Origin of the sequence: Massilia sp. LMS1-1-1.1 (genome assembly GCF_040815535.1) — a bacterium.
Lineage (GTDB): Bacteria > Pseudomonadota > Gammaproteobacteria > Burkholderiales > Burkholderiaceae_D > Janthinobacterium > Janthinobacterium aestuarii.
Genome location: NZ_JBFPNG010000067.1, coordinates 55023 through 170365 on the forward strand (window position 1 = coordinate 55023; position 115343 = coordinate 170365).

Consider the following 115343-nt stretch of genomic DNA (forward strand, 5'->3'; position numbering starts at 1 on the left):
GGTAGGCTTCGATGAACAACTCTGGCGGGCGGTCGTTTTCGCGGTAATCGATGCCGATGCCGATGACTTCCGGCGCGCGGTAAGCCTTCATCCATTCCACCATCTGCACGGCTTCCGCAGGAGCCGCTTCGCGGTCGATGCTGGGGATCAAACGGCCGATCACGCCGAAGTCGCGCTGCGCGTCGCGGATGGCGGCCACGATGGCGTCTTGCGCCGATTCATAGCGGATGCCCGACACGCGCACGGTGCCAGTGGGGTTCCAGAAGAACTCCGCATAGCGCACGCCGTGGCCATGCGCGTCTTCCAGGTATTCGTAGGCCAGGCAATACAGATCCGTCGGCGAGACGATCAGGTGCGCGTCGAGCGCACGCAGCACGCGCAGCACGCCGACGGGCTTGTCGCCGCGCGTGTAGAAAGAGTCGATTTCCTCGGGCGTGACGACATTGCGCGTCTTGGCGGCCAGCGCGCGGAAGGTTGCCTGGCGCACCGTGCCGAACAAATGGCAATGCAGCTCCACTTTCGGCATGGCGCGTAAAAACTGTTCGATGCTCAGGGGGGAATTAGACATGAAGCTCGTTTCGTAATGGAGTGGATCAGGCGAGAATGCCGGCCAGGCGCCGCATCAGCAGTGCGATGGCGGCCGGGCCGTCGGCCAGCATCGCCACCTGCGTGTTGATGGGCGCGCGGCGCGGCACGCGGAACTCGCACACCGTCATGCCGCGCGTCAGTTCGCCCGTCAATTCGATGGCCACGTGGGCGCTCTGGAACTGGAACAGCTGCGGCGCTTCCAGATACAGGGCCACCACGGGGTCGTACATGGGCATGGGCACGGAACCGTCGCTGCTGCGGATGCGCACGTACGCTTCCAGGTAGCCGGCCAGACGCTGCGCGCGCGGCGTGCCGATGGCGCGCAACTGCAGCACTTCCCCATTCGTCACCAGCAGCTGGCGGCACAGGTTCAAGCCGAACATGCGCAGCGGGATGCCGGCCTGGAAGACCTGGGCGGCCGCTTCCGGGTCCGCATAGATATTGAATTCGGCCGCCGCCGTGTGGTTGCCCTGGTCGGTCGAGCCGCCCATCAAAATGATCTCGACGATTTTTTCGGCAATGTCGGGAGCGCGGCTCAAGGCGGTCGCCAGGTTCGTCATCGGCGCAATCGCCATGATGGTGATCTGGCCGGGGTGGGCGCGCACGGCGGCGATCAGCGCGTCGACGGCGTGGCCGGCAGCATCAACGGCGGCGCCGGGCGGCAGAATATCTCCCGTGGTGGGCATGCCACTGTCGCCGAGGATGCGCTGCGCCGTCTCGATGACGCCGGCCAGCGGCTCTTCGCAGCCGCGGTAGATCGGCACCCTCAAGCCATCATGGGCCTTGATGCGCAAGGCGTTGTCGTAGGTGATGTCGACGGGCGCATTGCCCGCCACCACGCTCACGCCCAGCCACTCGATGTCGGGATTGCTGCCCAACAGCAGCATCGTCAGCCAGTCGTCGAAACCGGGATCGGTATCGAGCCAGATCTTTTTCAAGGGTTTGTCCATGATGGTTTCCAGTCGAAGTTAGGCAGCCAGCCACAGGGCGCTGTCGGCCGGCAGCACGAACGAGACGGCCGTGCCTTCGCGCCAGGCGGCGCCGCCGGCCGCGCAAATGCCCTTGACCTGGCCCAGCGGCGTTTGCAGCAGGTATTCGACGGTGTCGCCCAGGAAGCCCCGTGCCAGCACGGTGCCCGGGTATTGGCCCGCCGCGTCGTCGGCGGCGCAGACGCGCACCTTGTCCGGACGCCAGCCCAGCACCGTGGTGCCGGCGGCGACGGGGGACGTGTACGGCAGGCTGGCGCCCGCGTGATGCAGCGCGCCGTCGCGGTAATCGAACAGGTTTTCAAAGCCCATGAAGTTGGCAACGAAGCGCGTCGATGGCGTGTTGAAGACGGCTTCCGGCGCGGCCAGTTGCTCGATGCGCCCGCCGTTCATGACGACGATGCGGTCGGACAGGGCCAGCGCTTCTTCCTGGTCATGCGTCACGTACAGCATGGTGATGCCCAGTTCGCGCTGGATGCGGCGCAGCTCGGCGCGCATCTGGACGCGCAGCTTGGCGTCCAGGTTCGACAGCGGCTCGTCGAGCAGCAGCAGGGCCGGCTCGACGACGATGGCGCGTGCAAGCGCCACGCGCTGCTGCTGGCCGCCGGACATCTGCGCCGGCAAGCGGGTTTCGAAACCGGTCAGGCCCACGGCGGCAATCACGGCTTCCACTTTGGTTTTCAGCAGGGCTGGCGCGACCTTGCGCAGGCGCAGGCCAAAAGCGATGTTGTCGTACACGTTCAGGTGCGGGAACAGCGCATACGACTGGAACACCATGCCGATATTGCGCTTGTTCGGCGCCAGCTTGCCGATCTCGCGGCCGTCCAGCACGATGCGGCCCGACTGCAGCGGCATCAGGCCGGCAATCGCGCGCATGGTGGTGGTCTTGCCGCAGCCGCTGGGGCCCAGCAGGGAGATCAGTTCGCCCTGCTCGACGTGCAGGTCCAGGTCTTTCACGGACGTCGTGTTCTTGGCGTAGCCGAGGTTCAGCTTATGCAGTTCCAGATAACTCATCGTGTGTTGCCTCTTACATGTATTTAGAAATGCCCAGCACCTTCTCGGTCACCATCACGAAGGCCATGGTGAACAAGACCAGCAAGGTCGACAGGGCAGCGATCGACGGATCGAAGCTGTTTTCCATATGGCCCAGCATCTCGATCGGCAAGGTGCTGATGCCGGGTCCCGTGAGGAACAGCGACACGGGCACCTGGTTGAACGAGGTGACGAAGGCGAGGAAGAAGGCGGCGATCACGGCGTTGCGGATATTCGGCAGCACGATCATGAAGAAGGCCCGCAGGCGCGACGCGCCCAGCGTGATGGCGGCATCCTCGATATCGACGCGCAAATTCACCAGGCTGGCGTACACGACCCGCACCGAGTACGGAATCAGGAGCGCGATATGGCCGATCAGCAGTCCCACGTAGACGGGCGCGTTAATCGTCAGCACCAGATGGTGCAGCAAGCCCAGGCCCACGAGGATGGCGGGAATGATCAGCGGCGACGTCAGCACCTGGCGGATGGCGCCGATGCCCGGTGGCGGCATGCGCGAAAACGCATACGCGACGGGTATGCCCAGCAGCAGCGCGATGACGGTCGCGATCAGGCCGATTTCCAGGCTGGTCTGGAAGGCGCGGCGGAACTCGGGCGCCGACCACACTTCGATGATCCAGCGCAGCGAGTAGGACTCGGGCGGGAAGGCCAGCGTCTCGCCGCCGGAAAAGCCCGCCAGTACGACGATGGCGAAAGGCCCCAGCAGGAACAGGAATACCAGCCATAAAACGGCACGTGAAAAGAGGCTTTCTTTCATACGGAACTCCGGCTCGAAGAAATACGTTTAAGGCCGGCGTTGACCAGCAGGGTCATGCAGACGAGGATGACGGCGATGACATTCGCGGCGCCGAAATCGCTTTCCACGCTGACCTTCTGGTACAGCAGCGTTTCCAGCATCAGCACCTTGGTGCCGCCCAGCAGGGCCGGCGTCACATAGGCCGTCACGCAGCCCGTAAATACCAGCGTGCCGCCGACAACCAGGCCTTCCTGCGTCAGCGGCAGGGTGACCTTGCAAAAGACTTGCCATGGATTGGCGCCCAGGGTGGCGGCAGCCGGTTCCACGTCGCGCGGCAGGTTTTCCAGCGCGCCCGCCAGCGACATCAGCATCAGCGGCAGCAGCAGTTGCAGCAGGCCGACAAAGACGGCAAATTCGCTGAACAGCAAACGCAGCGGCTCTTCCGTGAAGCCCATGTTGACGAGCGCCGCGTTGACGGCGCCATTACGGCCCAGCAACACGATCCAGGCGTAGGTACGCGCGATCGGCGAGACCATCAGCGGCAAGATCATCATGCCCACCACCAGCCCGCGCCACTTCGGCGACACGCGCGCCACGGCTTGCGCGGCCGGGTAGCCGAGGATGATGGCCGCCAGGGTCACCAGCGCGGCGATGCGCAAGGTGCGCCAGAAGATGGTGCGGTTGAACTCCTGCGAGAAGAAGTCGATGAAACGGTCGACGCCCCACTGCATGCCGTCGCCGACGCGGAAGGCGTCGACCAGCAAGGCCAGCACGGGCAACAGGAAGCAGACGACGATAAAGATCAGCGCCGGCAGGACCAGCAGCAGTCCCAAGCGCTTTTTTGGATCAGCAAACATGGTGTTCTCTCCTCGTCACCACTATTTGCTCATGGCCTTGTTCCACTGCGTCATCCAGTTGCTGCGCTGTTTGATGATGGTTTCCGGCTTGACGAATTTCAGCGAACTGATCTGGTCGGCGCCATAGGTATTGAATTGCGCGGCCGCCACCGACAGGCGCACGTCCTTGTTGACGGGCGAATCGACCAGGTTGGTCGCCAGCTGCGTCTGCACTTCCTTGGACAGCCAGAAATCCATCAGCTGGTAGGCCAGGTCCGCGTTCTTCGAACCGGCAACGATGCCCATCACGTTCATGCCGGCCGCCTGGCCTTCGGCCGGGATGCTCCACTTCAGGGGCAGGCCCGTCTTGAGCATTTGCGACCACGTAAAGCGCGCCACGGGCGCGGCCCAGATTTCATCCTGGGCGAACAGGGCGGCCAGTTGCGCGCTGTTTTTCGAGAACGTGACGACGTTGCCCTTCATGCTGACGATCTTCGCAAAGCCGGTCGCGTAATCGTCCGTCTTGCCGCCCCAGGCCGCATCGGCCATGCGCAGCATCAGCGGGCCCTGTGTGGTGCTCACGTCGGGGAAGGCCACGCGGCCCTTCAGTTCGGGGCGCCACAGGTCCTTCCAGGACGTCAGCGGGGCAATCTTGTCGCTGCGGTACACCAGGCCCACGGAATACAGGGTGTAGCCGACGGCGTAGTTGCCGCCGATGGGATTTTTCGCCACGTCGTACAAGGCTTTGTAATTGCTCAGCTTGGAGTAATCCATGGGCTGGATGACGCCCTTCTGCGCCGCTTCCAGCATGCCGGAATCGGACAGCAGCACCAGGTCGATCACCGGATTCTTGGCGTGCACCACCAGCTTGGCGATGCGGTCCGCGTTATTCCCCGTTTCCACCTTGATATCGCACCCGCATTTGGCCTTGAACGGCTCGTACACATACTTCATGAACAAGGGCTGGGCAATCGGATAGGCCGAAATGACCAGCTCGCGTTTTTCCGCGTGGGCGGCGTTGGCCAGCAAGCCTAGGCTCAACGCCAACATGAGGTGCTTTTTCAAGATGCTTCCTTTCAGGGGACGGCGCTGCGGGACAGCGCCTGTAAAGATGAATCAGAGTCAGAAATAATGCCGCATGCCGGCGATCAGGACGCTTTGCGTCTTGCCGCCCGAGGCGCCGAAGCCGAACACGCGGGCGAACGTCGCGTCGCCGGCCGCTTTCTGGTAACTCCAGGTAATGGCGATATCGGTGCGCTTGGACAGGAAGTAATCGGCCTGGAAATTGACCTGATGCCATTTCGGCGTCTTGTTGATCACGTCATATTTACCGGTGGTAAAGAAATACGAGGCGCCCAGGTTCAACGCTTCCGTCAGCTTGTGGTTCACGTTCAAGTCCACGTTTTGCAAGGTCAGATTGCTCTGATCCAGGTAGTGGTAGCGCACGTTGGTGTACAGCGCGCCAAACTTGGTCTTGCCCACATTATAAAAGCCTCCCGTGCCGGCGATGGCCTGGCTGTCCACGCCGGCGCCCTTGACGGCGCTCTTGTTGAAGATCAACAACGAGCTGCCATAGTCATTGCCGATGGCGCCATTCGGCGCGTCGGGGCTGTTCGGACGGTCCATCTTGGTATACGCAACGGCCCAGCTGAAGGCGTCGACCTTGTAGCCGGCGCCCATGCTGTAGACGCGGTTGCGGTTCGAGTCTTCCGCATTTTCGCTGAAGCCGTACAAGCCCGTGAACGACAGGTTGCTGATGTTCGGGCTCACATACTTGACGGCGTTTTGCACGCGCAGGTTGTTGTAGCCATTGTCGTTGTCGCCGATGTGCACGCCGTTACTGGCGATGACCACGGGGCCCAGCAGGTCCTTGACGGCTTCGTACTGGCGGCCCAGTGTCAGGGTGCCCTTGTCGTTGCTCGACAGGCCCACATACGACTGGCGGCCGAACAGACGGCCGCTTTGCGAAGCCGTGCCCGTCATGACGTTAAAACCGTTTTCCAGCACGAAGAGTGCCTTGGTGCCGTTGCCCAGGTCTTCCTGACCGCGGAAACCGATACGGGGATTCTGATTCGTACCGCTCAGCGCATGCGTGCGGCTGCCCTTGCCTTCATCCGACACATAGCCGATACCGGCCGACAGCAGTCCATACACTTGCACGCTGCTTTGCGCCTGCGCCACGCCGTGCGCCGCCAGCAAGCCCCCCACCACCATCGTTCCAGTCATCCATTTGTTCATCGCCGCCACCCTAAAAAGAATAAACCCTGAGTTTTTTGGAATTATTTTATTGATGCATCCCTTGCATGGCATGCTGCCGCGAGTACCGGCGCCGCCTGGCAAGCGCTTCTCTGAAGATTATTGCCTTCAAGACAAGTAAGGACCAGTCCAGAATATGGTAAATTGCAGGATAAGAAAATTTGTTTATTTTTATAAATCCATTACTTTTTCTAATAAGCAACGCCCATGCATGAACTGAGCAAGAAGATTTCCTTACGACATTTGCAAGCGTTCGCCACCCTAGCCCGGGTAAACAGCTTCAGCAAGGCCGCACAGGAATTGTGCGTGACCCAGCCGGCCCTCAGCGCGTCGATCAAGCTGCTGGAAAATCAACTGGGAAAAAAGTTGTTTAACCGCACAACCCACCAGCTGGAATTGACGCGCGAGGGAAAACTGGCGCTCGACTACGCCACGCATTTATTGAATACGGCGAGCAATACCTTTGCCGATATCCAGCGCGCCATCGGCAGCGGCCGGCACCGCATCCGCATCGGCGCGATTCCCTCGGCCATGGCGATGACGGCCGTGGTCGTGGCGCGCTATTGCGAGCAGCATGGCGATGAAGTGGAAATCGTCTTGTCGGACATGCCCAACGACGGCTTGCTGCACGCCCTGCATTCGGGCCAGCTGGACTTTTGCGTAGGCATCGAAGTGCCCGGTTCCGTGTCGCTGGAAAGCGTGGGCCTGTTCGAAGACGAGCTGGTGCTGGTGACGGCGGGGCGCCATGCGCTGGCGCCGCTCAAGGAAGTGCGCTGGGACCAGCTGGCGGGCCAGGAAATCGTCGTGTTCACCAAGGGCAGCATCTGGGAGTTCGCCTCGAGCGCGCTGCGCCAGCATGGCTTGAGCCCATCGAGCCTGTACCAGATGATCCACAGTGAATCGCTGTACGGCGTGGTACGCGCCGGCATCGCCGTGGGCATCATGCCCAGCCTGTACACGACCTTCCTCAACGACGAGGACCTGCACGTGGCGCCGCTGCGCCAACCCACGTGCAAGCGCAAGATCGCCCTGATGCGGCGCAATGAAATCAGCCGCAACCACCATGTGGACGACTGTTTTTCAGCGCTGCGGCAAGACCTGCAGCAAGTCGACCAGTGGTTTTGAATAACCCCAACGGATGAACAGCCGGGGTCGGACCCTAAGGGTCCGACCCCAGTCCTCGCCCTTGGGTTTGACAATGCTTACTGCGGCGCCTTCAGTAAATTGGCTAAAGCCACATACTGCTCCAGCCCCACCGTTTCCGGACGCAGAGTCGGGTCGATGCCGGCCGCCTTGATCTGCTCTTCCGTAAACATGCCGGCCAGGCAGTTGCGGATCACCTTGCGGCGCTGCGAGAAAGCCTTCATGACCACCGCTTCCAGGGTGGCCTGGTCGCAGGCCAGGCGCTCGGCCACGGGGATCATGCGCACGATGGCCGATTCCACTTTCGGCGGCGGGTCGAAGGCCGTCGGCGGCACGATGAACAACAGCGACATCTTGTAGCGCCACTGCAGCATCACGGACAGGCGGCCATACGCCTTGCTGCCCGGCTCGGCCACCATGCGTTCGACCACTTCCTTTTGCAACATGAAATGCTGGTCCTGTACCAGCGGCGCGAAATCCGCCAGGTGGAACAGCAGCGGGCTGGAAATGTTGTACGGCAAGTTGCCGACGATGCGCAGCTTCTGGCCGGCCGGCACGGGGATTTGCGCGAAATCGAATTTCAGCGCGTCGCCCGAATGGATCGTCAGCTTGGCCGGATTGAACGTCTTTTCCAGGCGCACGATCAGGTCGCGGTCCAGCTCGACCACGTGCATCTGCTTCAGATGGCGCAGCAGCTGCTCCGTCATGGCGCCCAGGCCCGGGCCGATCTCGACCATGGCATCGTCCGGCTGCGGCCCGATGGCGGCCGTGATGTCGTCGAGGACGAAGCGGTCATGCAGGAAGTTCTGGCCAAAGCGTTTGCGGGCAACGTGTTTCATAATGTGTTTTCTATTAATGCGGTAAAGCCGGCACAGGCCGGCGGAATCGGTTGAGCAGGCAGCGTCGGGTTAGGCCGTGCCGGCTAACCCGACCTACGCTCTATGCTCGGGTCGGGGTGCTGGCGCGCAGCATGTCGAGTGCCGTTTGCAGCGCTTGCTCCATGCTGTGGCCATCGGCCAGCCCCAGCCCTTGCGCGGCCAGGTCCAGCGCCGTGCCATGGTCGACCGAGGTGCGTATCAGCGGCAAGCCTAGGGTGATATTGATGCCGCGCCCGAAGGTCGCGTATTTCAGCACGGGCAAACCCTGGTCGTGGTACATGGCCAGCACGCAGTCGGCGTCCGCCAGGTATTTGTGCTGGAACAGGGTGTCGGCCGGATAAGGTCCGCGCGCATCGATGCCGCGCGCTTGCGCCGCGGCAATCGCCGGAGCGATGACATCAATTTCCTCGCGTCCCAGATAGCCGCCCTCGCCCGCGTGCGGGTTCAGGCCGGTGACGAGGATGCGCGGCACGGCGATGCCGAATTTCTGTTGCAAGTCCGTCTGGATGATATCGAGGGTGACGGCCAGGCTGTCCATGGTGATGGCAGCGGACACGTCCTTCAACGGCAGGTGCGTGGTGGCCAGCGCCACGCGCAGGGTCGGTTCGCCATGGCCGGGTTCGCCGGCCAGCATCATCACCACTTGCGGCGTGCCGGTTTTTTCTGCCAGGTATTCCGTATGGCCGGAAAAGGCCACGCCGGCGTCGTTGATCGTGCTCTTTTGCAAGGGTGCCGTGACCATGGCGCCAAACCAGCCGGCCTGAATACCTTCCACGGCCGCGTCCAGGGTGGCGAGCACGGAACGCCCGTTTTCCTTGTCCAGCACACCGGGGATGACATTGTTCACGGTGGGAATATCGATCACGGCCAGGCGGCCGGGTCCGAACTGGGGCAAGCCACTGTTGCGCACGGCTTGCAGCGACAGCGCCGCCAGGCGGATGTCCGGGTCGATCAGGCTGGCCGTCAGCGCCAGGAAGGCGGCGTCGCCCAGCAGGATGCAGTTGACCTCATGCCGCATGGCCCAGGCGGCGCGGATGGAAATTTCCGGGCCGACACCGGCCGGTTCGCCACAAGTAATGGCGATGGCCGGACGGCGGGCAACAGGCAAGTTACTCATGCGCAATCAGTCAGCAGCATTACTGGTCGTCCGCGCGGAATTCGACGTAAGCACGGTCGCGCACTTCGCGCGCCCAGTTTTCCGTCGCTTCTTCCAGCTTGCGTTCGCGCAAGGCGTTGCGTGCGGCAGCGCGCTGCTTCTCTTTCGAGACGTCATCGCTCTTGCGTTCCAGCACTTCGATCAGGTGGAAGCCAAAGCTCGATTCGATCGGCTCGCTCACTTCGCCCGGTTTCAGCGCATTCATCGCCGTTTCAAATTCCGGCACGGTGTCGCCTGGATACAGCCAGCCCAGGTCGCCGCCCTTGGCCGCGGAACCGTCGTTCGAGAACAAACGGGCCAGGTCTTCGAACTTGGCGGCCTTGTTGTCGAGACGCTCTTTCAGTTCCAGCAATTTACGCTTGGCTTCGGCCGCCGACAGGGTTGGCGTCACTTTCAGCAGGATGTGGCGGGCATGCGTCTGCTGCACGGCGGCGACGGCTTGCGCCTCGGCAGCGCTGCGGCGGTCCACCAGTTTCAGAATATGGAAGCCCGTATTGCTCTTGATGATAGGCGTGATCTGGCCCGGCTTCAATTTCAGCAATTGCTCCGTGAACAGGGGCGGCAGGCGGTCGCTATTGCGCCAGCCGATATCGCCGCCGCTCAGCGCATCGCTGGCGTCGGAATAGGTGGCGGCCATCTTGGCGAAATCGGCGCCCGTGCGCAGCTGGCGGCTGACTTCTTCGGCGCGCGCGCGGCGCGCGGCGATCTGTTCGGGGCTCGAGTTTTCCGGAATGCGCACGAGAATTTGCGCCAGGTTCAGCTCCACCTGTTCGCTGGCTGCCGCTTTTTCCGCTGCCAGGAAGTTATCCACTTCGGAATCGGAAATCTGGATCTTGGCGTCGACTTCATGCTCGCGCAGGCGCTGCATGATGATTTCATCGCGGATTTCTTCGCGGAAGGTGGCAAACGGCGTGCCTTCTTTTTCCATCTGGTTGCGCAGCTCTTGCACCGTCATCTTTTGCTGTTCAGCAATACGGCCAATCGCACGGTCCAGGGTCAGGTCATCCACGCGGACGCCCATCTCCTTGGCCAGCTGCATCTGTGCGCGCTCGACAATCATGCGCTCGAGCAATTGACGACGCAGGTCGGCCGGATCGGGCAAGGGCACGTTCTGCGCCTTCATGCGCTGCTCTACGCTCTTGATACGGGCCGCCACTTCATTGCGCGTGATCACATCGTCATTGACGACGACGGCGATGGAGTCGATGGTCTGGCCATTGCTCGACGCGGGCGGCGTGAAGCCCTTGACCGGCGCTGGGGCAGCGGCGGCGGGCTTGGCCGCAGGAGCTGGCGCAGCCTGTTGCGCCCAGACACTACTGGTCGTGGCGCCGGAAATGGCGCACAACAAAACCGTTGCAATTTTGAGTTGGTGCATACTGGCATTACGCATAATGTGTAGAGCGCTCATGAGTTCAGGTGAATAAAAAAACCGGTTTGTGCCAGCGCCGGGAACACCGGCGGCGGCAACGGAGCCTATCTTAACGGAGTGGCTGGCTCAATGTCTGGTAACCGGGGATGGTTTTTGTAAAAGTTTCCAGGCCATTCGCGCCCAAGCCCAGGCCATTCGACAAACCCGTCAATTCCAGCTGGAAGAAGATCGGCGTCGAGACAGTCTTGGTCGTCGTCACGAAACGCTGCGCGCCCATGCGGAACACCCAGCAGTCGCCCTTGTATTCGAGGCCGACCAGGCTTTCCAGCATGCTGCGATCCTTGATGGAGTAACTGATGCGGCCCACGCCATACAGCCGGTCCGTCAACGGCCATTGCGTCGACACTTCGGCATTACGCAGGACGTCACGCTGAAAACGGTTACTGAAATTCAATACCTTCTTCGGCCCTGGCTGATATTGCAAGGTGTAGTTGTAGCTCATCAGGCGGCGATCGCTGGGATTGTACTGCACCAGGCTGTCGGCGGTCCAAGTCTCGGACACGCGGCCCGTTGCGGCCAGCAGGATATCCGAACGCGACTGATTGACGGGCGTCGTCGAATTGAGCTGCACGCGCTGGTCGGCAAAATAGAAACGCTGGCCGAAAGTCAGGCGCATGCGCTCCGTGCCGTCCGACTGCAAGAAGCGCGAGACGACGGCGGCCGTGACCTGGTTGGCGTCGCCGATGCGGTCGCTGCCGACAAAACGGTTTTCCGTGAAGATCTGCGTCAGGTTGAACGTGCCATCGGCCGTATCGAAGTTCGGAAACTGCGACTGGTCGCGGTACGGCGTGTAGACGTAGAACAGGCGCGGCTCCAGGGTTTGCGTGCCGCCCTTGGCGCCAAACAGATTCGAGTCGCGTTCAAACACCAGGCCGCTGTCGACCGAGAAAGTCGGCACGGCGCGCGTAAACGAGGTCGTCTTGAACAGCAGCGCCTTGGTCCGGGCGTCATTGTCGAGCTGATACGCGCTGGCATTGAGCATCAGCTTGGGCGTGATGAAGTAGCCAGGGCGCATGATGGGGAAACTCACCTGCGGCACGGCCACAAAGCGCGAGCCTTGCACCTGTGTCGGATGTGCGAAGCGTGTCGCCTCCGCGTCGAAGGTCCAGTCGAAACCGCCCCAGACGTCATATTTTCCAGCGTGGAAGTTCACCGTCGGCAAGCGGTCATACGGGCGCGGCACGACCACGCTGGGATCGGGATCCTGCAGCACCTGGTAATTCTGCACGCGCGCCGTCAGGCTCCAGTCCTCGGTGCGGTAATCGGTGCGCAATTCGCGCAGCAACTGGCGCTCGGTGGCGGTGGCGACGGTTTTCGAAAAATCGTTCGGGTAATTATTGTCGGACGCCTCGCGCAAATCCCAGCTGTAAGTCCAGCCCTTGGCCAGCGCCTGCTCATGCTTGGACTTGATCAGGTAGCGGTTGGTCTTGGTTTGCTTGTCGTTAGGTAAAAACTCGAACGACGTTTCACCGCCGTACAAGCCGGCATCCGTCTCGCCCATGTAGCGCCCCGTCGCACCGAGCTGGATACCGCGCCGCTGGATGTAGCGGGGGAACAGGGTCAGGTCACGGTTCGGCGCGATGTTCACGTAATACGGCATCAGCAGCTCGAAACCGTTCTTCGAAGCAAAGCCCGGCGTGGGCGCCAGCCAGCCCGAGCGGCGCGCACCCGACAACGAAAACGAGATGCCCGGCGTGCCCAGGATCGGCACGTCCTTGAAATAGATGATGGTCTTGCTGCCGGTGCCCACGTCGCGGCCCGTATCGAGGTTCAAGGTGCTCGATTTCAGGTACCAGTCCGGATTCGGCCCTTCACAGGTACTGTACGTGCCGTCGATAACATTCGCTTCGTCGGGATTGATGAAGTCGACGCGCTCGGCCTTGCCCTGGCCGCCGCCCACTGCGAAGCGATACGTCGGATTGAGCAGGAAACCCTTGCCGGTATCCATGTTCAGTTTCAGGACGTCACCCGTGTAGTAATCGCCGAAACGCCACATCTTGATATGGCCCTCGGCGTCGAACTGATCTTCAACTTGTTTGTAACAAGCTGTATCGGCCGTCATTTTTGTGGTTTTTCCGCGCTCAATCACGACATTCTGGTCGAGATTGATCTCTCTTTCCGGTCGTCCGTTCATGCTGTTCGCCGTCATGACGGTGGGCGCGTCGGGATCTTCCACATGCACGGGACGCGGTGCTTTCTGGGCGTGGACAGGCACCGTCGTGGCGGCGACGAGCGCGCTGATGGCGAAAGCCCAGCGCTGCGAAGGGGGGGAGGCCGAAAACCAGCTCATGAATTGGAAGGGGCAAGCACCATTGACAGGCGATTTTTTGATTTGAATCCCTTATTATATGGGAATCTGTGCGACACGCCTTAAAGCTCGGGTAGCTGGCCCCGGTCGCAACGTAGCAGTAACGGCTAGCAGCGCAGGAACTGCGCAGGCAAATCACTGGTTTACCAGTGATAAAACAGTGAGGGGCTCCCCGGAGTACCCATTCTTGGCAAGACAAGACACGCTGCGAGAACGTGGCTTGTCAGTCTTATACGCCCGCCGCATCACCGGCGAGTAGATATCCCTTTGCCTGTTTTTGTTTACACAAAACATTGAAACTGTAGTTTATTTGCAAAGCTTGTAGATATTTTACATTTGCTTACAATTTTCTATATTTCAACAGTTTTCTGCAAGACTCGGTTTTCTCTCAGCCGAGTCATACCCGAGTGAAACTCTTCGATATCTTGTCATGCTTCAGTGTTGCAACTGCTGCCATGACCGGATGTACGACCATCTGTCACCTACTTGAGTGTGCGTCGCCGGTAACGGCGGGGTGCAAAGCCTCAGGGACAACGTACCCCCATTCTTTTTCGGCAGCCCGGCGTGCGAACGCTTGGCTGGAGACTGCGAGCAGCGATGCGGTCCAGGGGCTAGGTGAGTGCTGCAAGGGCAATGTTATGTGAACCATCGCTTGAACCCTCGTAAATATTAATAGGCCAAAGCTGCTGACAGGCCTAAACCAAACGGTACGTGGCTGGTTATCTCCGTGGATTCTGGGGATACGTCGTCATTCAGCCACCGGGGGAAAGATGGGCCCTAAACAGCCAGTCGCGATGTAGCTGTCGCGTCGATATCGTTGGGAACGTGGTAAGCCCGATTCCCTGCCGCTCGATCAAAGAACCGAGATAGCGGCAAGCAAACCGCAAGGCACGCCCTTGGGGGAGCGGGTAGAGGAGGATGGAGAAAGCGAATGCCGGGCTGTAATGGTCCGGATAGGGATTCAAGATTTGTCCCGGCCTGAAAGGGTGCCCACTTCCATCTGGTGTAATAGTCGTCATACGACTGTACTGGCTCCAGGCAGTCATCATTTTCAACCACCCCGAAGGGATGCAGCTCACCCTTCGGGGATGCGCTGTGTCTCGTCGGAGCAACTACACGAGGTTCAGCATGAAAGTAACCGCCAGCAGTCTTGCCGGTTCTGCGTCCTCGCACGTGCCAACCGAATGGGTCGCCATCAACTGGCGGCTCGTACAACGCAACGTGAGAGCCATGCAGCATCGATTAACGAAGGCTACACAGGAAGGCGACTGGCGCAGGGCGAAAGCGCTGCAAAGGTGGCTAACCCACTCGTTCAGCGCGAAGGCGCTGGCAGTCAAACGAGTGACAGAGAATCAAGGCAAACGAACCGCAGGCGTGGACCAGCAGTTGTGGGACTCAGCAACGCAGAAGTTCGCTGCCATTGCGCAGTTGAAGAAACAAGGCTATCGGCCCCTGCCATTACGGAGGGTCTTTATTCCCAAGTCAAATGGAAAGATGCGCCCACTGGGCATCCCTACCATGCGGGACCGGGCGATGCAGGCGCTTCACCTGCTGGCATTGGATCCGGTCTTGGAAACGCTGAGTGATCCCAACTCATACGGGTTTCGCAGAAATCGCTCAACGGCCGATGCGATGTCGCAAATTTTTCTCCAGACCTGCCGGAAAGTCTCGGCAACCTGGGTGTTGGATGCGGATATCGAAGGTTTTTTCGACAATATCAACCATCAATGGCTGGTCGACAATGTCTTCATGGACAAGTCGATCCTGTCTAAATGGCTGAAATCCGGGGTAATTGACCGGAAGCAATTGATGGCAACCACAGCTGGAACGCCACAGGGCGGCATCATCAGCCCTGCCCTTGCGAATTGGACGTTGAACGGGCTGGAGACTGAACTGATTGCGCACCTCGGTGCGAAATTCGGCAAGTCAAAGGCAGGCAAGCTCAAAGTCGGTGTCGTGCGATATGCGGACGATTTTGTCGTTACCAGTGGATCGAAGGAATTGCTGGAAACGGAAATCAGGCCATGGATCGAAGCATTCCTTGCAGTCAGGGGATTGCGACTGTCCAGTGCCAAAACCAAGCTCGTGCACATCGATGAGGGCTTCGACTTCCTGGGGTGGAACTTCCGAAAATATTCCGGGACACTACTCATCAAGCCAAGTAAGAAGAACATGAAAACGTTCTATGAAAAGCTGAGGAAGACGATCAGCGAAAACATCGGGGCGAAGCAGGAGAATCTCATTCGATTGCTAAACCCCATGCTGCGGGGCTGGGCGCAATATCACAGCCCTGTAGTCGCCAAGGAGGCGTTTTCGACGATGGAGTCGCTGCTGTACTGGCGGCTTCGTCGCTGGGCCATGCGCAGGCATCCGAAGAAAACCGACAGTTGGATACGCGACCGATATTGGCGCCCAACCGAGAGTGGAAATCGGGTGTTTGCAGCGGACGTTGTCACAAAGAATGGCAATAAGGCCATAAAGGAACTGTACTCGTTACCAGGTACGGCGATTCTGCGTCACACGAAAATCAAGGGCGGCTATCACCCCTACGATCCGCAATGGGAACTGTACGGCGAAACCCTTCGGCAGGAACGCATGTTGAAAAACATGTCTTACCGGCGTGAGTGGGCCAAGCTCTACCTCGACCAACGTGGCTTGTGCGCTCTGTGTGGATACGAGATGAACATGGAAACCGGATGGCATGACCACCACATGGAATACCGTGTGGCAGGTGGTTCCGAGGCCCTTGGAAATCGCGTATTATTGCACCCAAATTGCCATATAAATGTGCACGCAAACGATTTACACGTTGCGAAGCCGGTCCCTGTATAGGGACTTTTATTATGCTTGAGCCGTGTGCGGTGAAAGTCGCACGCACGGTTCTTAGGGGGGAGAGCTTCCAGCAATGGGGTTCTCCTACCCTCCGCACCATCAACCCGATTCCACAGGCCGCTTAATGTCATTCTCCCCCAATTCCTCCGCCGCGCCGGCCTCCGCCGACGCTCGCCTGACCCTGTTGAAAGCCTGGTTGACCTCGCTTAACCTCGTCGCGCCCGAATCCGCCCGCCCCGCTTCCAGCGATGCCAGCTTCCGCCGCTACTATCGTCTCGATGTGCTGCCAGGCAACACAACATTGCCAGGAAGTACACTGATCGCCATGGATGCGCCGCCCGAGCGCGAAAACGTGCCCGCCTTTGTCAAGGTGGCCGGCTTGCTGAAAGGCGCCGGCGTGTCCGTGCCCGAGATCATCGCGCAAGACCTGGAGCAGGGCTTCCTGCTGCTCTCCGACCTGGGCACGACCACCTATCTCGACGCCCTGAACCACGACAACGCCAGCGTGCTGTACGCCGAAGCGCTGGAATCCTTGATGAAAATCCAGTTGGCCAGCCAACCCGACGTACTGCCCGAATTCGACCGCGCCTTCATCCTGCGCGAAATGAATCTGTTCCCGGAATGGTTTATCGGCAAGCACCTGGGCGCCACCTTGACGGATGTGCAACAAACCCAGCTGGACAAGGTCTTCGAAGCCATCACGGCGAATATCTTGTCGCAGCAGCAAGTATTCATGCACCGCGACTACCATTCGCGCAATTTGATGCACATCAACGATGGCTCCATCCCGAATCCCGGCATCCTCGACTTCCAGGACGCCGTTTTCGGCCCCGTCACCTACGACATCGCCTCGCTGCTGCGCGACGCGTATATCCAGTGGGATGAGGAACTGGTGCTCGACTGGGTGATCCGCTACTGGCAGCGCGCCAAGCAGCTGGGCTTGCCAGTCAATCCCGACATCGACGCCTTCTACCGCGATTTCGAATTCACGGCGCTGCAGCGCCACCTGAAAATCCTCGGCCTGTTCGCGCGCCTGAATTACCGCGACGGCAAGGATCTGTACATGGGCGACCTGCCAACCGTGCTCGATTACGTGCGCAAGACAGCCAACCGCTATACGGAACTCAAGCCGCTGGTGCGTTTACTCGATGCTCTCGAGAACAAAACGCCCCAAGTCGGCTACACCTTCTGAGGACACCGGCCAAAACCTACTGCGCGTCGCGCTTTGCGGCCGGCGATGCTCACCGTACTAGAGTACGGTTGCGCTTCTCGGCCACAAATCACTGCCGCTCGCTACGGTTTTGCCAGGTGTCGCTACTGCAGAATTAACTTATTGTACGGCTCACGCCACGCAACCTTTACCGAACGAAACAGAAAACGAGTCTCACCATGAAAGCCATGATCTTTGCCGCAGGCCGCGGTGAACGGATGCGTCCGCTTACCGATACCTGTCCCAAACCGCTGCTGAAAGTGCGCGGCCGTCCGCTGATCGTCTGGCATGTGCTGAACCTGGTGCGCGCCGGCATCACGGACATCGTCATCAACCATTCGCACCTGGGCCATCTGATCGAGGAAACCGTGGGCGACGGCAGCGCGTACGGCGCGCGCATCGCGTATTCGCCCGAGACCACGCCGCTGGAAACGGCGGGCGGCATCGCGCAAGCGCGCCACTTGCTGGGCGAGGAACCGTTCCTCGCCATTTCCGGCGACATCTATTGCCCGTATTTCGATTTCAAGCAGGTGCTCGACGTGCTGGCCGACAAGGATGTGCTGGGCACGCCGTACCCGGCCGACCAGCGCGATATCGCCTGGGCCTATCTGGTGCCCAATCCCGACTTCCACCCGAAGGGCGACTTCGGCCTGACCTTGTTCGCGATCAACAATACGGACGACACCAGGTGGACCTTCGCCAATATCGGCGTGTACCGTCCTGAAATGTTCGACGGCATCACGCCCGGCAGCCACGCCAAACTCGGAGATTTGCTGCGCCGGTATGCGGACCAGGGCCGCGTGGGCGGTGAAGTCTATACCGGCGAGTGGACCAATGTGGGTACGCCGGCACAGCTCGACACGCTCAATGGCGTGGCAGCGAAGGCGCCTGCGGCATGATGGCCAATTACGCGGCACGGCGCGCGGCGCTGCTGGCGCAGATGCTGCCGGGCAGCGTCGCCATCCTCGCCACGGCGCCCGAAGTGCCGCGCAACAGCGATTGCGATTATCCATATCGCCACGACAGCTATTTCTATTACCTGAGCGGTTTCACGGAACCCGACAGCGCCGTGGCCCTGGTGGCCGCCAGCGCCACGGCGCCCGCGCGCGCCATCCTGTTTTGCCGCGCCAAGAACACGGAGCGCGAAATCTGGGACGGTTTCCGCCACGGCCCCGAAGCGGCCCGCGCCAGCTTCGGTTTTGACAGCGCCTTCCCCATCGAGGAACTCGACGTGGAAATGACACGCCTGCTGGCCGACGCCCCCGCCATCTACCATGCGCTGGGCGGCAGCCTCGATGCACAGGTCAAGGTGTGGCGAAACAATGTGCGGCAAAAGGCCCGCAGCGGCGTCACGGCGCCCGCCATCGCGCATGACATCCATGGCATGCTCGACGCCATGCGCCTGCTGAAAGACACGGAAGAACAAAACCTGATGCGCCGCGCGGCCGCCATTTCCAGCGCCGCCCACGTGCGCGCCATGCGCGCCACGCGTCCCGGCATGCACGAATATGCGCTCGAAGCGGAGCTGCTGTACGAATTCCGGCGCAGCGGCGCGCAGTTCCCCGCGTATTCCTCCATCGTGGCCGGCGGCGGCAACGCCTGCATCCTGCACTACAGCGCCAATAACGCGGTCCTGCAAGACGGCGAGCTGGTATTGATCGACGCCGGCTGCGAACTCGATGGCTACGCCTCGGACATCACGCGTACCTGGCCCGTCAACGGCCGTTTCAGCGGCCCGCAGCGGGCGCTGTATGAACTGGTGCTGGCCGCGCAGCAAGCGTCGCTGGACATGGTGCGCCCCGGCTTGCCGCACAGCGCCATCCACGAAGCGGCCGTGCAGGTGCTGGCGCAGGGCATGCTGGACCTGGGTTTGCTGGACCGGCAAAAAAGCGGCGGTGTGCAGGACGTCATCGCCGACAAGAGCTATATGCCCTTCTACATGCACGGCACCAGCCACTGGCTGGGCATGGACGTGCACGACGTGGGCGCCTACCGCGACACGGATACCCCCGGCAAGCCGTGGCGCGCGCTCGAAGCGGGCATGGTGCTGACGGTGGAACCGGGCATCTATGTGCGCCCCGGCGCGGGCGTGCCGGAGCAGTTCTGGCATACGGGCATCCGCATCGAAGACGATGTGCTGGTCACGCCGCAAGGCCATGAAGTCTTCAGCACGGCGCCCACGAGCGTCGCTGAAATCGAACAACTGATGTCACAGGATTAACGCCGCCGCATGCATACACCGCCCACTTTCGATCTCGCCATCTGCGGCGCCGGCCCCGTCGGCATGGCGCTGGCCGCCCTGCTGGTACAGCGCGGCAGCCGCGCCGCCGGCATCGTCCTGCTCGACGCCAAATCCATCGAACAAGCGAGGCGCGATCCGCGCACCATCGCCCTGTCGCACGGCAGCCGCCAGATTCTCGAGGAAGCGGGCGCCTGGCCCGTGGAAGCGACACCGATCCATCAAATCCACGTCTCGCGCCGCGGCCAGTTCGGGCGCAGCCTGATGGACCGCAGCGAACATGGCGTCGAAGCGCTCGGTTATGTGGCCCGTTACGGCGCCGTCGTCAGTTCGCTGGCCGACGTATGCGAGCGCCTGGGCGTGGCCAGCCTGCGCCCGGCGCTGATGACAGGCAGCGTGGAGGATGGCGATGGCGTCAGCGTGCAGATCGACCAGGCCGGTGCCGCGTCGAGCTTGCGCGCCAGCCTGCTGGTGCAAGCCGAGGGTGGCCTGTTCGGCCAGCAGCCGGAACGGACCGTCAGCCGCGACTATGGCCAGAGCGCCATCATCGCCCATGTGCGCACAAGTGCTCCCATCGCGCACCGCGCGTATGAGCGCTTCACCGACGAAGGCCCGCTGGCCCTGCTGCCGCAGGACGACGGCTACGCGCTCGTATGGTGCGTGCCGCCCACGCGCGCCGAGCAATTGCTGGCGCTGGACGACGCTGCCTTCCTGGCCCGCCTGGGCGCCGCCTTCGGCAGCCGCCTGGGACGCTTTACGCATACGACGCCACGCTTGGCCTATCCGCTGGGCCTGAACGCGCAGGCGAACGGCACGGCGCGCACGGTCGCCATCGGCAATGCGGCGCAAACCCTGCACCCGGTGGCGGGACAGGGCTTGAACCTGGGCTTGCGCGACGCCGCCGTGCTGGCCCGCGTGCTGGCGCAGGACGGCAGTCCGGCCGGGCTGGAACGCTACGCCAGCCTGCGCCAGACCGACCGGGGGCTGACCGTGCGCGTCACCGACACCATGGCGCGCATCTTCACGGGCAGCGCCCCCACGCAAGGCTTGCTGGGCCTGTCGCTGGGTTTGCTGGACGTATTTTCCCCTGCACGCAAGGCATTGGCTGGGCTGATGATGTACGGCCGCCGATAAGGCTTAACAATAAGGAAAGAGCTGGGGCAAAAAAGAAACAGGGAACATATCCGGCATGGAATAAACGGCCCGCGGATGCGACAATGGCTGTCACCTGGCTTTTGGCGACCGTTCCATGACAGATGTATTGCCCGCAGCACCGCCTGCCGCTCTTCCTGAAGTGCTCTTTTCCCGCCTGCTGGAAGACGCCCTCGACGCCGTCATCATCATCGACGAGCATTGCCGCATCCGCTATATCAATGGCGCCATGCAGGCATTGTCGGGCTATGCGAGCGGGGAATTGCTGGGCCAGACCTTGAACGGCCTGCTGCCAGACGCCGTCGGCGCGCAGCACGACAACCACGTGATCAATTACATCCGCAGCTCGCGCACGTCCAGCGTGCTGGGCAAGATACGCGAATTCGCCATCCGCCACCGCGACACGCAGATGATCCCCATCGAAATGAAGGCGATGGACCTGGGCGTGGTCGACGGCATCCGCTATTTCGGCGCCTTCTTGCTCGACGTGCGCGAACGGCGCGAACTGGCGGCAAAGAACGCCAGCCTGCTAGCGCAGCTGGAACAGCAGGCGCTGCACGATGCGCTGACGTCGCTGCCGAACCGGCGCGCGTATGAAGCGCAAGCCGAGCAGGCGATGGCGCGCGCGGCGCGCAGCGGCGCCGCCCTGACCGTGGGCGTGGCCGACCTCGACCATTTCAAGAAGATCAATGACCGCTACGGCCATGCCGTGGGCGACGCCGTACTGCGCACGGTGGCGCAGGCGCTGCGCGACACGGGACGCATCACCGACGTGGCGGCGCGCCTCGGTGGCGAGGAATTCGGCCTGCTGTTCCCCGACGCCAGCCTGCAGCAGGCGCATAGGGTGGCCGAACGCATCCGCGCCGCCGTGGCCGCCGCCATCACGCCGTTGCCCGATGGCGGCGAACTGCAGGTGACCATCAGCATCGGCGTGGCGTCCCTGACGGCCGGCGCCACCCTGGATGCGGCCATGTCCGATGCCGACAAGGCCCTGTACGCGGCCAAGCACCAGGGCCGCAACAAGGTCGTGGCGGCCCAATAAAAACGGCCCGCGCAAGGCGGGCCGTGCGGTCGCAGCAAACAGCGTTTATTCGACGGCCTTGAGCATATCCTCGATCACCTTCTTCGCATCGCCAAACACCATCATCGTGTTCGGCTGGTAGAACAGGTCGTTGTCCAGGCCCGCATAGCCGGACGCCATCGAACGCTTGTTGACGATGATGCTCTTGGCTTTATACGCTTCCAGAATCGGCATGCCGGCGATCGGCGATTTCGGATCTTTCGCCGCCGGGTTGACGACGTCGTTCGCGCCCAGCACCAGCACCACGTCCGTCTGGCCGAATTCGCCGTTGATGTCCTCCATCTCGAAGACCTGGTCGTACGGCACTTCCGCCTCGGCCAGCAGCACGTTCATGTGGCCCGGCATGCGCCCCGCCACGGGGTGGATCGCATACTTGACGGTGATGCCCTTGTGCGTGAGCTTTTCCACCAGTTCCTTCAACGAGTGCTGTGCGCGCGCCACGGCCAGGCCGTAGCCGGGCACGATGATGACGGTTTCCGCATTGCTCATGATGAAGGCAGCATCGTCGGCCGAACCCGATTTCACGGGACGCTGTTCCTGCGCACCGGCCACACCGGCCGCCGGCGCATCGCCGCCGAAGCCGCCGAGGATGACGTTGAAGAACGAGCGGTTCATCGCCTTGCACATGATGTACGACAGGATCGCGCCAGACGATCCCACGAGCGAACCGGCGATGATCAGCATCGAGTTATTCAGCGAAAAACCGATGCCGGCCGCAGCCCAGCCCGAGTAGCTGTTGAGCATCGACACCACCACCGGCATGTCGGCGCCGCCGATGGGGATGATGATCAGCACGCCCAGCGCAAAGGCGATCAGGGTCATCACGATGAACGGCGTCCACGCCGGTTCGACGCCATCGGCGAAGCAGAACGCCAGGCCCAGTCCCACCATCACCAGCGCCAGCACGAGGTTGAGCATGTGCTGGCCCTTGAAGCTGACGGGCGCGCCCTGGAACAGACGGAACTTGTATTTGCCCGACAGCTTGCCGAAGGCGATCACCGAACCGGAGAACGTGATGGCGCCGACAAAAGTGCCGATGAACAGTTCGAAGCGATTACCGATGGGCAGCGCCTCGCCATGCTTGGCGATATTGAAGGCCCATGGTTCCGACACGGCCGCCACGGCGATACACACTGCGGCCAGGCCGATCAGCGAGTGCATGGCCGCCACCAGTTCCGGCATCTTCGTCATTTCCACGGTTTTCGCCAGGTAGGCGCCGATGGCGCCGCCCGTGACGATGCCGATGATGACGAGGGTCAGGCCCATGCCGCCCGTCTGCTGCTCCTTCAGTTTCAGGATCAGTGCCACGGTGGTGACGGCGGCAATGGCCATGCCGCTCATGCCAAAGGCATTGCCGCGGCGCGCCGTCGATGGCGACGACAGGCCTTTCAGGGCCTGGATGAAGCACACCGAGGCGATCAGGTACATCATCGTCACCAGGTTCATGGTGACGAAGCTCATGGCGTGACTCATTCTTTTGCTCCTTGCTTGGCCTTCGGTTCTTTTTTACGGAACATCTCGAGCATGCGCTGCGTGACGAGGAAGCCGCCGAACACGTTGACGGCGGCCAGCGCCACGGCCAGGGTGCCGGCCACTTGCGCCAGCGGGCCATCGGTCAGGCCGGCCGCCAGCATGGCGCCGACGATGATGATGGCGGAAATGGCATTGGTGACGGCCATCAGCGGCGTATGCAGCGCCGGCGTGACGGTCCAGACGACGTGGTAGCCGACATAAATGGCCAGCACGAAGATGATCAGGTTGGTGATGGTATGACTGATTTCCATGATGTTGTTCTCTCCGGCGCCGCGTTATTTTCTGAGGATGTCATTGCCTGCGCAAACCAGGCTGGCCTTGATGATTTCATCCTCGCGGTCGATCAGCAATTGATCGTCCTTGTCGATGATGAGCTTCAAGAAGTCCAGCACGTTGCGCGCATACAGGGCCGAAGCGTCGGCCGCCACCAGGGTGGCCAGGTTCGGCTCGCCCACGATGTAGACGCCGTGCTTGACCACGGTCTTGCCCAGTTCCGACAGCGGGCAATTGCCGCCCTGCTCGACGGCCAGGTCGACGATGACGGAGCCCGGTTTCATGGCTTTCACCGTTTCTTCGGAGATCAGCACGGGCGCGGCGCGGCCGGGAATCAGCGCGGTGGTGATGATGATGTCGGCCAGTTTCGCCCGTTCGTGCACGAGTTCGGCCTGGCGGCGCATCCAGTCGGCCGGCATGGCGCGCGCATAGCCGCCCGAACCCTTGGCGATCTCTTTTTCTTCCTCGGTGAGGAAAGGCACGTCGAGGAACTTGGCGCCCAGGGACTCGACTTGTTCCTTGACGGGCGGGCGCACGTCGGACGCTTCGATGACGGCGCCCAGGCGCTTGGCCGTGGCGATCGCCTGCAGCCCTGCCACGCCCACGCCCATGATCAGCACGCGGGCCGCCTTGACGGTGCCGGCCGCCGTCATCAGCATCGGCATGAAGCGCTGGTAGGTATTCGCGGCCACCAGCACGGCCTTGTAGCCGGCGATGTTCGCCTGCGAGGACAGCACGTCCATCGACTGCGCGCGCGTGATGCGCGGCACGGCTTCCAGGGCGAAGGCGGACAGGCCGGCCGTGGCCATGGCGGCGATATTGTCCGCGTCAAACGGGTTGAGCATGCCGATCAGCACCGTGCCGCTGGCCATCAGGGCCCGTTCATCGGCATCGGGCGCGCGCACCTTGAGCACGATGGCGCAGCCATAGGCTTCCTGGGCCGTGCCGATCTGCGCGCCGGCGGCGGCATAGGCGTCGTCGGGAATCGAGGCTTGCAGGCCCGCTCCGGACTGCACGACGACTTGATGCTTGGCTGCCAGCTTCTTGACTGTCTCGGGCGTTGCCGCCACCCGCGTTTCACCAGGCCGTGTTTCGGCCGGTATGCCTATCCTCATGATGCCTCCGCTAATTGATAAACTGACTAGAATCTAACACGGAAAGCAGCGCGTTAAACGTTTGTGAAGCAGCAACTTTTAGTCGTACGACACTAATTTACCCGTAATACCAATCCTTGTTCCGCCATGCGGTATGGCGACCATATTGTGGGAAAGGTGTGTCAATCTCACCACAGTCGAGCACGTGTGCGCGCTTGTTTTGACCACAGGGAAAGCCTATATTAGCGGGCGCTTCCTGCCATCTTGCCAACTAAGCCCCCCATGCTAGTGCGCTCCCCGGGAAAGACGTAAGTACCTCCCACAGCTATTTGCTAAAACGTTGTCATTTATCAATATGTCCGCGCAACAAAAGGCCGGCTTCAAACCGCGCGCGCAGAACAAGATAAAATGTCGGCTCTTTCAAGGATGGAATCATGCCGAGAATCTGGAAACCCTCTGTCACCGTTGCCGCCATCGTCGAACGCGACGGCCTGTTTTTACTGATTGAAGAAGAGACCAGCGAAGGCATCAAGATCAATCAACCGGCCGGCCACCTCGACCCGTTCGAGTCGCTGGAACAGGCGGTGATCCGCGAAACGCTGGAAGAAGCGGCTTACGATTTCATCCCCACGGCACTGGTCGGCATGTACATGTCGCGCTATCAGTCGTTGCGCACGGGCGAGGACGTGACCTATCTGCGCTTCACCTTTTGCGGCACGGCCGGCGCCGAGCATGACCGCCCGCTGGACGAAGGCATCATCCGCACCTTGTGGATGACGCGCGACGAGCTGGCGGCGTGCCAGGAGCGCCACCGCAGCCCGCTGGTGCTGCAGTGCGTGGACGAATACCTGGCTGGCCGGCGCGCGCCGCTGGCCCTGCTGCACACGCATGCGTCCGTTTTCAATAGCGCATAGCAATACGCATTGCCATATTATTAAAGTACACTGGAAAGCAAGATGAGCAAGAAGAAAGTCGTTATCGGCATGTCGGGCGGGGTCGATTCCTCGGTCGCGGCATGGATGCTGAAGGAACAAGGCTATGAAGTCATCGGCCTTTTCATGAAAAACTGGGAAGATGACGACGATTCGGAATACTGCTCCACGCGCCAGGACTGGATCGACGCGGCCAGCGTGGCCGACGTCATCGGCGTCGATATCGAAGCCGTCAATTTTGCCTCCGAATACAAGGATCGCGTGTTCGCCGATTTCCTGCGCGAATACCAGGCCGGCCGCACGCCGAACCCGGACGTACTGTGCAACGCCGAAATCAAGTTCAAGGCCTTTCTCGACCACGCCATGACCCTGGGCGCCGACCTGATCGCCACCGGCCACTACGCGCGTGTGCGCCAGGCGCCGACCGATGCAGGCCGTTATGAACTGCTCAAGGCGGTCGACGCCAGCAAGGACCAGAGCTACTTCCTGCACCGCTTGAACCAGGCGCAGTTGTCTAAAACTTTATTCCCGCTCGGTGAAATCCCGAAAACGGAAGTGCGCCAGATCGCCGAGAAACTGGGCTTGCCGAACGCGCAAAAGAAGGATTCGACGGGCATCTGCTTTATCGGCGAGCGCCCGTTCCGCGAATTTTTGAACCGCTACCTGTCGTACAAGCCGGGGCCGATGAAAACGGCCGACGGCAAGACGGTGGGCGAACACGTGGGACTGAGTTTTTATACCCTGGGCCAGCGCAAGGGCATCGGCATCGGCGGCGTGAAGTCGTACCAGAATGCAGACGGCAGCAGCGACGCCTGGTATGTGGCGCGCAAGGATATCGCCAACAACACCCTGTGGGTGGTGCAGGGTCATGACCACCCGTGGCTGCTGTCGCCATCCCTGACGGCCGACCAGGCCAGCTGGGTAGCCGGCACGGCGCCGCAGGCGGGCGCCTTGAGCGCCAAGACGCGCTACCGCCAGGCCGACGTGGCGTGCCAGCTGCTACCGGATGGGAATGAACACTTCAGCCTGGCCTTCGACCAGGCGCAATGGGCCGTCACGCCGGGCCAGTCGGCCGTGCTGTACGACGGCGACGTGTGCCTCGGTGGCGGCATCATCGCCAGCGCGACGGGCCTGGCTGGCGTCTAACTATTGCCCTGCGCGGCGGCGGCAAGCGCCTGCTGCTGCTTGCGCACCATGGCAATCACCGTATTGCGCACGGTTTTCAGGACCGTGTCGGCCATGAACGGTTTCACGATAAAGCCCGACACGCCCATGGCGAGGGCCGCCTGCAGCGAGGCGGCGTCGATGCCGCCCGAGACCATGAAAATAAGCGTCTTCGGATACTGGGCGCGGATGGTTTGCACCACATTGGTCCCGTCTTCCACCTGTTCGCGCGCGATGCAGACGAAATGCGGATGGTGCTTGACCAGCAGCGCCAGCCCCAGCGCGCTCGTATGCGTCTGCCCGCAGACATCGTAGCCGCCATCGGTCAGGACCGTGTTCAGCAGGCCGCGCGCCACGGCGCTGCTATCGATCAGGACTGTCTTTAACATCATGATTTACTTCCCTTGCTTGATTTTCCATTGCGAGTTCCACTCAGAGAGCGCCCATCAAAATGCTCAGGGCTAGGCGCGTTGCCGAAGGCAGTACGAATGTACGACGAGGCAAGGCAACAACGCCATGAGCTTTTTTTGGGCGCTCTACTTTTCCCACACCAGCTTGTTCCAGGTGACACCCAAGGTCACGTCGGTCTTGAGTTCCACTAACTTTCTTGAAAGATACAGTATTTCCCGCTCTTTTCGCAGGCTTTCGCCCAGCGCGCCCGGTAAAATGCCCGCGCCGGCCATCACGGCGTCAATATTGCCGTAGGCGCGCAACAGTTTTGCGCCCGTCTTCAGGCCGATCTTCGACACGCCGGGGATGCTGTCGGTGACGTCTCCCATCAGCGCCAGCAGGTCGGGCAGCAGTTCCGGCGGCACGCCGAACTTTTTCTCGACCCAGGCGTGGTCGTGCCAGACACCCTTGAAGTGGTCCCACACGAGCGCGCCGTGGGCGATCAGACCGTGCAAATCCTTGTCGGTGGTGGCGATGACGGCTGCGCCGCGCCCCTCGTGCAGCCAGCGCATGACGGCCGTGCCGATTACGTCGTCGGCCTCGACCTCGGGAATGCTCACCACGTGCATGCCGAAGCTGGCCAGGGTGGCGTAAAAGCCGGGCAAGGCGTCGCGCAGCACCTGCGGCATGGGCTGGCGTCCCTCGCGGTAACCGGCATACAGGGCGTGGCGCCAGGTGGGGCCGCCGAAATCGAAGGCCGGCAGGATATGCGTCGGCTCGTGGTCGTTGATGAGCGTGCGGAACGACGACAGCGCATGGCGCAGCGCGATCTCCGCCTTCAGGTCGGAATCGGGTTCAGGACTGGCTTCGTAGACGCGGCGTACGATATTCAAGCCGTCGATAGCGAGGAGTCTGGCCATGCGGTAAGTGGATACTGATTGAATTGATCATTTTACCGTATGGAGCAAGCACTATTCCCCGCGAATTCCGCTTGGCAGGTTTTACGCGGCGTAACAACGCCTAACAAAACCGTAGCGAGCGGAAGTGAATTGTGGCTAAGAAGCGCAACCGTACTCAAGTACGGTGAGCATCGCAGGCCGCAAGTCGCGACGCGCAGTAGGTTTGGTTAGGCGTTCTCACTTGGCGAAATCGTAGGGCCCGCCCCGTTCGAGCGCCCGCTGGTAGGCTGGCCGCGCATGGATGCGCTGCAGGAACGCCGTCAGCTTCGGCAGGCGCTCGTCGAGTCCGCCGCGCATGGCCGCTGCTTCCAGCGGAAAGCTCATCTGGATGTCGGCCGCCGTGAATTCATTGCCGGCAAACCATTTGCTGTTCTCCAGCTCCGCTTCCATGTAAGCCAGCTGGCTGTTGATATTGGGCAGGATGAAGCTGCTCTTGACCTTGCTGGCGATGCCGCGCGCGATCGGCTTGACGAAAAACGGCATCGGCGACGATTCGACCTTGTCGAATACCAGCTTCATCAGCAGCGGCGGCATGGCCGAGCCTTCCGCGAAATGCAGCCAGTAGGTCCAGCGCAGCTTCTCCGGCGTGCCCGCCGCCGGGATCAAGCGGCCATTGCCGTAGCGCTCGACCAGATACTCGATGATGGCGCCCGATTCGGCGATGGTGTTGGCGCCGTCCGTAATCACGGGCGACTTGCCCAGCGGGTGGACGGCCTTCAGCGAGGCGGGCGCCAGCATGGTTTTCGGGTCGCGCTGGTAGCGCTTGACCTCGTAGTCGAGGCCCAGTTCCTCGAGCAGCCAGAGCACGCGCTGCGAGCGCGAATTGTTCAGATGGTGGACGACGATCATGGTTTTCCCGTTAGACGATGGTTGAGTTCCAGTATAGCCGGGACGGCCGGATCGGGGCGGCGCAAGGGAATCTGCAAAAAAAATTGCGAAAAACAGTATTTTCAATTGATAACTTTTCAATCTTCCCTTATCTTGTTTTGTTTCCAATAAGTAAGGAAACCCCCTGTGGATTTCGACACCAACAACACCACGCCCAAGCGCGAAGCCATCACCTTCAGCGCCACCGGCAGCGAATACTTCCGAATCTGGATCGTCAACCTGCTGCTGAGCATCGTCACCCTGGGCATTTATTCCGCCTGGGCCAAGGTGCGCCGCAACCGCTATTTCTATTCCAGCACCCACCTGGCTGGCAGCAGCTTCGAATACCACGGCAATGCCGTCGCCATCCTGAAGGGCCGCATCGCGGCCGTGGTATTGATCGGCGGCTACAACATCGCCTTCCAGGTCTCGCCCATCGTCGGCCTGATCATGCTCGTGCTGATGATGGCCGTGCTGCCATGGCTGGTGTGGAAAAGCCTGCAATTCAAGCTGTACAACACCAGCTACCGCGGCATCCGCTTCGGCTTTGACGGCAGCGCCAAAGAAGCCTACAAATACTTCCTGTGGCTGCCCATCCTGAACACCTTCACGGCTGGCCTGATGACGCCGTTCCTGCACCAGCGCCTGAAGCGCTTCCAGCACACGCAAAGCCGCTTCGGCAGCAGCAACTTCAGTTTCGACGCCTCGGTCGGCAGCTTCTACAAAACCTATCTGCTGTTCTTCGCCCTGCTGCTGGCCGGTTTCCTGGTCCTGATCTTTGTCGTCTTCGCCAGCGTCTTCGCCACGTTTGCCGCCGATGCCAACGATGTCACCAAGGCCGGCAGCATCTTCGGCGCCGTGGCCGCCCTGTATGCCTGGGCCTTTGTCGTGCTGCCGCTGTTCCTGACCATGATCCAGAACCTGATCTGGAACCACACGCGCCTGCAGCAGCACCAGTTCCAGTCGCAGCTGACCTGGGGCCGCACCACCTTCATCATGCTGACCAACCTGCTGGGCATCGTCGTCACCCTGGGCCTGTTTTCGCCATTCGCCCACGTGCGCTGGCTGAAGTACCGCCTGGAAGCGACCTCGATGCTGGTGCACGGCAGCCTGGACGCCTTTGTCGCCGCCACCGGAGAGCAGGTGTCGGCCACGGGCGAAGGCATGGTCGACCTGCTGGACTTCGACCTGTCGCTGTAGCATGACGCTCGACCATCAAGCGCCGGGCGCGGCTCCCGTGCCCGCGCGCTATTTCGACGGCCAGACCTCGCGCCTGTACCACGTCACGCTCAGCGTGCGCGATGGCATGGCCGTGCTGGCCGGCGATATCGAGCGCAGCTGCCCGCTGGGCGAGCTGCACGTGTCCGAACGCAGCAGCCACGCCGTGCGCAAGGTCAGCTTTCCCGACGGCGCCTACCTGGAGATCGCCGACCAGGCGGCCTTCAACGACATGCTGCATGACACGGGCCACCGCGACGGCTGGGTGGTGCGGCTGCAGCAAAGCTGGCGCGGCGCCCTGCTGGCCACGGTCGCCACCGTGCTGGCCCTGTGGCTCAGCTATCAGTACCTGCTGCCGGTCGTGGCGAAGGGCGTCGCGTATGCGATTCCCCAGTCCGTCGAGCGCCAGCTGGGCCAGGGCGTGCTCGATTTCCTCGACGAACACGTGTTTGAAGCAAGCAAGCTCGCTGACGCGCGCCAGCAAGCCCTGCGCGCCCGGTTCGCACGCCTGGCTACGCCCGGCGACAGCACGCCCGAGCACCGCATCGTTTTCCGCAAGAGCAAGATCGGTCCGAACGCGTTCGCCCTGCCGTCCGGCGACATCGTGCTGACCGATGAAATGGTGGAACTGATGCCGGACGACGACGCCATCATGGGCGTACTGGCGCATGAACTGGGCCATTTGCAGCAGCGCCACCTGACGCGCCGCCTGATCCAGACGTCGGCCGTGGGCGCCGGCGCGGCGCTGCTGTTCGGCGACGTGTCGACCGTGGTGGCGACCTTGCCGCCGCTGCTGCTGGACTTGAAGTATTCGCGCGACGTCGAGCGCGAGGCGGACGACTACGCGATCGCCATGCTGCGCCAGAACGCTATTCCACTGGAACACCTGGCGCAAGTGTTTGTCGCCCTGGGCAAGCTGGATCACGGCACGCCCTACCTGTCTAGCCATCCGGCCAGCGCAGAACGCATCGAAAGAATCCGCGCAGCACAGCGCTAAGTCTTCACGCGGCGTCCACCGGGCGCCGCTTTCTTTCCCTCCAGCACGTTCCGTGAATCAAAGGTAGACTCAGCTGTATCAGTCTGACTTCACCGGAGTGCCCATGCACCTAGTACCATTTCGCTACCTGACCTTCATTGCGACGGCAGCCATCTTTGTCCTGTCCCTGTTTTACTACGATCATTACTGGCTGCCCGTGCTGGCCGGTGCGCTGACCCTGGTCGGCATCAGCGACCTGCTGCAAACGAAGCGCGCCCTGCGCCGCAACTACCCCATCCTCGCGCATTTCCGCTTTTTCTTCGAAAGTATCCGCCCCGAAATCCGCCAGTATTTCCTGGAAAGCGACAGCGAGGCGACGCCGTTCTCGCGCAGCCAGCGCAGCATCGTTTATCAGCGCGCCAAGGAGCAGACGGACAAGCGTCCGTTCGGCACCCAGCTCGACGTGTATGAAGCGGGCTATGAATGGATCAACCATTCCATCGCCCCCGCCAAGGTGACGGGCCACGATTTCCGCATCGAGATCGGCAACCATCCGGACTGCCCGCGCAAAAAGCCGTATTCGGCCAGCGTCTTCAATATCTCGGCGATGAGCTTTGGCGCCCTGTCGGCCAACGCCATCCTGGCCCTGAACGGCGGCGCGCGCAGCGGCGGCTTCATGCACGACACGGGCGAAGGCAGCATCAGCCCCTATCACCGCGAAAACGGGGGCGACCTGGTGTGGGAAATCGGCTCCGGCTACTTCGGCTGCCGCAACCAGGACGGTACATTTTCGGAAGAACGCTTCATCGCCAACGCCAGCTCGGAGCAAGTGAAAATGATCGAGCTGAAGATGTCGCAGGGCGCGAAACCAGGCCACGGCGGCGTGCTGCCGGGCCCGAAAGTGACGATCGAGATCGCCACCACGCGCGGCGTGATGGTGGGCGAGGATTGCGTCTCGCCGGCCGCGCACAGCGCCTTTTCCACGCCGCTGGAAATGCTGCACTTTATCGACCGCCTGCGCACGCTCTCCGGCGGCAAGCCGACGGGCTTCAAGCTGGCCATCGGCCATCCGTGGGAGTTCTTCGCCATCGTGAAAGCCATGCTGGAAACGGGCATCACGCCCGACTTCATCGTCGTCGATGGCAGCGAAGGTGGCACGGGCGCCGCGCCCCTGGAATTCACGGACCACGTGGGCACGCCGCTGCAGGAAGCGCTGGTGCTCGTGCATAACACGCTCGTGGGCGCCAACCTGCGCGCGAAGATCAAGATCGGCTGCTCGGGCAAGATCATCACGGCCTTCGACATCGCCCGCCTGCTGGCGCTGGGTGCCGACTGGTGCAATTCGGCGCGCGGCTTCATGTTCGCGCTGGGCTGCATCCAGTCGCAAAGCTGCCACACGGACCGCTGCCCCACGGGCGTGGCCACGCAAGACCCGCAGCGCCAGCGCGCGCTGGTGGTGCCCGACAAGATCGCCCGCGTGGCGCACTTCCACCAGAACACCATGAAGGCGCTGGCCGAACTGATCGCCGCCGCCGGCCTCGCGCACCCGCAGGAGCTGCGTCCGCACCACCTGGTGCGGCGCATTTCGCCGAACCAGGTGAAACTGGCGTCGGCCCTGCTGCCCTTCCTCGAAGCGGGTCAGCTGCTCGACCCGAGCCAGCTGCCGCAATTGCCGCCCGTATTCGGCCTGTACTGGCCAAAGGCGCAATCGGCTTCGTTCCAGCGCCTCGATTGATACCGGCATTGCGCAGGTGGAGCAATACCACTTAATAACCACTTGCGCAAATATCCAAATCCAATACAATACCAAAATAAGTATAAAACCAAGGCAGCTTTTCCGGTGATTGTCCAGATGCGTCACCAGGGGCCAGAATACGGACTTGTCGTCATCAGAATGAATACCGGAGGAGTTGCAGCATGGAACAGGGTTTGCGCGAGAAAATAGGACAGCTATTCATGGTGGGCTTCGACGCCCTGCAGGCGGACGAGCATATCAAGACCTTGATACGCGAAAAGAAGGTGGGCGGCGTGATCCTGTTCCGCCGCAACGTGCACACGCCCGCGCAAGTGTCGGCGCTGTGCCGCGAACTGCAGGAGATCAACGCGGAAGTGTCCGACACGCCGCTGCTGATCTCCATCGACCAGGAAGGCGGCATGGTGATGCGCATCGAACAGGGCGTCACACCGATTCCCGCGGCGATGGCCTTCCAGGCGGCCGGCTCCATCGATGACTGCGAACGCATGAACCAGATCAGCGGCGATGAAATGCGCCAGGTGGGCATCAATATGCTGCTCGCCCCCGTGCTGGACGTGAACAACAACCGCAACAACCCCGTCATCGGCGTGCGCGCGTATGGCGAGGATGCCGCCACCGTCATCGACTACGGCATGGCGGCCATGCGCGGCCAGCGCGCCAGCGGCGTGGCCGTCACCGCCAAGCACTTCCCCGGCCACGGCGACACGGCCACCGACACGCATTACGCCATGGCCCTGGTCCCGCACGACAAGGAGCGCCTGCGCGCCGTGGAGCTGGCGCCGTTCCGCGCGGCCATTGCCGGCGGCGTCGACGCCATCATGACGGCGCACGTGGTCTTCCCCGCTTTCGAGGCCGATACCAGTGTGCCGGCTACCCTGTCGAAAGGCGTGCTGACGGATCTGCTGCGCGGCGAGTTGAAATACCAGGGCGTCGTCATCACCGACTGCCTGGAAATGGCGGCGATTGCCGACGGCATCGGCATCGCCCAGGGCGCCATCGCCACCTTGCAGGCTGGCGCCGACATCGTCCTCATTTCGCACCGCGAAGCGCAGCAGACGGCCGCCATCGACGCCGTCATCGCCGCCGTGGAGCGCGGCGACATTGCCATCGCCCGCATCGACGCGGCTTGCGCGCGCGTGGCGGAACTCAAGCGCAACCGCGCCGTGCGCGACTGGCGCACACGCCCCGTCGCCCCGCCGGCGCTGATGCAGCCGGCCGCCATGGCCCTGTCGCAGCTGCTGCAAAAAGCCGCCTTGCGCGTGCAGGGCGACTACCGTCCGCTCGACGCCAGCCTGCCCGTGACCCTGCTGACGGTGGAAGTGCGCTCGCGCAGCGAAATCGACGAAGTGGCGCTGGGCCGCAACAAGGAAGCGCGCAGCTCGATGCTGCCGGCGCTGCTCGAAGCGGGCCTGGACGTGCGCGAATATGCCTTGTCGGCCGAGGCGCTGGACGACGAGGTCAACGAGGCCATCGCCTTTGCGCAAGGTGCGCGGCAGATCGTGCTGCAAACGTATAACGCCATGTTCGTCGACGGCCAGCGCCGCCTGGTCGAAGCCCTGCCGCACGACAGACTGTGGCTGGTAGCGGGCCGTTTGCCGTATGACCTGGACCTGGCGCCCGACGCGCAAGGCCGCCTGGCCGCCTTCGGCTGCCGCCCGGCCGCGCTGGTGCCGGTGGTCGACAAGCTGGCGGGCAAGGCGTAAGCGCAGCGCTACAGACGTAAAAAAACCCGCATGCGCGGGTTTTTTCATTCAGGTTGGCGCAACGGGCGGCAGCGCCGCCACCGCCAGCAGGGCAAACGGTCCGAGGAACAGGCCGATGCCGAACCAGAGTCCCCCGTGGCGGCCGCGCCGGCTGGCGAGCAGCCAGGTGGCGACCGCAAACAGAAACATGAAGATCAACAGTATCGCCATTGCCACTCCTTGCCATGCGGAAATCTCAGTGTAGCCCACGGGCGCGCCCGTGGCTACTCCGGCGTTGACCCTAGCGCTGCACCTGCATCAGGATCACGCGCTTGCTGCTGCCGTCGGCCGGTGGCGTGGCTGACGGCGGCGGCGGGCTGTCGCAGGAGCCGCAGGAACCGCAGCCGCTGCCGCAACCGGGCGCCACCTTGAAGAAGGTCGACATCTTCGCCTCATCGAGGCCGCAGCGCACGAGGCCACGCACGATGGCGCGGCGCACGCCCGCCGGCAGGTACTTGGTCGAAAAATGCAGCAGCGCGGCTGCGACGATCAGGGCGACGATGAGGGTTTGCCACATGCTTTTCTCCTAAGCGCCCAGCATCAGGGCGATGCGGTACGTGATGAACGAGGCGGCATACGCCAGGGCGAACATGTAGCCGGCCATCAGCAATGGATAGCGCCAGCCGCCCGTCTCGCGTTTCACCACGGAGAGGGTCGACAGGCACTGCGGCGCGAACACATACCAGGCCAGCAGGGACAGCGCCGTGGCCATCGACCACGAATGGGCGATCAGCGGCTCCAGCGTGGTGGCCAGCGCGTCGCCCGTTTGCGACAGCGCGTACACGGTGCCCAGGGCGCCGACGGCCACTTCGCGCGCCGCCATGCCCGGCACCAGCGCGATGCAGATCTGCCAGTTGAAACCGATCGGCGCGAAGATCACTTCCAGGCCGCGGCCCAGGATGCCGGCCAGGCTGTAATAGATCGGCGGATGGATCGCGTTGTCCGGCGGGCCGGGGAAGGTGCTGAGGAACCACAGGATGATCATCAGGCTCAGGATGAGGGTACCGACGCGCGAGAGGAAGATCTTCGCGCGCTCCCACAGGCTGACGGCCAGATTGCGCAAATGCGGCCAGTGATAGGCCGGCAGTTCCAGCAGCAGCGGCTGGTTGCCGCGCACGCCCATGCTGCGCTTCATGACCCAGGCCACGGCCATGGCCGAGATGATGCCGGCAAAGTACAGGACGAACAGCACAAGGCCCTGCAGGCTCAAATAGCCCCACACCTGGCGTTCCGGAATGAAGGCGGCAATGATCAGCGCATACACGGGCAGGCGCGCCGAGCACGTCATCAGTGGCGCGATCATGATGGTGACCAGGCGGTCGCGCGGATTCTGGATGGTACGCGCCGCCATCACGCCGGGAATGGCGCAGGCAAAGCTCGACAGCAGCGGGATGAAGGCGCGGCCCGACAAGCCCACGCCGCCCATCATGCGGTCCAGCAAAAAGGCCGCGCGCGGCAGGTAGCCGCAGTCTTCCAGGCTCAGAATGAAGAAGAACAAAATCAGGATCTGCGGCAGGAAGACCAGCACGCTGCCGACGCCGCCGATGATGCCTTCCACCAGCAGGCTTTTCAGGTGGCCGTCGGGCATGTTCGCCGTCAGCACGGCGCCCAGGTGGCCCACGCCATCGGTGATCATTTCCATCGGCGTGGCGGCCCACGCAAAGACGGCCTGGAAGATCAGGAACATCAGCACGGCCAGGATGATGGGGCCGAAGACGGGGTGCAGCACCACGTCGTCGATCTTTTCCGTCAGGTTGCCGCTGTCGCGCGTGTCGTTGCTGACGGCGGCCAGGATGCGACGCACTTCGCGCTGGGTTTCTTCGACACTGACGGCATCGATGGCCGCCAGCGGTTTCGCTTCCACGGCCGGCAGCGGCAGCATGGCGTCGATGGCGTCGAGCAGGGCTTTTTCGCCATCGTGCTGCACCGCGATGGTTTCCACCACGGGCATGCCCAGTTCGGCCGACAGCCTGGCCGTATCGATCAGCATGCCGCGCTTGCGCGCCACGTCCGTCATGTTCAGCGCCAGCAGCATGGGCAGGCCCAGGCGCTTGACTTCCAGCACCAGGCGCAAATTCAGGCGCAAATTGGTGGCATCGACGACGCAGATGATGGCGTCCGGGCGCGGGTCGCCGCGGCGCAAGCCGCCCACCACGTCGCGCGTGATCGCTTCATCGGGCGTGGTGGCCGACAGGCTGTAGGCGCCCGGCAGGTCGAGCACGCGCACGGGCTTGCCGTTTGGCGACGTGAAATGGCCTTCCTTGCGCTCGATGGTCACGCCGGCGTAGTTCGCCACTTTCTGGCGCGCGCCCGTCAGACGGTTGAACAGGGCAGTCTTGCCGCAGTTCGGATTGCCCAGCAAGGCAATTTGTGGCTGATGCGGCGGCTTGTGCACGCCCGCATCGACGATCGTTTCGACAGCACCCATGGTCATTCCGGTTGAAGCAGCGGTTGAATCGTAATCAGCGCCGCTTCGAAGCGGCGCAGCGCGAACGTGGCATTGCCCACCTTGATGGCCAGCGGATCGCCGCCGGGAATGCCGCGCTTGAGCATGCGGATGCGTTCGCCGGGAACGAATCCCAGCTCCATCAGGCGGCGGACGAGGTCGACGCCGTCCTCCGTCTGTCCTGCCGTGTGGGGCGTGATATGCAACACCGTGCCGCTCTGGCCGACTGCCAGCGCGTCGAGCGTCATCATGGGTGGAACTAGAGTCATGAGCAAATTCCGTTCAAATTAAGAACACCGGGGGCAGACTGCTGCGCGTGGCGCATCGTGTTTGACGTGGGTGTTGTGAGGTAAAACGCAACTGTTGCGCATTACCGACAAGCGGCCTTTCAATATGTCCAGACGGCGACCGTCCGAGACAATACCAGCATTATAAACATGAATGCGAATAGTTTTTATTTAGCCCGGAGAGCCGCCCCCATCAAGGGCTGCACCATCCGAAAAAATGGCATATCGATGCGCCGCTCCAGGCCGCCAACTGCCGCACACTTGATCAAAATCGCTTGCATTGTCCTGCACTTTGCGCGACAATGAAACGTAATGATAATGATTCTCATTAAAACACTAGCAACAATGCTTTCCAGCACTAGTGTCTGTTCATCCTCCAGCCAGAAGGTGTATCAATGATTGTATGTGTCTGCAACAACATATCTGATCGTGAAATCCGTCAAGCCGTCGATCTTGGCCTGTCCAGCATGGCCGAACTGCGCCGCGACCTGGGCGTGGCCACCTGCTGCGGCAAATGCCACACCTGCGCGCGGGAAGTGCTGAACGATCATCTGAACGCCACCGTGGCGCTGCAAGAAACCGTATTGATGCGAGCTGTACTGACAAACTAAAGAAAGCGATGAATGCCATGACGATGATGCCCCCGCCCGTAACGGTGCAGGCCGTGCAGCAATTTGCCGACTTCGACAAGAAGCGCAACAAGTTCGCGCCGCTGATGGCCATCGTCGTCCTGCATATCGCCGGCTTTTACGCCATCCAGAGCGGGCTCTTGAGCCGCGTCGTCACGGCGGCCATGCCGACCATCACGACCATCAGCATCATCGCCCCGCCGGCGCCACCGAAACCGCCGGCACCGTCCGTGCCGAAAACCGTGGAGCTGAGCGCCCCCGTGCCGCGCGCCGTCATTCCGCCGCTGCCGCTGATCGCCGTGGCGCCGAGCGAACCGACGATCACGCCGCCGCAGCCGACGCGCGCCGAAGCGGCCCCTGTCGCCACCGCTGCGCCGACGGCGCCAGCGGCACCGTCGCCGACGCCGCCGGCACCAGCGACGCCGCGCACCGTCAGCAGCGTCGAATACATCAAGGCGCCGCAGCTGATCTACCCGAATCTGTCGCGCCGCCTGGGCGAAAGCGGCACCGTCGTGCTGCGCATCCTGATCAATGAAAAAGGCTTGCCCGAGCAAATCCTGATCCAGAAATCGACCGGCTACAACAACCTCGATGAAGCGGGCCGTCAGGCCGCCCAGCGCGCGCTGTTCAAGCCGATGATCGAAAACGGCAAGCCCGTACCCGTCTACGTTTTAGTACCGCTGACCTTCCAACTGAGCTAGCCTCCCGGCGGCCCTTGGGCCGCTGCCAGCCCGCAAGCACCGCACCCTGTGCCCTGCTTGCTTTTTTGCGCCCGTTTTAGTCAAGCGATTTGCTTGTTTCAGTCTGCCAGCCTACATCCCCGGGCCAGGCAGACTTTTTTTTGCCTGCTATGGGGTCAGACCCTCAACACCGCCAACGCCCAGTTCAGCGCCAACGTCGCCGGGGGTCTGACCCCAGCCTTACATCTCCGCCCACATCCTGAGCAGATTGTGATAATGCCCCGTCAGCCCCACCGTCGCCGGCGAGTCGCCATGCTCCGCGCGCACGCTCTGGATATTCTGATCGAGCTCGAACAGCATGCTGCGTTTCCAGTCTTCGCGCACCATGCTTTGCGTCCACAGGAAGGAGCAGATACGCTCGCCGCTGGTGACGGGCAGCACCTGATGCACGCTACTCGACGGATACACGATCACGTCGCCGGCCGGCAGTTTCACTTCATGCGTGCCATACGCATCGACCACCACCAGCTCGCCGCCTTCGTATTCATCCGGCTCGCTCAGGAACACGGTCGACGAGACGTCGGCGCGCATCGACTGCATGCCGTTTTTCGGCGTGCGGATGGCGCCATCGATATGCAGGCCATAGTGCTCGCCGCCCGCATAGCTGTTGAAGAAGGGCGGCAGGATGCGCAGCGGCAGCACGGCGGCAAAGAACAGCGGATTGGCCATCAGCGCACGGCTGACGATCTCGCCCAGTTCCAGCGCCAGCGGCGAACCTTCGGCCAGCTGGCGGTTGCGCTTGACTTGCGCGCCTTGCGCTCCGACGCTGGCGCGTCCATCGACCCAGTCCGTCTGCGCCAGGCGCTGGCGAAACTGCGTCACCTGTTCCGGCGTCAGCACGCCGGGTATATGCAGCATCATCTTGCTATCCTTTTTTCAGTAAATATCGCTGCCTGATTATCGCATCGCCAGCGTCGGCCAAGAAGGCACAAAAGCAAGAACGGACGAACATTTCCCGCCTTTTCAGCGCGGCCATGCACGCGCGCCAGCGGCGGCAAAACAGCGCCGGAAACGCGAATGAGAATGGCCTTCATTTTCCTTAACAAATAAAAAACGGCGCAAACACGGAATCCACTTGAGAATGGGTTTTATTCGCACGATATTTACGTTAAAAAGACGGAAAAATGCCGTTTAGCACCGGAAATCGCCGGCATTTTGCGCTATCATGCGGGCATAGCGAAACCGGCAACCTGCGCGCCACCAGGCAGCCAACGCCACCCGGCAGTGAACGCCAGCAGCCTGCGGTTTCATCATCGAACGCAATACAGAACAAAGGAAATCCCATGAAGGGCGATAAAGAAGTCATCCGCATGCTCAACGCACAGCTCACCAACGAACTGTCGGCCATCAACCAGTACTTCCTGCATGCGCGCATGTACAAGCACTGGGGCCTGGAAAAGCTGGGCAAGAAGGAATACGAAGAATCGATCGGCGAAATGAAACACGCCGACAAGCTGATCGACCGCATCCTGATGCTCGACGGCCTGCCTAATCTGCAAGCGCTGCACAAGCTGCTGATCGGCGAGAACACGCCGGAAATGCTGGAATGCGATTTGAAGCTGGAACGCGCCGCGCACGCCACCGTCAAGGAAGGCATCGCCATCAGCGAAAAAGCGGGCGACTACGTCTCGCGCGACCTGTTCCTGATGATCCTGGAAGACACGGAAGAGCATATCGACTGGCTCGAAACGCAGATCGACCTGATCGCCAAAGTCGGCATCCAGAACTACCTGCAAAGCCAGATGGCGATTGAAGAGTAATTGTTCTTCAAGGCAGAGAAAAAAACCGGCAGCGCCGGTTTTTTTACGCCTGCCGTCAAGCCTTGCCGGTCTGCGGCGGGCGCAGTTTGACGAACAGCACGGCCACCGCCGCGCACAGCAACAGGGCGCCGGCCAGCCGGATGACGTTCTCCGGATTGCCGCCCAGCCAGCTGCGGTAATACAGGGGCAAGGTGAAGATCTGGATGATCATCGGGATGACGATGAACATATTGAAAATGCCCATGTAGACGCCCGTGCGCTCGGGCGGGATGCAGCCTGCCAGCATGATGTAGGGATTGCCCATGATGCTGGCCCAGGCCAGGCCCACGCCCAGCATCGGTAGCAACAGCAGCGCCGGGCTGTGGATCAGCGGGATGCTCATCATGCCCACGCCGGCCGCGCACAGGCACACGCTGTGCATGCGCTTGGGACCGAAGCGGCGCGTGAACGGCACCAGCGCGAAGGCGGCGACAAAGGCGACGAAATTGTAGAAGGCCCCCACCTGCCCGTTCAGCAGTCCCGCGTCACGGAAACCTTGCGACGCGGGGTCCGTCGTGTGAAACAGCGTGGCCGACAGCGACAGCGCAATGTACTGCCAGTAGCAGAACAGGGCGTACCACTGGAACAGGTTGACGAGGGCCAGCTGCTTCATCGTCGGTGGCATGTCGCGCAGGGCCGCGCCGATATCGGCCAGCGTGTGGCGCCAGCCCGGCGGGCGGCTGCGGATGGCCGCCAGCTCGGCCGCCGTGAGCGGGTTTTCCGGCGTCGTCTTCAGGGTCCACAGCACCGAGGCGAGCGAGAACACGGCGCCGATCATGAAGGCGGCGATGACGATGTGCGGGATATGGCTGCCATTGACGGCGTCCTTGTTCATGCCCAGCATGACGAGCAGCGACGGCGTCAGATAGGCCAGCGTCTGTCCCAGCCCGGTAAACGCACTTTGCGTGAGAAAACCCAGCGAGTGCTGCTTCTTGTCGAGCTTGTCGCTGACAAAGGCGCGGTAGGGCTCCATCGTCACGTTGTTGGCCGCGTCGAGTATCCACAGCAGGCTGGCCGCCATCCACAGAGTGGGACTGAACGGCATGGCCAGCAGGCCCAGGCTGCACAGGATGGCGCCGATCAGGAAGTACGGCGTGCGGCGGCCCCAGCGCGTCACCGTGCGGTCGCTCATGGCGCCGATCAATGGCTGCACGAGCAGCCCCGTCATGGGACCGGCCAGCCACAGGTAGGGCAGGCTCGCTTCATCGGCGCCCAGGTATTTGTAGATGGGGCTCATGCTGCTTTGCTGCAGCCCAAAACTGAATTGGATGCCGAAAAAGCCGACATTCATGTTGACGATCTGCCAGAACGACAGGTGCGGACGGTGCGCGCCGGCGTCGCTCATGCTGCTTCCCGTTTTTGCTCTTGCTCACGCTCCAGCCACAGCATATGCCAGGGCTGCAAGCCCACCGTGCCGGACAGCACGCTGCCATCGAGGCTGTTGCGCCATTCGCCTGCCGGCAAAGTGTAGCGCTGGCTGGCGCCGCTGAAGTTGCTCAGGTTGAGAAACGCGTCGCCGCGCAGCAGCGCCAGCACGGCCGGCGCACCGGCGGGCAGCACGCTGCGTGGCGCGGCGGCGGCCAGGGCCGGCAAGCGCCGGCGCACGTCGACCAGCTGGCGCAGCGCCAGGTACAGCCGGCCGCTGGCGCTCACGCCATCGTGGCGCCATGCCAGCAGGCTGTCGTCGAACGCGGGACGCTGCAGCCAGCGGCTGTCCATCGCCCGGTCGGCCCGCTGCGTGTAGCTGTGATCATTGGTCATGCCCAGTTCATCGCCCATGTACAGCACGGGCAAGGCGCCAAAGCTCAAGGCCAGGCCATGCAGCAGAAGCAGGCGCCGCAACGCGTATTCCTGCTCCTGCACCGTGGCGGCGCTTTCCAGGCCGGCCAGCGAGGCGGCCATGCCGTTGCTGCCATGCGCCTTGTCGGCGCTGCTGCTCTGGAAGGCGGCGCCGCGCGCATAGCTGCCGGGCGCGCCGGCAAAGAACTGCGCGATGCGCGCCAGGCGCGCCGGTCCGTTCGCGCCCGCTTCGTTGAGCAGCACGTTCCAGCCGATGTCGTCGTGGCAGCGCACATAACTGAGCCAGCTGGCGGCCGGCGGCAGCGGCGGCGTGGCGGCGATCACCTGCTGCAGCAAATCCGTGCTTTCCTCGGCCAGCGCGCCCCAGCCGGCGGCCATCAAGCTGCTGTGATAGGCGATATGGCATTCGGGCGCCGCATCGCTGCCGAAATAGGCGGGCAGCTTGGGCGTGGGCACGATGGCTTCGGCCTTGAGCAGCACGCCCGGCGCGACGATGGCGGCGATCGCGCGCAACGCTTGCAGCAGGCTGTGGGCTTCGGGCTGGTTCATGCAATCGCTACCTTCGCGCTTCCACAGGAAGGCCGTCGAATCGAGGCGGAACACCTCGATACCCTTGTTGGCCAGGCCCAGCATGGCGCCGGCCATGGCCGCGAAGACGGCCGGATTGGCGTAATTCAGATCCCACTGGTACGGGTAAAACGTGGTCCAGACCCAGCGCTCGAGTTCCGGCACGAACGTGAAATTGCCGGGCGCCGCCTGCGGGAAGACCTGGCCCACGGTGCGCTCGTAGCGGTCCGGCTGTACGCGGTCGGGATAGGTGTGGAAAAAATCGCGCAGCAGCGGATCGCCGGCCTTGGCGCCCAGCGCCCACGCATGGTCGTCGGCCACGTGGTTGAGGATCAGGTCCGAGCACAGGCTGATGCCGGCCGCGCGCAGCTGCGCCGTCAACGCCAGCAAATCGGCATTGCTGCCCAGCGCGGGATCGACTTCCTCGAAGCTGGCGACGGCAAAGCCGCCATCGCTTTCGCCGGCGCGCGGACGCAAGAACGGCAGCAGGTGCAGATACGTCACGCCCAGTTCGCGCAGGTGGGCAATGCGCGCCGCCACGCCCTGCAGGCTGCCGCCAAAGCGCTGCACGTACGCGCTGTAACCGAGCATGGACTGGCTGGCAAACCAGTCCGGTTGCGCTTCGCGCTGGGCATCCTGCTGCCGCAGCTCGGGGGCGCGGGCCGCATACAGCCGCCCCACGCTTTCCATCAGGTCGCCCAGCCAGGGCAGGAAGTCCGGCCGCTGGCCATACAGACTGCCCAAACGGTCGAGCAAGACCGCCTCCTGGCGCGCATAGCGGCGCGCCGCATCGTCGCGCAAGTGCGTGGGGAGCGGCGCCAGCAGGCGCGCCAGGGGGCTGCGTATCGACATCATGAATCCTATCCTTGCTTAAAATGCGTATTTCAGGCTGACCTTGACGGCGCGCCCCGTGATCGAGCGGGCCGCATGGCCATCGCCCTCGACTTCCGTATAGCCGATCTTGTCGAGCAGATTGTTCGCCGTCAGCGCCACCTGCAATTGCGGCGTGAGCTGGTAATTGACGAAGGCGTTGAGCACCTGGTAGGCGGGCAAGGTGATCGTGTGCGCATCGTCGCCCCACGATTTGCCCGTGCCGACCAGGCTCGCGCCCAGGGTAGCCTGCCCCCATTCATAGGTGGGCGCGATCTGGTAGACGACACGCGCCTGGCGCCGCGGCGTATTGCCGATCAGCGCCACGTCGGCCGCCGCCGTGCCGGTGATCTCGGCATCCGTGAACGTCAATCCGCCATTGATGCGGAAGTCGCCGGCGCTGTAGGCCGCTTCCAGTTCCACGCCCTTCGCTTCATAGCTGTTGGCCGTGCGCAGCTGGGTGGTCGCTTCGTAATTGCTTTCTTTCGTCTTGGCCTGGAACACGGTGACGAAGGTGCTCAGGGGGCCGCGCCGCCATTTCACGCCGCCTTCGAGCTGGCGCACGGTGTTGATGGCTACCGGTACGCTGCCATCGAGCGGTGTGCCGAACAGGATGCGGTCGGCATTGAAGGCCACGCCTTCGCTGACGCGGGCAAACACGGCCAGATTCGCTTGCAGCTTGTAGTTCGCGCCCAGCGAGTACGAGGTGTGGCCCAGGGTGTAGTCGACCCGCTGCACCGTCGACGGCAGATACGCTTGCGCGCCGGTGGCCTGGTTGGCCGTGCCGCTCGCATGCTGGCGGTCGCGCCGCAGGCCGCCGTCGAGATTCAGCGCGCCGCTTTCCCAGGCCAGGTTCAGATACGGCGACACCGTGCGGTATTCCATGTCGACGGCGCGCGAGCAGCAGGCGCCGAAGGCCGGGCCGATATAGCCTGGCGTGCCGCTCGCCGTTTGCAGCAGCGCCGGCTGGTCACCCGTGGCCTGCATCAGGTATTCGTTGAAATTCCAGGTCAGGCCCAGCTTTTGCTGCGACAGATACAGGCCGGCCGTGGTGGTCAGCTTGCCGCTGTCGAGGACAAAGGTCTTGGCCAGCTTGGTGTCGCTCAGGGTGTTGCTGGCGTCGTCGATCGAGGTGTTGAACACCACGGCGGAAAACGTGCGACCGATGTAGGGCTTGCCCTGGTTCGGGCCGCTGGCAAACACATAGCTGCCGTCGCTGCCATTATTCGACGGGAAGACGCCGATGAAGCGCCCCGAATTGTCGGCGTAGCGGAAGTTTTCGCTCACGCTCCAGCCCTGCCCCAGCTTGAACGACGCTTCCAGACCCACGGTATCGCTCTTGACGTGCAAGCCGTCATTGACGCGGGTGGCCACGCGCTGGTTATCCTTGTTCAGCACCGTGTCGGGCACCCAGTACGGCGAATAGAAACTGGCCTGGCGCGGGTCGATGCCGGCGATTTCCCCGATACGGCCATTGCGCACGCTGACGGGCACGGGCAGGGCCGTGGGCGACTGGTCGTCGAGATGCTTGAACGACAGGCGCACGAAGCCGCTGTCGAATTCATGCGTGACATTGCCGCGGATCTGGCCACCCTTTTCGCTGTTGACGCCACTGTGACGGATGCCTTCGCCCGTGCGCCAGGAGCCGCCGATGAAGAAGCGCGTGCGCTCCGACATCGGCGCGCCGTAATCAAAATCGAACCTCGTCTGGTCATAGCCCAGGCCACGGCTGATGGCCACGCTGCCGCCCTTCTCCTTGCCATTTTTGCTGATGAAGTTGATGATGCCGCCCGGTGAATTGGTGGCCAGGGTGGAAGCCGAACCGCCGCGCACCACTTCCAGGTGGTCGAGCGTGGAATCGATCTTGACGAAGCTGTCGGGCGTGGTGAAGTTGAAGTCGCCGAACTGCAGCACGGGCAAGCCGTCTTCCTGGATCTGCACATAACGCGCGCCGCCAGCGGAAATGGGCAGGCCGCGCACGGTGATGTTGGCATTGCCTTCGCCGCCCGAGGATTCGGCGCGCAAGCCCGGCACCGAGCGCAGGACTTCGGCCGCGCTGGTCGGTGCGTTGTGCAGGATGGTGTCGAGCTCCATGCTGCTGACGGAATTGCTCGATTTCATTTTGGACGTGCCGCCGGTGGTACCCGTGACCACGATGCGTTCCAGGTTCAGGCCATCGGCGGGAGCGGCGCTGGCGGTGTCGGCGGCCGATTGCGCGTGGGCGGCGCCCAGTTGCAGCATGGCCAGGGCGACGGCGGCAGCCATGCAGCCGCGTTGAGCAGTATGTGCGTTCATTTTGTCTCCAGTGTTGTATGCCGATACATCGAGGTATCCGCTTGTTATGGGTACTGGCCGCCGCATGCCGTGGCGCGCTGGCTGAGCCGGTACGTCATTATTGAACGAATAAGAATTTATTGCAATCGATTGCAATAGAGCACTGCAACATCGAAATGGTGTTGTTTTTAAGGGAATATTACGGGCGATACAGAGGCAAACAGGCGGGAATCGACGTGATCCCAGGCTTTTTCATGCTGCTGTGCAGCATGAAAATTCACGAATAAATTTGAAATTATTGCAATCGGTTGCAATCCCTTGCGGCCACGCCTCAGCGGCCCGAGGCGCGTACGATCAGCTCGGTTGGCAATTGCTGCGATGGCGCAGGCGTGCCATCGACCAGCGCCAGCAGCGAAGCCACCAGCGCGCGTCCGGCGGCCCGGATCGGCTGGCGCACGGTGGTCAGCGGCGGGTGGAAATACGCGGCCAGTTCGATATCGTCGTAGCCAACCACGGCCACCTGTTCCGGCACGGCCACGCCGCGCGCGCGCAGGGCGTTGATGGCGCTCATGGCGAGCAAGTCGCTGCAGGCAAAGATAGCGTCGAACGGCAGCTGGCGGTCCAGCAGTTCCTGCACGTCCGTCGCGCCGCCCTGCGGCAGGAAGGAGCCGGCCACGTACAGTTGCGGATCGGGTGCCAGTCCTTGCGCGGCCAGCGCCTGCGCATAGCCCGCGTGGCGCTGCGCCACTTCGGGCAGCTTGGCGTCACCAAAGAAGGCGATGCGCCGGCGCCCCGCCGCCAGCAAGTGTTCGGTGGCCAGCCTGCCGCCGGCGACGTTATCGCCGCCGACGGTGCAATACAGTTGCTGCGGCAATTGCGCGCCCCACACGACGATGGGCACCTGGCGCGCGGCCAGCTGGTTCAGTTGTTCATGGTGGCGCCACTGGCCGATCAGGATGATGCCGATCACGCGGCCGCTGTCGAAGGACAGGGCGGCCGCATCGAGCGTTTCCGCATCCACGCGCGAAATGAGCATGTCGAAACCCTGCTCCGTCAGCGCATCGGCCAGGCTGCCCAGCATGCTGAGGAAAAAAGGATCGGACAGGTGCTGGCGCGTGGCCGCGTCATACGGCACCACCACGCCCACCGTGCGGTTCTGTTTCAGGCGCAGGTTTTGCGCGCCGATATTGATGGAATACTTGAGCGAACGGGCCAGCGCGATGACGCGCGCGCGCGTCTCTTCATTGACCAGCGAACTGCCGCTCAGCGCGCGCGACACGGTCGACGTGGACACGCCGGCCAGGCGCGCGATATCGGCCATCTGCAGGCGTTGCTGCGCCTTCGAATCGTTGCCAGTCATCGTGCGCTCACTGCGGCGCGGTGTCCTTGAACGATGGGCGCTCGGACAGTTTGTCGAACAGGCGCGCCAGCGCCGGGTGCTCCGCGCGCCAGTCGATTTCCGGGAAGCGGAAGCTGAGCCAGCCCAGGGCGCAGCCCACGGCCACGTCGGCCAAGGTGTAGTTCTTGCCGGCGCAATAGGCGCTCTCGCCCAGGCGTGCTTCCAGCGCCGCCAGGCCCAGGGTGACTTTTTCCAGCTGGCGCGCGATCCAGGCCGCGCTTTGCTGCTCGGGCGGGCGCTGCGTGCGCTCCAGGCGCACCAGCACGCCCGCGTCGAGGATGCCGTCGGCCAGCGCTTCCCAGTTCTTGATATCGGCCCGCTCGCGGCCATTGCCGCCGGCCGGCAGCAGTTTACAGACGGGCGTGAGCGTGTCGAGGTATTCGACGATGACTTTCGAATCGATCAGCGTGCTGCCATCCTCCATCACCAGGCAGGGTACCTTGCCCAGGGGATTGGCCTGGGCGATGCGGGTTTCCGGCGCCCACACGTTTTCCAGCTCGAAGACATAGTCGAGCTTTTTTTCCGCCAGCACGATACGGGCTTTGCGGACATACGGGCTGGCGAGGGAACCGATCAGTTTCATAGGTACTTTAAGGTAAAGGAGCAGCTAGCAGTATAGCATCGGCGGCAGCGGTGTTTGGCAGCACGCGCCCGGCGGCCTCCAGTGTGTGGCAGGCACGCCGCATCGGGGCCGGATTCGGCCAACATGGGGGCCATCCGCAGCCGACGGACGGCTGGACAGCGGCCAGCGGTGGTAAAATCGCCCTTTACTGTGGCGCCGTCAGTGTTGCTGTATTGCAATCCCTATCCTCCCCGCGCGCCACACGCCAACCGTTTCTTTAACTTGCGTCCGCTCTCATGACTTCTACTACTCCGTATTCCACGCTGTCGGCCCTGTCTCCGCTCGATGGCCGCTACGCCAGCAAGACCGATCTGCTGCGCCCGATCCTGTCCGAAGCCGGTTTCATGCACCACCGCGTGAAAGTGGAAATCTCCTGGCTGCAAGCGCTGTCGCAAGCCGGTTTCGCTGAAATCAAGCCGTTCTCGGCAGAAGCGAGCGCCCTGCTCGACAAGATGGCAGCCGATTTCTCGGAAGCCGACGCGGCCCGCATCAAGGCCATCGAAGCGGTGACCAACCATGACGTCAAGGCGGTTGAATACTGGCTGAAGGAACAAGTGGCGGACGTGCCGGAACTGGTGGCGGCGTCGGAATTCATCCATTTCGCCTGCACCTCGGAAGACATCAACAACACCTCGCACGGCATGATGCTGAAAGCCGCGCGCGATGGCGTGATGCTGCCTGCATTGAACGGCCTGGTGGCCAAGCTGACGCAGATCGCGCACGACAATGCCGACGTGCCGATGCTGTCGCGCACGCACGGCCAGACGGCCAGCCCGACCACCCTGGGCAAGGAATTTGCCAACGTCGTGGCCCGCTTGCAGCGCGCCGTGAAACGCATCGAACAAGTGGAAATCCTCGGCAAGATGAATGGCGCCGTCGGCAATTACAACGCCCACCTGTCGGCCTACCCCGGCTTCGACTGGCCGGCATTCTCCAAGGCCGTCATCGAACAGCGCCTGGGCCTGGTCTTCAACCCGTACACCATCCAGATCGAACCGCACGACTACATGGCCGAACTGTTCGACGCCTTCGCGCGCGCCAACACGATCCTGCTGGACCTGAACCGCGACATCTGGACGTATGTGTCGCTGGGCTACTTCAAGCAAAAGCTGAAAGCGGGCGAAATCGGTTCGTCGACCATGCCGCACAAGGTCAACCCGATCGACTTCGAGAACTCGGAAGGCAACCTGGGCCTGGCCAACGCCGTGCTGAAACACCTGTCGGAAAAACTGCCCGTCTCGCGCATGCAGCGCGACCTGACCGATTCGACCGTGCTGCGCAATATCGGCGTGGGCCTGGGCTACACGCTGCTGGCGTATGACAGCTGCCTGCGCGGCCTGAACAAGCTGGAAGTGAACCACGCACGCCTGGCGCAAGACCTGGACGCGACCTGGGAAGTGCTGGCCGAGCCCGTACAAACCGTGATGCGCCGCTATGGCATCGAAAACCCGTACGAGCAGCTGAAAGAGCTGACGCGCGGCAAGGGCATCTCGAAAGAAGCGCTGCAAACCTTCGTCAATGGCCTGGCCATTCCGCAGGATGCCAAGGACGTGCTGCTGACCATGACGCCAGCGAACTACATCGGCATCGCCGCGCAGTTGGCCAAAGCCATCTAAGCAGTTTCCACATGGGGATCCTGCTATCCCACTCCTGCGGGGCGGCCAGCACACAAATGCTGCCCGCCCCGCGGTTTTTACAGCAATCTTTCTTGTAGAATCTCCGGCACGCAGCGCAATTTGCTTTTCTTTGGTATATTAGGCCGAATTAGTCCTAATACGTACTACTTTCAAGAAAGCCATCGATGCAACGCTACACCATCACCGCCATCATCCTGCACTGGCTGACCGCCCTGCTGATCATCAGCGCCTTCGTCATGGGCCTGGTCATGGTCGACATTCCCGGCCTGACGCCCACCAAGCTCAAATATTTCTCGTGGCACAAATGGCTGGGCGTGACCGTGCTGGCCATCGCCGCCATCCGCCTGCTGTGGCGCAAGGCCAATGTGCCGCCGCCGCACCCGGCCAGCATGGTTGCCTGGCAAAAGAAGGCGGCCGACGCGATGCACGTGCTGCTGTACTTCCTGATCTTCGCCGTGCCCGTCTCCGGCTACCTGTACACCTTGGCCGCCGGCGTGCCCGTGGTCTACCTGGGCCTGTTCCAGCTGCCCGTCATCATGGCGCCGAACCCGGAACTTAAGCCGCTTTTAAAAGAGATTCATTATGTTCTGAACATGACGATGGCCGCCGCCGTGGCCGCCCATGTGCTGGCGGCGCTGAAGCACCAGTTCATCGACCGCGATGGCGTCCTCAAGCGCATGTTGCCGTAACACCGACTTCCCCTTGCTCACTGAAAAACTACAGGAAAAAAACAAGATGAAAACCACCCAACGCATCGTCCTCGCTTCCCTGCTGGGCCTGTCCGTGGCCGCCACCGCCGCCACCTTGCTGAAAGTCGATCCAGCCAAGACCAGCGTATCGGCCGTGTTCAAGCAAATGAACGTGCCCGTGGAAGCGAAGTTCAAGAAGTTCAATATCGCCATCGATTACAACCCTGCCGCGCCGGACACCTCGAAGGCATCGGTGGAAATCGAGACGGCCAGCATCGATATTGGCGACCCCGAGTACAACAAGGAAGTGGCCAAGAAAGAATGGTTCAACTCGGCCCAGTTCCCGAAAGCCACCTTTGTCTCGAGCAGCATCAAGGCGGCCGGCGCGGGCAAGCTGACGGTGACCGGCAAGCTGAGCATCAAAGGCAAGACCACCGACGTGACCTTCCCCCTGGCGGTGAAAGCCGATGGCGGCAAATATGCATTTGACGGCGCCCTGCCGATCAAGCGCCTGACCTATAACATCGGCGAAGGCGAGTGGAAAGACACGAGCATGGTCGCCGATGAAGTCACAATTAAATTCCACGTCGCAGCGCAGTAACACCTGAGAAAACGTCCATGGCTGCGTTGCTCTTGCCTCGTCGTACATTCGTACTGCCTTCGGCAAGGCGCCTTGCCCTGAACGTTTTTCAGCCGTTATAAAAAACAACCCCAAAACCTGTTCAACTATAGGATCTGCATGAAATTTTCGCACTTGATGATCGCCATGCTGGCAGCCGCCGGCGCGGGTTCGGCCATGGCCGCTACCGACACCTACAACCTCGACCCGACGCATACGTTCCCCAGCTTTGAAGCCGATCACATGGGCATGTCCGTGTGGCGCGGCAAGTTCAACAAGACCAAGGGCACGGTCACCCTGGACCGTGCCGCCAAGACGGGCAGCCTGGACCTCGTCATCGATGCCGATTCGATCGACTTCGGCCTCGACGCCATGAACACGCACGCGAAAAAAGCGGACATGTTCAACGTCGAGAAATTCCCTGAAATCACCTACAAGAGCAAGTCGTTCAAGTTCAACGGCGAGCAGCTGGTGGAAGTCGATGGCGAACTGACCCTGCTGGGCGTGACCAAGCCCGTCAAGCTGAACGTGAGCAAGTTCAAGTGCATCATGCACCCGCGCTACAAGCGTGAAGTGTGCGGCGCCGACGCCACGGCGGAATTCAAGCGCAGCGACTTTGGCCTGAACTACGGCATGCCGGCGTTCTCGCCGGAAGTCAAGCTGGCCATCCAGGTAGAAGCCATCAAGGCCGATTAAACACAGCCTTGCCGCATGACAAGCCCGCCTCGCTGCCCGCAGCCAGGCGGGCTTTTGCATGCGCCACGCGAATCCGCTGGACTTTTCTATCGTGCGGCATCACTATCCATTGGCATGATGTTGTTCTGACATGGCACACCCCCTTATCCATCGCGCGGAGGACTACATGAATTTCATTATCTGGATCGTTATTGGCGGCGTCATTGGCTGGCTGGCCAGCATGGTCATGAAAACCAATGCGCAACAGGGCATCTTCCTCAATATCATCGTCGGCATCGTCGGCGCCTTCCTGGGCGGCTGGCTGTTGGCCCCGCTGTTCGGCACGGGCACCATCAATAGCGACAATTTCAGCCTGGCTTCGTTGCTGGTCTCGTTCCTGGGCGCCGTGATCCTGCTGGGCATCGTGAATCTTTTGCGCCGCGGCAAAATACGCTAAGCAGTCAAAAAGCAGCGCAGCAACACATGGCCGGGCCGCGCAAGCGCCCGGCCATTTTTCATTGCCGCCAGGACAAGTATGTACAAATACCACAACCGCCACGCGGAAAAATGCGCGCTGGCAGCCGGTTCCAGCCCGTAGGCGCCCCAAAATCATGCCATTCAGGCAAGCACATGCGAACATACTGCCCGGAAAATGTGATTGACTAGTGCGAGTTCGATACGGATACTCTATGTCGCCCGCTGCACAATCAGCGGGTACTCCGTTGATTCCGACTTCCCTACAATGTAAAAGAACAGAACTCGAATGAAAAAATCTCTCATCGCGCTCGCCATCCTGAGCAACTTCGCACACGCCGACGAAGGCATGTGGATGCCCCAACAGCTGCCACAAGTAGCCAAGGAACTGAAAGCGGCCGGACTGAAACTCGATCCGACCAACCTGACCAAACTGACCGAATTCCCGATGGGCGCCATCGTCAGCCTGGGCGGCTGCTCGGCGTCGTTCGTCTCGCCGCAAGGCCTGGTTGCCACCAACCACCATTGCGTCTACAACAGCGTGGCGGTCAATTCGACCAAAGAGCGCGATTTGCTGGCCAACGGTTTCCTGGCCAAGACTTTCGCTGAAGAATTGCCGGCCTCCCCAGGCAGCCGCATCTTCGTCACCTCGGCCGTGACCAATGTCAGCGACAAGATCATCACCGCCGACGTGGCCAAGCTGCAAGGCAAGGCACGCATCGACGCGATCGAGAAAAACCAGAAGAAACTGGTCGCCGAATGCGAAAAAGAAGCTGGCTTCCGCTGCACCGTGTCCGCCTACTACGGCGGCCTGGAGTTCTACCTGATCAAGCAACTGGAAATCCGCGACGTGCGCCTCGTGCACGCGCCTCCAGCGGGCGTCGGCAAGTTCGGCGGCGACACCGACAACTGGATGTGGCCACGCCACACGGGCGACTACGGTTTCTACCGCGCCTACGTCAGCAAGGACGGCAAGGCTGCCGACTTCAGCAAGGACAACGTGCCGTACCAGCCAAAACACGTGCTGAAACTGGCCAAGGATGGCTTGAAAGAAGGCGATTTTGTCATGGTCCTGGGCTACCCTGGCCGCACCAACCGTCACCGCCTGCCATCGGAAGTGGCGTACACGTTTGACTGGAACTACCCGGCCTTCGTGAAAGCATCGGGCGAAACCCTGGCCATCATCGCGCGCGAAACCAAGGACAACAAGGATGTTGCCCTGAAATACGCGGGTCAAGTTGCCGGCGTGAACAATTACTACAAGAACCGCCAAGGCATGCTGGACTCGTACGCCGGCAGCGACTTCCTGGCGCGCAAGACGGCGGAACATGAAGCCCTGAAGACCTGGGTCAACGCCACGCCGGCACGCAAGGCCGAATTTGCCGGCGACATCGAGCAAGTGGAAAAGCTGATCGCCGAGCGCGATGCCGACACCAAGCGCGATTTCTTCCTCAGCTACGCACAGCCACGCCTGCTGAACACGGCACGCAGCCTGTACCGCCTGTCGAACGAAGGCACCAAGGCCGATACGGAACGCAAATCCGGCTACCAGACGCGCGACTTGCCACGCCTGGAAGCGGGCATCACTTCGGTCGAGCGCACCTACGATGAAAAAGTCGACAAGGCGCTGGTACTGAACAGCCTGACCAAGTACGCCGCGCAACCGGCAGCACAACGCCGCGCCAGCTTCGACGCCGCCATCGGCATCAAGGATGGCATGTCGCCAGCCGACCTGTCCGCCGCTCTGGACAAACTGTATGCAGGCAGCAAGCTGGCCGACAAGGCCGAGCGCGCAGCATGGCTGAAACGCACGCCAGCCGAATTCCAGGCCAGCAAGGACAGCTTCATCCAGGCAGCCGTCGCCATGTATCCGGATTCGCTGAAAAACGAAGCGGAAGACGAAGAACTGGCCGGCAAGATCCAGCAAGCGTACGCCAACTACATGAAAGCAAAAATCGCCTTCATGAAGAGCAAGGGCCAAGCCGTCTATCCTGACGCCAACAGCACCCTGCGCGTGACGTTCGGCAAAGTAGCCGGCCGCGACCATGGCGCCGACGGCACCACCTGGTCTGCCTTCACCACCGTCAATGGCGTCGCCGCCAAAGCCACGGGCCAGGGCGAGTTCAATGCTCCGGCAAACCAACTGGCCGCGATCAAAGCCAAGGACTTCGGTAAATTCGTCGATCCGAAGCTGAAAACCGTACCGGTCGACTACCTGGCGACCCTGGACATCACCGGCGGCAACTCCGGTTCGGCTGCCCTGAACGCCAAAGGCGAATTCATCGGTCTGGCCTTCGACGGCACCCTGGACTCGATCATTTCCGATTGGGACTACAACAAGGCCAACACCCGTTCGATCCAGGTCGACCTGCGTTACATGCTGTGGAACATGAAACACATCGACCACGCAGACAACCTGCTGAAAGAAATGGGCGCTGAATAACAAGAAGCAATAACCCGGCAACGGGCGCTTTAGCCTGAGCCACTCCTGCGGGAGTGGCTTTTTTTCGCCTAGCGTTTGACCTTGGTAAAGCGGTACGGCACCGCTTGTTCCTCGCCAAACACTTGCGCCCTGCCACTTCCCAAGGGCAGCATCACCCGCCGGCCATCGTGCAGCAGCAAGGCCAGGTCGGCGCCGGGAAAGCGCTGCGCCAGCAGCGGATACGCTTGCCGCGCGATGGCGCCGGCGGGAATCACGATGCGATAATCACCATCGCCAAAGTCCAGCAGCAACGCGGGAAGCTCATCGGGCCCGGGTAGCGCCGTGATGCGCAGGCGCGCGCTACCCTTGACGAGTTCGAAGGCTGACCACAGGGGCAAGCTGCGCTGCGTGGATCCCATCTGCAGCTGCGGCGCGTGGTCCGCCCGCGCCGACGTCAGCACGACATCGGACCGCTCCTCCGATACGGCGCCATCGATGGCCAGCAGCCAGCCCCGGTAGCGTATCAGCGCGCCCTGCGCGGCAGCGATGACGGACCCGCCCTGCGCCAGGGGTCCCTTGCCTGCTGGCAAGCGAAATGGCGCCGCCTGTGCCGCCAGGCAAGCCCACCACAGCAACACCGCCATCGCCGTCTTGCCCATGCCGTCTCCCTCGCGCGTGAAACCTATTCATAACACAAGTGCGGTCCAGTCCCTCTGCCGCGCCTCAAGGCGCCAACGCCGGTGCTACAATTGGCCCCTAGCGGGCGTACTTACCCAGCGCGCCTTCCCCCTCCCAGACTCAGACCGCTATGCCACCAGACTTGCGCACGACCTACGAACTCGGTAACCACAACCAGACCACGACCTGGCTGGAATGCATCACCTTCTACAAAGATCTCGCCGCACGCTATCCGCAAGTGCTGCATTTCGAACAGATCGGCCTGTCCGATTCGGGCGTGCCCATCCACGCTGGCGTCGTCAGCGCCGATGGCGTGTTCGACCGTGAACAGATCAAGCGCGCGGGCCGCACCGTGTTCTTCAACAACAACGGTATCCATCCGGGCGAACCGGAAGGCATCGACGCCTGCATGGCCATCGTGCGCGACCTGTGCACGCAGCCGGAACGCCTGGCGGCGCTGGGCAGCACCGTGCTGCTGTTCATTCCCATCTACAACGTCGATGGCAGCCTGAACCGCGCCAACACGTCGCGCGTGAACCAGGATGGCCCGGAGCAATTCGGTTTCCGCGGCAATAGCCGCCACCTGGACCTGAACCGCGACTTCATCAAGTGCGACAGCCTGAACGCGCAAGTGTTCAACCGCCTGCTGGCCAGCTGGGACCCCGACGTGATGGTCGACACGCATACGTCGAACGGCGCCGACTACCCGTACACGATGACCCTGATCCACACGCAGACGGATAAGCTGGGCAATGGCCTGGGTCCCTTCCTGAAAGACACCATGCTGCCGCACATCTTTGCGCAGATGGAACAGGCCGGCTGGCCCACCTGCCCGTATGTGAACCCTGTCAAGGACAGCCCCGACCACGGCATCGCCGAATTCCTCGAAGTACCGCGTTTCTCGACCGGCTTTGCGGCCTTGCATCACGTCATCGGTTTCATGCCGGAAACGCACATGTTGAAACCGTTTGCCGACCGCTACGCTTCCATGCGCGCCCTGCTCGACATCACGATGGCATTCACGGTGGAACACGGCGAGCAGATCAAGCAAATGCGCGCGCAAGCCAAGGCGGCGGGTCGCACGCAAGCCCAGTGGCCCATCCACTGGACCATGAACGAAGAACAGCCGTCGACCTTCCCCTTCAAGGGCTATGCGGCGCAATATACGCCGAGTATCCTCGGCGACTACCAGCGCCTGTCCTACGACCGCTCGCAGCCGTGGGAACGCGATATCAAGTATTACAACCGCTTCGATGCGGACGTCACCGTGGCCGCGCCGAAAGCCTATATCGTGCCGCAAGCGTGGCGCGAAGTCATCGAGCGCCTGCGCTGGAACGGCGTCGAAATGAGCCGCATCACCACCGAACAGACGCTAACGGCGCGCTACTACCACATCACCAAGGTCGGCACGCGCGCCACGGCCTACGAAGGCCATATGTTCCACGACACGGTGGAACTGGAAGCGCGCACGGGCCAGTTCACCGTGCAAGCGGGCGACTATGTGATCAGCCTGGCCCAGGACAACGCGCGCTACGCCGTGGAAACCTTGGAGCCGCAGGCGCACGACAGCTTCTTCCGCTGGGGCTTCTTCAACAGCGTGCTGGAGAAGAAAGAAGCGTTTTCCGATTATGTGTTCGAAGACATGGCATTCGAATTGCTGCGCGACGAGCCGGCGCTGGCGGCTAAGTTTGCCGACTGGAAAGCGGCCAACCCGGCCTTGCTGAGCAATCAGGAAGCCGTGCTCGACTTCATTTTTGCACACTGCCAGCGCTTTGCCGAGCCGGAATGGCGGCGTTATCCTGTGATCGCCCTGATGTAACTCGGGGCTGTAGCGACTGCAACATCCTGGCGCCGCATCGGAGACCCCGGTGCGGCGCCTCTTTCTGTGCCCTGCCCACAAGGTAATCCCATGCACTACGCACTGAACCTGCGCACCTTTATTTACAGCCATTATTTTTACCTGGGCTTGCGCGTGGCCATCGGCCTGGTCGGCCTGGCCTTGCTGACTCAGGAAATCAGCGACAGCGCCACCGCCATGACGGTGTGCATCGGCGCCCTGTGCACGACCCTGATGGACATGCCCAGCCCGCTGCGCCACAAGTTCAACGAAATGCTCGCTTCCGTGCTGCTGTGCAGCGCCGTGACCTTATTGATCAGCCTGTGCGGGCCCGTGCAGTGGCTGTTGATGACGGTACTCGTGCTCGTCAGTTTCCTCGCCAGCATGATGGTGGTGTACGGCAAGAAATCGATGCCCTTGCAACTGGCCGCCCTGTTCATCATGACCATGTCGATGGAGCATCAGATGACGTGGCAGCAATCGTTCCACCACGCAGGCCTGTTCATGCTGGGCGGCTTGATCTATCTGGCCTATGCCATGGCCATCGCCTGGGTCTTGCGCCACCGCATCAAGCAGCAAGTGCTGGCCGAAGCCCTGTTCGAACTGGCCGCCTACATCGACATCAAGGCCGATTTCTACGATACGCGTTTCAATCTGACGGAGCAGTTCAACAAGCTGGTGCGCCATCAAAGCATCCTGGCCGACCGCCAGCAGGCGTCGCGCGACTTGATTCTGCGCAGCCACAAGAACAGCAAGGACGCCATCGTCGTGCAAGTGCACGTCTGCATGCTCGATCTGTATGAACTGATACTCTCGACGCACACGGATTACGCGCTGCTGCGCCAGCACCTGGCCGACTCCGACGTGCTGAAATCCCTGCACGACCTGGCCTACAAGGCGGCGCGCGACATCGAAGCCGTCGCCTACGCCGTCACGCGCAAGCGCGCTTCGTATGCGCAGATCAGCTATGACAAGGAATGGGCCGACATCGAAGCGGAAATTGCCCGACTGCAGGCAAAGGGCGACAGTGCGCAGGAAGCGCTGGCGACCCTGCGCGCGCAGCGCAACAAGATCCGCGCCATTCTGAAAATGATCGCCGAGCTGCACCTGGCCAGCCAAAAAGTGTATGACAACGTGCCGTTCTGGAGCGGTGCGGACATGGCGCCGTTCCTGTCGCAGCAAAAATACGAACTGAAGACCCTGCTGTCGAATTTGCGCCTGGACTCGCCCGTATTCCGCTTTGCCCTGCGCGTCTCGATGGCCATTTCCGTTGGCTTGCTGATCGGCCACTGGCTGCCGTATGCGGCGCACAGCTACTGGATCGTGCTCACCATCGTCATCATCCTGCGGCCCACGTTCAGCATGACGCGCCAGCGCCGCGCCGACCGCATCATTGGCACCATCATCGGCTGCGTGATCACGGCCATCGTGATCCGTTTCGTGCACAGCAATATCGTGCTGATGGCCATCCTGTTCCTCTCCATCGTGGCCACGCCCACCTTCATCTATTTGCGCTACCGCTACACGGCCATTGCCGTCAGCCTGATGATCTTGCTGCAAATGCATTTGGTGGCGCCCAGCAACCCGAACCTCGTCAGCGAGCGCCTGATCGACACCCTGATCGGCGCGGCAGTGGCCACCGTGTTCAGCTTCGTGCTGGCCAACTGGGAATACCAGAGCCTGCCTCGCCTCGTGCGCCAGGTGCTGAACGTGAACCTCAGCTATATGCAGGCCAGCTTCGCGCTGCTGCAAGGGAAATGTTTCGATGACTTCGCCTACCGCATCGAACGCAAGCGCTTGATGGACAGCCTGGCCGCGCTCAGCTCGGCCCTGGTGCGCATGCTCGACGAACCGGCCAGCAAGCAGCGGGCCGTGGAAGACATCAACCTGTTTATCGTGCAAAATTATTTATTGGTCGCCCACGTGGCGGCGCTGCGCTCGATCCTGGGACGCCATGCCAGCCAGTTGCCCGTCGCGCCCGTCAACGCCCTGCTTGGCCACAGCCATACGCAAGTGTGTCTGACCCTGTCGCGCGCGCTCGATCAGCTCGACAACAAGGCCGCCATCAGCGCCCCGCTGGCGGCCCCTGCCGCACCGCCCGTGAGCGAAGTGGACTGGTCGGGCTGGCCGCTGGTCAAAAGACGCATCCGCCTGTTGCAGGCCGATGCCGACAAGATCGTGGTGCATAGCGCGGCGATCGTGCATATCGTGGCGCCCAGATAATCTTCTGGGGGCGCCCTGGCGCAAGTGGTGTCATCAGGAGGTCATCTGGCCTCTCTATGCTGCCATGGTTTTTCCACTTCCAGCCAAGGTCATCCATGCACGCATTTCCCCTGAGCCGGCGCCTGCCGCTGGCGCTGGCCATCAGCGCCGCCCTCGCCCTTGCCGCCTGCGGCGGTTCCGACCACCAGGAAGCAGCGCTCGTCATTCCCGCCGCACCCGCCGACCAGGGCGCGCCCGACACGGCGCCGCCATCGGCCACGGCCATCCCCTTTGTCGACAATATCGCCAGCAACCAGCGCGGCGACGCGCGCTACGCCACGGCCGCCACGAATGCGGGCGTGCGCGTACTGGCCGGCATGCTCGACATCTGGAAACCGTTGACGGAAATCGTCGATGCCGGCGTCTCGGCGCCAGCCGTGGACGGCTTCCCCGCGGTCGTGCCTTCCGCCTGGACGGGCGTGCCCAACGATGGCACGCCGGGCGGCACCATCGTCAATGCCAGCGTGCACAATGCGAACATCGATTTCGTCGTCAAAGCCACCACCAGCCGCACGCCGGCGCAGGAACTGGCCGCCTACCTCGATGACCGCCGCGGCAAGGGCTACAGCATCACCGACGGCATGGGTCCGCTGACGGACGCCTGGCGCAGCGCGGCGCGCCAGACCACCAGCATCACCGACATTGCGCCGGATGCGACAAGCAAACTCTACAACGACAGCGGCAGCAACACGGGCGTGGCGGGCAGCGCCAATGCCGAGTTCGGCAACGTCGTGGGCCTCGTCAACGCCATGGGCAACAATGGCTCGACGGAACCGGCCAAGCGCTTCTACAAATATGCGCGCCCGTTCCGCTGGAGCAGCAACGTGGCCGTGATCCCGGCCCTGCTGCCGGCCAGGAGCGCTACGCCCGCCACCGATGGCGGCTTTACCAGCGGCCATTCGGCCGAAGCCGTGCGCGGTGCGCTGGGCATGGCGTATGCCTTGCCCGAGCGCTACCAGGAAATGGTGGCGCGGGGCCTGGAACTCGGTGAAAACCGCATCATCGCCGGCATGCATTCGCCGCTCGACGTGATCAGCGGCCGCGTGCAGGCGCAAGCCATCGTCGCCGCCAACCTGCTCGACCCGGCAACGGCCGCCACCAAGGCCGCCGCCGTGACGCAGGCGCACACGACACTGATGGCGAAAACCGGCACCACGGCCGACACCTTCTATGACTACGCCCATTCGGGCACCGGCGCCAACGACCGCTTTGCGGACTACGCCAGCACCAAGGCCGCCTATATCCGCCGCCTGACCTTCGGTTTCGCGCAGACGGGCGCCGCCAATGCGCCGGCCGTCGTGCCGAAAGGCGCGGAAGTGCTGCTGGAAACGCGTTTGCCATATCTGTCCGACGCACAGCGCCGCGTGGTGCTAAAAACAACGGCCTTGCCATCGGGCTACCCGGTGATGGACGATGCTGAAGGCTGGGGCCGCTTGAACCTGTTTGCCGCCGCCGACGGCTATGCCGTCTTCACGGGCAATGTCGTCATCAGCATGGATGCGGCCAAGGGCGGCTTCTACGCCGTCGACCGCTGGCGCAACGACATCGGCGGCACGGGCAAGCTGAACAAGCAAGGCACGGGCACCCTGAAGCTGGGCGGCAACAATAGCTGGAGCGGCGGCACGCAGCTGGAAGGGGGCCGCCTGGAAGGCTTGTCGGCCACGGCCTTCGGCAAGGGCGACGTGTATGTCAGCGGCGGCACCCTGGTCGGCAATGCCCCGTCCGGCCTGGCGCTGGCCGGCAAGTACACGCAGCTGGCCACCGGCAACCTGGAATTGAAGCTGGGCAGCGGACAGCAAGGCCGCCTGAGCGTGGCGGGCCAGATGACGGTGGCGGGCGGCAGCCTGAAGGTGACGTTCCAGAACGGCTACAAGCCGGCCGCCGGCGACACCCTGACCGTGCTGCAGGCCGCCAGCCTGAAAGGCAAGTTCGACAGCATCACGGTCGAGGGTTTCAAGGTGACGCCGACGTACACGGCAACGGGCTTGCAGCTGCGCCTGGACGTATAAGCTACTTGAGGTAGCGTTCAAACCAGCCGACGGTGCGCTTCTGCAAGTCGCGCTGGTGCTCGGGCTTGCGGAAGGAATGGCCTTCGCCGTCATAGATGAACAGGCTGGACGGCACGCCCATGGCGCGCAAGCCGTGCCAGAATTCCAACGACTGGGCGGCCGGCGTTTCCACGTCGCGCTCGCCCACGTAGATCAGGGTCGGCGTCTTGGCCGCCTTGATCGATTCGATGGGCGAGGCCTTGCGGTAGACGGCCGGATTGTCATACGCGGACGCGCCAAAGAACGGGATCATCCACTGGTTGATGCCGTTCTGGCCGTAATAGCTGATCCAGTTCGACACGCCCGCGCCCGCCACGGCCGCCTTGAAGCGGTCGCTGTGCGTGACGCCCCACATGGTCATGAAGCCGCCATATGAATGGCCGATCAGGCCCAGGCGCTCGCCGTCGACGGGCGCCACTTTTTGCACCGCGTCGATGCCGGCAAGAATGTCGCGCCAGTCTCCGCCGCCAAAGTCCGCCATGTTGGCGCGCGTAAAAGCCTGGCCCTGGCCAAAGCTGCCGCGCGGATTGGGCAGGAAGACAAAATAGCCTTTTTGCGTCAATTCGTGGATCAGGGTGCCCGCGCCCACGTAACGGGGCGAAGCCGCCGCGCCAGGGCCGCCATGCACGTTGACGACCATCGGGTAGCGCTTGCCGGCGTCCGTCTTCAACGGCCCCAGCAGCCAGCCCTGCACCTTGTATTGCTCGTTGTTCCAGCCCACGTTTTGCACCGTCAGCTGCGGCGCAAAACCGTCATTGTCGCGCGTGATCTTTTTCAGCTGGGCCACCGGTCCCGCCACCAGGTAGCTGGCGTGCGTAAAATCTTCCTGTGCGGCCGCCGCTTGCAAGCCATCGGCGCTGAACGACAGACGGCCATCGCTGCCGCTGCTGCTGATTTCTCCGAGCAGCACGGGCTGGGCCGGACCCGTTTGCGCATCGACGGGCACCAGCGCCAGCTGCGAATCGATCAGGGCCGTTGCCAGCAAACGGGCGCCGCGCCAGACGACGCCATTGAAGGTGCCGCGATAGTCTTGTGTCACATTGCGCGGCGTGCCGCCGGCCAGCGGCACCGTGTAGATATCACCGCCGATGGAACCGAAATCGCTCATCAGGCCGCCGATGAAGACCACTGTCTTGCCATCGGGCGAAACCGAGGGCAGGTTCAGCTGCATGGCCGGTGACGCGATCACGCGCAGGGCGCCCGTGGCCGCATCGATATGGCTGAGTTTGGCGACCCACCAGTTGCTGTCGCCATTGCCTTGCGCGCTGGTGGCGACAAAGCCGCGGCCATCGGGCGTCCAGCTGTATTCATACACATAGGTGTCGTTTGGCGACAGCAAGCGCAGCTCGCCGCCGCTGGCAGGCACGACGGCGATGCGCTGGGCATCGTCTTCGCTGCCCACTTCGCCCACCTGGCGCGCGCCCGCCTCGACGGCGCCGGCCAGCTTGCGCGCGCCGACCGTGGCCAGCAAGGCCAGTTGCTTGCCGTCCGGCGACCAGCGCGCCGTGCTGGCTACGCCCTTGATGCTGGTCAACATGCGCACTGGCGCCTGCGCCAGGGTGGCCAGGTACAGCTGCGCCGTGCCCGCCTTGGCGTCGTAGCCGATGAAGGCCAGCTGTTTTCCATCCGGCGACCAGCTGGGCTTGTCATAAGAACACACGGCACACGGATCGAATTGCTGCACGATGGCGCCATTGGCGGCGTCGCGCACGACGATGGCAGCGTGCGGGCGCTGCGCTTGCTCGCCCGCCTTGTTCGACTCGATGGCGGCGATGTGCTGGCCATTGGCCGACAGGGCCACGGCGCGGTAATCGCGCAATGCCGGCCCGGTTGCAGGAGCGGCCTGTACCGTGGTGCTCAGAAGGCTGCTTGCCAGCAAGCCGCAGGCGGCCAGATCAGTTATTTTCATCATGTAAATTCCGGTTAGAAATAAAAAAAACCGCCGGCAAGCGCGGCGGTTTTGGATGGAACAGACTGCATTAGCGGGCCTTCTTGCCCAGGTGCGAATGCCGCATGCTGTACAAGAAGTAAATGGCCACCGTCACCGCCATCCAGATACTAAACACGACAAACGTCGTATGCGGCAAATCGCGCATGATGTACAGGCAGGCGAGTACGCTCAGGCCGGGAATCACATACGGGCCGAACGGCACGCTGAAGCCTTCGATGCGGTTCGCGCCCTGCTTGTGGCGCAGCACGGGCACGGCGATCGACACCACCATGAAAGCCGTCAGGGTGCCGATGCTGACCATGTCCCACAGGTAAGTCGCATCGATGGAACCCGCCACCACGGCCACGACGAGGCAAACGATGATGGTATTGCTGACCGGCACCAGGGTGCGCGGGTGGATCTTCTGGAACGATTTCGGGATCAGGCCGTCGCGGCTGACGGCAAACAGGATGCGCGTCTGGCCATAGATCGTCACCAGGGTCACGCTGAAGACGGAAATGACGGCGCCGGCCGACAGCACCAGCGCGGGCCAGGTCTTGCCCGTCACGTTTTGCAGGATCACCGCCAGGCCCGCTTCCTGGCCTTCGAACAATTTCGCCTGTTGCGCACCGAGGGCGGCCACGGCCACCAGCAGATAGAACACGGTGACGATCAGCAAGCCATACAGGATGCCGCGCGGCACATTGCGCTTGGGGTCTTTCACTTCGTCGCCCGCCGTCGCCACCGTATCGAGGCCGATGAAGGAGAAGAAGACGGTGCCGGCCGCGGCCGTTACGCCCGTCATGCCGGCAAAGCCCTTGCTATTGTCGGTATTGAAGAAGGGCACGAAGTTGTCGGCGTTGAAACCGGAAAAGGCAATGGCAATGAAGAATACGAGGATGGACAGCTTGATGATGACCATGATGGCGTTCATCAGCGCCGATTCCTTGGCGCCACGCAACAGCAGGAAACCGCACATGCAGATCAAAAAGATCGGCGGCAGGTTGATGTGGCCGGCGTGAAATTCCATGCCATGCGGGCCGGAAACGATCATCGGCGTGCGCAGCATCTCGGGTATGTGCCAGCCAAACGCATTTTCCAGGAAGTTGTTCAGGTAGGACGACCAGCCGATGGCCACGGCACTGCCCGCCAAGCCGTATTCGAGCAGCAAACAGGCGGCCATGATGAAGGCAAGAAACTCGCCGACGGTGGCGTAGGCAAACGAATACGAGGAGCCGGAGGCGGGGATGCGGAACGACAGCTCCGCATAGCACAAGGCCGTCAGGCCGGCCGTGATGGCGGCGATCAGGAAAGACAGGACGACCGATGGGCCCGCCTTGGGCACGGCTTCGACCATGGTAAAGAAAATGCCCGTGCCGATGGTGGCGCCGACGCCGATCATGGTGAGGGAAAACAGGCCGATGGACCGGCTCAAGCCACTGCTGCTGAGGCCTTCACCATATTCGACCGTGGTATCGATCGGCTTGGTGCGGCAAATTTTCTGGACCAGGGTTTGGCTCACTAATATTCCTTTATGAGGCACACATATTCGTATGACGGGTAAAAACAAATAGCGCTCCGGCCCTACCTGGCAAAAAACCGGAAAGATCGCGTCCATTTTCAAAACTAAGCGATTATAGGGCTTTCACCGGCTCAGCCAAACAGAACTTTGATGCATGGAAACAACGCCAGGCGTGCGCCATCAAACACGCAAGAGTGCTGGCGAAGAAGATATTGCTTCTATGAAAGAAAAAGCGCGCCGCTGCAGGGCAGGGGCGCGCTTCTGGTTCAGCTCAGTTCAGCTGAATTACTTCTTGCCGTGCGGCGCATCAGCCGGCGACCAGCCTGCCTCGTAGCCTTGCGGCACGTCGTCGCGGCCCTCTTTCGGCGCCAGGCCCAGCACGTAGTACAGCACCGTCAGCAGGATCAGCCAGGCTGGTCCCACCATCAGGGCGATGCGCGTATCGGGGAAATACGCCATCAGGCCGATCACCAGCGCCAGGAAAGCGAGCGAAATCCAGGAACCATACGGTGCGAACGGCATGCGGAAGGCCAGGTTCTTGATTTCCAGCGGCGTCAAGGTCTTGCGGAACTGGATCTGCGTGACGAGGATCACGCCCCAGGTCCAGACGGCGCCGAAGGTGGAAATCGAGGTGACCCAGATAAACACTTTTTCAGGCACCAGGTAGTTCAGCAGCACACCCAGCAGCAGCGCGAAGACGGACACGAGGATGGCGCGGCGCGGTACACCGCTGGCCGTCGTTTCCGCAAACGCCTTCGGCGCCTGGCCTTGCAGCGCCAGGTTGTACAGCATGCGGCCCGTGCTGAAGATGCCGCCATTGCACGACGACAAGGCTGCCGTCAGCACGACGAAGTTGATGATGCCGGCCGCCGTCTTGATGCCCAGACGTTCGAACGTCATGACGAAGGGGCTGCCGGTGGTGCCGATTTCATTCCATGGGTAGATCGACAGGATGACGAACAAGGCGCCGACATAGAAAATCAAAATGCGCCAGAACACGGAATTGATGGCGTCTGGGATCGATTTCTTCGGGTTGGCCGCTTCGCCAGCCGTCAGGCCAATCATTTCCACGCCCAGGTAGGCAAACATCACCATCTGCAGCGACATCAATACGCCTTGCGCGCCATTCGGGAAGAAGCCGCCATGCGTCCACAGGTTCGAGATACCGACGGCCACGCCATCGTTGCCCAGACCGAAGACGATCATGCCCGTGCCGCCGATGATCATCAGGATGATGGTGACGACCTTGATCAGGGCGAACCAGAACTCGAACTCGCCGTAGGCTTTCACGGCCAGCAGGTTGATCGCGCCCATGGAACCCAGGGCCGCCAAGGCCCAGATCCAGCGCGGCGTGTCGGGGAACCAGATGCCCATGTAGATGGCGACGGCGGTAATTTCCGCCACGCACGTGACCAGCCACAGGAACCAGTAGTTCCAGCCCGTCAGATAGCCTTGCAAAGGACCCAGATAATCCTGGGCATAGCGGCTGAAGGAGCCGGCCACGGGATTGTGCACCGCCATTTCACCCAGCGCGCGCATGATCATGAAGATGACCGCGCCACCGATGATGTACGACAGCATGATGCCGGGACCGGCCATCTTGATGGCGTTACCGGAACCCAAAAACAGGCCCACGCCAATCGCGGCGCCCAGCGCCATCAGGCGGATCTGCCGCTCACCCAGGCCGCGGTGCAAGCCTTGTTCACTCGTTTTCATTACGTGTCTCCGTTTTTTTCTTGAATACACCGATCCCTCCACCCCAATGGCGGTTCCGCTCTTGCTGGAAAGGAAGAAAGGGCGCGCCGGCGGCAAGCGCCGGCATGCTCATGTGGTCAGGCTACGGCGTCAGGCCAGTTCGGCGATCAGCTCGATCTCGACGCAAGCGCCCAGCGGGATTTGCGCCACGCCGAAGGCGGAGCGCGCGTGCTTGCCGCTGTCGCCGAAGACTTCGACGAACAGTTCCGAGGCGCCATTGGTCACCAAGTGCTGTTCCGTGAATTCGGAGGTGGAATTGACCAGGCTCATGACCTTGACGATGCGCTTGACCTTGTTCAAGTCGCCGCCGCAGGCGTCTTGCAGGGTGGCGATCAGTTCAATGGCGATGCCGCGTGCAGCGATCTTGCCTTCTTCCGTCGTGACGTCCTTGCCCAGTTGACCAACCCAGACCTTGCCATCCTTCTTGGCCAGGTGGCCGGACAGGAAGACGGTATTGCCCGTGCGCGCATGCATCACGTAGGCGGCGGCTGGCGCGGCAACGACTGGCAGTTCAATGTTGAGGGCCTTGAGTTTTTCGTAAAACGACATGCTATTTCTCCAAGAAAACAATATAAGCGAAACCAGAATTCATGCACGGCAGGGCACGCAGGATGACGCCCTGGCAGCGCGGTAGTGACCGACAACAGTGCCAGATTAAACGTCATCATATTGGTGAACCAGCAGTTTTAGTTCACAAATAGGCCCGGTTATTCAGTGGATTATACCGACAATCAAACAAAATTCAGCATCAGTTCATGAAGCATGCTCTACAGGCATCGAGCGTGACTTTTTTCATTAAATTGTCACTTGTGCAATGTCAAGCCCTCGGGGTCAAGGTTTATCGCATCCAGAAATGCCTGGTCGTGCGAAACCACAAGTAACGCGCCCCGATATTGCAGCAGCATCTGCTCCAGCGCCTGCAGGCTGGCCAGGTCCAGATGATTGTCGGGTTCGTCTAACAGCAACAGTTGCGGCGGCGCCTGCGCATACAGCTCGGCCGCCAGCGCCACCTTCATGCGCTCGCCACCGCTGAGCAAACGGCTGGGCATGGTGGCGCGTGCGCCGGCAATGCCCAGCAGCGCCAGCCGCGTGCGCAAGTCCCCTTCCGCCATCGTGGTATTGCGTTCCTGCAAGCGCTGCACCGCGCTCCATTCGCCGTCTTGCAGCCCCGCATGCTGGTCCAGCCACGCCACCCGCGCATGGCACAGTACCTCGCCGCTGGCGGGCGCCAGTTGTCCGGCGATCACGCGCAGCAGGGTCGACTTGCCGCTGCCATTATTGCCCGTCACGGCCAGGCGGCGCGGGCCGCTGATGACCAAGCTCACAGGCTGCACCTGGCCATAGGGCAAGACCAGGTCGCGCAGTTCCAGGATCAGCTTGCCGTTCGGCACGGCACTGTCGGGCGCCAGCAACAGCCGTTCAGCCTCGGGCGCGCAGCGGGCGCTGGCGTCCATCACCCTTTGCTGGCGCGCCTGCTGCGCCTCTTGCGCGCGCAGGCGCAGCTTGCCCTGGCTATCCTGGCTTTTCTCCTTGCGTGCGTCGAGCAGCAGCTTGCTTTGATTGCCTTCGCGGCCCTCGCGCTCACCACGCACCACCCGTTTCTGCTGGCGTTCGGCCTGCTGCTGCGCGTCGCGCTGTTCGCGTCTGGCGCCCGCCTTTTCCGCCTGCAGGGCGGCTGCAAAACCGGCCTGTTCCAGCGCGCGCTGCTGCGCATACATCGCGTAATTGCCGCCATAGCTGCGCAAGCCCTGGCTAGACAGCTCGACGATTGCATCGACGTGCTCGAGCAAGCCGCGGTCATGACTGACCAGCAGCAAGCCACCCGGCCAGCGCGCCATCTGCGCCACCAGGCGGGCGCGCTGCTGTACGTCGAGATGGTTGCTCGGTTCATCGAGCACCAGCCAGTCCGCCTGCGACAGCCAGGCGCCCTGCAGGGCGATGCGCTGGCGTTCGCCGCCGCTCAGGCTGGCCGTTGGCGTGTCGGCATCCACATGGCGCAAATCGAGCGCATCGAGCGCCTGGCGCAAACGGGTGTGGGCATCCCAGCGCTCTCCCACGAGCGCGTAATCGGCCTCATCGACGCTGCCTTCGGCAATGCGCGCCAGCGCGGCCAGCAAGCTGGTCACGCCAGCGAGCGCCGCCACGGTGGGATAGCGCTCAGGATCGAGTTCCTGCGCCACGTAATGCACGCGGCTGTCACAGCGCACGGCGCCGGAAGACGGTTGCGCCTGGCCCGCCAGCAGGCGCGCCAGCACACTCTTGCCCACGCCGTTATCGCCGACGAGGCCGATACGTTGCGGGGCAAAAGCAAATTGCAAATCGGAAAACAGAGCGCGGCCATCGGGCAGCACAAAGGAAAGACGGTCGAGTTGTAGTAATGCGGGCATGGATACTCCTTGTACGTGCAGACAGGGCTGGCGAACCCGCGCGGCGCAATGGCGCTGTGGCGGGATGGGCGAGGCCGTGCACAGCACGGCAGTATCAATGGCGCATGTCGAAGCGTCCTGGAGAAATGGGAAAGAAGCGCCAGTGTAACAGAGCAGGCTTGTCAGCGCTGCCCCAAGGTCGTGTCGCCGAACAGGTTCTTGAATTCACGCGGCTGCGAGCGCCAGTACTGCGGCGGCGCCGGCACTTGCGCGCCCAGCTGGGCCGCCGCATGCCAGGGCCAGCGCGGGTCGAACAGGATGGCGCGCGCCAGCGCCACCATGTCGGACTGGCCGTTGACGATGATGTCCTCCGCCTGCTGCGCTTCCGTGATCAAGCCCACGCTGATCGTGGGCAAACCGCTGTCGCGCTTGATACGTTCGGCAAACGCCACCTGGTAGCCGGGACCCACGGGAATTTGCTGCTGCGGCGAAATGCCGCCGCTGGAGACGTGGATGAAGTCGGCGCCCAGCTGCTTGAGTTCCTGCGCGAAACGCACGCTTTGCTCGATTTCCCAGCCGTCTTCGACCCAGTCCGTGGCGGAAATGCGCACACCCACGGCCATGTCGGCCGGCACGGCGGCGCGCACGGCTTCAACAACTTCCAGCGGAAAACGCATGCGGTTTTCCAGGCTGCCGCCATACGCATCCGTACGCTGGTTGGACAGCGGAGACAAAAACTGGTGCAGCAGATAACCGTGCGCCGCATGCAATTCGATGCCCTCGATGCCGAGCGCATGCACGCGCTGGGCGGCCGCCACAAAGGCGCCCTTGATTTGCAGCAAGCCCATCTCGTCGAGGGCGATCGGCACGGTTTCGCCCGGTGCATGGGCAATGGCGGACGGCGCCACCGTTTGCCAGCCGCCTTCGGCCAGGTGCACGCAAGCACCGCCCTGCCAGGGCGCGCGGCTCGACGCCTTGCGTCCCGCGTGGCCCAGCTGCACGACCAGAGGAATCGGTGCGTGGCGGCGGATGGCCTGCACCACCTTGGCCAGCGCAGCTTGATTCGCATCCGACCACAGGCCCAGGTCTTCAGCCGAGATGCGTCCCTCGGGCGAGACAGCCGTCGCTTCCGTCATCAGCAAGCCCGCGCCGGACAGGGCCAAATGGCCCAGGTGGATCATGTGCCAGTCGGTGGCGTTGCCGTTGTCGGCCGAGTACTGGCACATGGGCGCGATGGCGATGCGGTTGTTCACCAGCAGCGGCCCCAAGGCATACGGCGTGAATAACTGGCTCATGGCGCACTCCGGAAAAGGGGAAGCACCGATTCTACTGTGCTTTGAAAAACGCGGCTTACACCTGCTTACGTTTGATACAGCGCAAGGGCTAGCCTTGGACAGGCGAGGCCGCTAATCTGGACACATCAATAACACCCGCAGTACCACCCCAGGAGAACACATGAACACGACGACTACCGCCAGCCGCATCCACCCTTTGATGGCCGGCGCCGCCATTTCCGTGACGGTCCTGTGCCTGGTCGGCGCGGCGTCCATCGCCGGCATCCTGCCCAATTCGCGGGCGAATGTGCCTGCCGACGTGGCCGCCATGACGCCGGCCGGCGCCGCTGCCCTGGCAGCGCCCGCGACTGCACCGGTAGCCGCGCCTGTCGTCGCGCAAGCCGCCCCGGCACCAGCCCCGGCGCCTGTCGTGCACAAGCGCGTCGTGCACCACACGCAAGTGGCGCAAGCGCGCCCTGCCTACAATGACAACAACGATGGCTACCGCGACACAGCCTACCGCGAACCCGTACGCCAGCCGCAGCCAGTGCCTGCGCCGGCACCAGCACAACCGAACTACGTGGGCATCGGCACGGGCGCCGTCATCGGCGGCTTGATCGGCAATCAGGTCGGTGGCGGCCGCGGCAAGGCGCTGGCGACGGTGGCCGGCGTGATCGGCGGCGGCATGCTGGGCAATGCGGTACAGAATCAAGTTCAACAGCAGCCGCAGCAATAATCAGTCTCAGTCGTACGGTCCCAGATAGTCAAGCTTGCCCACGGCCACGCCATTGTTTCTCAGGATGGCGTGGATCATGGAAACGTGGAAATAAAAGTTCGGCAAGGCAAAGCTGAGCAGGTAATCATCGCCCGAGAATTTCGTCCCCTCGTCCGTCCAGTTCAGCACGACTTCCTTCTGCGCGCTGCCCGCCATCTGGCCCGCATTCACGCTGTCGATGTAGGCGATGGTGCTGGCGATGCGTTCCTGTAATTGCTCGAACGACGCTTCGTTATCTTCAAATTTCGGCGCCGGCACGCCGCTCAGGCGTTCAACCGACATCTTCGACGTATCGCTGGCGCGCTGCACCTGCGCCGTCAAATCCAGCATGTCGGGCGCCAGCTGCGCGCCCAGTAAAATATCGGGCACGATGCCATCTTCCTCCACGTGGGCTTGCGCTTTTTCCAGCAGAGACGAGACGACCCGCAAGCCGCGGATGAAGACGGGAATGGTTGCCTGATACATGGACACGGACATGGCGGACTCCTGATAGTGAACGATGAGCCAGTGTACCCGAGGCGCTGTTTTCGGACAGCGCGCGCATGTGCGCCGGCGCACGGATCGGCTCAGTTCATCCTACTTTTCCAGATTCACCTTGCCATCGGGCGCATGACCGGGCTGTTCCGCCGGCTCTGCCTGCGGCAGTGGCTGCGGCGCCGGCTTCTCCTTGCGCTTGCCAGTGAAAAACTTGACGATGGCCGCCCCGCCGCCCACGACGGCCAGGAGCAGCACTTTCTTGAAGGCCAGCAGCAGCGCCAGCAGTTTGCCAAACAGGCCCAGCTTGCTGGCCACGCCGCCGGCCACCAGCGCCGCCAGGCCGTACTCGGCCACCTTGTCCGTCTTGCTGTCGAAATCCGTGTAGCGGTTACCGTCGGTAAATTCCGTGAACGCCGTCACTTGCTGCATCTCTTTCTTGATCGTGGCGATCTGCTGCATGCTGGCGATCGCATTCAGGTTCAGCACGCCTTCACGGCCCAGCACGCGCACGTTGTAGTTCAGCGAGTGCTCGCCGCCATCGACCATCAAATCCTTGGCCCAGTACAGCTTGTGCGTATCCTTGGCATAGCTGGGTTTTTCCGCCCAGCCTATCAGATGGATGCCGGGATAGCCCTGCTTCTTGCGCTCCGCATTATTTTCCAGCACGGACGCCTGCATATCCTTGAGCAATTCGTCGTATTGGATGCTGTCCGCATCGTCATCCTTGATATGCCCTTCCTTTTCATACGTCACCACCACGCCCCAGCTGTCACGCTCGAGCACGCTGGTCTTGGCGGGCACGATCATGCCCAGCGATTCCATGCCCGGCGGATTGCCCCAGGCCTCGACCAGCACGCGCTCGGCGTCCGTCGGCGACAAATAACGGAAGCTGGCGGGCAAATCCAGGGTGGCGATACCGCCCGGCAGGGTGATCTTGCCGCGCTGCAGGTGCAACTGGGCGAGGAATTGCTCGGCCGTCATTTCCGTTGCGGCTGCCTTCTCTTCGGCAGGGGCGGCAGCCGTCAGGCCGGAGAGGGTCAGGCACAGCAAGGCTGTCAGCAGGCGTTTCAACATGATCGGTCCAAAAAATTGCAAAGGGCAAATATTTTAAATCAATTGATTGCTTAATGGATAATTATTTCTATGTGGCATTTTTTCCATAAAAAAAGCGCCAGACGGGTTTCCCCGGCTGGCGCCTGCTGCTGTGCATGGCTTGAAGATCAGGACACGCGCACCACCATCAGTCCCGCGCGCAAGCCCACGCGCACGTCCGGGTTGGGAAACACCACCAGCTCTTCCGCGTGCCGCACCGTGTACACATGGTCGCCATCGCTGGCGATCACGGCGTGCTGCGGCAAGGACGTGAAATTCTGCGTGCTGCGGTCAAAAGCCATGCGGAATTCATCGCTGTGCTTGATGATTTCCTGTGCCACCTTGAACACGTGCGGCGCTGCCTTGACGGGCTGCGCAGGCAAGCCGCGCAGCAAGCCGTCGAGCGCCCGCGACACGTCGTCGAACAGGGACAGATCGTTCTGCCCCAGGGTGCCCACGCGGCCCAGTTCCACCGTGCTGGCGGCCGCGCCGAAATGCTCGGCCGAATAATAACTATACGTGCCGGCCGACTGCGGGTTCATGATGATGGCGCCGATGGCCGCCTGGCCCAGCCAATCGATCAGCTGTGCCTTGGCGTCGTCGGCCACCAGGTCCGGCACGATGGCAAACGTGGGGTACACAGACGGCCGGATGGCCGTGTGCAAATCCAGGTGCCAGCGCACGGGACCGGCCGCTTCAAAGAACGCTGTTGTCGCGGCGATCATTTCATCGGCGCGCGCGCTTTCCGCCGCTTGCGCCAGGCTGCCCCGTACGGGGCGGAACATGCGATTGAGGTCAGCGTCGATGAAACGCTTGCCGGCCCGGATCGCATCGACATTGCCCACGCAAACGAGCAGGTCGACGGCCAGCTTCGATGCATCGCGCGACAAGGCGTCGAGCAGATGCGCCAGCACTTCGATCGGTCCCGTCTCGTCGCCATGCACGCCCACCGAGACGGCCACGCTGGCGCGGCCGGCTCCCGGTTTGACGACTTGCAGCATGCCGGGCGCCGGCAAGGCCACCGTGAAACCGGCGTCCGAAAACAACTGGGCCACGCCGCTGAAATCGGCCTGCGCCAGCGCCTGCACTACCGGTGTTACTACCTGCGTTACTTTTTGCGTCATTACACCGCCGCTTCCGCTGGGGTTTTCGCCGTGATTTTATTCACGGCTTCCGACAAGGTCCACACGTCCAGCATGGCTTGCTCCAGTTCCGTCGCCGCCACATAGGCCGACAGGCCCAGCGCGCCCGTCACGGCATCGACTGCCTGGCCGGCATTGCCTTGCTCGGCGCGGGCCAGCACCTGCGTCAGCAGACGCTGTTGCGTGCGGCGCAGCGCTTGCTGCGCGTAGTTGCGCAACTGTTCTTGCGACTTGCCTTGCGCGGCCAGCTTCAGGCCACGTTCCAGCGTATCGATGCCCGCCTGGCTGCGCAGGGCCAGGCCCACTTGCAGGAAGGAAGCCAGGTCCATCGAAGCAGGACGCGCCACGGACAGGGCCGGGAACAGGAAGCCGGCGACGACTTCCAGCGCGTCGACCGCATCCCACGCCTGCACGAAGGCCGGCGTCAAGCCCGGCACCAGCGCCGCTTCCGACTTGATGCCGACGGCTTTCAACAGCTCGCGTTTCGATTCCGCGCCAAACAGGCGCGTGAGTTCGGCCAGACCGGCACCACGCAATTGCTCGGCCGGTACGGACAGCACGCCGGCGATCATCGTTTGCTGCAGCACGCGCGTTTGCGCGTCGACCTTGATCGACACGTCGCGTGGAATCGTCAAGGCATCCGCATCGAGCGCGTCGAACACGGGCGCCAGGTTCAGCGCCACCCATGCCTGGCCCCAGGCCAGGATCACGGTCGATTCGTCCACGCCGTGTTCCGCCGCCAGGTTGCGGATCATCAGCGGGCCGCAGCGGTTGATCACTTCATTGGCAAGCACGGTCGCCAGGATGGCGTTGGCCAGCGGATGGTCGAGCGCCGAACGGGTTTCCACCAGCAACGATGGGAAGTACGGCTTGAGCACCGGCTCGGCCCACGTTTCGCCGGTCAACGGCAAGGCGGACAGGATGCGCTTGAAGCGGTTCTTCACGTTGGCGATCACCACCGCCAGTTCCGGCGTGGTCAGGCCACGACCGTCGCTCTTGCGGCGTGCCAGTTCGGCCACCGACGGCAGCTGCTCGAGATCGCGCGACAGCGCGCCCTCTTCTTCCAGGCTGGCGATCAGGGCGGCATAGCCATCCTGCACGGCGCTTTCGCTTTGCGCCTGCAGCTCGCGCACCAGCAAATGCGTCTGCTGCGTGTTGTCGCGCAAGACCAGGCGCTCGACGTCGTCCGTCATCGCATACAGCTCGCGGTTGCGTTCTTCTTCCGTCAGCTTGCCCGCGTTGACTTCCACGTCCAGCCAGATTTTCACGTTCACTTCATGGTCCGAGCAATCCACGCCGGCCGAGTTGTCGATCGCATCGGTGAAGATGCGGCCGCCGGCCAGCGCGAACTCGATACGGCCCGCCTGCGTCGCACCGAGATTGCCGCCTTCGGCCACGACTTTTACGCGCAGCTCATTGCCGCTGACGCGGATGTGGTCATTCGCGCGGTCCTTCACTTGCGCGTGGGTCTCCGTCGACGCCTTGATGTAGGTGCCGATGCCGCCGTTGTAGAACAGGTCCACGGGCGACTTCAGGATACGGTGCATCAGTTCTTCCGGCGGCAGCGAGGTCTCGGCGATATCGAGCGCGGCGCGGATCTGCGGCGACAGTTCGATGCTGCGGGCGGTACGTGGATACACGCCGCCGCCTGCCGAGATCAGCTCCTTGTTGTAGTCGTCCCACGAGGAGCGCGGCAAGGCGAACAGGCGCGCGCGCTCGTCGAACGAGACGGCGACGTCCGGTGTCGGGTCGAGGAAGATGTGGCGGTGGTCGAACGCGGCCACCAGTTTCAGCTGGCGCGACAGCAATACGCCATTGCCGAACACGTCGCCCGACATGTCGCCCACGCCGACCATGGTGATCGGGGTGGTATTGAGATCGTGGTCCATTTCATAGAAATGGCGCTTCACGGCTTCGAACGCGCCCTTGGCGGTGATGCCCAGTTTCTTGTGGTCGTAGCCATTCGAGCCGCCCGAGGCAAACGCGTCGCCAAGCCAGAAACCGCGCTGCACGGCGATGCCGTTGGCGATGTCCGAGAACGTGGCCGTGCCCTTGTCGGCCGCCACCACCAGATACGGATCGGCGTCATCGAAGCACACGGTATCGACTGGTGGGACGATATTGCCCAGCGAGCGGTTGTCCGTCACTTCCAGCAGGCTGGAAATGAACAGGCGGTAGACGGCTTCGCCTTCAGCCGCGATGGTTTCACGCACGGCGTCTTTCGGCATCATCTTGCAGACAAAACCGCCCTTCGCGCCGGCCGGCACGATGACGGCATTCTTGACCATCTGCGCTTTCACCAGACCCAGCACTTCCGTGCGGTAGTCTTCCATGCGGTCGGACCAGCGCAAGCCGCCACGGGCGACAGGGCCGCCGCGCAGGTGCACGCCTTCGAAGCGGCGCGAGAAGACGAAAATCTCGCGGTAAGGACGCGGTTCCGGCACCAGCGCCAGGCTGCTGGTGTCGAACTTGAAGATGATCTTGTCGCCTTGTTGATTGTTCTGGAAGTAGCTGGTGCGCAGGGTGGCGGCCATCAGGTCGGCCAGCGCACCGAGAATTTCCTCGGTATCGGCATGGTTCACGGATGGCAGGCCGGCCTTGATGGCGGCGATGCTTTCCAGGGCCGCCGCATGCTGCGCGTCGGACAGCGAAGGATCGAAGCGCTGCAGGAAGGCCTCCACCAGGGCTTTGACCTGGGCCGGCTGCTTGCGCAGGCTCTCGGCGATGTAGCGCACCGAGAAGCGGCTGCCCGTCTGGCGCCAGTAGCTGGTATAGGCGCGCACCAGCTGCACTTCGCGCGTCGACAGGCCGCCTTCGATAACGAGGCCATTCAAACGGCCATCTTCGGCCGTGTCGTTGAACAGGGAAGCAAACAACTCCTGCGCCACGGCGACGACGGATGGCTGCGCCAGTTTCGCCGCGCTGGCGGCATCGACCGTCAGGCTGGTGACGAAATAGCGCGTGCCGTCGGCCAGCGAAACCGAGTATGCCTGTTCGCGGTCGATGGCCACGCCCGCGTTGTGCAGCGCCGGCAGGATGGTCGACAACGGCGGCACCTTGTTGGCCGAGTACAAACGAATCGTGGTGACGGCGCCCATCTCGATGCGCACGGCCACGTGCGATGGATCCGTATTGCGCAGGATGGTGTCGAGGTCGCGGAAGGCGACTGCCGGCGCGGTGGCGGCCACGTAATCAAGCGGTAAAGTAGCGCACAGTTTGCGCAGGCTGGTGCGCAGAGCCACGTCGGGCACGGCATCGGCCACGGCGGCAAAGCCGTTATGCCAGCCGTCGAGCACGCTCAGCAGCGGCTGTTCGATGTCCGTTTCCAGGTCCAGCGGGTAGCGCGCGGCGTGGGCGATCAGGTAGACGCGCGCCAGAGGACCGTCGGCCACCAGGGTTTGCATGCTCACGTGCGTGGCGCCGGAACTGGCTTGCAGGGCTTTTGCCAGGCTCGAAGCGACGCTGGCGCTGTAGCGCTCGCGCGGCAGGTAGACCAGCACGTTCAGGTGGCGCGCATACACGTCGCGGCGTGCAAAAACTTTGGTGCGCGGCTGCTTGTACAGCGAAACGACGGAACCGCACACTTGCGCCAGCCAGTCGAGATCCGCTTCCAGCGCTTCCGTGCGCGGCAAGGACTCAAGGATTTCGCGGAATTTCTCGGCACGGAAGCCTTGCTGGCGCACGCCGGCCAGGCTCAGTACCTTGGCCACGCGGCCGCGCGCAAACGGCAGCGCCGCCAGCGGGGTGGAATTGCCGGCGCGGGTAAACAGACCGACGAAGCAATGCTCGCCCAGGATCGCGCCTTGCGCATCCATGTCGCGCACGCCGATGAAATCGAGCTGCTGGTCGCGGTGCAAAGTGCCCGCCACGTCGGCCTTGACGATGGACAGCGCCGAGTCGCGCTTGGCCAGGGTGTCGAAGTCGCCCGGGATATTCGCCAGGCAGGTGCCGTAGACGGGGTGCGCCGTATCCTGCAGCACGCCGACACGGCTAGGAATGTCGCGTTCCAGTTCGCGCACGCCCGGCTTGACGCGGTAATAGGCATAGCCGAAGACTTCAAAGCCGCCGCTGCGGGCCCATTCCAGGAAGGCGGCCACTTCCGCGCCTTCTTCGCCATGCTGCGATGCCGCCGTGGCGACGGCGGCCAGGCGCTCGCTCATGGCGGCGGCATCGCGGCGTACGACGGCGGCGTCGCGCGCAACCGTCTCCAGGGCGGCGACCAGCGCGGCCAGGGCTTCCGGCGCCAGCTCTTCGTCGAGCAGCACCAGCACATACGATTCGAGCGGGTCGCCCGGCTGGCGCACCGCTTCGACGCTGCCGTCAGCGGCGCGGCGCACGGGCAGCACAGTGTTCATCACGCCGCGCACGGCCAGGTGCTGGCGGCGCATGGCCATGACGATGGAGTCGACCAGGTAAGGCATGTCTTCGTTCAGGATCAGCAAGGCGCTCGCCATGCCGCCACGGCCATCCGCATAACGCAGGGTGGCGATCTGGCAGCCGTTGCCCGTGCGCTTGGCCGCTTGCGTGAAACCGTCGACCAGCACGGGCGCCAGGCTGTCGGGCGCGATATCGGCCAGGTCTTCGGCGTCGAGCGAGTCGAGCCATGCCTGCACCAGCTGCACGACAGGCGCTGCCGCCTTGCCTGCATTGCCAGCCGCGTTAATCAACTCCAGCGTTTGTGTACGCAAATCTTGTGGCGTGTGATTCATCTTGCATCTCCATTACGGTAATGTGAATGTCCAACGCTGTCGTTCGGGCTTGTGGCTGGGCGGCAGCGGTGTCAAGAGACGGGGGTCGCCCGTCCAATTCTGTCTGTGCTACGGATAGTTGTCTCGGATGTTCTGTGTGTTTTTCTATCGCCTACAAGTCGTACAATCCAGGTAAGTTGAGGATGATCGTCAATTCTTCAAGCGCCGCATGCACTTCCAGCGCCAGCTGCGGATCGGCCAGGTCGCCCGGCTCCAGATGGTCGCGGTAGTGTTTTTCCACCCACTGCACCAGCCGATGGTACAGCGTTTCCGTCATGATCACGCCCTGGTGCATGGCGCGTTCCTCGGTCTCCGTCAGGGCCACGCGCAAACGCAGGCAGGCGGGCCCGCCGCCATTGCGCATGCTCTGGCGCAGGTCGAAATGTATCAGTTCATCGATGGGACCACCGCTGGCCACCAGGCCTTCCAGGTAGCGCGAGACGGCACGGTTTTCCTGGCATTCCTGCGGTATCACCAGCGCCATCTTGCCGCCCTCTTTCGTCAGCAGCTGGCTGTTGAACAGATAGCTGGTCACCGCATCCTGGATCGGCACCTGGCCCGTGTCCACGCGCAGCGCATCCAGTTGCGCACCCGTGGCGGCGACGGCGCGGTGCAGCTGCGACAGGCTTGCTTCTTCATCGGCAAACGCCTGCTCGTGATAGAACAGCACATTGCCGTTGCCGACGGCGATGACGTCGTTATGGAACACGCCCTGGTCGATCACGTCCGGGTTCTGCTGCACGTACACGGTGCGCTTCGCGTCCAGGCCATGCAGTCGCGCCACGGCTTGCGACGCTTCCAGGGTCTGGCGCGCCGGATAGCGCTTCGGCGATGGCGCGGACGGATCGAACTCCACGCGACCATACACGAACAATTCCACCGATGGCGCGCCGTGGCTCGCGCCCAGGCGCGTGTGGTTGGCCGCGCCCTCGTCGCCGAAGGCCGGTGTCGACGGCAGCGCATCGTGCACGGCGAAGTGCCTGTCGTCGCTGAAAATGGCGCGCAGGCTGCGCGCCGACTGTGCGTGCTCGAAGGCGCGGTGCAGCTTGTTATTCAGGTTGGCGGCCGTGAAATGCACGCGGCCATCGTGCGTATCGGCCGACGGGCTGACCGTGGCGGCATTCGCCGTCCACATGGGCGAGGCGGAATAGGCGCAGGCCAGGATCACCGGGGATTCCTTGTAGGCGCGCGCCAGCACCTCTGCGTCCGTGCCCGTGAAACCGATGGAGCGCAGCAGGCGGAAATTGGGCCGGTCCTGCGGTGGCAGCAAGGCTTGCGCAAAGCCGCGCGCGGCCAGGGCGCGCATCTTGGCCAGGCCCTGCAAGGCGGCCTGCTTCGGATTCGAAGCGCTTTTCACATTGCTGAACGAGGCCACGTTGCCGAACGAGAGTCCCGCATAGTTATGCGATGGCCCGACCAGGCCGTCAAAATTGTATTCGCGCGTGCTGTGCATGGGAGGCATGTCCTTAAAATTTAAAAATTCAGGCCGGGCGACAGCTTGGCCGGCATTTCCAGCGCGCCGTTCTCGATCGAAGCAACCGGGTAGGCGCAGTAATCGGCCGCGTAATAGGCGCTCGGGCGGTGGTTGCCCGATTTGCCGATGCCGCCGAACGGCGCCGTGCTGGCCGCACCCGTGGTCGGACGGTTCCAGTTGACGATGCCGGCGCGCGCGCGCGTCTGGAACGTTTGCCACAGGGCCGGATCGTCGGACAACAGCGCCGCAGCCAGGCCGAATTCCGTGGCATTGGCCACCTTCAGGGCCGCATTGAAATCGGCCACGCGAACCACTTGCAGCAGCGGGCCGAACCACTCTTCGTCGGGGATGCCGGCAGCATTGGTCACGTCGACGATGCCGGCCGTCACAAAGCCCGCCTCGGGATTCAACTGGCGCATCTGCAGCAAGGTGGTGCCGCCCTTGGCGACCATGTCCGCCTGCGCCTGCACCAGGCGTTTTGCCACGGCGCTCGATACCACTGGGCCCATGAACGGCTGCGGCTGGGCGTCGGAAGCGCCGATACCCAGTTTTGCGGCCACTTCCACCAGGCGCGCAACGAAGGCAGCACCGGCGGCGTTATCCTGCACCACCAGGCGGCGCGCGCAGGTGCAGCGCTGGCCGGCCGAGACAAAGGCGGAGAAGATCGCGTGATGCACGGCCGCATCGACATCCTTGACGTCCCACACGACGAGGGCGTTGTTGCCGCCCATTTCCAGCGCCAGCATCTTGCCCGGCTGGCCGCCGAACTGGCGGTGCAGGCTGATGCCCGTCTGGCACGAACCCGTAAACAGCACGCCGTCGAGGTGTGGATTGGCACCCAGCGCCACGCCCGTGTCGCGTCCGCCGTTGACGAGGTTGACGACGCCATTCGGCAAGCCCGCCTGCTGCCACAGCTGCACGGTTTTGATGGCCGTGCGCGGCGCATATTCGCTCGGTTTGAAGACGATGGTGTTACCGGCGATCAGGGCCGGCACGATGTGGCCGTTCGGCAGGTGGCCGGGGAAATTGTATGGTCCGAAGACGCCGAACACGCCATGCGGACGGTGGCGCAGCACGGCGTCGCCATCGGCGATCTTGCTTTGCGTGATACCCGTGCGCGCGTTGTACGACTGCACCGAGATATCGATCTTGTTGGCCATGGTGGCCACTTCCGTGCGCGACTCCCACAGCGGTTTGCCCACTTCTTCCGAGATCAGCAGCGCCAGCGCTTCCGCATGCTCCTTCAGCAGCTCGCGAAAGCGCACGCAGATGGCGATGCGCTCGTCGACGGGCGTGTCGGCCCACGCTTCGAAAGCGGCGCGCGCGGCCTGGCACGCCTGTTCGACTTCGTTCTCCGTCGCTTCCAGGCTGGCCCAGGTCTGCTTGCCGTTCGACGGATCGATGGTGACCAGTTCACGGCCCGTGCCTGGCAGCCAGGCGCCGTTGATGAAGTTCGATGCTGCGGTAGATGGATTCAATACGTTAGACATGGGGATGCTTCCTCGGGTTGAGTGACAAGGTGCGCACGGTATCGCCGTGATTGCAGCGCAGCAGATGCAGTTCATCGTCATCGAGCGCGATCTTGCCGCTATGCGGATTGGCGCTGGTGACGATCATACGGAAATCTTTCAGGTCGGTGTTCGACACCAGGTAAGGCTCGGCCTGGGCGGCATCGCCGCACACTTCCGGCGCAGCCTCGGCGTCGAGCACGGCCGGCATGCTGTCGCGCATGGCGCGCAGTTCCGAGACGCGCGCCTGCAGCACGGGACCGGCGTCGAAAATATCGACATAGCCTTCGAAGTGCAAGCCTTCCTGTTCCAGCAGGCGGCGCGCGGGCGCCGTGCTCAGATGCACCTTGCCGATGACTTCCTGCGCTTCGTCGGGCAGGTAGGCCACGTACATGGGCTGGCGCGGCATCAGTTCGGCGATGAACGATTTTTTACCCAGGCTCGTCAAGTCGTCGACATGGTGGAAATCCATCTTGAAGAAGTGGCGGCCCAGGCCTTCATAAAATGGCGAGCTGCCGTCCGGTGCCTGGTAGCCGCGCATTTCCGCGATCAGCTTTTCCGTGAACAGCTGCGGGAACTGGGCGATGAACAGGAAACGGCTTTTCGACAGCAGCTTGCCGTTGTTGCCGCTGCGGTAATCGGGGTGCAGAAACAGCGAGCACAGTTCCGTGCTGCCCGTCAGGTCGTTCGACAGGTACAGGGTTTCCATGCGCGTAAACACATCGAGCTCGCGGCTGGAATGGACCAGGGTGCCGATGCGGTAGTTATAGAACGGTTCGTCCAGACCCACGGCGCCCTTGATGGCGCACACGCCGGCCAGGCGGCCCGTGTCGGTATCTTCCATGACGAACATGTAGTCGCGCTTTTCGGGCGGGATAGTTTCGGCGAACGAAGCACAGGCGATGGCCAGGCGGTCGCCCAGCATTTTCATGTCCGGCTTGAGGGTGGTCATGCCGGTGCCGACCTGGCTGGCCAGGCCATACAGGGCATCGAGGTCATTGGCGTTGATGGCGCGTACTACTAGCATAAAATTGACTCCCTTAGATACGCACGCAAATGACGCTGTCGCCTTCGGCCACGGCCAGCGCCTCGAGCAGGTCCGCCGGCAAACCGATGGTGTCCTGCGCTTCGAGCGCATCGCAGGCGAAGGTCACGGCGCGGAAATTGCGCTCGGCGCCGGAAGCGACCGCATAATTGACTTTCATGCCCGTGCGGCTGGGCGTGACGCCTGCGACGACGCGGCGCGTGAGCGAGCCCGTAAACGAGCGCAGCGCATGCTTGTGCGCCTGCAGGATCGGGCCGCCATCGAAGATGTCGATGTAATCGTCGGCTTCAAAGCCTTCTTCCGTCAGCAGATTGAACGCCAGTTCGCCGCTCGGGTGGATCTGGCCCATGGCCGCCTGCGCGTCGCCGGGCAGCAGCGGCACGTACACGGGGTAATGCGGCATCAGTTCGACGATCAGGGTGCGGTTGCGCGCACCGCCGATGACTTTTTCGGCATCGAGGAAATCCATCTGGAAGAACTTGCGGCCCAGCGCATCCCAGAACGGCGACTGGCCGTTGGCATCCGTGATGCCGGCCAGCGGCACGAAGAAACGGTCGCCGAAACGGTGCGGCGCCAGCACGGCGAACAGCAGCCGCGCGCGCGACAGCAGGGCCGCTTCCAGGCCCGCCTGCTCCATGTTGCGCACATAGAAGCCGGACAGCTGCGAGTACGCCGTCAGCTCCGAGCACAGGGTCAGCGCATGCACGCTGTGGCTGATGTTCAGGTCGCGCGAGACTTGCTGGATGACGTCGTTGCGGAAGGAAAAATAGGTGCCGTTCGAGCCGGCCGAGGCAAAGATGGCGGCCGTACCGGCAATGCTCTTGTCGAGCAGGGATTCAAGCACGAAGAGATACGATTCTTCGCTGGGGATGTCGACATGGGCGGCAAACGAGGCGATGGAGCGCTCGACGGAGGCGGCGATTTTTTCGCGCGTCTTCGGCAGGGTATGGACACCCGGCATGGTGACTGCGGCCAGCGCTTCGAGGGCTGCAATATCCGCAATTTCTACCGGACGGACAACATACATGGGTACTCCTTCAATGCTGACAATGCTGGGGTAGAACCAAGCCGGCCCGCAGCAAAGCGGCGGGCCGGTGATCAAACAGGGAGCGGGGCTAGCTTCAGGCTTTCAGCATGCCGTCGATGGCGGCGCGCAGCAGACGGCCCGCTTCGGCGATCTGCTCGTCCGAGACGATCAGGGCCGGCGCCAGACGCACCACGTCCATGCCGGCGATCAGCACCATCAAGCCTTGCGCTTCGGCCGCTTTCTGGATGTCTTTCGCGCGGCCTTTGTAGGCATCGGTGACGACCAGGCCCAGCAGCAAACCGCTGCCGCGCACGATGGAGAACACTTGCGGGTAATCCGTGATCAGGCCTTGCAGCATGGCGATGGTGTTGACGCTCGCTTCTTTCACACGCGCCAGGAACGCTGGCGTGTTGATCGTGTCCAGCACGGTCAGGGCCACGGTGGCGGCCAGCGGGTTGCCGCCGTAGGTGGTGCCGTGGGTGCCGACGGCCAGCGTTTGCGCCAGTTCATTCGTGGTCAGCATGGCGCCGATCGGGTAGCCATTGCCCAGGGCCTTGGCGGCCGTCAGGATGTCCGGCGTGACGCCGTAGCCCATGTAGGCGAACAAGGCGCCGGTGCGGCCCATGCCGCTCTGGACTTCGTCGAAAATCAGCAGGGCGCCCGTCTTGTCGCACAGGGCGCGCAGCTCCTTGAGGAACTCCGGATTGCCCGGCACCACGCCGCCTTCGCCTTGTACCGGCTCGACGATCACGGCGCACACGTCATCGCCGATGGCGGCACGCGCCGCTTCGATGTCGTTGTAGGCGATGTGGTCGATCGATGGCGGCAGCGGCTCGAAGCCTTCCGTATACTTGGCCTGGCCGCCGACGGAGACCGTAAACAGGGTGCGGCCGTGGAAGGAGCTGAAGCACGAGATGATGCGCGACTTGTGCGCGCCGAACTTGGTGTGCGCGTACTTGCGCGCCAGTTTCAGGGCCGCTTCGTTGGCTTCCGCGCCCGAGTTGCAGAAGAAGGCGCGGTCGGCGAAAGTCGCTTCCGTCAGGGCCAGCGCCAGGCGCAGGACAGGCTCGTTGGTGTAGCCGTTGCCCAAATGCCACAAATTATTGATTTGCTTGGTCAGCACGTCGACCAGCGCAGGATGGCAGTGACCGAGGCTGTTGACGGCGATGCCGGAGGTGAAATCGAGGTAATGCTTGCCTGACTGGTCCCACAGATCCAGTCCGGAACCGCGCACGGGCACCATGGCTGCAGGGGCGTAGGTAGGAACGAGGACCTGGTCAAAGGTTTCCCGGGTGACTGGACGAGCCGTTACGGTCGAATCAAGCTTGGCATTCATAGCATTTCCCCATCAATATGTTAGGTACTCCGCAGCTACGACAGCTACGTGTGTACTGCATTATAAAAAGCGGGATGCTAAAACTCTTTTGAATCTGCGACAAGGATTTTCACAATTCATCACAGCCGGGCTTGCTTTAATCAAACAGACGGCATCAGCTTTCTTTGGCGTTCTTCGCGCGGGGTATTGCCAAACAGGGTGCCAAAGGCCGTGGAAAAGTGCGAACCGGAAGAAAAGCCGCACATCAGGCCTACTTGCACAATGGAATAATGTGTATCGAGCAACAGTTGCCGTGAGCGCTGCAGGCGCAGCTCCAGGTAGTAGCGCGATGGCAGGCTGCCCAGGTATTGCTTGAACAGCCGCTCGAGCTGGCGCCGCGACAGGCCCACCAGGCTGGCGATGTCGTCGGTCGACAGCGGTTCCTCGATATTGGCTTCCATCAAGGTCACCGCCTCGGAAAGCTTGGGCTGCAGCACGCCGAAGCGCGCCTGCAGGGCCACCCTCTGGCGCTCTTCCTTGCCGCGCACCTTGTCCACGCACAGCGCTTCCTTGACGAGCGCCTGCACGTCGGCGCCAAAGATGGTTTCGATCAGGGTCAGCGAAAAATCGATGCTGGCCGCGCCGCCGCAGCAGGTGATGTGCGGGCCGTCGATGTCGAACAAATGCGGCGTCAGGATGGCCCGTTCGGCCTTCGCTTCCGCATCGGCGTACAAGGCCCACGGCAAGGCGATGCGCACGCCATCCATGACACCCGCGTCGGCCAGCCACAGCACGGCCGCGCCCACGCCGCCCCAGAACGGCGCCGAACGGCAGCGCTCGATCACGGCCCGGCACAGCTCGGCGCGCAGCGGCGCCTCCGTCTCGTCAGCCACCAGCAGCGCGATATGCCAGTTGCCGCCCTGCGCGGCCACCTGTTCCGGCGTGCGCACGTCCAGTTGCAGTGCGTCCGGCCCCAGCGCCCGCGCGCACAGGCGCAGCGGCTGTACCAGGCCGGCCCAGGTAATCGACTCGGCGTCGCCGGCATGGACCAGCAGCAAACGCAGCGGTTTGTCGAGGCCGATACGGGAAAGATTAGCGAAGGACATCGGCGAGGCGGACCAAAGGCAAGGGCTGAGTTGCCCACATGATACCGGACTTCCGCCCCGTCGCGCCCCTCATGCAAGGGTGCATCCTGACGCGGCGGAAAAAAGCGGAGCGGAAGGATATAATCACTCCCATGGGTGAACGATATTTAAAAAGTATCCGGCTGCTGGCCGAATGCATGCAAGGCTTCGAGCGGTTTTCTAGCGACTTCGTGCGCCAGTACGGCTTGACGCATGCGCAATTCGACATCATTGCCACGCTCGGCAACACCCCCGGCATGTCCTACAAGGAACTGGGCCAGAAAACCCTGATTACCAAGGGTACTTTGACGGGCGTGGTGGACCGGCTGGAACAAAAGGGGCTGGTGATACGCGAACGTTGTCCACGCGACAAGCGTTCCTATTACGTGCGCCTGAGCTGCGAGGGCGAGCAGGTGTTTCAGGACGTGTTCCCCAAGCTGACAAAGCAGGGCCAGCGTCTGTTCGACGGCTATACCGAAGACGATTTCATGCGGTTGGAAACGACGCTGGCAGGATTGAAGCACGCCATTGCCAACGGCCACGGCTGACCATACACCAAGCACAGACATTCAAACAAGACAAAGGAAACCAAGTTGAAAACCTCACTGCTCGAAGGCAAAAAGCCTGCTCATTTCGATAAACACATCATCGGCAATCTGCTGCTCAACGCCAGCACGCCGGAACTGGTACGCCAGGAAAAACTGATCATTGGCGTGCGCAACGAAGACGGCGAAATCTACCGCCTGATCGGCGCCACCAAGCACAACAGCTTCATGAACGCCGTCGAGGAACTGTTCGACCTGGGCTTGACCGATGAGCTGGAAGACAGCGATGAACTCGTTGAAGGCTGCGACGCGATCTTTAGCGAAGCAGACTGATAACGCTCGTATGATCCCAAAAGGGCATGCCGCTGATCAAGTGGCATGCCTTTTTCCGTTTACGGGGCTTTGCTTGCCTTTTGCTAAGCTGTTTGCGAAAAGATCATGCTTAAAAAGTTCCGTACGGAAATATTGCGAGTATAATTTTTTCAATGAACAGACTCGACGCCTTTAAAAGCATCGCCGCACAAGCCGCTCGTGGCGAGCTGACCTTTCCTGCCAATGTGGACGCTTCGCTCAAGCTGCAAGAGGCGCTGGCCGATCCCGACTGCCATATCGAGGCCGCCGCCAAGCTGGTGCAGGCTGACCCGCTGCTGGCCGCGCGCACGGTGGCCATCGCCAATTCCGTGGCGTTCAACCGTTCCGGCAATGAAATCACCAGCGTGCGCAATGCCGTGCAGCGGCTAGGCGTGCGTACCCTGCAGTCGGTGGTGGCGTCGCTGATCGTGCGCCAGCTGGGCAGCACCATCACCGATCCCGTGCTGCAAGCGAAGGCCAACCAGCTGTGGGAGCATACTGCCCACGTGGCGGCCCTGTCGCAGGTATTGGCCCGCCGCGTCACCAAGGTGGACCCCGATACGGCCCTGTTTGCCGGCATCATGCATGAAGTGGGCGGCTTTTATCTGCTGTCGCGCGCGGCCGAATTCCCCGGCATCCTCGACGGCGAGCCGGAAGACTGGGTCGAACATGGCGAACAGGCCATCGGCCACGGCGTCCTGGCCAAACTGAAGGTGCCGGAAGCGGTCAGGGGCGCCATTGATGCGCTGTGGGAAGGCTTGCGCGCCATCCCGCCCGAATCGCTGGGCGACACCCTGCTGCTGGCAAATGACCTGGCGCCCGTCTCGTCACCGCTCAACGAAAGCCCGGCCGCCATCACCGTGCGGGCCGCCCGCGCCGCACGCAGCATCGATTGCCTGATCGGCGACGATGCAACCTTGTCGAGCATCATGGAAGAATCGGACGATGAAGTGCAGTCGCTGCTGAAGGTGCTCGTGCACTAGGCTGCAGGCTTCTTGACGACCGGCGGCGGTGCCGCTGGCTTGAGCGTATCGACGATCAGCACATGCTTGTCCATGGCCTGCGTTCCCTGCTTTTGCTCGACAACTTGCATGGCGACCGCCCTGGTACTCAACAGGGGTTTCGGATGGCGTGGCATGAGCATGGCGTACCTGCTGGAAATGGGATGTACCCCATCTGTGCAGCAATTATCAATTTATCAAGCTGCTATTCAAAAAAAAAACCCGCTCGAAAGCGGGTAAAGTCCAAAGCTAGGGATGTCCTGAAAGAGACAGCCCTATCTTATGCGGTGCGCAGCGCCGGCTCCGTGCGCTGGTTCACTTAGCGCGCAGATTATCCCGGCACCAATTCCACGTCCGTTTCCTGCCAGGCGCGCAGTTGCCGCACGCGGGCAAACCACGCCTGGATGTGCTGGTACTGCGCCAGTGGCAAGCGCACGGCCTCGCTGTACATCAGCGGCGCGGCGACGGCGAACTCGGCCAGGCTCAGAGCATCGCCGCAGAGCCAGTCACGCTGCGCCAGGTGCGCGTCCAGCACCACGGCGCAGGCATGCAGTTCGTGCTCGCCGCGCGCCTCTTCCTGCGGGTCAGCGGGACCATTGCCCGTCATGCCTTTCCAGGCGCGTTCCCAGGCCAGCACGCTGATGGCGGGCGCAAAGTGCTGCGCGGCCCAGAACAGCCAGCGGTTGACGTCGGCGCGCGCTTGCGGCGCCTGCGGATAGATCGTCTGGCCCGGCACCTGCTCGGCCAGGTATTGCATGATGGCGCACGATTCCCACAGCAGGAAATCGCCATCGGCCAGCACGGGCACTTTGCCGTTCGGGTTCAGTTCGACCAGGCGGCGGCGGTCGTCCGCATTCATCAGGTCGACTTCGGCCAGTTCCAGAGGCAGGCCGAGGTGGATCGCCGTCATCAGGGCACGGCGGGCATTCGAAGACATGGGGTGGTGGTACAGGCGCATGATGGATGGCTCCGGTGAGTGAAGAAGCCACCATCGTAGTCGCCGTCACTGACAGTTTTTGTCAGGAGCGGATATCAGGATTCCGGGTCAATCTCGTGCGCTTTGCGCCAGGCATCGAGCAGCACATGGCGCCGCGTGGGATAGCGCTCCGCATGCTGCCGCACGTCGGCGATGCGGTCGATGCGGAAATGCCGGTAATCGCCGCGCAGTTCGCACCAGGCGGCCAGCAGGCGCTTGCCTTCGAAAAAAGCCAGGGCGAACGGCCACACCGTGCGCGAGGTGGCGCTGCCATGCTCATCCTGATAGGCGAGCGTGAGCTTCTGTTCGTAGCGGATCGCCTCGCGCACGGGCTGCACGTAACGGTCGGCCGGCTGCGTGCCATCGGCGGGACGCCCCAGCGGCACCCACAAGCTGGTCTCGGCCATGCTGTCGCGCAGGTCGCGCGGCGAGGCGGCCGCGATCTTGGCCAGGGCATTGCTGGCCGCCTGCGCCAGGCCCGCATCGCCCTGCCGGCGCACCCAGCGCGCCCCCAGCACCAGCGCCTCCAATTCATCGGCGCCAAACATCAGCGGCGGCAAAAAGGCGCCGCGGCGCAGCACATAGCCGATGCCTGCTTCGCCCTGCAGGGGCGCGCCCAGTTCGGCCAGGGTCTGGATATCGCGGTAAATCGTGCGCTCAGAAACGCCGAGCTGCTGCGCCAGCTGGGCCGCCGTAACGGGCACGCGCTTGGCGCGCATGGCGTCCATCAGCAGGAACAAACGGCCGCTGCGGCTCATGGACAAGCCTGCAAAGCCTGGTCGCCCATGACGAGGGCCGACAGGGCCGGCACATACAGATAGCCGTCGGGCAGCATGCGCGCAACGCGCGTCCCCTCCTCCACGCCAGCGATGCCGTAGCAGCGCTGCAGGCGGGCGGCAGCCGGCCACCAGTAGACGGCCGCTTCCTGGTCGGGAAAGCGCCGGCGCACGCTATCGGCCTGCGCCGCCACTTGCCGGAAGTCGCGGTAAAAGGCGGGGGCGATACCCAGCTCCGCGGCAAACGCCGCTTCCTGCGCCGCCGTCTCTGCCAACCGGGCCGCCAGCGCCACCGTTTCATCGTTCAGATCCTCGGCCGCCACACCCGCTTCAAGCAGGATGCGGCGCATCTGCGCCCTGTCGACCTGCGCGCGCAGGAACGCCGACTCCTGCAGTGCCAGCACGGCGCCGTCGGGTATGCTTTTATGCCGCGCGGCCGGGAACACATACAGGGCGCAGCTGCCGGCGCACAGCGTGTCGATGGCGAGACGCCATTGCTGCTGGCGCAGATAGCGGCCCAGCTGCATCGCCGCCTGCGGATCGCCTGCATCGCTATTGACGCGCAACAGCGTGGTGCCCGGCGTAGCCAGCAGCCGCAGCTTGTCCACGTCGCCCTCGGCAATCGGGCCGCGCATGGCGATGCTGCCGGCATCGGCACGGCTGAAATCGGCGGCGCCGGCCAGCGCCGTCACGCCCGCCATCAGGCCTACCCATAAAAAACGCTTCATCGTCATCCGTTACAAAAAAAAACGACCACCGCAAACGGTGATCGTTCTTTCATTCAAACTGCAAAAAAACCTGCGCTTACACCACGGCGCCGTCGGTTTCGTCTTTTTCCTTGACCGGCTTGATCAAGTCTTCGCGCTTGACGCCCAGCCACATGGCGATCGAGGCCGCGACGAACACGGACGAGTAAATACCGAAGCAGATACCGATGGTCAGCGCCAGTGCGAAGTGGTGCAGGGTCTGGCCGCCGAAGATCAGCATCGACAGCACCATCATCTGGGTCGAGCCGTGGGTGATGATGGTACGCGAAATGGTGCTGGTAATCGCGCTGTCGATCACTTCATGCACGGTCGCCTTGCGCTGCTTGCGGAAGTTTTCGCGGATACGGTCAAAGATCACCACCGATTCGTTGACGGAATAACCGAGCACCGCCAGGATGGCCGCCAGTACCGTCAGCGAGAATTCCCACTCGAAGAAGGCGAAGAAGCCCAGGATGATGACCACGTCATGCAAGTTGGCGATAATGGCCGAGACAGCGTATTTCCATTCGAAGCGGATGGCCAGGTAGATCATCACGCCGATAATCACCACCACCAGCGCGTTCAAGCCATTCTGCGCCAGTTCCTCGCCCACTTGCGGGCCGACGAATTCAACTTTCTGCAAGACGACCGCTTCGCTGCCGGCAGCATCCATGCAGGCGCTCTTGAGCACATGCTCACCCTTGTCGGTGACGGTGTCGATGGCCTTGGTCGAGCCTTGCTCGGCCTTGCACAAGGCTTCAAACACGCGCTGCGAGGTGTTGGCGGCGCTGACGCCATTTTCCACCGGCAGGCGGATCATCACGTCGCGCGCCGTGTCGAAGCTGGTCACGCCCGGCTCTTCATAGCCCATCTTGATCAGGGTGCCGCGTATGCCTTCAAGATTGGCCGCCTTCGGGTATTTCACCTCCATCAGCGTGCCGCCCTTGAATTCGACGGACAGGTGCAAGCCCTTGTGCACCAGGAAGAAGACGGCGGCAAGGAAGGTCACGGCCGAAATCACGTTGAAAATCAACGCATGGCGCATGAAGGGAATATCTTTTTTGATCCGGAAAAATTCCATGAAATCCTCTGAGTTCTATTCTGTGCGTCCGGCGGCTGTGCCACCGGACGCGATCGCTGTTGACGCTATTGGGTGAGTCGGGGCCGTCGCTTATTTGCTGGTGCCCGGCACCCACACCGTACCGATCGACAAGGTCGTCAGCTTTTTCTTGCGGCCATACCAGAGGTTGACCACGCCGCGCGAGACGAACACGGAGGAGAACATCGAGGTCAGAATACCCAGGCAATGCACAACAGCGAAGCCGCGCACAGGACCGCTGCCGAAGGCCAGCAGCGCCAGGCCGACGATCAGGGTCGTCACGTTCGAGTCGAGAATCGTGGCCCAGGCGCGGTCGAAGCCGGCGGCGATCGCCGCTTGCGGCGTATTGCCGGCGCGCAGCTCTTCACGGATACGTTCATTGATCAGCACGTTGGCGTCAATCGCCATACCCAGCGCCAGCGCGATAGCGGCGATACCTGGCAAGGTCAACGTCACCTGGATCATCGACAGCAAGCCGACCAGCAACAGCAGGTTGGTGGCCAGTGCCAGCACGCTGAAGGCGCCGAACAGCATGTAGTAGGCGATCATGAAGACGGCGATGGCGATGAAGCCGTACAAGGTCGAGTGGAAGCCCTTGGCGATGTTTTCCGCGCCCAGTTGCGGTCCGATCGTGCGTTCTTCGATGACGGTCATCGGTGCCGACAGGGCGCCCGAGCGCAGCAGCAGCGCCAGTTCGTTCGCGTTTTCCGCGCCGCCCATGCCGGTGATCTGAAAGCGCGAACCGAGTTCCTGCTGGATGGTGGCAACCGACAGCACTTCCGGCTTGCCCTTTTCAAACAGCACGATGGCCATGCGCTTGCCCACGCGTTCGCGCGTCGCTTCGCGCATCTTGCGGCCGCCGTCGCCGTTCAGGTCGATCGATACGGCCGCTTGCTGGTTCTGGTCAAAGCTGGCCGTGGCGCTGGAGATATAGTCGCCCGTCAGGATCACGTCTTTCGCCAGCACGACAGGTACGCCCTTGCCGACGGTGAACAGTTCCGAATTGAACGGGATAGCGCTCGACAGTTCGGTGCCAGGCACGATGCTTTCATCGACCAGGCGCACTTCCAGGGTCGCCGTGCGGCCGATGATGGCTTTCGCGCGGGCCACGTCCTGCACGCCAGGCAATTGCACCACGATGCGGTCAGGACCTTGCTGCTGGATCAGTGGCTCGGCCACGCCCAGCTCGTTGACGCGTTTGGACAGGGTGGAGATATTCTGTTTCACGCCTTCATCGATGGTGGCTTTCAGGGCCGCCGGCTTCAGGGTGATGTTCAGTTTCAAATCGCTGCCTTCGCCCGCATCGGCGAACGCCAGTTCCGTCATCTGGTCGGACAGGACATTTTTAGCTTTCACGCGCGTTTCCGCGTCGCGGAAGTTGATTTGCACGCTGTCGCCCACGCGCTCGATGCCGGCGTGGCGGATATTCTTGTCGCGCAACACGCTACGCGCGGCGGACTGGACGCCCTGGACTTTCTTGTTCAGTACGGCTTTCGCATCGACCTGCATCAGGAAGTGCACGCCACCGCGCAAGTCCAGGCCCAGGAACATGGGCAAGGCATGCAATTTTTGCATCCACAATGGGGTATTGGCTTGCAGATTGACCGTCACGATGTACGCAGGATCGCTGGCATCGGTGTTCAGGTCTTTTTCCAGCACCAGTTTCGCCTTGAACTGGGTATCGGGATCGGCGAAACGCACGCGCACGGAGGCGAGGTTGCCGGCGCCATCCATGGTGACACCTTCCGACTTGACGTTCTCTTTCGTCAATATTTGCTCGACTTGCGTCATCAGCTCGCCCGTCACTTTGACGGTCGACTTGCCGCTGGTTACTTGCAGCGCCGGTGATTCACCGAAATAGTTGGGCGCCGTGTAGAGTGCGCCCAGCAATAAGGCGACGACGATGATGATGTATTTCCAGGCAGGATAGCGATTCATATTGATTCAGCGTTCAGTGTTGAGCGTCGGAGGCGTCGCGAGGGGCGGCGGGTAGCCGCCCCATTCAATCATTGCTTTGGCAATGACAGCGAGGAATTACAGCGCCTTCAGGGTGCCTTTAGGCAGCAAGGTGGTGATGGAGCTCTTTTGCACCGTGATTTCGGTGCCAGTCGCCACTTCGATGGTGACGTAAGCGTCCACTACCTTGACAACACGGCCCAGCATGCCGCCGGCGGTGACGACTTCGTCACCCTTGGCCAGCGCGTCCATCATCGCCCGTTGTTCTTTGGCGCGTTTTTGCTGTGGGCGGATCATCAGGAAATACATGACCACGAACATCAATACCAGCGGCAGGAAGCTGGTCAGGTTGCCGCCGAGGCCCAGGGCGTCGGTTGGGGCTTGCGCATAAGCGTTGGAAATGAAAAACACGGTGACTCCAGTTCTAATCAGTTTGAAAAAATAGCGCTGTATTCTAGCATTGGCAATCCGCCAAGCCTCCAATTGCAGGCATGGCAGCTTCAAATGGGGCTAAAAAGGCATTATGCAATGCTTTATCGCCCCAGTCCAAGCACCAATACACAAAACTTCCGACCATGCTGCGGCCAGGGTGCCAGATAAGGTTTTCTTAAGTTCCGCGTGCGCGTTCCGCGTGGAATTGCAGGGTAAACGCGTGGAAACGGTCTTCGTCCAGCGCTTCGCGCATCTGGCGCATCAGGTCCAGGTAGTAATGCAGGTTGTGGATGGTATTCAAACGCGCACCGAGGATTTCCTTGGAACGGTGCAAATGGTGCAGGTAGGCGCGCGAGAAATTGCGGCAGGCGTAGCAGCTGCAGGTCTCGTCCAGCGGCGCCTGGTCTTCCTTGTACTTGGCGTTCTTGATCTTGATGTCGCCAAAACGGGTGAACAGCCAGCCATTGCGGGCGTTACGCGTCGGCATGACGCAGTCGAACATGTCGATGCCGTTCGACACACCGGCCACCAGATCTTCCGGCGTGCCCACGCCCATCAGGTAATGGGGCTTGTTGGCCGGCAGGCGCGGGCCCACGTGGGCCAGCATGCGCATCATGTCTTCCTTCGGCTCGCCGACGGACAGGCCGCCGATGGCGATGCCGGGGAAATCGATCTCTTCCAGCTTGGCCAAGGACTCGTCGCGCAGCATTTCGAACATGCCGCCCTGCACGATGCCGAACAGCGCATTCGGGTTTTCGCCGCGGTGGAACTCATCCTTCGAGCGCTGCGCCCAGCGCAAGGACATGCGCATGGACTTGGCCGCTTCCTCGATGGTGGCCGGACGGCCCTGAATTTCGTACGGCGTGCATTCGTCGAACTGCATGACAATGTCGGAATTCAAGACGCGCTGCACCTGCATCGATACTTCCGGCGACAGGAACAATTTATCGCCGTTGATGGGCGAATTGAAATGCACGCCCTCTTCCGTGATCTTGCGCATGGCGCCCAGCGAAAACACCTGAAAACCACCCGAATCCGTCAGGATCGGCTTGTTCCAGCCCATGAAACCATGCAAGCCGCCGAATTTCTCCATGACGGTGTTACCTGGACGCAACCACAGGTGAAACGTGTTACCCAGAATGATCTGCGCGTCGATCTCCTTGAGTTCCAGCGGCGACATGGCTTTCACGGAGCCGTAAGTGCCCACTGGCATGAAGATCGGCGTCTGCACGACGCCATGGTTGAGTTTCAAGGTGCCGCGGCGTGCCTTGGTCAGGCCGCTCGTGTCGGTCTTGAGTAATGTAAATTCCAGCATGTCAGTCTTTCACGGGGGTATCAAGGTTCAGCGCAGCGCGCGATTGCGTGGTGAGCAGCATCGCATCGCCATAGCTGAAGAAACGGTAATTCTGCGCAATCGCATGCGCGTAGGCGCTGCGGATCGGCGCATAGCCGGCAAAGGCCGACACCAGCATCAGCAGGGTCGACTTCGGCAAATGGAAGTTGGTGATCAAACGCGTCACCGTTTTAAACGCATAGCCGGGCGTGATGAACAGGGCCGTATCGGCGCTGCCCGCCACCAGCTGGCCGCTTTGCGAGGCAGACTCCAGCGCGCGCAGGCTCGTCGTGCCGACGGCGACCACGTCGCGTCCGGCAAGTTGGGCGGCACGCACGGCGTCGACGGTTTCCTGCGGCATGGTGTACCACTCGGTATGCATCTTGTGTTCGGCCAGCACCTCGGTACGCACGGGCTGGAAGGTGCCCGCGCCCACGTGCAGGGTCACATAGGCAAAATTGACGCCCTTGGCCTTCAATTGATCGAGCAGGGCCTGGTCGAAATGCAGGCCGGCCGTCGGTGCGGCGACAGCGCCAGGCACCTTGTTGAACACGGTCTGGTAGCGCGTCTCGTCGAATGCATCCGCATCGTGTTCGATGTACGGCGGCAACGGCAGCCGGCCATGCGCCTCGATCAGCTCGAACACGTCGGCCTCGAAGTGCAAGGTAAAGAATTCGCCGGCGCGCTGGCCGACCGTCACATCAAAGGCGTCGGCCAGGCGGATGCGGCAGCCGGGTGGCGGCGACTTCGACGCACGCACCTGGGCCAGCACGGTGCGATCATCGAGCACACGCTCGACCAGTGCCTCGATCTTGCCGCCGCTTTCCTTGACGCCAAAGAAGCGCGCTTTCAGCACGCGCGTGTCGTTCATCACCAGCAGGTCGCCCGCCTGCAACAGCCCGACGATGTCGGCGAACTGGCGGTCGACCAGGGTCTCGCCGTCCAGATGCAACAGGCGCGAGGCGCTGCGCTCGGCCAACGGAGTTTGCGCAATGTTTTCTTGCGGCAAATTAAAATCGAAATCGGAAAGCGAATACATGCGTTTTGCTTCAAAAGTACGTCAAAAATGATTAGGAGTGCGCAATGGAACATCTGGCACTATACTGTGCGCCTATACAGGCATTACAATAATCCGCCGCAACAATTTACGACTGCGGTACGCACAGGGTGTGCCGGACAACCCTCTATTTTACGCTAGCGGCACAAAAATCTCCGATATGTCCGAACCCAAGCCCGATCTTCCACCCGCAGCCAAGCCGGCCACCAAGCCGAAAGCCGTCAAAAAAGTGGTCAGCACGGAAAGCCGGCTGGCCAAACTGGGCTTGCGCACGGACATGGACCTGGTGCTGCACCTGCCGATGCGCTACGAGGACGAAACCAAGGTCTACACGATACGCGACGCCTGCCTGCGCGGCGGCGAGTCGTGGCAAGTCGAGGGTGTCGTCACCAAATGCGAAGTCAATTTCAAGCCGCGCAAGCAGCTGCTGGTGACGATCGCCGACGAAACGGGCAATTTGCTGCTGCGCTTCATGAATTTCTACGGTAGCCAGGTCAAGCAGCTGGCCGAAGGCACGCGGGTACGCGCGCGCGCCGAACTCAAACACGGCTTTTTCGGCGCCGAGATGGTGCATCCGACGTATAAAGTGGTCAACGAGGGAGCGCCCCTGCCCACGGCGCTCACGCCCGTGTATCCGTCCGGCGAAGGCCTGTCGCAGCACGTGCTGCGGCGCGAAATCGCCGACGCCATGCGCCGCATCGACTGGCAGGACACCTTGCCGGACCAGCTGCTGCGCGAGATGCAGCTGTCACCATTCCGCGCCGCCGTGCACCTGCTGCACTACCCGCCGCAGGACATCGATGAAAGCGCGCTGATGGACCGCTCGCACCCGGCCTGGGTGCGCATGAAGTTCGATGAGCTGCTGGCGCAGCAGCTGTCGCTGAAACGCGCCCAGCGCGCGCGCCGCTCGAAGGGCGCCGCGTCCTTGCCCATCGTCGGCACTTTATCGAACGCCTTCGGCGCCGCCCTGCCCTTCAAGCTGACGGGCGCACAGGCGCGCGTGCTCGAGGAAATCCGCGCCGACCTGCGCCAGCCGTATCCAATGCAGCGCCTGCTGCAGGGCGACGTCGGCAGCGGCAAGACGGTGGTGGCGGCGTTATCGGCCACGCAAGCGATCGACAGCGGCTACCAGGCCGCGCTGATGGCGCCCACGGAGATCCTCGCCGAGCAGCACTTCCGCAAGATCGCCGCCTGGATGGAGCCGCTGGGCGTCAAGGTGGCGTGGCTGACGGGCAGCCTGAAGAAAAAGGAAAAGACGGCCGCGCTGGCCCTGATCGAATCGGGCGAAGCGCAGCTGGTGATCGGCACGCATGCGCTGATCCAGGATAACGTGCTGTTTGCCAAACTGGGCCTGGTCATCGTCGACGAGCAGCACCGCTTCGGCGTGGGCCAGCGCCTGACCCTGCGCAACAAGGGCGACAGCGCGGCCGTGCCGCACCAGCTGATGATGTCGGCCACGCCGATCCCGCGCACCTTGGCCATGACCTATTACGCCGACCTGGAAGTGTCGGTGATCGACGAGCTGCCGCCAGGGCGCAGCCCCATCGTCACGCGCGCCATCGACCAGAACCGGCGCGACGAAGTCATCGCCCGCGTGTATGCGGCCGCACTGGAAGGCCGGCAGGTGTACTGGGTCTGCCCGCTGATCGAGGAATCGGAAGCGCTGCAGCTGCAGACGGCCACCGACACCTACATGATGCTGGCCGAAGCCCTGCCCGCGCTGCAGGTGGGCCTCGTGCACGGCCGTTTGAAACCGGCCGAAAAGCAGGAAGTGATGGACGCCTTCATCGCCGGCCATATCCACGTGCTCGTGGCCACCACCGTCATCGAGGTGGGCGTCGACGTACCGAACGCCTCGCTGATGGTGATCGAGCACGCCGAGCGCTTCGGCTTGTCGCAGCTGCACCAGCTGCGCGGGCGCGTGGGCCGCGGCTCGGCGGCCAGCGTCTGCCTGCTGCTGTATCAGGGCCCCTTGGGCGGCGTGGCGCGCCAGCGCTTGATGACCATGCGCGAAACGACGGACGGTTTTGAAATCGCGCGCCGCGACCTGGAAATCCGCGGGCCCGGGGAGTTTCTTGGCGCACGCCAGTCCGGCCAGGCCATGCTGCGCTTCGCCGACCTGGAAACGGATCAATGGCTGGTCGACCAGGCCCGCGACGTGGCACACGACCTGCTGCACGCCACCACGGCCGCCGCCGCAGCCACCGTGGAAGCGCACTTGGCGCGCTGGCTGGGTGGGAAAGAGGAATTTTTGAAGGTGTAGGTCTTGCATTGCATGTCGGATTACGCGCTTTGCGCTAATCCGACAACATTGTTAGCGCTCCTCACTCCCGCCCAACACCCGCCACATCCACACCATCCCCGCCCCAATCCGAGGCACACCATCCCTGCTTTACATACCGGTGAAAACTGGAATACGGCCAATCGATGACTTTGCTCACAAGGTCATGCTTGACGGGGTTGTAATGGATGTAATCGACGTGGTTTGCGAAGTCGCGCTCATCGCGCAAGACATGCTCCCAATACCGCTGCTGCCAGACATTTTCAAGATCGCAGCGCTTGCTGAACCACGTCTTGATCAAGCGCCAGCGCGTCATGAAATCGGCATCGGCTTCAGGCAGGGTCCAGATGCAGTGCAGGTGATCGGGCAGGATGACGATAGCATCAATAGCGAACGACCGTTGATGCCGCACGGCGCTGAATGCGTCACGCAGCAAGTCCACGGCTGTTGCCGAAGAAAAAACGGGGCGGCGATGGGCAGTCACCACCGTGAAGAAAAAGCTGCCGCCTGGCTGGGATGCGCGCCGGTACCGCATGGTTTCAAGGTGTTGTCGGATTACGGCCTTGCGGCCTAATCCGACCTACGCAAATTTGCAAATGGTAGGTCGGGTAGGTCGGATTAGCGTAGCGTAATCCGACTTCCAGCGTAATCCGGTCTTTCATAAACCGCCTTGCGCCCGCGCAGCCTACATGCACATCCAGAAGCGGTTCGCCAGGTCCAGCATGAAGTCGGGCCGCAGGTAGGCGAGGAAGACGATGGCCAGCAGCGCAGCGCCAGCCAGGCGCCACAGCCATGTGCGCCAGTTGGCCATTACGCGGCCACCGCCACGCGCTTGACGGCGCGTTCGTCGATGGGCAGGTTGATCAGCGCGGCCAGCAAGCCCAGGCCGATGGTGATCATCCACACGATGTGGTAACTGCCCTGGTGCTCGTACAGATAGCCGCCCAGCCACGCGCCGAGGAAACTGCCCACTTGGTGCGAGAAGAACACCATCCCCGCCAGCATCGACAGATGCTTCACACCGAAGATGCCGGCGATGATGCCGTTCGTCAGCGGTACGGTCGACAGCCACAGCACGCCCATGCCGGCGGCGAACAGGTACACGGACCATGCCGACAATGGCGCCAGCAGGAACGCGGTGATGACCACGGCGCGCGTCACGTAGATGGCCGACAGCAGGTAGCGCTTGGCGATCTTGCCGCCGAGTTTGCCCGCATAGTAGGAGCCGACGATGTTGAACAGGCCGATCAGGGCCAGCGCCGTGACGGCGACGTTCGGGTTCATCAGACCCTGGTCCTTCAGGTAGGCCGGCAAGTGCACGCCGATGAAGACCAGCTGGAAACCGCAGACAAAATACCCGGCCAACAGCAGCCAGAACGAGCGGCTGGCGATGGCTTCGCTGAAGGCGGCGCCCACGCTTTGCTGCGGGCCGCTCGCGTGCGAGACGGGCGGCTCGCGCAGGTAGAAGGCCATCGGGATCATGGCCAGCAGCACCAGCGCTGCCAGCACATAAAAGGCGTTTTGCCAGCCCACGGCGGAGATCAGCTGCTGCTCCACGGGCATCATGAGGAACTGGCCGAACGAGCCGGCAGCCGACGAAATGCCGAAGGCCCATGAGCGCTGTTCGGGCGGCGCGCTGCGGCCGATGATGCCGCTGATGGCGCCAAAGGCGGTGCAGGCCAGCGCCAGGCCGATGAAGATGCCGGAACCGACGATGAACAGGGTGGGCTGCGTCACGAGCGCCATCCACACGAGGCCCGCCATGTAGCTGATGGCGCCGACGATGACGACGCGCATGGTGCCGAAACGGTCGGCCGCCATGCCGGCGAACGGGCCGAAGATACCCCACATCAGGTTTTGCATGGCCAGCGCCAGCGAATACGTTTCGCGCGTCCAGCCATTCGCTTGCGAAATCGGCTGCATCCAGAAGCCCAGGCCGTGGCGCACGCCCATCGCCAGGGTCAGGACGACGCCACTGGCGATGAGGACAGTTTTCAGGCTGGGACGGGATGAGTGCAATGTCATGGGGTTCCTGTTCACGCCTGGTCGGCTTGGTAGACGAGGCCGATCTGGCCGCGCATGGTGTCAAGGTTGCGCATCAGCGCCACGCTGTCGGCGTGCGGCATGAGGGGGCTTTCCAGCAGGCCGGCGCGGATGCAGCGCATGGCTTCGATGGCTTCATGCGCATAGCCATTGCCCAGATGGGGCGCGGCGACGACGCGGCGTTCGCCATCTATCGTTTCGACAATCAGGTGATCGGGTTTGTAAAAGCGGCTGGGCAAGCGGATGCGTCCCAGGCTGCCGGAAATGGTCATTTCCGTCGGCGTTTGCGCGCGCAGGCTGCAGGCGCAGGACGAGGTGCCGCCGCCCGCATGCAGCAGCGAGAACACGACCTGCTCGTCGACGCCGGTAGCGCCCATCTCGGCCAGCGCCTGCACCTGCGATACGGGGCCGAGGAAGAAGGCCGCCATCGACAGCGGATAGATGCCCACGTCGAGCAATGCGCCGCCGCCCAGCTCCGGATTGAACATGCGATGCTCGGGCGGGAAATTGGCGACAAAGCCGATATCGGCCTGCACCTGCCGCAGCACGCCGATCTCGCCGCTGGCGATAATGCGTTGCGCTTCCTGCACGGCGGGCAGGAAACGGCTCCACATGGCTTCCATCAAAAACAGTTTTTTCTCGCGCGCCATGTCGACCATGGCCTGCGCTTCGCGTGCATTCATGGTGAACGGTTTTTCGCAGACGACGTGCTTGCCGGCGGCCAGGCACAGCAAGGCATTTTCCGCGTGCAGGGTGTGCGGTGTGGCGATGTAGATCACGTCCACGCCGGGATCCATGGCCAGCGCCTGGTAGGAACCGTGGCAGCGTTCGATGCCGAATTCGGCACCAAAGGCCTGCGCACCGGCGCTGCTGCGCGAGGCGACCGCGACCAGTTGCGCGCCGGGCGCATCGCGCAAGCCATTGGCCATCGCGCGGGCGATCTTGCCGGTGCCGAGGATGCCCCAGCGGACGGTATTTTCCATGCTATTGATCTCTTTCTGCGCCAGCCACCTTGCGCTTCGGGCGGAACACCGCCGCGTCATTGTAAAAATCGTCGTCCTGGTCTTCACACCAGCCAGGCAAGCCAAGCACGGGCAGCGGCGTGAAGTCCGCCGTGGTCAGACCTTGCTGCGCCAGGTCTTGCGTCACCCGTTCGTCGAGCCAGGCGCGGCGTGCCGCATCGTCGAGCGCAAAGTAGGCGTCGCCGGCAAAGATCACGCGCGTATGCGCCGTGATGGCCTTGCGCGGCGCCACCAGTTTTTCCATCAGCGCGTGGCCGAACAGCCAGACATCGGCATCGCCGCCCGCGCCAAATTTCTCGCGCTGCGCAATGAACGCGCTGCGCCAGTCGTGCCCGCGCAAGGCCGCGTCCAGCGCGCGCCCCGCGTCGCTGTCGCGCAGCACCAGCAAGGCGGAATTTTCGTCAAAAATCGTCGCGCCATCGCGCGCGGGACCACGCGATTTGCCCACGCCCGACAGCGCGATCTGCGCGGCCTGCAGCGCATTCAATTGACGCTTGATGCGGGGGAAGGTCAGCCACACGAGCGCGTTGAAAAAATCGTGCAGATTGTCGCGCGTGGGCACGCCGCCCGTCGCGCCGATGAACTCCTCGTAGGCCACGCCTTCGGGCAGGTCCGCTTGCGGCACGAAGGCCAGCGGCAGGCCCGATGGATTGCGCAAATCCAGCGCCCGCGCCCGTCCATTGAGCGCGGCAATCACCGTGTCGCGCTGCAGGTCCAGCTGCCGTCGCGCCGGCAGCACCGTGGCAAACCAGGGGCGGGTCCAGTCTATCGATGGCAGCATGAACGCTTAGACCATTTTCCAGTTGATCTGCTCGCCCGCGTTGAGCGGAATCACGTGGCTGTCGCCCAGCGGCAGCGAGGCCGGCAAGGTCCAGCTTTCGCGCTTGAGGGTGATGGTGTCCGTATTGCGCGGCACGCCGTAAAAAGCCGGGCCGTGGAAGCTGGCGAACGCTTCGAGCTTATCGAGCGCGCCGGCCCGTTCGAACGCTTCCGCATACATTTCCATCGCATGCAGGGCCGTGTAGCAACCGGCGCAGCCGCAGGCCATTTCCTTGGCGCCTTGCGCGTGCGGCGCCGAGTCCGTGCCGAGGAAGAAACGCTCGTCGCCGCTGGCGGCCGCCGTCATCAGTGCCAGGCGGTGCTCTTCGCGCTTCAGGATAGGCAGGCAGTAGTAATGGGGACGGATGCCGCCCTTGAAAATCTCGTTGCGGTTGTACAGCAGATGATGCGCCGTGATGGTGGCGGCGATCGGGCCTTCCGCTTCGGCCACGTACTGTGCCGCATCCTTGGTGGTGATGTGTTCGAACACGACGGACAGGGCCGGGAAGGCGCTGCGCAGCGGGCGCATCACGCGCTCGATGAAGACGGCTTCGCGGTCGAAAATATCGATTTCAGGATCCGTCACTTCGCCGTGCACGAGGAAGGGCATGCCCACTTCCTGCATCACTTCGAGCACCTTGTAGCAGTTTTTCAGATCCGTCACGCCCAAGTCGGAATTGGTGGTCGCGCCAGCCGGATACAGTTTCACGGCTTGCACGATGCCGCTGTCCTGCGCGCGGCGGATTTCGTCGGGCGACGTGTTGTTCGTCAGGTACAGCACCATCAGCGGATCGAAGTTCACGCCTTGCGGCACGGCGGCCAGGATGCGCTCGCGGTAGGCGCTGGCATCGGCCGTGGTGGTGACGGGCGGTTTCAGGTTCGGCATGACGATGGCGCGACCGAACTGGCGCGCGCTGTGCGGCAGCACGCTGGCCATGACGGCGCCGTCGCGCAGGTGCAAATGCCAGTCATCCGGACGGGTGATGGTGATGGAGGCTGGGGTGTGATCGAGTGTGGACATGGCGGCTGCTCTCAGGCGGTCATTGCGAATAGCGCCATTTTACCAGCCGCGGGGCGGCCTCGCAGGCTGCGCCGGCTACTGCCCGATGGTTGCCGGACGATCAAACGGCCGGTTCGCACCGGCCGTTTTCAATCTCGGGAGCGTACGGGAATCAGGACTTGGCCGGCGCCGCTTCCTGCTTTGCCACCCAGGCACGCAGTTCCGCCAGCATCCGGTCCAGCGCGGCGCGGTCGTAGACGTGGCCACGGCTGACCACCAGGCGGATCTGGCGCGTGGCGCCGATGTCCTGCAGCGGGTTCGCGTCGAGCACCAGCAGGTCGGCTGCCTTGCCGGCCGCCACGCTGCCGTAGCGGTCCAGCTTGCCTAGGAAGCGGGGGCCGTTGATGACGGCCGACTGCAAGGCTTGCTGCGGCGTCAGACCGTACTGCACATACAGGCCGATTTCATCGTGCAGGGCCTGGCCCGGATAGTCGAAGGAATTCAAGAAGCCCGCATCGGTGCCGGCGATGATGCTCACGCCCTGCTGCTGCAAAATGGGCAGCAGCTTGGCCGATTGTTCGAACTGCGCGTGGCGCTGGACGATGGCTTCCGGGCCATCCTTGGCGGCGCGCTGCACGCGCCAGTCGTAGGTGGCGCGCAAACCCTTGCCGATGTATTGCAGGGCCGTGTCGTGGGTGTGGTCTTCGCGGTCCAGATAAGCCGTCACGCGCGAGCCCCACAGGGTCGGCACGATGGCCGTGCCGCGCGCGGCCAGGTAGCTGAAAGCCTTGCGCGCCGTTGGCTCGTCGTAGCTTTGCACGCTGGCCTGCATGGCTTCCTTGCCCGTCATCGCGCCGGCCGCCACCTTGGCCGTCAGCTCCTGCTCGCGCGGCGTGGTGGCGCGCAGCAAATACGATTGATGCTCGATCGTGCCCAGGCCCGCATCGGCCATCTGCTCCAATGTGAGCTGCACGGGGATATGGCCCGACGTGCGCATGCCCCGTTCGCGCGCCTGGCGCAGCGCTTCCAGGTACAGCTCCGGCTTCAAGGTATTTTCCGTGATCTTCACGAAGTCGACTTGCTGCGCCTGCAGGCCGTCGAGCGCGCGCGTGACTTCCTGCGGCGTGCCCACTTCGATGGTGCCCTTCCACAGCGGCTTGATGCCTTCGAGTTTGGCGCCGGAAGTAAAAATCGTCGGGCCTTCCAGCTGGCCCGCGTTGATCTGCTGGCGCCATGCCAGCACCGTGTCGGGCAAGTCGCCCGAGCAGTCGCGTACCGTGGTAATGCCGTGCGCCAGGTACAAGGGCAGCAGCTGCTTGTTCTCGTCGATCAGCTCGGGGCCGCCGCCGAAATGCACGTGCGTATCCCACAGGCCCGGCATCAGATATTTGCCGGGCAGGCGGATGGTCCGCTTCGGCGCGTAGCTGCGCAGCTGCGCGTCATCGACGACGGCGACGATGCTGTCGCCCTTGAGCAGCACGGTCTTGCCCTTGACCGCCTTACCCGCGGCCACGTCGATCACGGTGGCGCCGCGCAGGGCGATGTCGACGGCGATCTTGTCGGCCGCATGGGCATGGGCGAGCAGGCCCAGCGCCAGCATGGCGCCGGCTAGTTGTTTCATGTCAGGCATTCGTACTCAACTTCAACGTGATGAAAAATTAATGGATGATCTTGGCGAGGAAATCGCGTGCGCGGTCCGAGCGCGTCGTGTTGAAGAAGTCATCCTTGCTGCAATCTTCGATGATCTTGCCCTGGTCCATGAAGACGATGCGGTTGGCCACGCGCTTGGCAAAGCCCATTTCGTGCGTGACGACCATCATCGTCATGCCTTCCTGCGCCAGGCCCACCATCACGTCGAGCACTTCGTTGATCATCTCCGGATCGAGCGCCGATGTCGGCTCGTCGAACAGCATGGCGATCGGGTCCATCGACAGCGCGCGGGCGATCGCCACGCGCTGCTGCTGGCCGCCCGACAGCTGGCCGGGGAATTTATCCTGCTGCGACAGCAGGCCCACGCGGTCCAGGTATTTCAAGCCCTTGGCATTGGCTTCGTCGGCGCTGCGGCCCAGCACCTTGATCTGGCCGATGGTGAGGTTTTCACGGATCGACAGATGCGGGAACAGCTCGAAATTCTGGAACACCATGCCGATGCGCGCGCGCAGCTTCGATAGGTTCGTTTTCGGATCGTTGACGGTGATGCCGTCGACGATGATCTGTCCCTGCTGGATCGGCTCGAGGCCGTTGACGGTCTTGATCAGGGTCGACTTGCCGGAGCCGGACGGGCCGCAAATGACCATCACGTCGCCCTTGGCGACCTCCGTGGTGCAGTCGGTCAGTACCTGGAACTGGCCATACCATTTGCTGACGTTATTGAGTTCAATCATCTTGTTCTTTCTTTTACGGTTAGCGAATGATGGCGACGCGTTTCTGCAGGCGTTTTACCAGGAACGACAAGGCATAGCACAGCACGAAATACACGACGGCGACAAACACGTACATCTCTACCAGGCGGCCGTCGCGCTGGGCGATTTTTGATGCGGCGCCGACGAAATCGGGGATCGACAGCACGTACACGAGCGACACGTCCTGGAACAGCACGATGGTCTGCGTCAGCAGCACGGGAATCATGTTGCGGAACGCTTGCGGCAGCACGATGAAGGCCATGGTCTGCGAGTAGTTCATGCCCAGTGCCTGGCCGGCCCATACCTGGCCGCGCGGGATCGACTGTATGCCGCTGCGCATGATCTCGCAATAGTAGGCCGCCTCGAACATGATGAAGGTGATCAGCGCGGAAGAGAACGCGCCCACTTTCACGGGCTCGTTGGCGCCGATGATCCAGGCGGCGATATACGGCACCAGGAAGTAGAACCAGAAGATCACCAGCACCAGCGGGATCGAGCGTATCAGGTTGACATAGCTCGACGCCACGCCCGAGATGAGGCGGTTGCTGGACAAGCGCATCAGCGCCAGCACGGTACCGAGCACGATGCCGCCGACCATGGACAGCGCCGTCAGTTTCAGGGTGAAGACCATGCCGGTCTGGAACAGGTATACCCACGAGCGGGAGATGACATCGAAGTCGAAATTGCCGAACATATCAATGTCCTCCCGTCTTGGCGCCAGCGACGATGAAGCCCGGGATGGCGACCTTTTTCTCGATCAGGTGCATCAGCACCACCACCAGCAGGTTGACGACGACGTAGATGATGGTGGCAGCCGAAAACGCTTCGAACACCTGGAAGGAAAACTCCTGGATGGCGCGCGCGCTGGCCGTCAACTCGATCAGGCCGATGGTCAGGGCCACGGAACTGTTCTTGATGATGTTCAAAAATTCGCTGGTCAGCGGCGGCATGATGACGCGCGCGGCCATCGGCAGCAAAATGAAGCGGTAGGTTTGCGGCAGGGTCAGGCCCAGCGCCGTGCCGGCCAGTTTCTGCCCGCGCGGCAGCGCCTCGATACCCGTCGTCACCTGCACGGCCACGCGCGAGGAAGTAAAGAACCCCAGGCACAGCACGGCCGTGACGAACGGCGCGTTCGGCAGCGACTTGACCCAGGCACCGAGGTCCGGCGGCAGCAGTTCCGGCATGACGAAATACCAGAGGAACATCTGCACCAGCAGCGGCACGTTGCGGAACAGTTCGACGTAGGCATTGGCCACGCCCACCAGCCATTTGTTTGGCAAGGTGCGGATGGTGCCGATCACCAGGCCCAGGATCAGCGCCATGATCCACGCTGCACCGGCCGTGGCCAGGGTCCAGGTCAGGCCGGACCACAGGGTGTCCATATACGTGCCCACGCCATCGGGAGAAATCTCCCAGAAAATGCGCCAATTCCAGTTGTAATTCATGATCATCCTTCGCATGCAGCCCGAGGACAGCGGCCAGCCGGCCACCCGTCCCGCAAATAAAACGGGAGGCTTGCGCCCCCCGGTTTGTTACGCAATCTTTACTTTTTCCGCTTGTCCGACGTCTTCTGCGCTTCCGGTACGGCCGCATACGCGGCAGGGTCGCCGGAGTCGGTCGGATTGGCAAACACGGCCTTCAATTGCGGCGGCATGGGGAATTTCAGATTGATGTTTTTCGGCGGGATGGGCGAAGTAAACCATTTCGCGTAAATGCGGTTGATGTCGTCGCTCTTGTAAAGGCGGATCAGCGCATCGTCGACCACCTTCTTGAAGGCCGGGTCGCCCTTGCGCAGCATGATGCCGTACGGCTCGACCGACAGCGCTTCCTTGGTGATTTCGTAGTCGTTCGGGTTTTTCGAGTTGGCCACTTGCGACGCCAGCAAAATGTCGTCGTTGGCTTCAGCCACCGCGCGGCCCGTTTCCAGCATCAGGAACGATTCGGGATGATCCTTGCCGACGGCGATATTCATGCCCAGGTTCTTTTCCTTGTTCAGGATGGTCATCTGCTTGATGGTCGACGTGCCGGCCGTGGCGACCAGGGTCTTGCCGCGCAAGTCTTCCAGGGTCTTGATGTTCGAGGATTTTTTCGCCAGCACGCGGTTGCCGATGACGAACATGGTCGGGGCGAATGCCACTTGCTGCTGGCGCTCCAGGTTGTTCGTCGTCGAACCGCATTCGAGGTCGATGGTGCCATTGGCCATCAGCGGGATGCGGTTGGCCGAGGTGACGGGGCTCATCACCACTTTCAGTTCGCTCAGGCCCAGGTGCTTTTGCAGGGCCGTGACGACTTTCATGCACAGGTCGATCGAATAACCCTGGTATTGCTGTTTGTCGTCGAGATAGGAGAAGGGCACGGAGCCGTCGCGCACACCGAGGGTGACGGAACCGGCTTTCTTGATCTTGGCCAAGGTGCCGGTCAATTCCTGAGCCTGGACTGGCGACATGCTGCTGATGACACCGACGCTGAGCAGCGTGGCGAAGATTTTGGTCAATTTCATAAATTCTCCTGGGCGGACAAACCGGATGGACTCCGAACGAAACAACTGTGGTGCAGACGCCACCATTGGAATTAATTTTATTTCATTTTCAGCACCCGACCAGCCATTTTCTGCGATTGCCCGCAAATAGGCGCTATACGCGCGCTGGAATCAGCGCGGCTGTAGCATTTTTCCTACTGATTTCACATTCCCGATTTATTTTGCCGGCGCCAGACCCGCCAACTCGTCCTCTTGCGCCTCATCGTCCATGTTCGCCTGCTGGCGTTGCCACATCTGCGCATACAGGCCGTCGAGCGCCAGCAATTGCGGATGCGTGCCCCGCTCGACGATGCGGCCATGGTCGAGCACGAGGATTTGCTGGGCGTCGGCCACCGTCGACAAACGGTGCGCGATGACCAGGGTGCTGCGGTTCTTGGCGATGTCCTTCAGCTGCGACTGGATCGCCTGTTCGGCCTTGGAGTCGAGCGCCGAAGTGGCTTCGTCGAAGATCAATATCGCCGGGTCTTTCAGCAAGGTGCGGGCAATCGCCACGCGCTGCTTTTCGCCGCCCGACAGTTTCAAGCCCCGCTCGCCCACCATGGAGTTGTAGCCATCTGGCAAGCTTTCAATAAAATCATGGATCGATGCCGCTTTCGCCGCCGCCACGATGGCGTCCTTGCTGGCGCCCGGCTTGCCGTAGGCAATGTTGTATTCGATGGTGTCGTTGAACAAGACCGTATCCTGCGGCACGATGCCGATGGCCGCGCGCAGGGAATCCTGTGTGATGTTGCGCAAGTCCTGGCCATCGATGGTGATGCTGCCGCCATCGACTTCATAGAAGCGGAACAGCAAGCGCGACAGGGTCGACTTGCCCGAGCCGCTGTGGCCCACCACGGCCGTCGTCGTGCCGGCGGGAATCTGGAAATCCACATCGAACAGGATTTGCCGCTTGGCTTCGTAGCTGAAATCCACGTGCGCAAAGCGCACGGCCGCGCCCCGCGTGACGAGCGGCTGGGCGTCCGGCGTATCGGCAATTTCGCGGTTTTCGTTCAGCAAGGAAAACAGGCGTTCCATGTCGGCCAGGCTTTGCTTGATTTCGCGGTAGATGACGCCCAGGAAATTGAGGGGGATATACAGCTGGATCATGAAGGCGTTCACCAGCACCAGGTCGCCCAGGGTCATCGTGCCGGCAATCACGCACACCGTGGCGCGCCACAAAATCAAGGTGACAGCCGTGGCGATGATCAGGGACTGGCCCGTGTTCAGCAGGGACAACGAGGTCTGCGATTTCACGGCCGCCGATTCATAGCGCTGCAAGCCTTCGTCGTAGCGCTTCGCTTCGTAATCCTCGTTGCCGAAATATTTCACGGTTTCATAGTTGATCAGCGAATCGATGGCCTTGGTATTCGCTTTGGAATCGAGGTCGTTCATGGTGCGGCGGAAATGCGTGCGCCAGTTCGTCACCAGTACGGTAAATGCGATGTAGGACACGAGCGCCACCGCCGTGATGACGGTGAACCAGATATCGTAATGCAAGACCAGGTAGCCGAGCACGAGGGTGATTTCCACCAGGGTCGGCAAGATGTTGAACAGGGTGTAGGAAATGAGCGAGCCGACGCTGCGCGTGCCCCGTTCGATGTCGCGCGTCATGCCGCCCGTCTGGCGGTTCAGGTGAAAGCGCAGGGACAGCGCATGCAGGTGGCGGAACACTTGCAGCGCGATGGTGCGCACGGCCCGCTGCGTGACCCGGGCGAACAGGAATTCGCGCAATTCCGTAAACAAGGTGGTCGACAGGCGCAGCAAGCCGTAGGCCACCAGCAAGCCGACGGGCAGCACCAGCAGCGCTTGCGGATGGGCCGCCGTGATCGTCATGGCGTCGACGAGTTTTTTCAGGATGAGGGGCACGCCCACGTTGGCCAGCTTGGCGCCCACCAGGCATAGCAGCGCCAGCAGCACCCGCCATTTGTAGACCCAGAGATACGGCAGCAAGGTCTTGATGGTGGCGAAATCGCTGTGGCTGGCGGAAGCGGGCGAGCGGGGCGGAGGGGAAGTCTGGGAACGGCGCATGGCGAAGGTCGGCTTTTTATGGTTCAATCGGGGCAATTGTAGCCTTTCATGAGAATAAAAGATGAGCACCTCCCCAGACCGTCCCGACAACTGCCTCGCCTCCGGCCTGCCCGCCGGAAAAATGCCGGAATTGCGCATGATGCCCGCGCCGTCCGACGCCAATGTGTACGGCGACGTCTTCGGCGGCTGGATCATGGCGCAAGTCGATATCGCCGGTTCCCTGCCGGCCACGCGGCGTGCCAACGGCCGCGTCGCCACTATCGCCGTCAATTCCTTCGTCTTCAAAAACCCCGTCTTCGTCGGCGATCTGCTGTCGTTCTACGCCGACATCGTCAAGGTCGGCAATACCTCGATCACCGTCAATGTCGAGGTATATGCCGAGCGCAACCGCCTGCAGGCATGCATCGTGAAAGTCACGGAAGCAACCCTGATCTACGTGGCGACGGACTCCGACCGCAAGCCGCGCAAGGTGCCGCCGATCGAGACCTTGCTGTCACCTTGATTGTCGCAATCATTCCACACCATGGATAGCCAGCGCCGCATTTTCCTGCAAAGCGCTGCGCGCATCACGGCACTGGCCGCGGCCGGCAGCGTGCTGTCCGGTTCCAGCGCGAGTGCCGCCACGCGCATGAATGGCGCCGGCTATCCGTTTGCGCTCGGTGTCGCTTCCGGTTCGCCCTTGCCCGACGCCGTCGTACTGTGGACGCGCATCTGCCACGACCCGCTGCACGCAGCCGCCACGCCCGCCATCGCCCTGAACGTGCGCTGGGAAGTGGCCGAAGACGAGGCGTTTCGCCGCATCGCCGCCAAGGGCCAGGCCACGGCCATGCCCGCCCTCGCGCACAGCGTGCACGTCGACGCCGGCGGTCTCGCGCCCGGGCGCTGGTACTGGTACCGGTTTATCTTTGGCGACGCCGTCAGTCCCGTGGGCCGCACGCGCACGGCGCCCGCGTCCGGCGCCATGCCTTCCTCGCTGAAACTGGCCGTCGCCTCGTGCCAGCACTGGGAATTCGGCGCCTATGCGGCGCACCGGCACATCGCGGCAGCCGCGCCCGACCTGGTGGCCTTCCTCGGCGACTACATTTATGAATGGGGACCGTACCAGCTGCAGCATCCGGGCCGGGCCGTGCGCACGCATGAAAGCTTTACGCTGGACGACTACCGCGCCCGCTACGCGCAATACAAGAGCGACCGCGACTTGCAGGGCGCGCACCTGGCCGCGCCGTGGATCGTCACCTGGGACGACCATGAAGTGGCCAATGATTACGGCAATGACCGCGACGAGTTGCTCACGCCCACCTTTTTGCAGCGCCGCGCGGCCGCCTACCAAGCGTTTTATGAACACATGCCGCTACGCCTGCTGCCGCTGGGCCGGCGGGGCTTTGTCGACATGCGCATCTACCAGCGCTACGACTGGGGCCGTCTGGCGCGCTTCCACATGCTGGACGACCGGCAATACCGCGCCTATCACGCGTGCGCCAGGCCGGGCCGCGGCGGCTCCAATTCCGTCACCACGCGCAACTGCCCCGACCTGCGCAAACCGCAGCGCACGATGCTGGGCGAGGAGCAGCAACGCTGGCTGCAAGCCGGCCTCGATGATTCGCCAGCGCGCTGGAATATTCTGGCCCAGCAAACCCTGATGGCGCAATCGAGCCAGGTGCCCATCGTGCGGCCCGGCGACGAACGCGTCTGGACCGATGGCTGGGATGGCTACCCGATGGCGCGCCAGCACCTGCTCGACGCCTTACAAAGCAGCAAGGCCAGCAATCCGCTGGTGCTGTCGGGCGACGTGCACACCTTTTATGCCACGGAACTGAGCCGCAACGCCATGCGGCCCACCGGCAAGAACAATCCCGTGCTGGCCACCGAGTTTTGCGGTACATCGATTACCTCGAGTTCCCGCCCGCAGGCGCGCACGGAACAGTACGTGGCGATGAACCCGCACATCCGCTACGGGCGCAGCGACAAGCGCGGCTATATGTTGATGGAGATCACGCCGGAGAAAACCACGACCCTGTTCCAGGGCCTGGAGAATGTGCGCGACAGCGCGTCAAGCATCGCGACACTGGCCCGCTTTACCGTCCAGGACGGCAAGGCGGGCGTGCAGCGCAGCTAGCAACTACTTTTCAAGCCATCGCGGTAGCGCCGGCTGACGGGCACCTCGCCGCCCGTGGACAGCATGGCGCGCGCATCGCCCGATTCCAGTGGTGTGATTGCCCGCACGAAATCGAGGTTGACGATATAGCTGCGGTGCACGCGCACGAATCGCTTGCCGTCCAGGCGGCGCTCGATGGCGGCCATGGTCGAGCGCAGCGGGTAATCGTGCCCGCGCACATGCAAATTCACATAATTGCCCCAGGCTTGTATCCATTCGATGTCGCCGGCGGGCAGCAAAAAATCCTTGCCCAGCTTGCGCACGAGGAAGCGCTCCGGCTGCTGCACAGGTTCCACGGCCGGTCCTTCATCAGGTTCACCGAGGAGGGTCGCCTCGCCTTGCCAGCGCATCAGCAGCAACTGGTAAAAGCCTACGGCAAGCAAGACGAGGAAGTAAGCACGCACATCTTTCAGGTATTCATACGGCAACTCGCGCCACCAATTACCGAAATCGTAATCACTGCCGGCACTCCAGTACGCCAGCTTGCGCAAGGCCACCATGGCCGCCACATGCACGAGGCTGTAGACAACCGACGCCGCCAGATGCCAGCGCAGGTTCTGGCGCTGGAATACCAGGTGCAGGGGCCGGTACTGTCCCGCCAGCACGACCACAGGCACCAGCGCCAGCAGCACGAGATTGCTGCTCCATTCCCACACAGCCACTTCCCAGAACGGCGTATTGACCCCGGTGCGCCGCAGGTCCAGCCACACGAGCCAGCTGTTGACGCTGGCCTGCAACACGGTCAGCACGATCCAGAATCCCGGCTCGGCCACACGGCGCCAGCGTTGATAACGTTGCAACAAGTCAGTGGAAGCGATGTGCATGGTTTCGGACGATGAATGAGTTACATGATTGTAAGGTCCCACACCCGTCCCAGGCGATCCATTCGTCCCAGCCAACCGTCCACTGGTCCCATTTCGCTGGCTGGCAGCCCCGCCGCTGCCTATGCTGGGGCCTCCTTCATCAATCGCCCACGATCATGACCATGGACTCCCGCCGCCACGATATCGACGCCTTGCGCTTTCTCGTCTTCAGCTTGCTGATTGGCTATCACACCGCCCTGCTGTACATGGATGGATGGAATTTTCACATGCACAGCAGCTACGCCACCGATGCCTTGAACATGCCGCTGGTCTTCCTCAACCGCTGGCGCATGGAAATCGTCTTCCTCATCTCCGGCGTCTCGTGCGCCATGATGACGCAGGCCTCGCGCGGCGCCTTCCTGTGGCGCAGGACCAAGCGCCTGCTGTTGCCGCTGCTGTTCGGCATGGCCGTGATCATCCCCGTCCAGCCATATTGCGAAGGCGTCAGCAAGGGCCTGGTCGAGCCTGGCTATGGACAATTCCTGCTCCATTATTTTGGCGGCTACGCCTGGCCCGCAGGCGCCTTCGATGGCTGGCAATATGGTTTTACCTGGAACCATCTTTGGTATCTCGTGTATTTGCTGCTGTACATCGTCGTGCTGGCGGCGCTGCAGCCGCTGCTGGAGCGGATGAAACCGTACTTCCGGCGTCTGCGCGGCTGGCGTTTGCTCGTCCTGCCGGCCCTGCCCGCACTGGCCGCGACAGTCTTCCTCAAAATGCGCTATCCGGAAACCCATGCGGTAGTGCACGACTGGTATGCGCACGCCATGTATTTCACGATGTTCGTGTATGGCTGGTGGCTGGGCAATGACAAGGGATTGTGGGCGGAACTGGCGCGTCTGCGCTGGCATACGCTGTGGCTGGGCCTGGGCGCGTTTGCCGTGTATATGGTGTTCGACCAGATTTATTCGGAGAATCTGCTGACCTGGGCCTCGTTCGGCTCCTGGCCCATGCGCAACCTGTATATGTGGCTGGCCATCTGCGCCATTCTGGGCTGGTCGCATACGCTATTGAACCGCCCTTTTGCCTGGCTGCCATGGGCGCGCCAGGCCGTCTTTCCCTGGTACATATTGCATCAGAGCGCGATCATCGTGCTGGCCTACTGGCTCGTGCCCCTGAAGCTTGGGCCAGTGGTGGAACCGCTGCTGGTACTGGCCGGCACGGTGGCGACCTGCTGGCTGGGGACGTCGCTGCTGATCAGCAAGGTGAACTGGCTGCGCCCCTGCTTCGGCTTGCCCGCCCGGCCAGCACGGAAGCTGGCGGCGGACACAAGCCTGGCGGCAAACTAGGCAACCTTCTTTTCGTCGCGCAATTGACGGCGCAAGATCTTGCCGACATTGGTCTTCGGCAATTCATCGCGGAACTCGATGTATTTCGGTTTCTTGTAGGCCGTCAATTCATGCTTGCAGTGCTCGCGGATCTGTTCCACCGTCAAGTTCGGATCCTTGCGCACGACAAACACTTTCACGGCTTCACCCGCGTTGGCGTCCGGCACGCCGATGCAGGCGCACTCGAGCACGCCAGGGCAGGAAGCGACCACGTCTTCCACTTCGTTCGGATACACATTGAAGCCGGACACGATGATCATGTCCTTCTTGCGGTCCACGATTTTTACATAGCCGCGTTCATCCATGACGCCCACGTCGCCCGTCTTGAAAAAGCCGTCTGCCGTCATCGACTTGGCTGTCTCGTCCGGACGCTGCCAGTAACCGGCCATCACTTGCGGACCGCGCACGGCGATCTCGCCCGGCTCGCCCAGCGGCACTTCCACGCCATCGTCGTTCAAGATTGCCACTTCCGTCGACGGG

Annotated in this window: 100 protein-coding genes (2 of these 100 cut by a window edge); 33 read left to right on the forward strand and 67 right to left on the reverse strand. The window is 62.5% G+C overall.

The window, feature by feature from the left end:
- The 7 genes in view from MRBLMS1_RS29310 to MRBLMS1_RS29340 are tightly spaced (at most 57 nt apart) and all read right to left on the reverse strand, a layout consistent with a single transcriptional unit that may run on beyond the window.
- Positions 1–568, reverse strand: partial view of an adenosine deaminase family protein gene (locus MRBLMS1_RS29310; RefSeq protein ID WP_485883915.1) — the 5' portion only. Its footprint begins 488 nt before the window's first position; 568 of the gene's 1056 nt are visible here — the first part of the coding sequence; its start codon is at positions 566–568; its stop codon lies beyond the left edge, outside the window.
- A gap of 25 nt (positions 569–593) precedes the next feature.
- Positions 594–1538 (reverse strand): nucleoside hydrolase, encoded by a 945-nt coding sequence (locus MRBLMS1_RS29315; protein WP_485883917.1) that lies wholly within the window; start codon positions 1536–1538, stop codon positions 594–596.
- 18 nt (positions 1539–1556) lie between these two features.
- Positions 1557–2588 carry an ABC transporter ATP-binding protein gene (locus MRBLMS1_RS29320; protein WP_485883919.1) on the reverse strand — a complete coding sequence of 344 codons (1032 nt, stop codon included), beginning with the start codon at positions 2586–2588 and terminating at the stop codon, positions 1557–1559.
- A gap of 13 nt (positions 2589–2601) precedes the next feature.
- Positions 2602–3381 (reverse strand): ABC transporter permease, encoded by a 780-nt coding sequence (locus MRBLMS1_RS29325; protein WP_034745682.1) that lies wholly within the window; start codon positions 3379–3381, stop codon positions 2602–2604.
- A complete protein-coding gene (locus MRBLMS1_RS29330) occupies positions 3378–4217 on the reverse strand; it encodes an ABC transporter permease (RefSeq protein WP_034745679.1) in 840 nt (279 codons plus the stop codon). The genes MRBLMS1_RS29325 and MRBLMS1_RS29330 overlap by 4 nt, the downstream gene beginning before the upstream one ends.
- A gap of 21 nt (positions 4218–4238) precedes the next feature.
- Positions 4239–5261, reverse strand: a complete 1023-nt coding sequence (locus MRBLMS1_RS29335) for an ABC transporter substrate-binding protein (RefSeq protein WP_485883922.1) — start codon at positions 5259–5261, stop codon at positions 4239–4241.
- Between the two features lie 57 nt (positions 5262–5318).
- Positions 5319–6422: a porin gene (locus MRBLMS1_RS29340; protein ID WP_485883924.1), complete on the reverse strand. Its 1104-nt coding sequence runs from the start codon at positions 6420–6422 to the stop codon at positions 5319–5321.
- 237 nt (positions 6423–6659) lie between these two features.
- On the opposite strand from MRBLMS1_RS29340, the gene MRBLMS1_RS29345 reads away from it, so the two are divergent.
- The gene (locus MRBLMS1_RS29345; protein WP_034745670.1) at positions 6660–7577 is read left to right on the forward strand and encodes a LysR family transcriptional regulator; all 918 of its coding nucleotides are present in this window, start codon (positions 6660–6662) and stop codon (positions 7575–7577) included.
- A gap of 77 nt (positions 7578–7654) precedes the next feature.
- Here MRBLMS1_RS29345 and rsmA read toward each other — a convergent pair whose 3' ends face one another.
- The 4 genes from rsmA to MRBLMS1_RS29365 form a co-directional block, all read right to left on the reverse strand.
- Entirely contained in the window at positions 7655–8434 is a 780-nt protein-coding gene (gene rsmA, locus MRBLMS1_RS29350) for a 16S rRNA (adenine(1518)-N(6)/adenine(1519)-N(6))-dimethyltransferase RsmA (protein ID WP_139090561.1), read from the reverse strand.
- A 100-nt stretch (positions 8435–8534) separates the two neighbouring features.
- Complete coding sequence (pdxA, locus tag MRBLMS1_RS29355) at positions 8535–9590, reverse strand: 4-hydroxythreonine-4-phosphate dehydrogenase PdxA (RefSeq protein ID WP_485883927.1); 1056 nt, start codon at positions 9588–9590, stop codon at positions 8535–8537.
- Positions 9591–9609: 19 nt separating this feature from the next.
- Entirely contained in the window at positions 9610–11004 is a 1395-nt protein-coding gene (locus MRBLMS1_RS29360) for a peptidylprolyl isomerase (RefSeq protein WP_485883929.1), read from the reverse strand.
- 103 nt (positions 11005–11107) lie between these two features.
- On the reverse strand, positions 11108–13348 hold the full coding sequence (locus tag MRBLMS1_RS29365; RefSeq protein WP_485883931.1) for an LPS-assembly protein LptD: 2241 nt from the start codon (positions 13346–13348) through the stop codon (positions 11108–11110).
- Positions 13349–14494: 1146 nt separating this feature from the next.
- Here MRBLMS1_RS29365 and ltrA point away from each other — a divergent pair.
- From ltrA to MRBLMS1_RS29395, 6 genes are all read left to right on the forward strand, one after another.
- On the forward strand, positions 14495–16198 hold the full coding sequence (gene ltrA / locus MRBLMS1_RS29370) for a group II intron reverse transcriptase/maturase (protein WP_485883933.1): 1704 nt from the start codon (positions 14495–14497) through the stop codon (positions 16196–16198).
- 124 nt (positions 16199–16322) lie between these two features.
- On the forward strand, positions 16323–17390 hold the full coding sequence (locus tag MRBLMS1_RS29375; RefSeq protein WP_070302866.1) for an aminoglycoside phosphotransferase family protein: 1068 nt from the start codon (positions 16323–16325) through the stop codon (positions 17388–17390).
- Between the two features lie 197 nt (positions 17391–17587).
- A complete protein-coding gene (gene murU / locus MRBLMS1_RS29380) occupies positions 17588–18307 on the forward strand; it encodes an N-acetylmuramate alpha-1-phosphate uridylyltransferase MurU (protein ID WP_070302865.1) in 720 nt (239 codons plus the stop codon).
- A complete protein-coding gene (pepP, locus tag MRBLMS1_RS29385) occupies positions 18307–19629 on the forward strand; it encodes a Xaa-Pro aminopeptidase (protein WP_485884049.1) in 1323 nt (440 codons plus the stop codon). Before murU ends, pepP begins: the two co-directional genes overlap by 1 nt.
- A 9-nt stretch (positions 19630–19638) precedes the next feature.
- Complete coding sequence (locus MRBLMS1_RS29390; protein ID WP_070302864.1) at positions 19639–20781, forward strand: UbiH/UbiF/VisC/COQ6 family ubiquinone biosynthesis hydroxylase; 1143 nt, start codon at positions 19639–19641, stop codon at positions 20779–20781.
- 115 nt (positions 20782–20896) lie between these two features.
- Positions 20897–21841: a GGDEF domain-containing protein gene (locus tag MRBLMS1_RS29395; protein ID WP_081368390.1), complete on the forward strand. Its 945-nt coding sequence runs from the start codon at positions 20897–20899 to the stop codon at positions 21839–21841.
- A gap of 45 nt (positions 21842–21886) precedes the next feature.
- Here MRBLMS1_RS29395 and MRBLMS1_RS29400 read toward each other — a convergent pair whose 3' ends face one another.
- From MRBLMS1_RS29400 to MRBLMS1_RS29410, 3 genes are read right to left on the reverse strand one after another with little or no spacing between them, the layout of a single operon-like run.
- A complete protein-coding gene (locus tag MRBLMS1_RS29400) occupies positions 21887–23341 on the reverse strand; it encodes an NAD(P)(+) transhydrogenase (Re/Si-specific) subunit beta (RefSeq protein WP_058048033.1) in 1455 nt (484 codons plus the stop codon).
- A gap of 8 nt (positions 23342–23349) precedes the next feature.
- Complete coding sequence (locus MRBLMS1_RS29405) at positions 23350–23664, reverse strand: NAD(P) transhydrogenase subunit alpha part 2 (RefSeq protein WP_034745644.1); 315 nt, start codon at positions 23662–23664, stop codon at positions 23350–23352.
- 24 nt (positions 23665–23688) lie between these two features.
- Positions 23689–24801 carry a Re/Si-specific NAD(P)(+) transhydrogenase subunit alpha gene (locus tag MRBLMS1_RS29410; protein ID WP_485883937.1) on the reverse strand — a complete coding sequence of 371 codons (1113 nt, stop codon included), beginning with the start codon at positions 24799–24801 and terminating at the stop codon, positions 23689–23691.
- Positions 24802–25214: 413 nt separating this feature from the next.
- On the opposite strand from MRBLMS1_RS29410, the gene MRBLMS1_RS29415 reads away from it, so the two are divergent.
- Together MRBLMS1_RS29415 and mnmA are read left to right on the forward strand one after the other, a co-directional pair.
- Positions 25215–25694, forward strand: coding sequence for an NUDIX hydrolase (locus MRBLMS1_RS29415; protein ID WP_034745637.1), 480 nt, complete (start codon positions 25215–25217; stop codon positions 25692–25694).
- A gap of 42 nt (positions 25695–25736) precedes the next feature.
- Positions 25737–26858, forward strand: coding sequence for a tRNA 2-thiouridine(34) synthase MnmA (gene mnmA / locus MRBLMS1_RS29420; protein ID WP_139090553.1), 1122 nt, complete (start codon positions 25737–25739; stop codon positions 26856–26858).
- On the opposite strand, the gene MRBLMS1_RS29425 is transcribed toward mnmA, so the two are convergent.
- The 3 genes from MRBLMS1_RS29425 to MRBLMS1_RS29435 all read right to left on the reverse strand — a co-directional run bounded on the left by MRBLMS1_RS29425 (position 26855) and on the right by MRBLMS1_RS29435 (position 29074).
- On the reverse strand, positions 26855–27265 hold the full coding sequence (locus tag MRBLMS1_RS29425) for a response regulator (RefSeq protein WP_485884051.1): 411 nt from the start codon (positions 27263–27265) through the stop codon (positions 26855–26857). The genes mnmA and MRBLMS1_RS29425 overlap by 4 nt on opposite strands.
- Positions 27266–27412: 147 nt before the next feature.
- Positions 27413–28186, reverse strand: coding sequence for a 5'-3' exonuclease (locus MRBLMS1_RS29430; protein WP_034745632.1), 774 nt, complete (start codon positions 28184–28186; stop codon positions 27413–27415).
- Positions 28187–28402: 216 nt separating this feature from the next.
- A complete protein-coding gene (locus tag MRBLMS1_RS29435) occupies positions 28403–29074 on the reverse strand; it encodes a glutathione S-transferase (protein WP_128141681.1) in 672 nt (223 codons plus the stop codon).
- A gap of 165 nt (positions 29075–29239) precedes the next feature.
- On the opposite strand from MRBLMS1_RS29435, the gene MRBLMS1_RS29440 reads away from it, so the two are divergent.
- From MRBLMS1_RS29440 to nagZ, 4 genes are all read left to right on the forward strand, one after another.
- The gene (locus MRBLMS1_RS29440; RefSeq protein ID WP_485883940.1) at positions 29240–30292 is read left to right on the forward strand and encodes a YjgN family protein; all 1053 of its coding nucleotides are present in this window, start codon (positions 29240–29242) and stop codon (positions 30290–30292) included.
- A 1-nt stretch (position 30293) separates the two neighbouring features.
- Positions 30294–31307 carry a M48 family metallopeptidase gene (locus tag MRBLMS1_RS29445; RefSeq protein WP_485883942.1) on the forward strand — a complete coding sequence of 338 codons (1014 nt, stop codon included), beginning with the start codon at positions 30294–30296 and terminating at the stop codon, positions 31305–31307.
- Positions 31308–31410: 103 nt separating this feature from the next.
- The gene (locus tag MRBLMS1_RS29450; protein WP_485883944.1) at positions 31411–33021 is read left to right on the forward strand and encodes an FMN-binding glutamate synthase family protein; all 1611 of its coding nucleotides are present in this window, start codon (positions 31411–31413) and stop codon (positions 33019–33021) included.
- A gap of 182 nt (positions 33022–33203) precedes the next feature.
- Complete coding sequence (nagZ, locus tag MRBLMS1_RS29455) at positions 33204–34745, forward strand: beta-N-acetylhexosaminidase (RefSeq protein ID WP_485883945.1); 1542 nt, start codon at positions 33204–33206, stop codon at positions 34743–34745.
- A 48-nt stretch (positions 34746–34793) separates the two neighbouring features.
- Here the strand turns inward: nagZ and MRBLMS1_RS29460 are convergent, their stop codons facing one another.
- From MRBLMS1_RS29460 to MRBLMS1_RS29475, 4 genes are all read right to left on the reverse strand, one after another.
- Positions 34794–34955 carry a hypothetical protein gene (locus MRBLMS1_RS29460; protein WP_176390074.1) on the reverse strand — a complete coding sequence of 54 codons (162 nt, stop codon included), beginning with the start codon at positions 34953–34955 and terminating at the stop codon, positions 34794–34796.
- 70 nt (positions 34956–35025) lie between these two features.
- Entirely contained in the window at positions 35026–35301 is a 276-nt protein-coding gene (locus tag MRBLMS1_RS29465; protein WP_070302856.1) for a hypothetical protein, read from the reverse strand.
- 9 nt (positions 35302–35310) lie between these two features.
- Positions 35311–37212, reverse strand: a complete 1902-nt coding sequence (gene feoB / locus MRBLMS1_RS29470; protein WP_485883947.1) for a ferrous iron transporter B — start codon at positions 37210–37212, stop codon at positions 35311–35313.
- A 2-nt stretch (positions 37213–37214) separates the two neighbouring features.
- Complete coding sequence (locus tag MRBLMS1_RS29475) at positions 37215–37499, reverse strand: FeoA family protein (protein WP_034745614.1); 285 nt, start codon at positions 37497–37499, stop codon at positions 37215–37217.
- A gap of 413 nt (positions 37500–37912) precedes the next feature.
- Between MRBLMS1_RS29475 and MRBLMS1_RS29480 the strand changes: the two genes are divergently transcribed.
- Entirely contained in the window at positions 37913–38128 is a 216-nt protein-coding gene (locus MRBLMS1_RS29480) for a (2Fe-2S)-binding protein (RefSeq protein ID WP_034745611.1), read from the forward strand.
- Positions 38129–38145: 17 nt separating this feature from the next.
- Positions 38146–38847 (forward strand): energy transducer TonB, encoded by a 702-nt coding sequence (locus MRBLMS1_RS29485; protein ID WP_128141676.1) that lies wholly within the window; start codon positions 38146–38148, stop codon positions 38845–38847.
- 219 nt (positions 38848–39066) lie between these two features.
- Here MRBLMS1_RS29485 and MRBLMS1_RS29490 read toward each other — a convergent pair whose 3' ends face one another.
- Positions 39067–39747 (reverse strand): Fe2+-dependent dioxygenase, encoded by a 681-nt coding sequence (locus tag MRBLMS1_RS29490; protein ID WP_035822772.1) that lies wholly within the window; start codon positions 39745–39747, stop codon positions 39067–39069.
- A 422-nt stretch (positions 39748–40169) separates the two neighbouring features.
- On the opposite strand from MRBLMS1_RS29490, the gene bfr reads away from it, so the two are divergent.
- The gene (gene bfr, locus MRBLMS1_RS29495) at positions 40170–40646 is read left to right on the forward strand and encodes a bacterioferritin (RefSeq protein WP_034745609.1); all 477 of its coding nucleotides are present in this window, start codon (positions 40170–40172) and stop codon (positions 40644–40646) included.
- Between the two features lie 55 nt (positions 40647–40701).
- On the opposite strand, the gene MRBLMS1_RS29500 is transcribed toward bfr, so the two are convergent.
- The 5 genes from MRBLMS1_RS29500 to MRBLMS1_RS29520 form a co-directional block, all read right to left on the reverse strand.
- Positions 40702–42030 (reverse strand): MFS transporter, encoded by a 1329-nt coding sequence (locus MRBLMS1_RS29500; protein WP_485883951.1) that lies wholly within the window; start codon positions 42028–42030, stop codon positions 40702–40704.
- Positions 42027–43907, reverse strand: a complete 1881-nt coding sequence (locus MRBLMS1_RS29505; RefSeq protein ID WP_485883953.1) for an alpha-amylase family glycosyl hydrolase — start codon at positions 43905–43907, stop codon at positions 42027–42029. The genes MRBLMS1_RS29500 and MRBLMS1_RS29505 overlap by 4 nt, the downstream gene beginning before the upstream one ends.
- Positions 43908–43922: 15 nt before the next feature.
- Positions 43923–46217 (reverse strand): TonB-dependent receptor, encoded by a 2295-nt coding sequence (locus tag MRBLMS1_RS29510; protein WP_485883955.1) that lies wholly within the window; start codon positions 46215–46217, stop codon positions 43923–43925.
- Between the two features lie 310 nt (positions 46218–46527).
- Positions 46528–47556, reverse strand: a complete 1029-nt coding sequence (locus MRBLMS1_RS29515; RefSeq protein WP_485883957.1) for a LacI family DNA-binding transcriptional regulator — start codon at positions 47554–47556, stop codon at positions 46528–46530.
- A 7-nt stretch (positions 47557–47563) separates the two neighbouring features.
- Positions 47564–48178, reverse strand: coding sequence for a glutathione S-transferase N-terminal domain-containing protein (locus MRBLMS1_RS29520; RefSeq protein WP_128141672.1), 615 nt, complete (start codon positions 48176–48178; stop codon positions 47564–47566).
- A gap of 275 nt (positions 48179–48453) precedes the next feature.
- On the opposite strand from MRBLMS1_RS29520, the gene purB reads away from it, so the two are divergent.
- The 6 genes from purB (at position 48454) to MRBLMS1_RS29550 (ending at position 54754) form a co-directional block, all read left to right on the forward strand.
- On the forward strand, positions 48454–49833 hold the full coding sequence (gene purB, locus MRBLMS1_RS29525) for an adenylosuccinate lyase (protein ID WP_128141671.1): 1380 nt from the start codon (positions 48454–48456) through the stop codon (positions 49831–49833).
- A 185-nt stretch (positions 49834–50018) separates the two neighbouring features.
- Positions 50019–50543, forward strand: coding sequence for a cytochrome b (locus MRBLMS1_RS29530; RefSeq protein ID WP_128141670.1), 525 nt, complete (start codon positions 50019–50021; stop codon positions 50541–50543).
- A gap of 46 nt (positions 50544–50589) precedes the next feature.
- Complete coding sequence (locus MRBLMS1_RS29535; protein ID WP_485883960.1) at positions 50590–51144, forward strand: YceI family protein; 555 nt, start codon at positions 50590–50592, stop codon at positions 51142–51144.
- A 138-nt stretch (positions 51145–51282) separates the two neighbouring features.
- Positions 51283–51858 (forward strand): YceI family protein, encoded by a 576-nt coding sequence (locus tag MRBLMS1_RS29540; protein ID WP_456147923.1) that lies wholly within the window; start codon positions 51283–51285, stop codon positions 51856–51858.
- A 166-nt stretch (positions 51859–52024) separates the two neighbouring features.
- The gene (locus MRBLMS1_RS29545; protein ID WP_034745587.1) at positions 52025–52294 is read left to right on the forward strand and encodes a GlsB/YeaQ/YmgE family stress response membrane protein; all 270 of its coding nucleotides are present in this window, start codon (positions 52025–52027) and stop codon (positions 52292–52294) included.
- A 306-nt stretch (positions 52295–52600) separates the two neighbouring features.
- Positions 52601–54754 (forward strand): S46 family peptidase, encoded by a 2154-nt coding sequence (locus tag MRBLMS1_RS29550; protein ID WP_034745584.1) that lies wholly within the window; start codon positions 52601–52603, stop codon positions 54752–54754.
- 68 nt (positions 54755–54822) lie between these two features.
- Here MRBLMS1_RS29550 and MRBLMS1_RS29555 read toward each other — a convergent pair whose 3' ends face one another.
- Positions 54823–55392 (reverse strand): hypothetical protein, encoded by a 570-nt coding sequence (locus tag MRBLMS1_RS29555; RefSeq protein WP_485883965.1) that lies wholly within the window; start codon positions 55390–55392, stop codon positions 54823–54825.
- A gap of 149 nt (positions 55393–55541) precedes the next feature.
- Here MRBLMS1_RS29555 and MRBLMS1_RS29560 point away from each other — a divergent pair, with 149 nt between their 5' ends.
- The 3 genes from MRBLMS1_RS29560 to MRBLMS1_RS29570 all read left to right on the forward strand — a co-directional run bounded on the left by MRBLMS1_RS29560 (position 55542) and on the right by MRBLMS1_RS29570 (position 61519).
- Entirely contained in the window at positions 55542–57230 is a 1689-nt protein-coding gene (locus MRBLMS1_RS29560; protein ID WP_485883967.1) for a M14 family zinc carboxypeptidase, read from the forward strand.
- Positions 57231–57320: 90 nt separating this feature from the next.
- Positions 57321–59471 carry an FUSC family protein gene (locus MRBLMS1_RS29565; protein WP_485883969.1) on the forward strand — a complete coding sequence of 717 codons (2151 nt, stop codon included), beginning with the start codon at positions 57321–57323 and terminating at the stop codon, positions 59469–59471.
- A gap of 95 nt (positions 59472–59566) precedes the next feature.
- Positions 59567–61519, forward strand: coding sequence for an acid phosphatase (locus MRBLMS1_RS29570; protein WP_139090536.1), 1953 nt, complete (start codon positions 59567–59569; stop codon positions 61517–61519).
- 1 nt (position 61520) lies between these two features.
- Here the strand turns inward: MRBLMS1_RS29570 and MRBLMS1_RS29575 are convergent, their stop codons facing one another.
- From MRBLMS1_RS29575 to MRBLMS1_RS29600, 6 genes are all read right to left on the reverse strand, one after another.
- Positions 61521–63470 carry a S9 family peptidase gene (locus MRBLMS1_RS29575; RefSeq protein ID WP_485883972.1) on the reverse strand — a complete coding sequence of 650 codons (1950 nt, stop codon included), beginning with the start codon at positions 63468–63470 and terminating at the stop codon, positions 61521–61523.
- A gap of 67 nt (positions 63471–63537) precedes the next feature.
- Positions 63538–65010, reverse strand: coding sequence for an amino acid permease (locus tag MRBLMS1_RS29580; protein ID WP_139090535.1), 1473 nt, complete (start codon positions 65008–65010; stop codon positions 63538–63540).
- Positions 65011–65295: 285 nt separating this feature from the next.
- On the reverse strand, positions 65296–66726 hold the full coding sequence (locus tag MRBLMS1_RS29585; protein WP_485883975.1) for an amino acid permease: 1431 nt from the start codon (positions 66724–66726) through the stop codon (positions 65296–65298).
- Between the two features lie 129 nt (positions 66727–66855).
- On the reverse strand, positions 66856–67314 hold the full coding sequence (locus tag MRBLMS1_RS29590; protein WP_034745569.1) for a RidA family protein: 459 nt from the start codon (positions 67312–67314) through the stop codon (positions 66856–66858).
- 254 nt (positions 67315–67568) lie between these two features.
- Positions 67569–69152, reverse strand: coding sequence for an ABC-F family ATP-binding cassette domain-containing protein (locus tag MRBLMS1_RS29595; protein ID WP_485883978.1), 1584 nt, complete (start codon positions 69150–69152; stop codon positions 67569–67571).
- A gap of 161 nt (positions 69153–69313) precedes the next feature.
- Positions 69314–70426: an NADH:flavin oxidoreductase/NADH oxidase gene (locus MRBLMS1_RS29600; protein ID WP_485883980.1), complete on the reverse strand. Its 1113-nt coding sequence runs from the start codon at positions 70424–70426 to the stop codon at positions 69314–69316.
- Positions 70427–70586: 160 nt separating this feature from the next.
- Here MRBLMS1_RS29600 and MRBLMS1_RS29605 point away from each other — a divergent pair, with 160 nt between their 5' ends.
- Positions 70587–71141, forward strand: coding sequence for a glycine zipper 2TM domain-containing protein (locus tag MRBLMS1_RS29605; protein ID WP_485883981.1), 555 nt, complete (start codon positions 70587–70589; stop codon positions 71139–71141).
- 6 nt (positions 71142–71147) lie between these two features.
- On the opposite strand, the gene MRBLMS1_RS29610 is transcribed toward MRBLMS1_RS29605, so the two are convergent.
- From MRBLMS1_RS29610 to MRBLMS1_RS29655, 10 genes are all read right to left on the reverse strand, one after another.
- Positions 71148–71657 (reverse strand): DUF1993 domain-containing protein, encoded by a 510-nt coding sequence (locus tag MRBLMS1_RS29610; RefSeq protein ID WP_485883983.1) that lies wholly within the window; start codon positions 71655–71657, stop codon positions 71148–71150.
- 99 nt (positions 71658–71756) lie between these two features.
- On the reverse strand, positions 71757–72731 hold the full coding sequence (locus MRBLMS1_RS29615; RefSeq protein WP_485883985.1) for a DUF2167 domain-containing protein: 975 nt from the start codon (positions 72729–72731) through the stop codon (positions 71757–71759).
- Between the two features lie 146 nt (positions 72732–72877).
- Positions 72878–73873 carry a succinylglutamate desuccinylase gene (locus MRBLMS1_RS29620; RefSeq protein WP_485883987.1) on the reverse strand — a complete coding sequence of 332 codons (996 nt, stop codon included), beginning with the start codon at positions 73871–73873 and terminating at the stop codon, positions 72878–72880.
- On the reverse strand, positions 73873–78600 hold the full coding sequence (locus tag MRBLMS1_RS29625) for an NAD-glutamate dehydrogenase domain-containing protein (protein ID WP_485883989.1): 4728 nt from the start codon (positions 78598–78600) through the stop codon (positions 73873–73875). Before MRBLMS1_RS29625 ends, MRBLMS1_RS29620 begins: the two co-directional genes overlap by 1 nt.
- A 151-nt stretch (positions 78601–78751) precedes the next feature.
- A complete protein-coding gene (gene astB, locus MRBLMS1_RS29630) occupies positions 78752–80092 on the reverse strand; it encodes an N-succinylarginine dihydrolase (RefSeq protein ID WP_485883991.1) in 1341 nt (446 codons plus the stop codon).
- Positions 80093–80112: 20 nt separating this feature from the next.
- Complete coding sequence (gene astD / locus MRBLMS1_RS29635; protein WP_456147936.1) at positions 80113–81603, reverse strand: succinylglutamate-semialdehyde dehydrogenase; 1491 nt, start codon at positions 81601–81603, stop codon at positions 80113–80115.
- On the reverse strand, positions 81596–82648 hold the full coding sequence (gene astA, locus MRBLMS1_RS29640; RefSeq protein ID WP_485883994.1) for an arginine N-succinyltransferase: 1053 nt from the start codon (positions 82646–82648) through the stop codon (positions 81596–81598). The genes astD and astA overlap by 8 nt, the downstream gene beginning before the upstream one ends.
- A 13-nt stretch (positions 82649–82661) precedes the next feature.
- Positions 82662–83693, reverse strand: coding sequence for an arginine N-succinyltransferase (locus MRBLMS1_RS29645; RefSeq protein ID WP_485883996.1), 1032 nt, complete (start codon positions 83691–83693; stop codon positions 82662–82664).
- A gap of 94 nt (positions 83694–83787) precedes the next feature.
- Positions 83788–85029 (reverse strand): acetylornithine/succinylornithine family transaminase, encoded by a 1242-nt coding sequence (astC, locus tag MRBLMS1_RS29650; RefSeq protein ID WP_034745535.1) that lies wholly within the window; start codon positions 85027–85029, stop codon positions 83788–83790.
- 140 nt (positions 85030–85169) lie between these two features.
- Positions 85170–86114, reverse strand: coding sequence for a GlxA family transcriptional regulator (locus tag MRBLMS1_RS29655; RefSeq protein ID WP_485883998.1), 945 nt, complete (start codon positions 86112–86114; stop codon positions 85170–85172).
- A gap of 131 nt (positions 86115–86245) precedes the next feature.
- Between MRBLMS1_RS29655 and MRBLMS1_RS29660 the strand changes: the two genes are divergently transcribed.
- From MRBLMS1_RS29660 to MRBLMS1_RS29670, 3 genes are all read left to right on the forward strand, one after another.
- Positions 86246–86680 carry a MarR family transcriptional regulator gene (locus MRBLMS1_RS29660; RefSeq protein WP_181877996.1) on the forward strand — a complete coding sequence of 145 codons (435 nt, stop codon included), beginning with the start codon at positions 86246–86248 and terminating at the stop codon, positions 86678–86680.
- Between the two features lie 45 nt (positions 86681–86725).
- A complete protein-coding gene (locus tag MRBLMS1_RS29665; protein WP_034745526.1) occupies positions 86726–87010 on the forward strand; it encodes a hypothetical protein in 285 nt (94 codons plus the stop codon).
- A 152-nt stretch (positions 87011–87162) separates the two neighbouring features.
- Entirely contained in the window at positions 87163–88011 is an 849-nt protein-coding gene (locus MRBLMS1_RS29670; RefSeq protein ID WP_485884001.1) for an HDOD domain-containing protein, read from the forward strand.
- Here MRBLMS1_RS29670 and MRBLMS1_RS29675 read toward each other — a convergent pair.
- The 9 genes from MRBLMS1_RS29675 to queA all read right to left on the reverse strand — a co-directional run bounded on the left by MRBLMS1_RS29675 (position 88008) and on the right by queA (position 96386).
- Entirely contained in the window at positions 88008–88172 is a 165-nt protein-coding gene (locus MRBLMS1_RS29675; protein WP_456147939.1) for a hypothetical protein, read from the reverse strand. The two genes, MRBLMS1_RS29670 and MRBLMS1_RS29675, sit on opposite strands and share 4 nt — an antisense overlap.
- 188 nt (positions 88173–88360) lie before the next feature.
- Positions 88361–88987: a glutathione S-transferase family protein gene (locus tag MRBLMS1_RS29680; RefSeq protein WP_485884003.1), complete on the reverse strand. Its 627-nt coding sequence runs from the start codon at positions 88985–88987 to the stop codon at positions 88361–88363.
- 74 nt (positions 88988–89061) lie between these two features.
- Positions 89062–89763 (reverse strand): helix-turn-helix transcriptional regulator, encoded by a 702-nt coding sequence (locus tag MRBLMS1_RS29685; protein ID WP_034745516.1) that lies wholly within the window; start codon positions 89761–89763, stop codon positions 89062–89064.
- Positions 89760–90509, reverse strand: coding sequence for a hypothetical protein (locus MRBLMS1_RS29690; RefSeq protein ID WP_485884006.1), 750 nt, complete (start codon positions 90507–90509; stop codon positions 89760–89762). Before MRBLMS1_RS29690 ends, MRBLMS1_RS29685 begins: the two co-directional genes overlap by 4 nt.
- Positions 90510–90585: 76 nt before the next feature.
- The gene (secF, locus tag MRBLMS1_RS29695; protein ID WP_128141647.1) at positions 90586–91608 is read right to left on the reverse strand and encodes a protein translocase subunit SecF; all 1023 of its coding nucleotides are present in this window, start codon (positions 91606–91608) and stop codon (positions 90586–90588) included.
- Positions 91609–91698: 90 nt separating this feature from the next.
- Entirely contained in the window at positions 91699–93564 is a 1866-nt protein-coding gene (gene secD, locus MRBLMS1_RS29700; RefSeq protein WP_034745508.1) for a protein translocase subunit SecD, read from the reverse strand.
- A gap of 96 nt (positions 93565–93660) precedes the next feature.
- A complete protein-coding gene (gene yajC / locus MRBLMS1_RS29705; RefSeq protein WP_034745505.1) occupies positions 93661–93993 on the reverse strand; it encodes a preprotein translocase subunit YajC in 333 nt (110 codons plus the stop codon).
- 196 nt (positions 93994–94189) lie between these two features.
- Positions 94190–95329: a tRNA guanosine(34) transglycosylase Tgt gene (gene tgt / locus MRBLMS1_RS29710; RefSeq protein WP_230518263.1), complete on the reverse strand. Its 1140-nt coding sequence runs from the start codon at positions 95327–95329 to the stop codon at positions 94190–94192.
- Position 95330: 1 nt separating this feature from the next.
- A complete protein-coding gene (gene queA, locus MRBLMS1_RS29715) occupies positions 95331–96386 on the reverse strand; it encodes a tRNA preQ1(34) S-adenosylmethionine ribosyltransferase-isomerase QueA (protein WP_485884010.1) in 1056 nt (351 codons plus the stop codon).
- Between the two features lie 178 nt (positions 96387–96564).
- Between queA and recG the strand changes: the two genes are divergently transcribed.
- A complete protein-coding gene (gene recG / locus MRBLMS1_RS29720) occupies positions 96565–98667 on the forward strand; it encodes an ATP-dependent DNA helicase RecG (protein ID WP_485884012.1) in 2103 nt (700 codons plus the stop codon).
- Positions 98668–98728: 61 nt separating this feature from the next.
- On the opposite strand, the gene MRBLMS1_RS29725 is transcribed toward recG, so the two are convergent.
- The 12 genes from MRBLMS1_RS29725 to MRBLMS1_RS29780 form a co-directional block, all read right to left on the reverse strand.
- Complete coding sequence (locus MRBLMS1_RS29725) at positions 98729–99220, reverse strand: REP-associated tyrosine transposase (protein WP_485884014.1); 492 nt, start codon at positions 99218–99220, stop codon at positions 98729–98731.
- 150 nt (positions 99221–99370) lie between these two features.
- Positions 99371–99496 carry a hypothetical protein gene (locus tag MRBLMS1_RS29730; RefSeq protein WP_268991989.1) on the reverse strand — a complete coding sequence of 42 codons (126 nt, stop codon included), beginning with the start codon at positions 99494–99496 and terminating at the stop codon, positions 99371–99373.
- Entirely contained in the window at positions 99496–100710 is a 1215-nt protein-coding gene (locus tag MRBLMS1_RS29735; protein WP_485884016.1) for an MFS transporter, read from the reverse strand. Before MRBLMS1_RS29735 ends, MRBLMS1_RS29730 begins: the two co-directional genes overlap by 1 nt.
- Before the next feature lie 11 nt (positions 100711–100721).
- Positions 100722–101711, reverse strand: a complete 990-nt coding sequence (locus MRBLMS1_RS29740; protein WP_485884018.1) for a Gfo/Idh/MocA family protein — start codon at positions 101709–101711, stop codon at positions 100722–100724.
- Position 101712: 1 nt separating this feature from the next.
- Complete coding sequence (locus MRBLMS1_RS29745) at positions 101713–102531, reverse strand: DUF3025 domain-containing protein (RefSeq protein WP_485884020.1); 819 nt, start codon at positions 102529–102531, stop codon at positions 101713–101715.
- Between the two features lie 6 nt (positions 102532–102537).
- The gene (gene pyrC / locus MRBLMS1_RS29750) at positions 102538–103590 is read right to left on the reverse strand and encodes a dihydroorotase (protein ID WP_034745484.1); all 1053 of its coding nucleotides are present in this window, start codon (positions 103588–103590) and stop codon (positions 102538–102540) included.
- Positions 103591–103741: 151 nt separating this feature from the next.
- Positions 103742–105190 (reverse strand): amidohydrolase family protein, encoded by a 1449-nt coding sequence (locus tag MRBLMS1_RS29755; protein ID WP_485884023.1) that lies wholly within the window; start codon positions 105188–105190, stop codon positions 103742–103744.
- Positions 105191–105227: 37 nt separating this feature from the next.
- On the reverse strand, positions 105228–105953 hold the full coding sequence (locus tag MRBLMS1_RS29760) for an amino acid ABC transporter ATP-binding protein (protein ID WP_456147948.1): 726 nt from the start codon (positions 105951–105953) through the stop codon (positions 105228–105230).
- A gap of 19 nt (positions 105954–105972) precedes the next feature.
- A complete protein-coding gene (locus MRBLMS1_RS29765) occupies positions 105973–106665 on the reverse strand; it encodes an amino acid ABC transporter permease (RefSeq protein WP_128141639.1) in 693 nt (230 codons plus the stop codon).
- A gap of 1 nt (position 106666) precedes the next feature.
- Complete coding sequence (locus tag MRBLMS1_RS29770; RefSeq protein ID WP_070303009.1) at positions 106667–107416, reverse strand: amino acid ABC transporter permease; 750 nt, start codon at positions 107414–107416, stop codon at positions 106667–106669.
- A gap of 98 nt (positions 107417–107514) precedes the next feature.
- The gene (locus MRBLMS1_RS29775) at positions 107515–108471 is read right to left on the reverse strand and encodes an amino acid ABC transporter substrate-binding protein (RefSeq protein WP_166446591.1); all 957 of its coding nucleotides are present in this window, start codon (positions 108469–108471) and stop codon (positions 107515–107517) included.
- A 195-nt stretch (positions 108472–108666) separates the two neighbouring features.
- Positions 108667–110517 (reverse strand): ABCB family ABC transporter ATP-binding protein/permease, encoded by a 1851-nt coding sequence (locus MRBLMS1_RS29780; protein ID WP_485884027.1) that lies wholly within the window; start codon positions 110515–110517, stop codon positions 108667–108669.
- Between the two features lie 61 nt (positions 110518–110578).
- On the opposite strand from MRBLMS1_RS29780, the gene MRBLMS1_RS29785 reads away from it, so the two are divergent.
- A complete protein-coding gene (locus tag MRBLMS1_RS29785) occupies positions 110579–111019 on the forward strand; it encodes an acyl-CoA thioesterase (RefSeq protein ID WP_052139932.1) in 441 nt (146 codons plus the stop codon).
- Positions 111020–111040: 21 nt separating this feature from the next.
- The gene (locus MRBLMS1_RS29790; RefSeq protein WP_485884030.1) at positions 111041–112633 is read left to right on the forward strand and encodes an alkaline phosphatase D family protein; all 1593 of its coding nucleotides are present in this window, start codon (positions 111041–111043) and stop codon (positions 112631–112633) included.
- On the opposite strand, the gene MRBLMS1_RS29795 is transcribed toward MRBLMS1_RS29790, so the two are convergent.
- A complete protein-coding gene (locus tag MRBLMS1_RS29795; RefSeq protein ID WP_485884032.1) occupies positions 112630–113496 on the reverse strand; it encodes a LytTR family DNA-binding domain-containing protein in 867 nt (288 codons plus the stop codon). The two genes, MRBLMS1_RS29790 and MRBLMS1_RS29795, sit on opposite strands and share 4 nt — an antisense overlap.
- Positions 113497–113651: 155 nt before the next feature.
- On the opposite strand from MRBLMS1_RS29795, the gene MRBLMS1_RS29800 reads away from it, so the two are divergent.
- The gene (locus MRBLMS1_RS29800; protein WP_485884034.1) at positions 113652–114824 is read left to right on the forward strand and encodes an acyltransferase family protein; all 1173 of its coding nucleotides are present in this window, start codon (positions 113652–113654) and stop codon (positions 114822–114824) included.
- Here the strand turns inward: MRBLMS1_RS29800 and MRBLMS1_RS29805 are convergent.
- On the reverse strand, positions 114821–115343 hold the end of the coding sequence (locus MRBLMS1_RS29805) for a long-chain-fatty-acid--CoA ligase (protein WP_128141633.1). 1160 nt of this gene lie beyond the right edge of the window; only the last 523 of its 1683 coding nucleotides appear in the window; its start codon lies off the right edge, out of view; the stop codon is at positions 114821–114823. The two genes, MRBLMS1_RS29800 and MRBLMS1_RS29805, sit on opposite strands and share 4 nt — an antisense overlap.

Coding starts and splice junctions, on each gene's coding strand:
- MRBLMS1_RS29315 (WP_485883917.1), bottom strand. CDS start 1,538: ATGGACAAACCCTTGAAAAAGATCTGGCTCGATACCGATCCCGGTTTC.
- MRBLMS1_RS29320 (WP_485883919.1), bottom strand. CDS start 2,588: ATGAGTTATCTGGAACTGCATAAGCTGAACCTCGGCTACGCCAAGAAC.
- MRBLMS1_RS29325 (WP_034745682.1), bottom strand. CDS start 3,381: ATGAAAGAAAGCCTCTTTTCACGTGCCGTTTTATGGCTGGTATTCCTG.
- MRBLMS1_RS29330 (WP_034745679.1), bottom strand. CDS start 4,217: ATGTTTGCTGATCCAAAAAAGCGCTTGGGACTGCTGCTGGTCCTGCCG.
- MRBLMS1_RS29340 (WP_485883924.1), bottom strand. CDS start 6,422: ATGACTGGAACGATGGTGGTGGGGGGCTTGCTGGCGGCGCACGGCGTG.
- MRBLMS1_RS29345 (WP_034745670.1), top strand. CDS start 6,660: ATGCATGAACTGAGCAAGAAGATTTCCTTACGACATTTGCAAGCGTTC.
- rsmA (WP_139090561.1), bottom strand. CDS start 8,434: ATGAAACACGTTGCCCGCAAACGCTTTGGCCAGAACTTCCTGCATGAC.
- pdxA (WP_485883927.1), bottom strand. CDS start 9,590: ATGAGTAACTTGCCTGTTGCCCGCCGTCCGGCCATCGCCATTACTTGT.
- MRBLMS1_RS29360 (WP_485883929.1), bottom strand. CDS start 11,004: ATGCACCAACTCAAAATTGCAACGGTTTTGTTGTGCGCCATTTCCGGC.
- MRBLMS1_RS29365 (WP_485883931.1), bottom strand. CDS start 13,348: ATGAGCTGGTTTTCGGCCTCCCCCCCTTCGCAGCGCTGGGCTTTCGCC.
- ltrA (WP_485883933.1), top strand. CDS start 14,495: ATGAAAGTAACCGCCAGCAGTCTTGCCGGTTCTGCGTCCTCGCACGTG.
- MRBLMS1_RS29375 (WP_070302866.1), top strand. CDS start 16,323: ATGTCATTCTCCCCCAATTCCTCCGCCGCGCCGGCCTCCGCCGACGCT.
- murU (WP_070302865.1), top strand. CDS start 17,588: ATGAAAGCCATGATCTTTGCCGCAGGCCGCGGTGAACGGATGCGTCCG.
- pepP (WP_485884049.1), top strand. CDS start 18,307: ATGGCCAATTACGCGGCACGGCGCGCGGCGCTGCTGGCGCAGATGCTG.
- MRBLMS1_RS29390 (WP_070302864.1), top strand. CDS start 19,639: ATGCATACACCGCCCACTTTCGATCTCGCCATCTGCGGCGCCGGCCCC.
- MRBLMS1_RS29395 (WP_081368390.1), top strand. CDS start 20,897: ATGACAGATGTATTGCCCGCAGCACCGCCTGCCGCTCTTCCTGAAGTG.
- MRBLMS1_RS29400 (WP_058048033.1), bottom strand. CDS start 23,341: ATGAGCTTCGTCACCATGAACCTGGTGACGATGATGTACCTGATCGCC.
- MRBLMS1_RS29405 (WP_034745644.1), bottom strand. CDS start 23,664: ATGGAAATCAGTCATACCATCACCAACCTGATCATCTTCGTGCTGGCC.
- MRBLMS1_RS29410 (WP_485883937.1), bottom strand. CDS start 24,801: ATGAGGATAGGCATACCGGCCGAAACACGGCCTGGTGAAACGCGGGTG.
- MRBLMS1_RS29415 (WP_034745637.1), top strand. CDS start 25,215: ATGCCGAGAATCTGGAAACCCTCTGTCACCGTTGCCGCCATCGTCGAA.
- mnmA (WP_139090553.1), top strand. CDS start 25,737: ATGAGCAAGAAGAAAGTCGTTATCGGCATGTCGGGCGGGGTCGATTCC.
- MRBLMS1_RS29425 (WP_485884051.1), bottom strand. CDS start 27,265: ATGTTAAAGACAGTCCTGATCGATAGCAGCGCCGTGGCGCGCGGCCTG.
- MRBLMS1_RS29430 (WP_034745632.1), bottom strand. CDS start 28,186: ATGGCCAGACTCCTCGCTATCGACGGCTTGAATATCGTACGCCGCGTC.
- MRBLMS1_RS29435 (WP_128141681.1), bottom strand. CDS start 29,074: ATGATCGTCGTCCACCATCTGAACAATTCGCGCTCGCAGCGCGTGCTC.
- MRBLMS1_RS29445 (WP_485883942.1), top strand. CDS start 30,294: ATGACGCTCGACCATCAAGCGCCGGGCGCGGCTCCCGTGCCCGCGCGC.
- MRBLMS1_RS29450 (WP_485883944.1), top strand. CDS start 31,411: ATGCACCTAGTACCATTTCGCTACCTGACCTTCATTGCGACGGCAGCC.
- nagZ (WP_485883945.1), top strand. CDS start 33,204: ATGGAACAGGGTTTGCGCGAGAAAATAGGACAGCTATTCATGGTGGGC.
- MRBLMS1_RS29460 (WP_176390074.1), bottom strand. CDS start 34,955: ATGGCGATACTGTTGATCTTCATGTTTCTGTTTGCGGTCGCCACCTGG.
- MRBLMS1_RS29465 (WP_070302856.1), bottom strand. CDS start 35,301: ATGTGGCAAACCCTCATCGTCGCCCTGATCGTCGCAGCCGCGCTGCTG.
- feoB (WP_485883947.1), bottom strand. CDS start 37,212: ATGGGTGCTGTCGAAACGATCGTCGATGCGGGCGTGCACAAGCCGCCG.
- MRBLMS1_RS29475 (WP_034745614.1), bottom strand. CDS start 37,499: ATGACTCTAGTTCCACCCATGATGACGCTCGACGCGCTGGCAGTCGGC.
- MRBLMS1_RS29480 (WP_034745611.1), top strand. CDS start 37,913: ATGATTGTATGTGTCTGCAACAACATATCTGATCGTGAAATCCGTCAA.
- MRBLMS1_RS29485 (WP_128141676.1), top strand. CDS start 38,146: ATGACGATGATGCCCCCGCCCGTAACGGTGCAGGCCGTGCAGCAATTT.
- MRBLMS1_RS29490 (WP_035822772.1), bottom strand. CDS start 39,747: ATGATGCTGCATATACCCGGCGTGCTGACGCCGGAACAGGTGACGCAG.
- bfr (WP_034745609.1), top strand. CDS start 40,170: ATGAAGGGCGATAAAGAAGTCATCCGCATGCTCAACGCACAGCTCACC.
- MRBLMS1_RS29500 (WP_485883951.1), bottom strand. CDS start 42,030: ATGAGCGACGCCGGCGCGCACCGTCCGCACCTGTCGTTCTGGCAGATC.
- MRBLMS1_RS29505 (WP_485883953.1), bottom strand. CDS start 43,907: ATGATGTCGATACGCAGCCCCCTGGCGCGCCTGCTGGCGCCGCTCCCC.
- MRBLMS1_RS29510 (WP_485883955.1), bottom strand. CDS start 46,217: ATGAACGCACATACTGCTCAACGCGGCTGCATGGCTGCCGCCGTCGCC.
- MRBLMS1_RS29515 (WP_485883957.1), bottom strand. CDS start 47,556: ATGACTGGCAACGATTCGAAGGCGCAGCAACGCCTGCAGATGGCCGAT.
- MRBLMS1_RS29520 (WP_128141672.1), bottom strand. CDS start 48,178: ATGAAACTGATCGGTTCCCTCGCCAGCCCGTATGTCCGCAAAGCCCGT.
- purB (WP_128141671.1), top strand. CDS start 48,454: ATGACTTCTACTACTCCGTATTCCACGCTGTCGGCCCTGTCTCCGCTC.
- MRBLMS1_RS29530 (WP_128141670.1), top strand. CDS start 50,019: ATGCAACGCTACACCATCACCGCCATCATCCTGCACTGGCTGACCGCC.
- MRBLMS1_RS29535 (WP_485883960.1), top strand. CDS start 50,590: ATGAAAACCACCCAACGCATCGTCCTCGCTTCCCTGCTGGGCCTGTCC.
- MRBLMS1_RS29540 (WP_456147923.1), top strand. CDS start 51,283: ATGAAATTTTCGCACTTGATGATCGCCATGCTGGCAGCCGCCGGCGCG.
- MRBLMS1_RS29545 (WP_034745587.1), top strand. CDS start 52,025: ATGAATTTCATTATCTGGATCGTTATTGGCGGCGTCATTGGCTGGCTG.
- MRBLMS1_RS29550 (WP_034745584.1), top strand. CDS start 52,601: ATGAAAAAATCTCTCATCGCGCTCGCCATCCTGAGCAACTTCGCACAC.
- MRBLMS1_RS29555 (WP_485883965.1), bottom strand. CDS start 55,392: ATGGGCAAGACGGCGATGGCGGTGTTGCTGTGGTGGGCTTGCCTGGCG.
- MRBLMS1_RS29560 (WP_485883967.1), top strand. CDS start 55,542: ATGCCACCAGACTTGCGCACGACCTACGAACTCGGTAACCACAACCAG.
- MRBLMS1_RS29565 (WP_485883969.1), top strand. CDS start 57,321: ATGCACTACGCACTGAACCTGCGCACCTTTATTTACAGCCATTATTTT.
- MRBLMS1_RS29570 (WP_139090536.1), top strand. CDS start 59,567: ATGCACGCATTTCCCCTGAGCCGGCGCCTGCCGCTGGCGCTGGCCATC.
- MRBLMS1_RS29575 (WP_485883972.1), bottom strand. CDS start 63,470: ATGATGAAAATAACTGATCTGGCCGCCTGCGGCTTGCTGGCAAGCAGC.
- MRBLMS1_RS29585 (WP_485883975.1), bottom strand. CDS start 66,726: ATGAAAACGAGTGAACAAGGCTTGCACCGCGGCCTGGGTGAGCGGCAG.
- MRBLMS1_RS29590 (WP_034745569.1), bottom strand. CDS start 67,314: ATGTCGTTTTACGAAAAACTCAAGGCCCTCAACATTGAACTGCCAGTC.
- MRBLMS1_RS29595 (WP_485883978.1), bottom strand. CDS start 69,152: ATGCCCGCATTACTACAACTCGACCGTCTTTCCTTTGTGCTGCCCGAT.
- MRBLMS1_RS29600 (WP_485883980.1), bottom strand. CDS start 70,426: ATGAGCCAGTTATTCACGCCGTATGCCTTGGGGCCGCTGCTGGTGAAC.
- MRBLMS1_RS29605 (WP_485883981.1), top strand. CDS start 70,587: ATGAACACGACGACTACCGCCAGCCGCATCCACCCTTTGATGGCCGGC.
- MRBLMS1_RS29610 (WP_485883983.1), bottom strand. CDS start 71,657: ATGTCCGTGTCCATGTATCAGGCAACCATTCCCGTCTTCATCCGCGGC.
- MRBLMS1_RS29615 (WP_485883985.1), bottom strand. CDS start 72,731: ATGTTGAAACGCCTGCTGACAGCCTTGCTGTGCCTGACCCTCTCCGGC.
- MRBLMS1_RS29620 (WP_485883987.1), bottom strand. CDS start 73,873: ATGACGCAAAAAGTAACGCAGGTAGTAACACCGGTAGTGCAGGCGCTG.
- MRBLMS1_RS29625 (WP_485883989.1), bottom strand. CDS start 78,600: ATGAATCACACGCCACAAGATTTGCGTACACAAACGCTGGAGTTGATT.
- astB (WP_485883991.1), bottom strand. CDS start 80,092: ATGCACAGCACGCGCGAATACAATTTTGACGGCCTGGTCGGGCCATCG.
- astD (WP_456147936.1), bottom strand. CDS start 81,603: ATGTCTAACGTATTGAATCCATCTACCGCAGCATCGAACTTCATCAAC.
- astA (WP_485883994.1), bottom strand. CDS start 82,648: ATGCTAGTAGTACGCGCCATCAACGCCAATGACCTCGATGCCCTGTAT.
- MRBLMS1_RS29645 (WP_485883996.1), bottom strand. CDS start 83,693: ATGTATGTTGTCCGTCCGGTAGAAATTGCGGATATTGCAGCCCTCGAA.
- astC (WP_034745535.1), bottom strand. CDS start 85,029: ATGAATGCCAAGCTTGATTCGACCGTAACGGCTCGTCCAGTCACCCGG.
- MRBLMS1_RS29655 (WP_485883998.1), bottom strand. CDS start 86,114: ATGTCCTTCGCTAATCTTTCCCGTATCGGCCTCGACAAACCGCTGCGT.
- MRBLMS1_RS29660 (WP_181877996.1), top strand. CDS start 86,246: ATGGGTGAACGATATTTAAAAAGTATCCGGCTGCTGGCCGAATGCATG.
- MRBLMS1_RS29670 (WP_485884001.1), top strand. CDS start 87,163: ATGAACAGACTCGACGCCTTTAAAAGCATCGCCGCACAAGCCGCTCGT.
- MRBLMS1_RS29675 (WP_456147939.1), bottom strand. CDS start 88,172: ATGCTCATGCCACGCCATCCGAAACCCCTGTTGAGTACCAGGGCGGTC.
- MRBLMS1_RS29680 (WP_485884003.1), bottom strand. CDS start 88,987: ATGCGCCTGTACCACCACCCCATGTCTTCGAATGCCCGCCGTGCCCTG.
- MRBLMS1_RS29685 (WP_034745516.1), bottom strand. CDS start 89,763: ATGAGCCGCAGCGGCCGTTTGTTCCTGCTGATGGACGCCATGCGCGCC.
- MRBLMS1_RS29690 (WP_485884006.1), bottom strand. CDS start 90,509: ATGAAGCGTTTTTTATGGGTAGGCCTGATGGCGGGCGTGACGGCGCTG.
- secF (WP_128141647.1), bottom strand. CDS start 91,608: ATGGAATTTTTCCGGATCAAAAAAGATATTCCCTTCATGCGCCATGCG.
- secD (WP_034745508.1), bottom strand. CDS start 93,564: ATGAATCGCTATCCTGCCTGGAAATACATCATCATCGTCGTCGCCTTA.
- tgt (WP_230518263.1), bottom strand. CDS start 95,329: ATGCTGGAATTTACATTACTCAAGACCGACACGAGCGGCCTGACCAAG.
- queA (WP_485884010.1), bottom strand. CDS start 96,386: ATGTATTCGCTTTCCGATTTCGATTTTAATTTGCCGCAAGAAAACATT.
- recG (WP_485884012.1), top strand. CDS start 96,565: ATGTCCGAACCCAAGCCCGATCTTCCACCCGCAGCCAAGCCGGCCACC.
- MRBLMS1_RS29725 (WP_485884014.1), bottom strand. CDS start 99,220: ATGCGGTACCGGCGCGCATCCCAGCCAGGCGGCAGCTTTTTCTTCACG.
- MRBLMS1_RS29730 (WP_268991989.1), bottom strand. CDS start 99,496: ATGGCCAACTGGCGCACATGGCTGTGGCGCCTGGCTGGCGCTGCGCTG.
- MRBLMS1_RS29735 (WP_485884016.1), bottom strand. CDS start 100,710: ATGACATTGCACTCATCCCGTCCCAGCCTGAAAACTGTCCTCATCGCC.
- MRBLMS1_RS29740 (WP_485884018.1), bottom strand. CDS start 101,711: ATGGAAAATACCGTCCGCTGGGGCATCCTCGGCACCGGCAAGATCGCC.
- MRBLMS1_RS29745 (WP_485884020.1), bottom strand. CDS start 102,531: ATGCTGCCATCGATAGACTGGACCCGCCCCTGGTTTGCCACGGTGCTG.
- pyrC (WP_034745484.1), bottom strand. CDS start 103,590: ATGTCCACACTCGATCACACCCCAGCCTCCATCACCATCACCCGTCCG.
- MRBLMS1_RS29755 (WP_485884023.1), bottom strand. CDS start 105,190: ATGAAACAACTAGCCGGCGCCATGCTGGCGCTGGGCCTGCTCGCCCAT.
- MRBLMS1_RS29760 (WP_456147948.1), bottom strand. CDS start 105,953: ATGATTGAACTCAATAACGTCAGCAAATGGTATGGCCAGTTCCAGGTA.
- MRBLMS1_RS29765 (WP_128141639.1), bottom strand. CDS start 106,665: ATGTTCGGCAATTTCGACTTCGATGTCATCTCCCGCTCGTGGGTATAC.
- MRBLMS1_RS29770 (WP_070303009.1), bottom strand. CDS start 107,416: ATGAATTACAACTGGAATTGGCGCATTTTCTGGGAGATTTCTCCCGAT.
- MRBLMS1_RS29775 (WP_166446591.1), bottom strand. CDS start 108,471: ATGAAATTGACCAAAATCTTCGCCACGCTGCTCAGCGTCGGTGTCATC.
- MRBLMS1_RS29780 (WP_485884027.1), bottom strand. CDS start 110,517: ATGCGCCGTTCCCAGACTTCCCCTCCGCCCCGCTCGCCCGCTTCCGCC.
- MRBLMS1_RS29785 (WP_052139932.1), top strand. CDS start 110,579: ATGAGCACCTCCCCAGACCGTCCCGACAACTGCCTCGCCTCCGGCCTG.
- MRBLMS1_RS29790 (WP_485884030.1), top strand. CDS start 111,041: ATGGATAGCCAGCGCCGCATTTTCCTGCAAAGCGCTGCGCGCATCACG.
- MRBLMS1_RS29795 (WP_485884032.1), bottom strand. CDS start 113,496: ATGCACATCGCTTCCACTGACTTGTTGCAACGTTATCAACGCTGGCGC.
- MRBLMS1_RS29800 (WP_485884034.1), top strand. CDS start 113,652: ATGACCATGGACTCCCGCCGCCACGATATCGACGCCTTGCGCTTTCTC.